The organism is Sphingomonas sp. Leaf242, from assembly GCF_001422045.1.
GTDB lineage: Bacteria > Pseudomonadota > Alphaproteobacteria > Sphingomonadales > Sphingomonadaceae > Sphingomonas.
In genome coordinates this window covers 363753-474296 of the sequence record NZ_LMLW01000008.1, presented here as the reverse complement: position 1 = coordinate 474296, position 110544 = coordinate 363753, and the positions used below count along the sequence as shown (strand labels likewise).

General features: G+C 66.5%; 117 protein-coding genes, 2 tRNA genes and 1 riboswitch (2 of these 120 running past the window's edge). Of the genes, 63 read left to right on the top strand and 56 right to left on the bottom strand.

Going from position 1 to position 110544, the window contains the following annotated elements; translation table 11 throughout:
• From metX to ASF09_RS10115, 4 genes are all read left to right on the top strand, one after another.
• On the top strand, positions 1-1089 hold the 3' portion of the coding sequence (gene metX / locus ASF09_RS10130; protein WP_443024989.1) for a homoserine O-acetyltransferase MetX. The gene continues 78 nt to the left of window position 1, outside the view; the window shows 1089 of its 1167 coding nt (coding positions 79-1167); the start codon falls outside the window, past its left edge; its stop codon occupies positions 1087-1089.
• The gene (locus ASF09_RS10125; protein ID WP_060526094.1) at positions 1086-1535 is read left to right on the top strand and encodes a GNAT family N-acetyltransferase; all 450 of its coding nucleotides are present in this window, start codon (positions 1086-1088) and stop codon (positions 1533-1535) included. The genes metX and ASF09_RS10125 overlap by 4 nt, the downstream gene beginning before the upstream one ends.
• Entirely contained in the window at positions 1532-2137 is a 606-nt protein-coding gene (gene metW, locus ASF09_RS10120; protein ID WP_060526093.1) for a methionine biosynthesis protein MetW, read from the top strand. The genes ASF09_RS10125 and metW overlap by 4 nt, the downstream gene beginning before the upstream one ends.
• Before the next feature lie 87 nt (positions 2138-2224).
• Positions 2225-2611 (top strand): response regulator, encoded by a 387-nt coding sequence (locus ASF09_RS10115; RefSeq protein WP_060526092.1) that lies wholly within the window; start codon positions 2225-2227, stop codon positions 2609-2611.
• Here ASF09_RS10115 and ASF09_RS10110 read toward each other — a convergent pair.
• The 6 genes from ASF09_RS10110 to ASF09_RS10085 all read right to left on the bottom strand — a co-directional run bounded on the left by ASF09_RS10110 (position 2601) and on the right by ASF09_RS10085 (position 8858).
• Positions 2601-4133 (bottom strand): sensor histidine kinase, encoded by a 1533-nt coding sequence (locus tag ASF09_RS10110; RefSeq protein ID WP_443024987.1) that lies wholly within the window; start codon positions 4131-4133, stop codon positions 2601-2603. The genes ASF09_RS10115 and ASF09_RS10110 overlap by 11 nt on opposite strands.
• 5 nt (positions 4134-4138) lie before the next feature.
• The gene (gene ssb, locus ASF09_RS10105; protein ID WP_060526091.1) at positions 4139-4747 is read right to left on the bottom strand and encodes a single-stranded DNA-binding protein; all 609 of its coding nucleotides are present in this window, start codon (positions 4745-4747) and stop codon (positions 4139-4141) included.
• 170 nt (positions 4748-4917) lie between these two features.
• Entirely contained in the window at positions 4918-6792 is a 1875-nt protein-coding gene (feoB, locus tag ASF09_RS10100) for a ferrous iron transporter B (protein WP_060526090.1), read from the bottom strand.
• A gap of 9 nt (positions 6793-6801) precedes the next feature.
• Entirely contained in the window at positions 6802-7077 is a 276-nt protein-coding gene (locus ASF09_RS10095) for a FeoA family protein (RefSeq protein ID WP_060526089.1), read from the bottom strand.
• Positions 7078-7245: 168 nt separating this feature from the next.
• Complete coding sequence (locus ASF09_RS10090; protein WP_060526088.1) at positions 7246-7899, bottom strand: COQ9 family protein; 654 nt, start codon at positions 7897-7899, stop codon at positions 7246-7248.
• Positions 7896-8858 (bottom strand): DMT family transporter, encoded by a 963-nt coding sequence (locus ASF09_RS10085; protein WP_235529782.1) that lies wholly within the window; start codon positions 8856-8858, stop codon positions 7896-7898. The genes ASF09_RS10090 and ASF09_RS10085 overlap by 4 nt, the downstream gene beginning before the upstream one ends.
• Positions 8859-8942: 84 nt before the next feature.
• On the opposite strand from ASF09_RS10085, the gene ASF09_RS10080 reads away from it, so the two are divergent.
• Both ASF09_RS10080 and ASF09_RS10075 read left to right on the top strand, forming a co-directional pair.
• Positions 8943-10031 carry an alkene reductase gene (locus tag ASF09_RS10080; RefSeq protein WP_060526087.1) on the top strand — a complete coding sequence of 363 codons (1089 nt, stop codon included), beginning with the start codon at positions 8943-8945 and terminating at the stop codon, positions 10029-10031.
• Positions 10032-10289: 258 nt separating this feature from the next.
• Positions 10290-10784, top strand: coding sequence for a hypothetical protein (locus ASF09_RS10075; RefSeq protein WP_060526086.1), 495 nt, complete (start codon positions 10290-10292; stop codon positions 10782-10784).
• Positions 10785-10787: 3 nt separating this feature from the next.
• Here ASF09_RS10075 and ASF09_RS10070 read toward each other — a convergent pair whose 3' ends face one another.
• From ASF09_RS10070 to gltX, 12 genes are all read right to left on the bottom strand, one after another.
• Positions 10788-11168 (bottom strand): hypothetical protein, encoded by a 381-nt coding sequence (locus ASF09_RS10070; protein ID WP_162237247.1) that lies wholly within the window; start codon positions 11166-11168, stop codon positions 10788-10790.
• Positions 11169-11210: 42 nt separating this feature from the next.
• On the bottom strand, positions 11211-12026 hold the full coding sequence (locus ASF09_RS10065) for a DUF1206 domain-containing protein (protein ID WP_060526085.1): 816 nt from the start codon (positions 12024-12026) through the stop codon (positions 11211-11213).
• 99 nt (positions 12027-12125) lie between these two features.
• Positions 12126-12326 carry a DUF4169 family protein gene (locus tag ASF09_RS10060; RefSeq protein ID WP_060526084.1) on the bottom strand — a complete coding sequence of 67 codons (201 nt, stop codon included), beginning with the start codon at positions 12324-12326 and terminating at the stop codon, positions 12126-12128.
• Positions 12319-12864 carry a GNAT family N-acetyltransferase gene (locus tag ASF09_RS10055; RefSeq protein WP_060526083.1) on the bottom strand — a complete coding sequence of 182 codons (546 nt, stop codon included), beginning with the start codon at positions 12862-12864 and terminating at the stop codon, positions 12319-12321. Before ASF09_RS10055 ends, ASF09_RS10060 begins: the two co-directional genes overlap by 8 nt.
• A complete protein-coding gene (gene ribH, locus ASF09_RS10050; RefSeq protein ID WP_060526082.1) occupies positions 12861-13283 on the bottom strand; it encodes a 6,7-dimethyl-8-ribityllumazine synthase in 423 nt (140 codons plus the stop codon). Before ribH ends, ASF09_RS10055 begins: the two co-directional genes overlap by 4 nt.
• Positions 13283-14449, bottom strand: a complete 1167-nt coding sequence (ribB, locus tag ASF09_RS10045; protein WP_082444225.1) for a 3,4-dihydroxy-2-butanone-4-phosphate synthase — start codon at positions 14447-14449, stop codon at positions 13283-13285. The genes ribH and ribB overlap by 1 nt, the downstream gene beginning before the upstream one ends.
• Positions 14433-15059, bottom strand: coding sequence for a riboflavin synthase (locus ASF09_RS10040; RefSeq protein WP_060526081.1), 627 nt, complete (start codon positions 15057-15059; stop codon positions 14433-14435). The genes ribB and ASF09_RS10040 overlap by 17 nt, the downstream gene beginning before the upstream one ends.
• Positions 15059-16042 carry a bifunctional diaminohydroxyphosphoribosylaminopyrimidine deaminase/5-amino-6-(5-phosphoribosylamino)uracil reductase RibD gene (gene ribD / locus ASF09_RS10035; protein WP_156359327.1) on the bottom strand — a complete coding sequence of 328 codons (984 nt, stop codon included), beginning with the start codon at positions 16040-16042 and terminating at the stop codon, positions 15059-15061. Before ribD ends, ASF09_RS10040 begins: the two co-directional genes overlap by 1 nt.
• The gene (locus tag ASF09_RS10030) at positions 16039-16386 is read right to left on the bottom strand and encodes a hypothetical protein (RefSeq protein WP_060526079.1); all 348 of its coding nucleotides are present in this window, start codon (positions 16384-16386) and stop codon (positions 16039-16041) included. The genes ribD and ASF09_RS10030 overlap by 4 nt, the downstream gene beginning before the upstream one ends.
• Positions 16387-16441: 55 nt before the next feature.
• Positions 16442-16711, bottom strand: a complete 270-nt coding sequence (locus ASF09_RS20965) for a TonB family protein (RefSeq protein ID WP_268795628.1) — start codon at positions 16709-16711, stop codon at positions 16442-16444.
• Positions 16712-16834: 123 nt separating this feature from the next.
• On the bottom strand, positions 16835-17107 hold the full coding sequence (locus ASF09_RS20960; protein ID WP_235529780.1) for a hypothetical protein: 273 nt from the start codon (positions 17105-17107) through the stop codon (positions 16835-16837).
• Between the two features lie 519 nt (positions 17108-17626).
• Positions 17627-18952 (bottom strand): glutamate--tRNA ligase, encoded by a 1326-nt coding sequence (gene gltX, locus ASF09_RS10020; protein WP_060526078.1) that lies wholly within the window; start codon positions 18950-18952, stop codon positions 17627-17629.
• A gap of 96 nt (positions 18953-19048) precedes the next feature.
• On the opposite strand from gltX, the gene ASF09_RS10015 reads away from it, so the two are divergent.
• Positions 19049-19987 (top strand): ribose-phosphate pyrophosphokinase, encoded by a 939-nt coding sequence (locus tag ASF09_RS10015; RefSeq protein ID WP_056053689.1) that lies wholly within the window; start codon positions 19049-19051, stop codon positions 19985-19987.
• A gap of 325 nt (positions 19988-20312) precedes the next feature.
• On the opposite strand, the gene rpoZ is transcribed toward ASF09_RS10015, so the two are convergent.
• Entirely contained in the window at positions 20313-20657 is a 345-nt protein-coding gene (rpoZ, locus tag ASF09_RS10010) for a DNA-directed RNA polymerase subunit omega (protein ID WP_056053686.1), read from the bottom strand.
• Positions 20658-20775: 118 nt separating this feature from the next.
• Here rpoZ and ASF09_RS10005 point away from each other — a divergent pair, with 118 nt between their 5' ends.
• Complete coding sequence (locus tag ASF09_RS10005) at positions 20776-21936, top strand: phospholipase D-like domain-containing protein (RefSeq protein ID WP_060526077.1); 1161 nt, start codon at positions 20776-20778, stop codon at positions 21934-21936.
• A 282-nt stretch (positions 21937-22218) separates the two neighbouring features.
• On the opposite strand, the gene ASF09_RS10000 is transcribed toward ASF09_RS10005, so the two are convergent.
• On the bottom strand, positions 22219-22833 hold the full coding sequence (locus ASF09_RS10000; protein WP_056053681.1) for a class I SAM-dependent methyltransferase: 615 nt from the start codon (positions 22831-22833) through the stop codon (positions 22219-22221).
• A gap of 215 nt (positions 22834-23048) precedes the next feature.
• On the opposite strand from ASF09_RS10000, the gene ASF09_RS09995 reads away from it, so the two are divergent.
• Both ASF09_RS09995 and ASF09_RS09990 read left to right on the top strand, forming a co-directional pair.
• Entirely contained in the window at positions 23049-23372 is a 324-nt protein-coding gene (locus ASF09_RS09995) for an antibiotic biosynthesis monooxygenase (protein WP_060526076.1), read from the top strand.
• On the top strand, positions 23369-24673 hold the full coding sequence (locus tag ASF09_RS09990; RefSeq protein ID WP_060526075.1) for an MFS transporter: 1305 nt from the start codon (positions 23369-23371) through the stop codon (positions 24671-24673). The genes ASF09_RS09995 and ASF09_RS09990 overlap by 4 nt, the downstream gene beginning before the upstream one ends.
• Positions 24674-24951: 278 nt before the next feature.
• Here ASF09_RS09990 and ASF09_RS09985 read toward each other — a convergent pair whose 3' ends face one another.
• From ASF09_RS09985 to hemC, 5 genes are all read right to left on the bottom strand, one after another.
• Positions 24952-25533: a hypothetical protein gene (locus ASF09_RS09985; protein ID WP_060526074.1), complete on the bottom strand. Its 582-nt coding sequence runs from the start codon at positions 25531-25533 to the stop codon at positions 24952-24954.
• 10 nt (positions 25534-25543) lie between these two features.
• A complete protein-coding gene (locus tag ASF09_RS09980) occupies positions 25544-26476 on the bottom strand; it encodes an N-acetylmuramidase domain-containing protein (RefSeq protein ID WP_060526073.1) in 933 nt (310 codons plus the stop codon).
• Positions 26477-26569: 93 nt separating this feature from the next.
• Positions 26570-26725, bottom strand: a complete 156-nt coding sequence (locus ASF09_RS20295) for a hypothetical protein (RefSeq protein ID WP_156359307.1) — start codon at positions 26723-26725, stop codon at positions 26570-26572.
• Positions 26726-26836: 111 nt separating this feature from the next.
• On the bottom strand, positions 26837-28522 hold the full coding sequence (locus tag ASF09_RS20955; protein ID WP_235529779.1) for a uroporphyrinogen-III synthase: 1686 nt from the start codon (positions 28520-28522) through the stop codon (positions 26837-26839).
• Positions 28519-29424 (bottom strand): hydroxymethylbilane synthase, encoded by a 906-nt coding sequence (gene hemC / locus ASF09_RS09970; RefSeq protein WP_060526072.1) that lies wholly within the window; start codon positions 29422-29424, stop codon positions 28519-28521. The genes ASF09_RS20955 and hemC overlap by 4 nt, the downstream gene beginning before the upstream one ends.
• A gap of 60 nt (positions 29425-29484) precedes the next feature.
• Between hemC and tsaD the strand changes: the two genes are divergently transcribed.
• Both tsaD and ASF09_RS09960 read left to right on the top strand, forming a co-directional pair.
• Complete coding sequence (gene tsaD, locus ASF09_RS09965; RefSeq protein WP_060526071.1) at positions 29485-30513, top strand: tRNA (adenosine(37)-N6)-threonylcarbamoyltransferase complex transferase subunit TsaD; 1029 nt, start codon at positions 29485-29487, stop codon at positions 30511-30513.
• Entirely contained in the window at positions 30510-31487 is a 978-nt protein-coding gene (locus tag ASF09_RS09960; protein ID WP_060526070.1) for an NAD(P)H-dependent glycerol-3-phosphate dehydrogenase, read from the top strand. Before tsaD ends, ASF09_RS09960 begins: the two co-directional genes overlap by 4 nt.
• Positions 31488-31667: 180 nt before the next feature.
• On the opposite strand, the gene ASF09_RS09955 is transcribed toward ASF09_RS09960, so the two are convergent.
• Both ASF09_RS09955 and ASF09_RS19790 read right to left on the bottom strand, forming a co-directional pair.
• Positions 31668-33527, bottom strand: a complete 1860-nt coding sequence (locus ASF09_RS09955) for an AsmA family protein (RefSeq protein ID WP_235529778.1) — start codon at positions 33525-33527, stop codon at positions 31668-31670.
• A gap of 203 nt (positions 33528-33730) precedes the next feature.
• Positions 33731-33889, bottom strand: coding sequence for a DUF1674 domain-containing protein (locus tag ASF09_RS19790; RefSeq protein ID WP_082441494.1), 159 nt, complete (start codon positions 33887-33889; stop codon positions 33731-33733).
• A 104-nt stretch (positions 33890-33993) separates the two neighbouring features.
• Between ASF09_RS19790 and ASF09_RS09950 the strand changes: the two genes are divergently transcribed.
• From ASF09_RS09950 to ASF09_RS09925, 6 genes are all read left to right on the top strand, one after another.
• Positions 33994-35271 carry an RsmB/NOP family class I SAM-dependent RNA methyltransferase gene (locus tag ASF09_RS09950; RefSeq protein ID WP_060526311.1) on the top strand — a complete coding sequence of 426 codons (1278 nt, stop codon included), beginning with the start codon at positions 33994-33996 and terminating at the stop codon, positions 35269-35271.
• 164 nt (positions 35272-35435) lie between these two features.
• Positions 35436-36092, top strand: a complete 657-nt coding sequence (gene rpe, locus ASF09_RS09945) for a ribulose-phosphate 3-epimerase (protein ID WP_060526069.1) — start codon at positions 35436-35438, stop codon at positions 36090-36092.
• A gap of 17 nt (positions 36093-36109) precedes the next feature.
• Positions 36110-37825, top strand: a complete 1716-nt coding sequence (locus tag ASF09_RS09940; RefSeq protein WP_235529777.1) for a heparinase II/III family protein — start codon at positions 36110-36112, stop codon at positions 37823-37825.
• 233 nt (positions 37826-38058) lie between these two features.
• Entirely contained in the window at positions 38059-39621 is a 1563-nt protein-coding gene (gene purH, locus ASF09_RS09935; RefSeq protein WP_060526067.1) for a bifunctional phosphoribosylaminoimidazolecarboxamide formyltransferase/IMP cyclohydrolase, read from the top strand.
• A gap of 267 nt (positions 39622-39888) precedes the next feature.
• Positions 39889-40227: a P-II family nitrogen regulator gene (locus ASF09_RS09930; protein ID WP_056053652.1), complete on the top strand. Its 339-nt coding sequence runs from the start codon at positions 39889-39891 to the stop codon at positions 40225-40227.
• 11 nt (positions 40228-40238) lie between these two features.
• Positions 40239-41597, top strand: coding sequence for an ammonium transporter (locus tag ASF09_RS09925; RefSeq protein WP_060526066.1), 1359 nt, complete (start codon positions 40239-40241; stop codon positions 41595-41597).
• A 700-nt stretch (positions 41598-42297) separates the two neighbouring features.
• On the opposite strand, the gene ASF09_RS09920 is transcribed toward ASF09_RS09925, so the two are convergent.
• The 3 genes from ASF09_RS09920 to recQ are packed head-to-tail and all read right to left on the bottom strand — an operon-like array spanning position 42298 to position 44920.
• Positions 42298-42729: a hypothetical protein gene (locus tag ASF09_RS09920; protein ID WP_060526065.1), complete on the bottom strand. Its 432-nt coding sequence runs from the start codon at positions 42727-42729 to the stop codon at positions 42298-42300.
• Entirely contained in the window at positions 42726-43154 is a 429-nt protein-coding gene (locus tag ASF09_RS09915; RefSeq protein ID WP_060526064.1) for a TIGR01244 family sulfur transferase, read from the bottom strand. The genes ASF09_RS09920 and ASF09_RS09915 overlap by 4 nt, the downstream gene beginning before the upstream one ends.
• Complete coding sequence (recQ, locus tag ASF09_RS09910; RefSeq protein WP_060526063.1) at positions 43151-44920, bottom strand: DNA helicase RecQ; 1770 nt, start codon at positions 44918-44920, stop codon at positions 43151-43153. Before recQ ends, ASF09_RS09915 begins: the two co-directional genes overlap by 4 nt.
• Positions 44921-45088: 168 nt before the next feature.
• Here recQ and ASF09_RS09905 point away from each other — a divergent pair, with 168 nt between their 5' ends.
• Positions 45089-46162: a type I restriction endonuclease gene (locus ASF09_RS09905; protein ID WP_060526062.1), complete on the top strand. Its 1074-nt coding sequence runs from the start codon at positions 45089-45091 to the stop codon at positions 46160-46162.
• A gap of 425 nt (positions 46163-46587) precedes the next feature.
• Here ASF09_RS09905 and ASF09_RS09900 read toward each other — a convergent pair whose 3' ends face one another.
• Positions 46588-48417, bottom strand: coding sequence for an ABCB family ABC transporter ATP-binding protein/permease (locus ASF09_RS09900; protein ID WP_060526061.1), 1830 nt, complete (start codon positions 48415-48417; stop codon positions 46588-46590).
• Between the two features lie 122 nt (positions 48418-48539).
• On the opposite strand from ASF09_RS09900, the gene ASF09_RS09895 reads away from it, so the two are divergent.
• Complete coding sequence (locus ASF09_RS09895) at positions 48540-48770, top strand: hypothetical protein (RefSeq protein ID WP_060526060.1); 231 nt, start codon at positions 48540-48542, stop codon at positions 48768-48770.
• A gap of 127 nt (positions 48771-48897) precedes the next feature.
• On the opposite strand, the gene ASF09_RS09890 is transcribed toward ASF09_RS09895, so the two are convergent.
• The 4 genes from ASF09_RS09890 to crtY all read right to left on the bottom strand — a co-directional run bounded on the left by ASF09_RS09890 (position 48898) and on the right by crtY (position 53446).
• Positions 48898-49848, bottom strand: coding sequence for a phytoene/squalene synthase family protein (locus ASF09_RS09890; protein ID WP_060526059.1), 951 nt, complete (start codon positions 49846-49848; stop codon positions 48898-48900).
• Positions 49849-50014: 166 nt separating this feature from the next.
• Entirely contained in the window at positions 50015-50596 is a 582-nt protein-coding gene (locus ASF09_RS09885; RefSeq protein WP_060526058.1) for a TIGR00730 family Rossman fold protein, read from the bottom strand.
• 196 nt (positions 50597-50792) lie between these two features.
• A complete protein-coding gene (locus ASF09_RS09880) occupies positions 50793-52283 on the bottom strand; it encodes a phytoene desaturase (protein WP_060526057.1) in 1491 nt (496 codons plus the stop codon).
• A complete protein-coding gene (crtY, locus tag ASF09_RS09875) occupies positions 52280-53446 on the bottom strand; it encodes a lycopene beta-cyclase CrtY (protein ID WP_060526056.1) in 1167 nt (388 codons plus the stop codon). The genes ASF09_RS09880 and crtY overlap by 4 nt, the downstream gene beginning before the upstream one ends.
• A 527-nt stretch (positions 53447-53973) precedes the next feature.
• Between crtY and ASF09_RS09870 the strand changes: the two genes are divergently transcribed.
• Entirely contained in the window at positions 53974-54516 is a 543-nt protein-coding gene (locus tag ASF09_RS09870) for a GNAT family N-acetyltransferase (RefSeq protein WP_060526055.1), read from the top strand.
• On the opposite strand, the gene ASF09_RS09865 is transcribed toward ASF09_RS09870, so the two are convergent.
• Positions 54500-54700 (bottom strand): hypothetical protein, encoded by a 201-nt coding sequence (locus ASF09_RS09865; RefSeq protein ID WP_060526054.1) that lies wholly within the window; start codon positions 54698-54700, stop codon positions 54500-54502. The genes ASF09_RS09870 and ASF09_RS09865 overlap by 17 nt on opposite strands.
• 412 nt (positions 54701-55112) lie before the next feature.
• Between ASF09_RS09865 and ASF09_RS09860 the strand changes: the two genes are divergently transcribed.
• The 7 genes from ASF09_RS09860 to ASF09_RS09835 all read left to right on the top strand — a co-directional run bounded on the left by ASF09_RS09860 (position 55113) and on the right by ASF09_RS09835 (position 62791).
• Positions 55113-55622 carry a DUF2141 domain-containing protein gene (locus tag ASF09_RS09860; protein WP_235529776.1) on the top strand — a complete coding sequence of 170 codons (510 nt, stop codon included), beginning with the start codon at positions 55113-55115 and terminating at the stop codon, positions 55620-55622.
• A gap of 70 nt (positions 55623-55692) precedes the next feature.
• The gene (locus ASF09_RS09855) at positions 55693-56556 is read left to right on the top strand and encodes a MipA/OmpV family protein (protein ID WP_231420597.1); all 864 of its coding nucleotides are present in this window, start codon (positions 55693-55695) and stop codon (positions 56554-56556) included.
• A 205-nt stretch (positions 56557-56761) separates the two neighbouring features.
• Positions 56762-57781, top strand: a complete 1020-nt coding sequence (locus ASF09_RS09850) for a ferritin-like domain-containing protein (RefSeq protein WP_060526053.1) — start codon at positions 56762-56764, stop codon at positions 57779-57781.
• Between the two features lie 48 nt (positions 57782-57829).
• On the top strand, positions 57830-58894 hold the full coding sequence (locus ASF09_RS09845) for a ferritin-like domain-containing protein (RefSeq protein WP_060526052.1): 1065 nt from the start codon (positions 57830-57832) through the stop codon (positions 58892-58894).
• 370 nt (positions 58895-59264) lie between these two features.
• Positions 59265-59374, top strand: a riboswitch (TPP riboswitch).
• A gap of 39 nt (positions 59375-59413) precedes the next feature.
• Positions 59414-61330: a phosphomethylpyrimidine synthase ThiC gene (gene thiC, locus ASF09_RS09840; RefSeq protein ID WP_060526051.1), complete on the top strand. Its 1917-nt coding sequence runs from the start codon at positions 59414-59416 to the stop codon at positions 61328-61330.
• Between the two features lie 19 nt (positions 61331-61349).
• Positions 61350-61802, top strand: coding sequence for a hypothetical protein (locus ASF09_RS20290; protein WP_156359306.1), 453 nt, complete (start codon positions 61350-61352; stop codon positions 61800-61802).
• Positions 61799-62791 (top strand): tetratricopeptide repeat protein, encoded by a 993-nt coding sequence (locus tag ASF09_RS09835; RefSeq protein ID WP_060526050.1) that lies wholly within the window; start codon positions 61799-61801, stop codon positions 62789-62791. The genes ASF09_RS20290 and ASF09_RS09835 overlap by 4 nt, the downstream gene beginning before the upstream one ends.
• Positions 62792-62871: 80 nt before the next feature.
• Here the strand turns inward: ASF09_RS09835 and ASF09_RS21225 are convergent, their stop codons facing one another.
• On the bottom strand, positions 62872-63126 hold the full coding sequence (locus ASF09_RS21225; RefSeq protein ID WP_443025005.1) for a hypothetical protein: 255 nt from the start codon (positions 63124-63126) through the stop codon (positions 62872-62874).
• A 65-nt stretch (positions 63127-63191) separates the two neighbouring features.
• A complete protein-coding gene (locus ASF09_RS09830) occupies positions 63192-63446 on the bottom strand; it encodes a type II toxin-antitoxin system Phd/YefM family antitoxin (protein WP_060526049.1) in 255 nt (84 codons plus the stop codon).
• A 144-nt stretch (positions 63447-63590) separates the two neighbouring features.
• On the opposite strand from ASF09_RS09830, the gene ASF09_RS09825 reads away from it, so the two are divergent.
• Positions 63591-64448 carry a hypothetical protein gene (locus tag ASF09_RS09825; RefSeq protein ID WP_060526048.1) on the top strand — a complete coding sequence of 286 codons (858 nt, stop codon included), beginning with the start codon at positions 63591-63593 and terminating at the stop codon, positions 64446-64448.
• Between the two features lie 36 nt (positions 64449-64484).
• Here ASF09_RS09825 and ASF09_RS09820 read toward each other — a convergent pair whose 3' ends face one another.
• Together ASF09_RS09820 and ung are read right to left on the bottom strand one after the other, a co-directional pair.
• Entirely contained in the window at positions 64485-64784 is a 300-nt protein-coding gene (locus tag ASF09_RS09820) for an alkylphosphonate utilization protein (RefSeq protein WP_060526047.1), read from the bottom strand.
• On the bottom strand, positions 64784-65479 hold the full coding sequence (gene ung, locus ASF09_RS09815; protein ID WP_060526046.1) for a uracil-DNA glycosylase: 696 nt from the start codon (positions 65477-65479) through the stop codon (positions 64784-64786). Before ung ends, ASF09_RS09820 begins: the two co-directional genes overlap by 1 nt.
• Before the next feature lie 179 nt (positions 65480-65658).
• Here ung and aguB point away from each other — a divergent pair, with 179 nt between their 5' ends.
• Positions 65659-66507, top strand: a complete 849-nt coding sequence (gene aguB / locus ASF09_RS09810) for an N-carbamoylputrescine amidase (RefSeq protein WP_060526045.1) — start codon at positions 65659-65661, stop codon at positions 66505-66507.
• 30 nt (positions 66508-66537) lie between these two features.
• Here aguB and ASF09_RS09805 read toward each other — a convergent pair whose 3' ends face one another.
• Positions 66538-67113 (bottom strand): DUF4337 domain-containing protein, encoded by a 576-nt coding sequence (locus ASF09_RS09805; RefSeq protein WP_060526044.1) that lies wholly within the window; start codon positions 67111-67113, stop codon positions 66538-66540.
• A gap of 68 nt (positions 67114-67181) precedes the next feature.
• Here ASF09_RS09805 and ASF09_RS09800 point away from each other — a divergent pair, with 68 nt between their 5' ends.
• Positions 67182-68219, top strand: a complete 1038-nt coding sequence (locus tag ASF09_RS09800) for an MBL fold metallo-hydrolase (protein WP_060526043.1) — start codon at positions 67182-67184, stop codon at positions 68217-68219.
• Positions 68220-68329: 110 nt separating this feature from the next.
• Here ASF09_RS09800 and ASF09_RS09795 read toward each other — a convergent pair whose 3' ends face one another.
• Positions 68330-69067, bottom strand: coding sequence for a uracil-DNA glycosylase (locus ASF09_RS09795; protein WP_082444222.1), 738 nt, complete (start codon positions 69065-69067; stop codon positions 68330-68332).
• Positions 69068-69089: 22 nt separating this feature from the next.
• On the opposite strand from ASF09_RS09795, the gene folK reads away from it, so the two are divergent.
• The 3 genes from folK to ASF09_RS09780 all read left to right on the top strand — a co-directional run bounded on the left by folK (position 69090) and on the right by ASF09_RS09780 (position 70373).
• Positions 69090-69599 (top strand): 2-amino-4-hydroxy-6-hydroxymethyldihydropteridine diphosphokinase, encoded by a 510-nt coding sequence (folK, locus tag ASF09_RS09790; RefSeq protein WP_060526042.1) that lies wholly within the window; start codon positions 69090-69092, stop codon positions 69597-69599.
• A gap of 21 nt (positions 69600-69620) precedes the next feature.
• A tRNA-Lys gene (locus ASF09_RS09785) sits at positions 69621-69696 on the top strand.
• A 227-nt stretch (positions 69697-69923) separates the two neighbouring features.
• A complete protein-coding gene (locus ASF09_RS09780) occupies positions 69924-70373 on the top strand; it encodes a phosphatase PAP2 family protein (protein ID WP_162237246.1) in 450 nt (149 codons plus the stop codon).
• Here ASF09_RS09780 and ASF09_RS09775 read toward each other — a convergent pair.
• Together ASF09_RS09775 and galE are read right to left on the bottom strand one after the other, a co-directional pair.
• The gene (locus ASF09_RS09775) at positions 70353-71186 is read right to left on the bottom strand and encodes an HpcH/HpaI aldolase/citrate lyase family protein (protein ID WP_060526040.1); all 834 of its coding nucleotides are present in this window, start codon (positions 71184-71186) and stop codon (positions 70353-70355) included. The two genes, ASF09_RS09780 and ASF09_RS09775, sit on opposite strands and share 21 nt — an antisense overlap.
• Complete coding sequence (galE, locus tag ASF09_RS09770; protein WP_060526038.1) at positions 71183-72181, bottom strand: UDP-glucose 4-epimerase GalE; 999 nt, start codon at positions 72179-72181, stop codon at positions 71183-71185. Before galE ends, ASF09_RS09775 begins: the two co-directional genes overlap by 4 nt.
• Positions 72182-72240: 59 nt before the next feature.
• On the opposite strand from galE, the gene msrA reads away from it, so the two are divergent.
• A complete protein-coding gene (msrA, locus tag ASF09_RS09765) occupies positions 72241-72783 on the top strand; it encodes a peptide-methionine (S)-S-oxide reductase MsrA (RefSeq protein ID WP_060526037.1) in 543 nt (180 codons plus the stop codon).
• Between the two features lie 126 nt (positions 72784-72909).
• Here msrA and ASF09_RS09760 read toward each other — a convergent pair whose 3' ends face one another.
• Positions 72910-73929 carry an L-threonylcarbamoyladenylate synthase gene (locus ASF09_RS09760; protein WP_060526035.1) on the bottom strand — a complete coding sequence of 340 codons (1020 nt, stop codon included), beginning with the start codon at positions 73927-73929 and terminating at the stop codon, positions 72910-72912.
• A 46-nt stretch (positions 73930-73975) separates the two neighbouring features.
• Between ASF09_RS09760 and ASF09_RS09755 the strand changes: the two genes are divergently transcribed.
• Positions 73976-75688: an acyl-CoA dehydrogenase gene (locus ASF09_RS09755; protein WP_060526031.1), complete on the top strand. Its 1713-nt coding sequence runs from the start codon at positions 73976-73978 to the stop codon at positions 75686-75688.
• A 697-nt stretch (positions 75689-76385) separates the two neighbouring features.
• Positions 76386-77201: an arylamine N-acetyltransferase family protein gene (locus ASF09_RS09750; protein WP_060526029.1), complete on the top strand. Its 816-nt coding sequence runs from the start codon at positions 76386-76388 to the stop codon at positions 77199-77201.
• Positions 77202-77445: 244 nt separating this feature from the next.
• Here ASF09_RS09750 and ASF09_RS09745 read toward each other — a convergent pair whose 3' ends face one another.
• Positions 77446-77802: a GntR family transcriptional regulator gene (locus ASF09_RS09745; protein ID WP_060526027.1), complete on the bottom strand. Its 357-nt coding sequence runs from the start codon at positions 77800-77802 to the stop codon at positions 77446-77448.
• A 37-nt stretch (positions 77803-77839) separates the two neighbouring features.
• A complete protein-coding gene (locus ASF09_RS09740) occupies positions 77840-78415 on the bottom strand; it encodes a nitroreductase family protein (RefSeq protein ID WP_060526026.1) in 576 nt (191 codons plus the stop codon).
• Positions 78416-78523: 108 nt separating this feature from the next.
• Between ASF09_RS09740 and ASF09_RS09735 the strand changes: the two genes are divergently transcribed.
• Positions 78524-80125, top strand: coding sequence for a peptide MFS transporter (locus tag ASF09_RS09735; protein WP_060526025.1), 1602 nt, complete (start codon positions 78524-78526; stop codon positions 80123-80125).
• Positions 80126-80244: 119 nt separating this feature from the next.
• On the opposite strand, the gene ASF09_RS09730 is transcribed toward ASF09_RS09735, so the two are convergent.
• The gene (locus ASF09_RS09730; RefSeq protein WP_060526023.1) at positions 80245-81237 is read right to left on the bottom strand and encodes an aldo/keto reductase; all 993 of its coding nucleotides are present in this window, start codon (positions 81235-81237) and stop codon (positions 80245-80247) included.
• Entirely contained in the window at positions 81212-82483 is a 1272-nt protein-coding gene (locus ASF09_RS09725; RefSeq protein WP_060526022.1) for a dicarboxylate/amino acid:cation symporter, read from the bottom strand. Before ASF09_RS09725 ends, ASF09_RS09730 begins: the two co-directional genes overlap by 26 nt.
• 69 nt (positions 82484-82552) lie before the next feature.
• Between ASF09_RS09725 and glmM the strand changes: the two genes are divergently transcribed.
• The 7 genes from glmM (at position 82553) to ASF09_RS09690 (ending at position 89410) form a co-directional block, all read left to right on the top strand.
• Positions 82553-83893, top strand: coding sequence for a phosphoglucosamine mutase (glmM, locus tag ASF09_RS09720; RefSeq protein ID WP_060526021.1), 1341 nt, complete (start codon positions 82553-82555; stop codon positions 83891-83893).
• Positions 83893-84108, top strand: coding sequence for a DUF1272 domain-containing protein (locus ASF09_RS09715; protein WP_060526020.1), 216 nt, complete (start codon positions 83893-83895; stop codon positions 84106-84108). Before glmM ends, ASF09_RS09715 begins: the two co-directional genes overlap by 1 nt.
• Positions 84109-84434: 326 nt before the next feature.
• Entirely contained in the window at positions 84435-85322 is an 888-nt protein-coding gene (thiD, locus tag ASF09_RS09710) for a bifunctional hydroxymethylpyrimidine kinase/phosphomethylpyrimidine kinase (protein WP_060526019.1), read from the top strand.
• Positions 85310-85948 (top strand): ribonuclease HII, encoded by a 639-nt coding sequence (locus tag ASF09_RS09705; protein WP_060526018.1) that lies wholly within the window; start codon positions 85310-85312, stop codon positions 85946-85948. The genes thiD and ASF09_RS09705 overlap by 13 nt, the downstream gene beginning before the upstream one ends.
• A 176-nt stretch (positions 85949-86124) precedes the next feature.
• Positions 86125-87264, top strand: a complete 1140-nt coding sequence (locus ASF09_RS09700; protein WP_060526017.1) for a site-specific DNA-methyltransferase — start codon at positions 86125-86127, stop codon at positions 87262-87264.
• A gap of 122 nt (positions 87265-87386) precedes the next feature.
• Positions 87387-88445, top strand: coding sequence for a dihydropteroate synthase (gene folP / locus ASF09_RS09695; protein ID WP_060526016.1), 1059 nt, complete (start codon positions 87387-87389; stop codon positions 88443-88445).
• Positions 88446-88525: 80 nt separating this feature from the next.
• Positions 88526-89410, top strand: a complete 885-nt coding sequence (locus ASF09_RS09690; RefSeq protein WP_060526015.1) for a bestrophin family protein — start codon at positions 88526-88528, stop codon at positions 89408-89410.
• A gap of 134 nt (positions 89411-89544) precedes the next feature.
• Here ASF09_RS09690 and ASF09_RS09685 read toward each other — a convergent pair whose 3' ends face one another.
• Positions 89545-90960: a sigma-54-dependent transcriptional regulator gene (locus ASF09_RS09685; RefSeq protein ID WP_056053510.1), complete on the bottom strand. Its 1416-nt coding sequence runs from the start codon at positions 90958-90960 to the stop codon at positions 89545-89547.
• Between the two features lie 66 nt (positions 90961-91026).
• Between ASF09_RS09685 and ASF09_RS21125 the strand changes: the two genes are divergently transcribed.
• The 7 genes from ASF09_RS21125 to ASF09_RS09655 all read left to right on the top strand — a co-directional run bounded on the left by ASF09_RS21125 (position 91027) and on the right by ASF09_RS09655 (position 95844).
• Positions 91027-91233 (top strand): aa3-type cytochrome c oxidase subunit IV, encoded by a 207-nt coding sequence (locus ASF09_RS21125; protein WP_327196568.1) that lies wholly within the window; start codon positions 91027-91029, stop codon positions 91231-91233.
• A 4-nt stretch (positions 91234-91237) separates the two neighbouring features.
• Positions 91238-92359 carry an NAD(P) transhydrogenase subunit alpha gene (locus ASF09_RS09680; protein WP_060526014.1) on the top strand — a complete coding sequence of 374 codons (1122 nt, stop codon included), beginning with the start codon at positions 91238-91240 and terminating at the stop codon, positions 92357-92359.
• Entirely contained in the window at positions 92356-92808 is a 453-nt protein-coding gene (locus tag ASF09_RS09675; RefSeq protein ID WP_082444219.1) for an endonuclease domain-containing protein, read from the top strand. Before ASF09_RS09680 ends, ASF09_RS09675 begins: the two co-directional genes overlap by 4 nt.
• A gap of 1 nt (position 92809) precedes the next feature.
• Positions 92810-93127, top strand: a complete 318-nt coding sequence (locus tag ASF09_RS09670) for an NAD(P) transhydrogenase subunit alpha (protein WP_056487475.1) — start codon at positions 92810-92812, stop codon at positions 93125-93127.
• A 27-nt stretch (positions 93128-93154) separates the two neighbouring features.
• Positions 93155-94651 (top strand): NAD(P)(+) transhydrogenase (Re/Si-specific) subunit beta, encoded by a 1497-nt coding sequence (locus ASF09_RS09665; protein WP_060526013.1) that lies wholly within the window; start codon positions 93155-93157, stop codon positions 94649-94651.
• 105 nt (positions 94652-94756) lie between these two features.
• A complete protein-coding gene (locus ASF09_RS09660; RefSeq protein ID WP_156359304.1) occupies positions 94757-95704 on the top strand; it encodes a hypothetical protein in 948 nt (315 codons plus the stop codon).
• A gap of 64 nt (positions 95705-95768) precedes the next feature.
• Positions 95769-95844 (top strand) — tRNA-Val (locus tag ASF09_RS09655).
• Between the two features lie 303 nt (positions 95845-96147).
• Here the strand turns inward: ASF09_RS09655 and ASF09_RS09650 are convergent.
• Complete coding sequence (locus ASF09_RS09650; protein WP_156359303.1) at positions 96148-96363, bottom strand: hypothetical protein; 216 nt, start codon at positions 96361-96363, stop codon at positions 96148-96150.
• Between the two features lie 594 nt (positions 96364-96957).
• A complete protein-coding gene (locus ASF09_RS09645; protein WP_060526308.1) occupies positions 96958-97518 on the bottom strand; it encodes a helix-turn-helix domain-containing protein in 561 nt (186 codons plus the stop codon).
• A gap of 99 nt (positions 97519-97617) precedes the next feature.
• Here ASF09_RS09645 and ASF09_RS09640 point away from each other — a divergent pair, with 99 nt between their 5' ends.
• The 3 genes from ASF09_RS09640 to ASF09_RS09630 all read left to right on the top strand — a co-directional run bounded on the left by ASF09_RS09640 (position 97618) and on the right by ASF09_RS09630 (position 99698).
• A complete protein-coding gene (locus ASF09_RS09640; protein WP_060526010.1) occupies positions 97618-98082 on the top strand; it encodes a DUF6456 domain-containing protein in 465 nt (154 codons plus the stop codon).
• A 39-nt stretch (positions 98083-98121) separates the two neighbouring features.
• The gene (gene dapF / locus ASF09_RS09635; protein ID WP_060526009.1) at positions 98122-99060 is read left to right on the top strand and encodes a diaminopimelate epimerase; all 939 of its coding nucleotides are present in this window, start codon (positions 98122-98124) and stop codon (positions 99058-99060) included.
• An 83-nt stretch (positions 99061-99143) separates the two neighbouring features.
• Positions 99144-99698, top strand: coding sequence for a fasciclin domain-containing protein (locus tag ASF09_RS09630; RefSeq protein WP_060526008.1), 555 nt, complete (start codon positions 99144-99146; stop codon positions 99696-99698).
• A 291-nt stretch (positions 99699-99989) separates the two neighbouring features.
• Here the strand turns inward: ASF09_RS09630 and ASF09_RS09625 are convergent, their stop codons facing one another.
• Entirely contained in the window at positions 99990-101255 is a 1266-nt protein-coding gene (locus ASF09_RS09625) for a NupC/NupG family nucleoside CNT transporter (protein ID WP_060526007.1), read from the bottom strand.
• A gap of 142 nt (positions 101256-101397) precedes the next feature.
• Between ASF09_RS09625 and ASF09_RS09620 the strand changes: the two genes are divergently transcribed.
• The 6 genes from ASF09_RS09620 to ASF09_RS09595 all read left to right on the top strand — a co-directional run bounded on the left by ASF09_RS09620 (position 101398) and on the right by ASF09_RS09595 (position 105404).
• On the top strand, positions 101398-102045 hold the full coding sequence (locus ASF09_RS09620) for a queuosine precursor transporter (RefSeq protein ID WP_060526006.1): 648 nt from the start codon (positions 101398-101400) through the stop codon (positions 102043-102045).
• Positions 102046-102171: 126 nt separating this feature from the next.
• A complete protein-coding gene (gene argB / locus ASF09_RS09615; protein ID WP_060526005.1) occupies positions 102172-103089 on the top strand; it encodes an acetylglutamate kinase in 918 nt (305 codons plus the stop codon).
• A gap of 215 nt (positions 103090-103304) precedes the next feature.
• Positions 103305-103607, top strand: coding sequence for a YggT family protein (locus tag ASF09_RS09610; protein WP_060526004.1), 303 nt, complete (start codon positions 103305-103307; stop codon positions 103605-103607).
• Positions 103604-103915, top strand: coding sequence for a DUF167 domain-containing protein (locus ASF09_RS09605; RefSeq protein ID WP_082444218.1), 312 nt, complete (start codon positions 103604-103606; stop codon positions 103913-103915). Before ASF09_RS09610 ends, ASF09_RS09605 begins: the two co-directional genes overlap by 4 nt.
• The gene (folD, locus tag ASF09_RS09600) at positions 103912-104787 is read left to right on the top strand and encodes a bifunctional methylenetetrahydrofolate dehydrogenase/methenyltetrahydrofolate cyclohydrolase FolD (protein WP_060526003.1); all 876 of its coding nucleotides are present in this window, start codon (positions 103912-103914) and stop codon (positions 104785-104787) included. The genes ASF09_RS09605 and folD overlap by 4 nt, the downstream gene beginning before the upstream one ends.
• Complete coding sequence (locus tag ASF09_RS09595) at positions 104784-105404, top strand: MarC family protein (RefSeq protein ID WP_056053460.1); 621 nt, start codon at positions 104784-104786, stop codon at positions 105402-105404. The genes folD and ASF09_RS09595 overlap by 4 nt, the downstream gene beginning before the upstream one ends.
• A gap of 105 nt (positions 105405-105509) precedes the next feature.
• Here the strand turns inward: ASF09_RS09595 and ASF09_RS09590 are convergent, their stop codons facing one another.
• Positions 105510-107297 (bottom strand): hypothetical protein, encoded by a 1788-nt coding sequence (locus ASF09_RS09590; protein ID WP_060526002.1) that lies wholly within the window; start codon positions 107295-107297, stop codon positions 105510-105512.
• Between the two features lie 124 nt (positions 107298-107421).
• Here ASF09_RS09590 and ASF09_RS09585 point away from each other — a divergent pair, with 124 nt between their 5' ends.
• Together ASF09_RS09585 and ASF09_RS09580 are read left to right on the top strand one after the other, a co-directional pair.
• On the top strand, positions 107422-107847 hold the full coding sequence (locus ASF09_RS09585) for a GtrA family protein (RefSeq protein WP_200912556.1): 426 nt from the start codon (positions 107422-107424) through the stop codon (positions 107845-107847).
• A 28-nt stretch (positions 107848-107875) separates the two neighbouring features.
• Positions 107876-108604 carry a class I SAM-dependent methyltransferase gene (locus ASF09_RS09580; protein ID WP_060526001.1) on the top strand — a complete coding sequence of 243 codons (729 nt, stop codon included), beginning with the start codon at positions 107876-107878 and terminating at the stop codon, positions 108602-108604.
• Between the two features lie 217 nt (positions 108605-108821).
• Here ASF09_RS09580 and ASF09_RS09575 read toward each other — a convergent pair whose 3' ends face one another.
• On the bottom strand, positions 108822-109859 hold the full coding sequence (locus tag ASF09_RS09575; RefSeq protein ID WP_060526000.1) for a glycosyltransferase family 2 protein: 1038 nt from the start codon (positions 109857-109859) through the stop codon (positions 108822-108824).
• 47 nt (positions 109860-109906) lie between these two features.
• Positions 109907-110544, bottom strand: partial view of a RelA/SpoT family protein gene (locus ASF09_RS09570; RefSeq protein WP_060525999.1) — the 3' end only. Its footprint extends 1468 nt past the window's final position; the window shows 638 of its 2106 coding nt (coding positions 1469-2106); its start codon lies beyond the right edge, outside the window — the gene reads right to left on this strand; it ends in the stop codon at positions 109907-109909.

The window sequence follows — 110544 nt, the reverse complement described above, 5'->3', positions numbered from 1 at the left end:
GCGCGGCGTGTCACGTTGCCGGGGCCGCTGCGGCTCGATGGCGGCGTGCTGTTGTCGCCCGTGGACATCGCGTACGAGACCTACGGCACGCTCAACGCAGACGCTTCGAACGCCGTCCTGATCTGTCATGCGCTGACCGGGGACCAGCATGTCGCCTCGCACCACCCGCGTACCGGCAAGCCCGGCTGGTGGACGCGCATGGTCGGCGAAGGCAAGCCGATCGACCCCGCGCGGCACTTCGTCGTCTGTGCCAACGTGCTTGGCAGCTGCATGGGCACGTCCGGCCCCGCGACGATCAACCCTGCGACGGGGCGGCCTTGGGCGATGAGTTTCCCGGTCATCACGATCCGCGACATGGTTCGCGCGCAGGCGATGCTGCTCGATCATCTCGGAATCGGAATACTTCACGCGGTGGTCGGCGGATCGATGGGCGGGATGCAGGCGCTAAGCTGGCCCGCGACCTTCCCCGACCGCGTGAAGGCCTGCGTCGTGATCGCCTCGACCGCGCGGCATACCGCGCAGAACATCGCGTTCCACGAGGTCGGGCGGCAGGCGGTGATGGCCGATCCGAACTGGCGTGGCGGCGAGTATCACGACGACGCCGCGCCGACTGCGGGTCTCGCGGTCGCGCGGATGGCGGCGCACATCACGTATCTGTCGGAAGCGGGGCTGACCGAGAAGTTCGGGCGGCGGCTCCAGGCGCGCGACGCGAAATCGTTTGGGTTCGACGCGGATTTTCAGGTCGAGAGCTATCTGCGCCACCAGGGGCTCGCCTTCACCGATCGGTTCGATGCGAACTCGTACCTCTACATCACGCGCGCGATGGATTATTTCGATCTGGCCGAGGAGCATGGCGGGCTGCTCGCCAACGCCTTCCGTGCGACCAAATCGCGGTTCTGCCTCGTCAGCTTCGACACCGACTGGCTCTACCCGACCGCCGAATCGCGCGCGATCGTCCAGGCGCTGAACGCAGCCGGCGCACCGGTCAGCTTCGTCGAGCTGTCGAGCCCGTACGGCCACGACGCGTTCCTGCTGGAGGCGCCCGACCTGAACCGGGTCGTCGACGGCTTCCTGAGGGCCGGCCGATGACGATCATCCTGTCCGACGACGCAGGCAAGTTGCAGGTCGACCGCATCCACGGCTGGCTGGCGAGCAGTTACTGGTCGCCCGGGATCGAGCGCACGCTGGTCGAACGCGCGATCGCCGGGTCGCATTGTCTCGGTGCCTATCGGGACGACCCCGATGGCGGAGATCGGCAGGTCGGGTTCGCGCGGATGATCACCGATCATGCGACCTTCGCGTGGCTCGCCGACGTCTGGGTCGACGAAGCCGTGCGGGGGCAGGGGCTCGGGCGGCAGATGGTGCGCTGGTTCCTCGATCATCCGTCATTCGCCGGGCTGCGGCGGATCGGGCTCGTCACGGCCGATGCGCACGGCGTCTATGCGGGGCTCGGCTTCCATCCGCTGGTCCGCGCCGACCGCTACATGGAACGCCTCGCGCCGGGTCTCGCCGAGCAATTACGGACCGCGCCATGACGCCCCCCGAAACACTGCGTGCCGACCTCGCGGTCATCGCCCAGAACGTCGCGCAAGGCAGCCGCGTGCTCGACATCGGCTGCGGCGACGGCGCGTTGATGGCGGCCTTGCGCGACACCCGCGACGTCGATGTGCGTGGCCTGGAGATCGACGCGCGCAACGTCGCCTCCGCGGTCGCGCGCGGTCTGTCGGTCATCCAGGGCGATGCGGATATCGACCTCGCCGGCTATCCCGACGCGAGCTTCGATTACGCGATCCTCAGCCAGACGTTGCAGACCGCGCGTGCGCCCGACCTGGTGCTGGATCATCTGCTGCGGATCGGTCGGCAGGCGTTCGTCAGCTTCCCCAATTTCGCGCACTGGCGGGTGAGGGGGTCGCTTCTGTGGGGAGGCCGCATGCCGGTCACGCGGCAATTGCCCGAACGCTGGTACGACACGCCTAACATCCACCACGTCACGATCGACGATTTTCGCGCCTTCGTGAAAGCGCGCGGGATCGTTGTCGAGGATGCGTGGTTCCTGTCGGGCGACAAGCGTACCGGCGCGGCGGCGGCCAACCTGTTCGCGGAACACGCGGTGTTCCTGCTGCGACGCGGAAAATAGTAAAAAAAATATACAATTTGTTACGGGATACTAATTCAGATCAGTATCGCAGCGGAACCGATCGTCGGGCGGCTGGTTACTCCGCCGATGACCAAGACCGCCCTCATTGTCGAAGACGAGATTTTCGTCGCGCTCGACCTCGAGAGAATCCTCGTCGATGCCGGGTACGATGTGGCGGGAATCGCGGCCGATCGCGACAGCGCGATCGCGGCGGCCCCGGGATGCAGCTTCGCGTTCGTCGACATCAATCTGCGCGACGGACCGACCGGACCGGAGATCGCCAGGCGGATGGCGCGGGAGTACGGCGTCAAGGTCGTGTTCGTAACCGCCAACCCGTCGCAGATCGGCGATGCGGAATGCCTCGGCTATATCCGCAAGCCGTTCAGCGACGCGGCTATCCTCGCTGCAGCGGCGTTAGCGTGCGAGGAAGAGGCTATCGCCCACGACGACGTGATCCGGGTCGTCAGCGGCTGAACGCAGGCTTCGGAATAGTCAGTTCGACGACCAGACCGGTGTCGTTCCAGATCCGGTTCACCGTGCCGCCCAGCTGACGCACGGCGCTCATTTCGATCAGCTGCGTGCCGAAGCCGGCGGGCATAGTCGGCTTGGTGACCGCCGGGCCGCCCACTTCCCGCCAATGCAGCGTCACCGAATCATCGTTCGCCGCAACGGTAATCTGGACCGTGCCGAGTTCGGTCGCGAGTGCGCCGTACTTGGTCGCATTGGTGGCGAGCTCGTGGAACAGCAAGGCCAGCGGCGTGGCGGAGCGATCGTCGATCGTCACGTCGTCGCCGGTGACGCTGAGGCGTGCGCCATCGATACGCTGATACGGCTCGAACAACTCCTGCAACAGACCGTGCAGGCTGTTTTGCGCGGCGGCTGGACGCGAGTTGGCGCTGTGCGGGCGGACGAAGTCATGCGCGCGGCCGAGCGCGTTGATGCGGTGACGCAGGTCGGTCGCGATACCCATGAACTCGGGCTTCCCCCGCGCGGAAAACGCGATCAGCCCGGCGATCACCGCGAAGATGTTCTTGATGCGGTGGCTCAGCTCCTGGCTGATGACCTCGCGCTCCTCATAGGCGAGCTTCTGCTCGTGGATGTCGGTGCACGTCCCGAACCAGCGCGTGATCGTGCCGTTTTCGTCGCGCACCGGCAGCGCGCGGCCGAGCACCCAGCGATACGTGCCGTCGTAATGTCGCAGCCGGTATTCGATATTGTACGGCTCGCCCGAGTCGAGCGACTGGCGCCAGATCGCCCAGGCGCGATCCTGGTCCTCGGGGTGGAACATGTCGTTCCAGCCCTCACCGTCGGTCGTCCCCACGGGCGTCCCGGTGAACTCGTACCAGCGCGCGTTGAAATAGTCGTGGAAGCCATCGGGCAGCGTCGACCACACCATCTGCGGCATCGTGTCCGCGAGCGTGCGGAACTTCAGGTCGCTTGCCTCAAGCGTACGGCGCGCGTCGGCGTCGGCCATCGCCTGCTCGCGTGCCGAACGACGATCGTCGAGCCGCCCCATCGCCGCCTTCGCCAGCAGCGTCATGCCATCGCGCTGGAACCGGGTGAGCCCCTCGCGCGGACGGGGTGCCAGCACGCAGAGCGCACCCAGTGGCACGCCTTCGCTGGAGACCAGCGGCGCCCCCGCGTAGAACCGCACATAGGGCGGCCCGGTCACCAGCGCGTTGTCGACGAAGCGCGGATCCTCCAGCGTATCCGCCACCTCCATCACCTCGTGATGATGCATCGCGTGCGCGCAGAACGACATGCTGCGCGGCGTCTGCTCGAGGTCGGTGCCGGTGCGCGACAGGAAGCGCTGATACTCGTCCTCGACCAGGCTCAGCAACGCGACCGGCGCGCCGCACAACTCGGCCGCGAACGCCACGATGTCGTCGAGCTGGCCCTTCGCACGCGCGCCCGCGACGTCGTACGCCGCGATGACGCGCGAACGCTCGGCCTCGTCGAACACGGCGGTCGCGGGGACGGAATCCAGCGTCGTCACGGAGATCAGAACGGCACGTCGTCGTCGAGATCGTCCGAGAAGCCACCGGTCTGGCCGAAGCTGCCGCCGCGTGCGCCGCCACCGCTACCGCCGCCCGAGGGTGCGCTGCCGCCACGACCACCGCCGCCCCCGTAACCGCCGCCGCCCGACGAACCACCGCCGAAGTCGTTGCCGCCACCGCCGCCGGCCCAGTCGTCGCCACCGCCGCGGCTACCACCGCCGCCGCCTGCACCCCCGCCTGCACCACCGCCTGCGCCGCCGTTCGGACCGTCGAGCATCGTCAGCACGCTGTTGAAGCCCTGCAGCACGATCTCGGTCGAATACTTGTCCTGACCCTGCGCGTCCTGCCACTTCCGGGTCTGGAGCGCGCCTTCGATATAGACCTTCGAGCCCTTGCGGAGATACTTCTCCGCGACGTTCGCCAGGCCTTCGTTGAAGATCGCGACCGAATGCCATTCGGTCTTTTCCTTGCGCTCGCCCGACATCTTGTCCTTCCAGGACTCCGATGTCGCGATGCGCAGATTGACGACCTTGCCGCCGTTCTGGAACGCCTTGCTCTCCGGGTCGCGACCCAGATTGCCGACGATGATGACCTTGTTGACGCTGCCTGCCACGAACCCAGGACTCCACTAGTAAGGTTTGATTGCTCAGACGAGCATGAACGAATATACGGTAACGGCGTAGGACCTGGGTGCAGATTACCCGGTGGAAGGGATGATCGCTTCTGGGGAGAAGGACCAGGACCTACGCCTTGAACGGATTTGGAGTCCGCTCAGTGCATCACCTACAAACCCGCGGCTACCGCCAGCCAGTATGTGATACCCGCCATGATGTACGCGGCGGCGAACAAATAGCCAACCATGAAGGCGGGCCATTTCCACCCATTGGTCTCGCGACGGGTGACGGCGATCGTCGAAATGCACTGCGGCGCGAACACGAACCACATCAGGAAGGCGAGCGCGGTCGGCAGGCTCCAGCGGCCGCGCAGGTTCTCGACCATCGCCTTGCCGCCCTGGTTGCTGTCCGGATCGTCGATCGCATAGACCGTGCCGATCGCCGCGACCGCGACTTCGCGTGCGGCCATCGCCGGGATCAGCGCGAGGACGATGTCGCGGTTGAAGCCGATCGGCGCGAAGATCGGCGCGATGCCGTTGGCGATGCGGCCGGCGACCGAGTAATCGACCGCAGAGATCTTCGGCGCGCCGGCGGGCTGCTCGGGCGGCTTGGGGAAGCTCAGCAGCACCCACAGGATGATCGTCGAGGTCAGGATGATCCCGCCGGCGCGCTTCAGGAAGATCTGCGCGCGGCTCCAAAGCCCGATGCCGACGTCGCGCCACTGCGGCCACTGGTATTTGGGCATCTCCATCATGAAGCCCGACGACACGCCCTTGGTCACTGTCCGGCGCAGCACCAGCGCGGCGACGAAGGCACCGACAATGCCCATCACGTACAGCCCGAGCATCACCAGCCCCTGCAACCCGACGAACGGCAGCACCTGCGTGTTCGGGATGAACGCGCCGATGATCAGCGTGTAGACCGGCAGGCGCGCGGAACACGTCATCAGCGGCGCGATCAGGATCGTGGTCAGGCGGTCCTTCTCGTCGTCGATCGTCCGCGTCGCCATGATGCCCGGAATCGCGCAGGCGAAGCTCGACAGCAGCGGGATGAATGCGCGACCCGACAGCCCGACGCTCGCCATCACCCGGTCCATCAGGAACGCCGCGCGGACCATGTAGCCGCTCGCCTCGAGGACGAGGATGAAGAGGAACAGGATCAGGATCTGCGGCAGGAACACGATCACCGCACCGACGCCCGCGATCACGCCGTCGACCAGCAGCGAGCGGAGCAGCGAATCGGGCAGTTCGGCGGTCAGGAACCCCTGCAACGCGGTGAACCCCGCATCGATCGCGTCCATGAACGGCTGTGCCCAGCTGAACACCGCCTGGAACATCAGGAACATGATCGCCAGCAGCAGGATCGGCCCGGCGACGGGGTGCAGCGCGACCGCGTCGAGCATGTGCGTCCAGCGGCGGACCTGCGTCTCGGAGACGGTCGCGGACGTTGCGATCTGGCGGGCGCGGCGCTGGAGCGTGACGATGTCGTCCTGTACGCTTCCATCGGATTTCCGGAGGCGCATGGGGCCGTTGACGACGATGCTTGAGAGTGCCGCCTTCAACTCGTCGAGGCCACGCTTGCGCACCGCGACGGTCGGAATCACCGGTACGCCGAGTTCGCGTTCGAGCACCTTGGGATCGAGCTTCAGCCCGTCGCGCTCGGCAAGATCGACCATGTTGAGCGCGACGACGACCGGCAGGCCGAGCGCGATCAGCTGGAGCGTGAAGCGGAGATGGTTGTCGAGATTGGCGGCATCGACGACGACGACCAATGCGTCGGGAAGGCGCTCGCCATCCTGCGTGCCGGTGACGACGTCGCGCGTGACTCGCTCGTCGGGGGAGGAGGGTTCGAGACTGTACGCGCCGGGCAGGTCGACCAGCTCTACGGGCCGGCCGTCGTCGAGCATCAGCCGCCCGACCTTCCGCTCGACCGTGACGCCGGGATAATTGCCGACCTTCTGCCGCGCACCGGTGAGCGCGTTGAACAGCGCGCTCTTGCCGGCATTGGGATTGCCGACCAGCGCAACCAGCGGTGCTGCGTTCATTTTATGGGATTATTCAGCCGCGGCAGGCATTGGCGAGACGTGGATCGCGCCCGCGACGGCCCGGCGCAGCGCGACGGTCATGCGGCCGATCCGGCAGGCGATCGGGCCCTGGCCGAGAGTCGCGCGGTGCAGGACCTCGACATCGACACCCTCGTCGAAGCCCAGTTCGCGCAACCGACGTGCTTCTGGCCCGGCGAGTCGCGCCCATTCGATCGCGGCGACAATCGCATGCTGCTTGCGAGGCAGCGTTTCGAGGCTGACGGAACGATCGGGGCGAGTGTCCATGATGCGACTGATTATCAGTAACGCCGGTCGAAGGAAAGCCCAAAGCCGATCAACTGACCGATAACGCTCCGTCATCCTGACGAAAGTCAGGATCCAGAGCCACGTAAGTCATCGTCCGCGCCTCTGGATCCTGGGTCGAGCCCAGGATGACGGGATTAACGACCCGCCTCAAGTCGTCGGATAGCGCAGGCGGCCGACGAATCGCGACAGGCTGAAACCGTGCTCGGTACGCTTGAGGAACCCGGCCTTGGCCTTTTCGAACTGCATGATCCCGTTGATCCGCCGACCAAGGAACGCGCGCGTCTCGGCAAGCCCCTCGCTCTCGTCATCGAGAAACACCGTGATCGTCGACGCATACACGCCGAGCAGGATCGTCCGCTTGGTGTAGTAATTATAGTCCGTCGCAACATCGCCAGCGGCACGCCAGATCGTGTCGACCGTCCGCCAGCCGAGCCGTGTCGTCTTCGCCAGATTCTGCGGAAGCGCGAGGATCGCCAGCGCACGCCGCAACGATTCGCGGTCGATCGACGTCGCGTCCAACCGCGCCTCGACCAGCGCGGTGATCTTCTCGCGGATTTTCATGAGCGCCAACCGCTCGGGCGGCACCGCGGCGAGCATGACGCTATCGATATGCGCGAACCACGCGTCGATCATGTCGACCGGCCCGTCCTTGAACGCGAGCGCGGCAATGTCGGTGTCGATCCCTTCCGCGTCCGCAGCCATGTCGCGCGCGGCGTCACTCCAGCCGTCGAACGCCGCGTTGGCAGCGATGCCGGGCGCCAGCAGGGCGCGGATTTCATCGAGCGTAAGGTCCTGGGTCATACCGTCTCCTGCCGTTCAAAATCAGGCGTATCAAGCGCGTCTTCAAGGGGGAGCGCGATCGGGGGCGGCCCTCGGCGGACGAGCACCAGCGCGACCGCCACCATCACGACGCCGACCAGATCCGCCGCGCCCAGTCGTTCGCCGTACACCAGCCAGCCGACCACGCCAGCGACCACCGGCTGGATCAGCAGCGCGATCCCGATCACCAGCGGGGTGAACCGCCCGAGCGCATAGATCATCAGGCCTTGCCCGAGCACTTGGCTGCACAGGGCGAGCCCGATCAGCGGCCCCCAATGCGTCGGCACTATGCGCTCGCCCATCGCCAGCGCGAACACGAGCAGCGGCACGATCCCCGCGGTCGTCGCCAGCGTCAGCGCGGACAGCGGCGCCAGCGTCGCCCGCACCTGCGCCATCAGGACGAAATAGACGGTGTAGAGCAGCCCCGCGAGCAGGCAGAACAGATCGCCCGCGAGGTTCTTCGCATCGAGCTGATACGACCGCCCGAGCAGCAACGCGCCACCCGCCGCCGCCAACGCGAGCGCGAACCCTTGCGTCCGCGTCGGCCAACTGCGCGCGATCAGGAATCCGTAGATCGGGAAGATCAGCGTCGCGACGTTGCCGAACAGCGTCGCGTTGGCGAGCGTCGTCCGCAGGATCCCGAGATGCCACGTGCCGAGATCGGCCGCGAAGCACACCCCGCCCGCGAGCAGCCCCGCCCACAGTTTCCACCCGAGCCGCATCGGTCTCGCGCCCTGCTGGACCGCGAGCACGACCAGGAACGGTACCGCCAGCGTCAGCCGCCAGAACCCGGCGGCCACCGGCCCGACCTCGGTCGCGCGCACGAACCACGGCCCGAACGCCAGCGCGACGTTCGCCACTACCAGCGCCGCGAAGGCGATAAGTCCCGGCGCGGCAACACTTTCCACAACCGGCGTCAAACCGTGCGGCGTATCGGGCACGCTAGATAATCTTTGCGGGTCGGGGCGATGCATGCCGCCCTGTAGCCTCCTATCTTCCGCCCGTCAGGCCAATAAGGAGCTTCCATGCCTAGCCTTTTCGATCCGATTACCCTTGGTGCCGTCGAAGCGCCGAACCGCATCATCATGGCGCCGCTCACCCGCGGGCGTGCCGACAGGGATGCGGTGCCGACCGACATCATGGTCGAGTATTACACGCAGCGTGCGAGCGCCGGCCTGATCATCTCGGAAGCCACCGGCATCAGCCGCGAAGGCCTTGGCTGGCCGTTCGCGCCTGGCCTGTGGACCGATGCGCAGGTCGCCGCTTGGAAGCCCGTCACAGACTCGGTCCACGCCGCCGGCGGCCGGATCGTCGCACAGCTGTGGCACATGGGTCGCCAGGGCCATTCGTCGGTCTACGAGACGCAGCCCGTGTCGTCGTCGGCAACCGCGACCGAAGGCCAGGCGCACACGTTCGAGGGCAAGCAGGACTTCGAGGTCGCACGGCCGCTCGAGACCAACGAGATCCCGCGCCTGCTGGCCGACTACGAGCTGGCAACGAAGAACGCACTCGCGGCAGGCTTTGACGGCGTGCAGATCCACGCGGCGAATGGCTATCTGATCGACCAGTTCCTGCGCGACAACGCCAATTTCCGCACCGACGAATATGGCGGCGGAATCGAGAACCGCGTCCGCCTGCTCCGCGAAGTCGCCGAGCGCGTCATCTCGGTCGCCGGTGCCGACCGCGTCAGCGTCCGCCTGTCGCCCAACGGCGATTCGCAGGGTGTCGACGACAGCAACCCCGAGGCGCTGTTCACCGCCGCTGCCAAGGCGCTGTCCGATCTCGGCATCGCGTTCCTCGAACTGCGCGAGCCCGGCCCCGACGGCACCTTCGGCAAGACCGATGTGCCAAAGCTCAGCCCGGCGATCCGCAAGGTCTTCAAGGGCGTGCTGATCGTGAACTCGGACTACACGACGGTTGAGGAGGCGCAGGCCGCGCTCGATTCGGGCAATGCCGACGCGATCACCTTCGGTCGCACGTTCATCGCCAACCCCGACCTCCCCGAGCGCCTGCGCACCGGCGCACCGCTCGCGAAGGACGATGCGAAGACGTGGTATAGTCAGGGTCCCGAGGGATACATCGACTACCCTGCGCTCGAGACCGCGAACGCGTAAGCGGTGAAGGCGGATCGACGTCCAACGTTGATTCGCAAGGATCGCCCAAACCACTCCGTCACCCCGGGCCTGTTCCGGGGGCTACGGTTCCGCACGATCGATCCTCTCGATTTTGCGGAACAGTGGATGCCGGAACAAGCCCGGCATGACGGAGGCCAGTTGCCGCGAAATGCTACGCTCGGCCTAGTCACCCGCCCCGCGTTCGCCTAGCAGCGCGCCTCTGCGTCGTACGGCGCACCGGTGACGACAGGATGTGTAATGAGCGACGGCTGGCCGAGCGGCGGCAGGGGAACGGGGCCGCTCATGCCCGGCACCGCCGACCGGGCCGCAAAGCGCGCGGAGGAGCGTGCCAACGGCCGCGAGCAGCGCGCGAAGGAGCGGCTTGCCGCGTCCGAACAGCGATCCGAATCGCGTGCCGCACAACGCGATCTCCAGTCCCAGGAACGCGAACGCGCCCGCGAGACGCGCCGGATCGAGGAGGATCAGCGGATCAAGGCGCGGCTCGATGCGCCGCCGACCAACGATGTCGAGGCGTTGAAGATTTCCAAACGCCGCCGCTCGGGCGCGCTCGCGCGCAGCGGCGCGGAATCGAAGACCGACCGCGACACGCGTAGCTACAAGACCATCGTCGACACCGCGCGGATTCGCACGCTCGCCGATCGCGGCGCGTCGGTGGCGGGGCTTGCCGGCGCGTTCGGCATCACGATCGAAGAGGTCGAGGCGGCTTTGCTGGAAACGGCCCCGCAGGACTAGGAGTCAGGTGGCGGTACGATCCCCGGCCAGCCATGCCTTCGCCTCGTCGATATCGAGGAACGTCCGGCAATTCTCGGCCTTCAGATAGCGTTCGGTCTGGAGCTTGGCCAAATGCGACGCGACCACCGCAGCGATCGGTGCCGACGTCACCTTGAGCGCCTTGGGCATCATCGCCTCCAGCGCATCGACGACTTTCAACGGCTGGATCGCCGCCTTGCGCAGGTCGGCCAGCACGACGAACCGACCATGATACAGCCGCGCCGCCGTACCGCGCGCGAGCAGCTCGGCGGAGAACGCCGCAGTGGTCGCGACCGACCAGAACCCTTCGGTGACGATGGTGAGCGTCTTGCTCGGAACGTCGAAGGTGATCGTGTACATGCTCATCGTCGATAGCGCTCGTAGCTTAACGATATGTTATCTTTCACTTTAGTTGGTACCCGGAAGATCGACGTGGATCCGCCGGAAGCGCGCTTCGACCAGGCTGTAGGCGCCGAACAGCGCCAGCCCGACCCCGGTCAGCGCGAGCAGCCACGTGCCGCCCGGCTGCGATTGGAGCCGCTCCAGCGCCTCCGCCACGCCGCCCGCGTCGCTCGCATGCGCAGTCCAGGCGGCGAGCGCGAACAGCCCCGCGACGATCAGGAACACCAGTGCGCGGGCGCCGTACCCGATCCGGCCCATCGTGCAGACATAGCCCGGTGCGGGGGCGTCGCCGCGCAGGTCGTGGATGAAGTCGCCGCGCCACGCCTTCTGCGCCTGCTGGAACGCCGCGACGAGGATCCCGACCGCGACCGCGCCGACCAGAACGCGCCCGGCGGGCTGGTCGAGCAGCAACGCGGTCCAGTCGCGCGCGCTCTCGTCGCCGGGCGAGACGGCGGCGTCGCGTGATCCGGTCCTCATCGCGAGCTTCGCGGCGGTCCAGGCGAGGATCAGGTGCGCGATCCCGCTGACGACATGACCGATCCGCTTGAGGCTGCCCTTGACGTCGCTGCCGATCTGCTCGGGATTGGCCGCCGCCTCGGTCAGCCGCCAGATCGCGTAGCCGAGCAGGCCGGCGGCGACGATCGCGAGCAGCACCGGGCCGAACGCCTCGTCCGCGATCGACCCGATCGCGCCCTGGTTGTCGGCGATCCTGCCACCGCGAAGGGCCGCGTCGACCGCGAACCAGCCGACCAGCACGTACACCACGCCACGCGCGGCAAAGCCGAGCTTGGCGAGCAATGTCGCATTCGCATCCGAGATCATGACAGCCCCTTTGTTACGGGGGCATAACGGCGCGGGGCGCGCGACGTTCCGGCGTTGGGTGAGGGCAGGGCCGTCGTCTTCATCGTGGGAAGGGTGAGATTATGTGATAGGTGTGCCGGGCGTGAGATCATCGCGCCGTGCACCGTCGAGCGTCTTCTCGGTCCGGGCCTTCGCAGCAGCGTCCGCCGCCTTCTCCGCCGCCGTCCGCCCGAACAGGATGCGGTTCTGATCCGCCTTCGACGAGGCCGCCTCGCGAGCCCGCTGCTTTCGAACGAGGCGCAGATTGACTACGTCACCCACGCCCTGTTCTCCGCGCCCGCCAGTCGGCGGCGCTCTGGCCCCAATCGTCCACCGGCAGCGCTTCGAGCGGCGGGGGGAGTTTCGTTCGGCCGCGATTGGTCGACCCGAGCCGCTGCGCGAGCGCGATCGACTCCACGTTGTCGGGTGCGATGGTGTGGATGATGTCAGTCCAGCCGAGCACATCCACCGCATAGTCGATCGTCGCCGCCGCAGCCTCGCGCGCGAACCCGCGACCGGCGAACTGCGATGCGAGTCCCCAGCCGATCTCCGTACCCGGCCAGTCTTCGGGCTGCCACGGACCGACGCGGCCGATCCATTCGCCGGTATCGCGCAGCGTCACCGCGAACATCGAGAAGCCGCGAATGCTCCACGCGCCCGCCATCGCGCACAGACCACGCCAGGCGACGCTGCGCGACTGCGCGCCGCCAAGATGACGCATCGTGACGGGATCGGCGTGGAACGCATACCAGGCTTCGGCATCCTCCGGTCCCAAGGGCCGGAGCAACAGGCGCTCCGTCAGGAGCACCGGCGCGGTCATGCGATGAAGCGGTCCTTGAGCGCGAGCATCGCCAGCGCGGCCTTGGCCGCGCCGCCGCCCTTGTCGCCTTCGGTCGGCTTTGCTCTCGTGAGCGCCTGCGCCTCGTTCTCGGTGGTCAGGATGCCGTTGCCGATCGGCAGGCCGTCCATCGTCAACTGCATGATCCCGCGTGCGCTCTCGCCCGCGACGATCTCGAAATGATAAGTCTCGCCGCGGATCACCACGCCCAATGCGACATAGGCGTCGAACGTCTCACTCTCGGCCGCCAGCGCAATCGCGCCGGGGACTTCGAGCGCGCCGGGCACGGTGATGGTCTCGTGGGTGTGGCCGGCGGCTTCGATCGCGGCCTTCGCGCCCTCGACCAGCAGGTCGTTGAGGTGATCGTAGAACCGGGCTTCGACGATGAGGAGATGCGCCATCAGTTGCTCTTTTCCGTGTTCAGGGACGCGATCGGGCGCTCGCCGACGATCGACAGGCCGTAGCCGTCGAGGCCGACCAGCGTGTGATGCGTGTTGGTGATCAGCACCATGTCGTGGACGCCGAGCTCGGTCAGGATCATCGCGCCGACGCCGTAGTCGCGCAGTTCCTCCATGTCCGGGGTAATCTCCGCGCCCGCCTTCTTCATCACTGCGGAGGTGAAGGTGTTGCTGCGGGGCCGGTTGATGACGACGATCACGCCCGCGCCCTCGTCCGCGATCATCTGCATCGAGCGCGCGAGTATACGGCCGCGTTCGCCCGATTCGCCGAAGATGTCCGCGAACGGCGACAGTGCGTGCATGCGGACCAGCGTCGGCTTGGCGGGGTCGATCTTGCCCTTGACCAGCGCGACCTGCTCGGTGCCGGTCGCCTTGTTCCAGAACGTCAGCGCGCTCCAGTCGCCGCCCCATTCGGAGGTGAACTTCGCCTCGGCGCGCTTCTCGACGAGATGGTCGTGGCGTCGGCGATACGCGATCAGGTCGCGGATCGTGCCGATCTTGACGTTGTGGAACTGCGCGAAGGTGACAAGATCGTCCATCCGCGCCATCGTGCCGTCCTCGTTCATGATCTCGCAGATCACGCCCGAGGGGTTGAGCCCGGCCAGCCGTGCGACGTCGACCGCCGCCTCGGTATGGCCGGCGCGGATCAGCACGCCGCCGTCGCGTGCGACCAGCGGGAAGACATGGCCGGGGGTGACGATGTCCGGCTTGCCCTTGGTCGCATCGACCGCGACCGCGATGGTCCGCGCGCGATCCGCGGCCGAGATGCCGGTGGTGACGCCTTCCAGCGCCTCGATCGACACGGTGAACGCGGTCTCGTGCCGGGTGCCGTTGTTGCGGCTCATCAGTTCGAGACCGAGTTCCTCGGTGCGATCCCTGGTCAGCGCGAGGCAGATCAGGCCGCGGCCGAACTTTGCCATGAAGTTGATCTTTTCCGGCGTCGCCATCTGCGCGGGGATGACGAGGTCTCCCTCGTTCTCGCGATCCTCGTCGTCGACCAGGATAAACATCCGGCCGTTGCGCGCCTCGTCGATGATCTCTTCGGGGCTCGACAGATAGCCGTGCTTCAGGCGCGACAGTTCAGCGGTGCGGTCAGCGGGCAGCGGCACGGTAATGCTCCATTCTTTGGAGGTAGCGGGCGAGGACGTCGATCTCGATGTTGACCGATTGTTCCACGTGGATCGTTCCAAGCGTGGTGACGCTCCAGGTATGCGGGATGATGTTGAGGCCGAACTCCACCTCCCTTTGACCATCGACACCATCGATGTCGCGGACGCTGTTGACGGTAAGCGACACGCCGTCGACCGTCACCGAACCCTTGGGGGCGATGAACGGCGCGATATCGGCGCCGGCGCGGATCGTGACGCGGTGCGATCCGCCGTCCTCGCTCACAGCCACGACGGTGCCGAGGCCATCGACATGGCCCGTGACGATATGCCCGCCGAGTTCGTCGCCGAGCTTCATCGCGCGTTCGAGGTTGAACTGGCGCCCTTCGGTCCACTGGTCCTTGGCGGTGCGGCTGATCGTCTCGCCCGAGACGTCGACCGCGAACCAATTCGGGCCCTTGTCGACGACGGTCAGGCAGACGCCCGAGCACGAGATCGACGCGCCGAGATCGACGGTCTCGGTATCGTAGGCGGTACGGACGACGATGCGCGTGTCGCCGGGCGACTCCACGCGCGCGACCGTGCCGATGTCGGTGATGATTCCGGTGAACATTATGCCTCGTTTCGTTCGCGCTCGTAGACCTCGAGCCGGTCCATGCCAAGTTGCCGCGCATCCACTAGCGTCCAGCGAGCATGCGCTGCGCTCAGGTTGGTAAGGCCGATGTCGCGGAGTGCGTGTTTGCCGCCGCCAATCAGGATCGGCGCGTGGTAGAGTAGGAGACGGTCGACCAGATCGGCGGCGAGGAACGCCGACGCTACGGCCGCGCCGCCTTCGACGAGGATGTGGTCGACGCGTGGGAGCATAGCGATGTCGTGCGGTGCGGCGATGACGGTCCAGCCGGGCACGTCTCGAACAGTCGAGGATAAAAGCACGCGCATCGGTCCGCGAGCTTCCAGCCCCGGTAGCCGCACGTCGAGTCGCGGAGCGTCAGCGTCATACGTACCGCGGCCAACGAGAATCGCCTCGTGCCGACTCCGCTCGAGATGCGCGTGCATCCGCGCCTGCGGACCAGTGATCCAGCGACTCGACCCGTCCGCCATCGCGATGCAGCCGTCGAGCGATGTCGCGAGCTTCAGGGTGACGTGCGGACGGCCGAGAGCCTGCCGGGTGAGAAAGCCGGCCATCGAACGGCGGGCCTCGTTCGCACGAACACCCCGCGTCACCGCAATGCCAGCGGCCTCCAGCCGGGTAAAACCCTGGCCTGCCGTTCGTGCGTCGGGGTCTCCGACGGCGACGACGACACGCGCAACGTCCGCCTCGATCATCAAGTCGCTGCACGCTGGTCCCCGCGGAGACTGGTGCGCGCACGGTTCGAGTGTGACGTAAGCCGTAGCCCCTCGCGCTTCCGCACCAGCCTCGGCCAGCGCCATCGCCTCGGCATGCGGACGTCCGCCAACCTGCGTCCAGCCGCGCCCGACCACGCGGCCTTCGCGCACGATCACGCAACCGACATTGGGGTTGGGCGCGGTCCGTCCTCTGCCGCGCTCGGCTAGTGCCAGCGCGGCGCCCATCAAGCGCGCGTCCGCCTGGGTCAGATTCCCATGGCCTTCAGCTTGTCGTCCAGCCGCTTGAACGACGCGCGCTGTGCATCTTCGCGCGCCTTTTGCTCGGCGAGCGCCTTGGCCTTGATCGGCGCGTCGATCTTCTGCTGCGCGATGATCTGCGCATCGGTGCGATCCGCGGGCCATTGCTCGACGTAGATGATCTTCGGACGGTATTCCTTCTCGACGTACGAATCCTTCATGAACGCGTAGATCAGGAAGCTGGTGACGCAGAGCGCCGCCACGAGAAAGATGAGCTCGTACGGCCGGCGCTGGCTGAGGAAGAGCCGCAGGTCGCGATAGGCGACGATCGGCGCGAAACGACTGAAAAAGCCCATGAGCGCCAAGATAGGGGGGCGGAGCCGGCTAGGCCAGCCCCGCGCCTCGCAAGCTTCAGTTCTGGAGCACGAACGTCAGCGCCATCGATCGCCACGCCTCGACCGGAACGCCGTCGCGTGTCGCCGGCTTGAACCGCCATTTCGCCAGTGCGCGGTCGAGCGTTGCCCGGTAGAACGCGTCGGTGGTCGCGCTGACCCGCTCGACCTGCTTTACGCGACCGTCGATGCCGACCAGCACGCGCACCACGACCCGGCCCTCGCGTTCGGCGCGGCGTTCCTCGGATGGATAGCGCGGCTGGAAATCAGCGGCATAGCGCGGGTCGATGCCGGGCTGGACGAACAGCGGCGGCAGTTTCGGCGGATCGACCGCGACGGTGCCGGTGCCCGTGCCTTCGACTCCGATCGGCGGCGTGTAGGGGAGCGGATCGGGGGCGACCGTGAAGCCGGTCTACGTCTGCGTCGGTACCTGCGGGATCGGTGCGTCGGGACGCGGGGCCGGCCGCGGTTGCTGGCGGATCAGCGGATCTGCGGGCGGGGTCGGCTCGGGCGGCGGCGGCGGGGTGTACGGCACATAGGTGACGAGTGTCTTGTCGGGCACGAACGGCAGCACGTTAGGCGCTGCGAAGAACAAGGCTCCGATCACCGCGCAGTTGATCGCCAGCGCGACGCCGAGGCTCCCGGGATTGAATTCGCCCGTCCGGTTCAGTCTATCCGCGTACATTACCGTCTCCTTCGCATCTCCTCGAGGATGGCGGCGAGATAGGTACCGCCGGTTGGGATGGTACATCATTACATTTTGGTGGCAAGGGGTTTGGAGGAGGGGTGGGGAATGTGGTGGCGCTATTGCATCGGCATTCGCTCGGTGCCGGCTGCGGTCGCGATTTGACTGATCGTCGGAATGGTTCGGCGCACCAACCCGACCGGTTAGGCAGCATGCCCCCCAGCGCCGCCACCCCGGCGGAGGCCGGGGCCCAGTTGGGGGACATTGCTAACTGAAGCCGGCGCTACGTTACTGCGGCCTTTCCAACTGGGCCCCGGCCTTCGCCGGGGTGGCGGTGTTGGGAAAGGTGGTGCTTTTTGCGAGCGCGGGCAAAGTGACCGCCGGCAAATTATAGTCCGTCGCAACCAATACCGCCGCAGCCCGCCCTTCCGTGTTCTCCCGCGAAGGCGGGAGCCCAGACTGGACTCCCGCCTTCGCGGGAGAACATGCTTTTTTGGGGCAACCTGCGGGGACGCCAGTTCAGCGCGTCGCGAGTCGTTCCAGCGCCCGCTCCCGCCCGATCAGCGGCAGCAACGCCGCCATATCCGGCCCATGATCGCGCCCGGTCAACGCACGGCGCAACGGCAGGAACAAAGCCTTCCCCTTACGCCCCGTCTCCGCCTTCAACCGAGCCGTCAGCGCGTGCCAAGGATCGCCCGACCAGTCGATTTCCCCAGCCGCCACCAGCGCCTGATCGAGATACGCCGCATCGACGTCGCCCTCGACCGCAACCGGCCCCTCGATCACACCCCACCAGTCCGCCGCATCCGCCAGCGTCACCAGGTTCGGCCGCACCGCCTCCCACGCCGCGACGTCCATGCCCTCCGGCAACCGCTCGGCCACTGCCTCGAACGGCAGCGCATGCAAAATCCGCGCATTCAACGCCGCCAGCTCCGCCTCGTCGAACCGCGCCGGCGCCCGCCCGAAGCGCGCAAAGTCGAACCCCGCTATCAACGGCGCGGCATCGGCGATGGGTTCGACCGGGTCGCTCGTCCCGATTCGCGCGAGCAGCGCACGCACCGCCTGCGGCTCGATCCCGACCTCGCGGAAATGATCGACGCCGAGCGAGCCGAGCCGCTTCGACAGCTTGCCCTCCGCGCCGGTCAGCAACGCCTCGTGCGCAAACCGCGGCGGGGCCACGCCGAGCGCGGCGAACATCTGCAACTGGAGCGCGGTGTTCGACACGTGATCCTCGCCGCGCACCACGTGCGTCACGCCCATCTCGGCATCGTCGATCGCCGACGGCAGCATATACAGCCAGGACCCGTCCGCGCGCCGGATGACCGGATCGCTCATCGTCTTCGCCTCGAAATGCGCCGCGCCGCGGATCAGGTCGTCCCACGCGATCGCCGAGTCGTGATCGAGCTTGAACCGCCAATGCGGGCGCACGCCGTCCGCTTCGAGCTTCGCCCGCGCGTCGTCGTCCAACGCCAGCGCCCCGCGATCATAGATCGGCGGCAACCCGCGCCCGGCCTGGATCTTCCGCTTCAGATCGAGTTCCTGCGTCGTCTCGTACGCAGGATACACGTGCCCGCTCGCGACCAGCGCCGCGAACCGCGCCTCGTACAAAGCGAACCGCGCCGACTGCCGCTCCTCCGCGTCGGGCGTTATGCCGAGCCAGTCGAGATCGGCGCGGATCGCGTCGACGAACCGCTCTTCGCTGCGTTCGGGATCGGTATCGTCGATCCGCAGCACGAACTTGCCGCCGTTGGCCCGCGCGAACATCCAGTTGTGGAGCGCGGTGCGGATATTGCCGACATGCAGCCGGCCGGTGGGCGAGGGGGCGAAACGGGTGATCACGGTCATCTCGCCGCTCTAGTGGGAGTGCGTCGTCGGGCAAACCCTTCCACCACACGATTCGTACGCCTAAGGGGTGCGCGTGATCGAGCGGGGAAGACTTTCATGAAACTGATGACCGGCAATTCGAACCTGCCACTCGCGCAGGAGATCGCCGCCTATCTCGAAACCCCGCTGACCGATGTCAGCGTGCGGCGCTTCGCGGACGAGGAGGTCTTCGTCGAGATCAACGAGAACGTCCGCGGCGAGGACGTGTTCGTGATCCAGTCGACCGGCTACCCCGCCAACGACAATCTCATGGAACTGCTGATCATGATCGACGCGCTCAAGCGGGCGTCGGCGCGGCGCATCACCGCGGTGATCCCGTACATGGGCTATGCGCGACAGGACCGAAAGCCCGGCCCGCGCACGCCGATCTCGGCCAAGCTCGTCGCCAACCTGATCACCGTCGCTGGCGCCAACCGCGTGCTGTCGGTCGACCTGCATGCAGGCCAGATCCAGGGCTTCTTCGATATCCCGACCGACAATCTTTACGCGGCGCCGGTGATGTCGGCGGATATCCTCGCGCGGTTCAAGGGCAAGAATTTGATGGTCGTGTCGCCGGACGTCGGCGGCGTCGTCCGTGCGCGCGTGCTCGCCAAGCGGCTCGACAACGCGCCGCTCGCGATCGTCGACAAGCGCCGCGAGCGCGCCGGCGAGTCCGAGGTGATGAACATCATCGGCGAGGTCGAGGGACGCTTCTGTATCCTGGTCGACGATATCGTCGATTCGGCCGGTACCCTCTGCAACGCGGCGGCGGCGCTCAAGGAAGCGGGCGCGGAGGACGTGGTCGCCTATGTCACGCACGGCGTGCTGTCGGGCGGCGCGGTCGCCCGCGTCGAGGGTTCGGAACTGCGTGAACTCGTGATCACCGACTCGATCGGCAACCACGACGTGATCAAGGGCGCGCACGGCAAGATCCGCCACCTCCAGATCGCGCCGTTGCTCGGCGAAGCGATCAAGCGGATTGCAGACGAGACGTCAGTGTCGAGCCTGTTTGACTGACGGGCGCAGGCGCGGCCACGCCCGCGCCGATGCCCGCAATAGCGGGCAGCGCCCGGCACGGCCGGCGGTCGGCTAAGCCGAACCGTCCGACGACGGCTTTGCCGACGGCGCGGCAACTGGCACCACCTCTGCCTCCGTCATCCTGACGAAAGCCAGGACCCAGGGTTACGAACGATGACGCCTGTGGCTCTGGGTCCTGACTTTCGTCAGGATGACGGAAGGGGTTCGTGGTCGCCGTCACGCCGTCTCACAGCGCCAGATACGAAAAGACCCGCGGCACTCGGCGTGCCGCGGGTCTTTTCACGATACCAATCCGAAGAGCCGATCAGCCCTCGTAATCGGCACCCAAATTCTGGTTCCGCGGCGGCGCGGCGGCAGTCAGGCGAAGCGCCTCGGCCGATGCCGACAGGCTGCCGACGGCATCGACCTCATCGTCGTCGTCGACGCGAACCTTCTGCAGGCCCTGGATGACCTGTTCCTTGAGATGCGCCGGCTTGACGTTCTCGTCGGCGATCTCGCGCAGTGCGACGACCGGGTTCTTGTCGCGGTCGCGCTCGAGCGTCAGTTCGGCGCCGCCCGAAATCTGGCGCGCACGCTGGGCCGCGAACAACACCAGGTCGAACCGGTTGGGGATCTTGTCGACACAATCCTCGACGGTAACGCGCGCCATGCGGCTTCCTTCGTAACAACGATAGAATGAGAACGTGTCGCCTAGGGGGTATGGCCCGCATAGTCAAGAAATCCACCGCGGGTTGCCACCGGCCGGCCTCGTGTCCATCACGCGGCGCATGGACGAACCCGCCGAACAACCCAGCTTCACCGTCGATAGCAACCGGCTGACGCTGCTCGACACCGGCCCCCGGCGGCTCGATGCGGTGCTCGCGCTGATCGACGGCGCTAAGCGGACGCTGCGCATACTCTATTACATCTACGCCGACGATGACTCCGGCAAGCGCGTCAACGCCGCGCTGATCGCGGCCGCCCATCGGGGCGTCGAGGTATCCCTGATCGTCGACGGGTTCGGCAGTGACGATGCGCCGCACGCGTTCTTCGAACCGCTCGAGGCAGCCAACGTGTCGGTGTGCCGGTTCTCCGCGCGGTTCGGCCGGCGTTACTTGTTGCGGAATCACCAGAAGCTCGCGCTCGCGGACGAGTCGAGGATCATCATCGGCGGCTTCAACATCGAGGACGATTATTTCGGTACCGCGGCCGAGCAGGCGTGGCGCGATCTCGGCTTGCTGGTCGAGGGACCCGCGGCGGGCCGGCTCGCGGGCTATTTCGATGCGTTGCAGGCGTGGATCCACGAGCCCAAGGGCAAGTTGCGACACCTGACCGCGGCGCTGGCGAAGTGGAGCGAGGTGCAAGGGCCGACACGCTGGCTGATCGGTGGCCCGACGCGCAAACTGTCGCCGTGGGCGCGCGCGGTGCGCGACGACATGCGGCGCGGCCGGCGGATCGACGTCATCGCGGGCTATTTCACGCCGAGCCCCGCGTTGTTGCGACGGCTCGATCATGCCGGGCGTCGCAATGCCGGGGTCCGCGTCGTCACCGCGAGCAAATCGGACAACAACGCGACGATCGCCGCGGCGCGGTTCACCTATGCCGGGCTGTTGCGCAAGGGCGTGCGGCTGTTCGAATATCAGCCGACCAAGCTGCATACCAAGCTCTACGTGATCGACGACGTCGTCCATATCGGCTCGGCGAACTTCGACATGCGCAGCCTTTTCATCAACATGGAGCTGATGCTGCGGATCGAGGACGCGGCGTTCGCCGGCCATGTCCGGCGCTATGTCGACGGCGAGGTCGCGAAGTCGGTCGAGGTGACCGCGGCGCTGTACAAGGCGAACACCGGCTGGGTGCAGCGCCTGAAACAGCTCGGCGCGTATTTTCTCGTTGCTGTAGTGGACCCGAGCCTGTCGCGCGGGCTGAACTTCGGGATCGACGAGTAGGGGGAATCGGCGGCCAAAGACATCGGCCCCCCTCCGTCATCCTGACGAAAGTCAGGATCCAGGGTCGAGAACGCCGTCCTGTTTGGCTCTGGGTCCTGACTTTCGTCAGGATGACGGAGGGGGGTTGGACGAGCTTTCCGTTTACGGGACTAGGACCATTTCAGCGCCGCCGGCAAAGCCGCCGTCGGACGGGTTCGGCTAGTTCTAGCCGACCCGCCGTCCGGGCCTGACGCTGCGCCTACGCTTCACTTGCGCATCGGCGCGGGCGTGGCCGCGTCTGCGTCAGGCCTTCCACGCCCAGTACAGCTGCGCGGGCGGCACGTTCCACCACTCCATGTCGTGGTCGATCGACTCGAAATGCGGCGTCAGGAAGTCCTTCACCTTGGGCGAGAACTGATAGACCAGGAACGCGCCACCGATGCGCAGGACCGAATGCGTCGCCGCAGCGATCGCCGGGCCGATGCCAGCCGGCAGCGTCGAGAACGGCAGACCGGACAGCACGTAATCCGCCTTCTCGAAGCCGTGGTCGGCCACGATCGTCTCGACCGCGTCCGCCGAGCCCAGCACCGCGACAAACCGGGGATCGGTGATCGTGTGCCGCAGATACTGGATGAATTCCGGATTGGTATCGATCACGATCAGCGTCGCATCGGGCGCCATCCGGTCGAGGATCGGCCGGCAGAACGTACCGACGCCCGGGCCGTATTCGACGAACAGCTTGCAGTTCGCCCAGTCGACCGGCCCCAGCATTTTCCGAATCAGCTTGTCCGACGACGGCACGATCGAGCCGACCATGACGGGGTGCTTCAGGAACCCCGAAAAGAACATCTGCCACGGGGACGGCACGCCCGCAGGGCGGCTGCGCGCACGCCGGGTGGCGGTGGTCGAACTGGGCATCGCATTCCTTACGGTCAGGGGTCCCGCACGCTGGCGAGGCTTTGGCCCTCCCGTCGCACGAATTCCGAACGCGTTTCAAGGCCGCGGGTTGCATCGGGCGACGAACCGAAGGCGAAGTCGTGCCGCGCCAGGCGGTTCCGCCCGCCCTCCGGCGACCCCAACCCCTACCTTGCCCCTAGCCTTGCCAAGCGTACCGCAGCGCTTAAGCACGGATCATGAACGACGATCGTACAGGCCAGATTGCGGTTATTTTCACGTCGATCCGTAACGGCGCAGACGTCGCCGGCTATGGCGAGGCGGCGGCGACGATGGACGCGCTGGCCGCAGCACAGCCCGGCTATCGCGGTGTCGACAGCGCACGCGAAGCGGACGGCAGGGGCATCACGGTCAGCTATTGGGCCGACGACGCCGCGGCGATCGCCTGGCGCGACCATCCCGAGCACACCGCGATTCGCGAGCGCGGGCGGTCACTCTGGTACGACCACTATTCGGTGACCGTGACGCGGGTCGAACGCGCCTATGCCTGGACGCGGTCATGATCGAAGCCTCGACGGACGGCCCGAAGATCGACCGCCGCTTCGCGCTGATGTTCCTCGTGATGCTGACGATCGCGGCGGGCAACACCGCGTTGCAATCGGTGCTGCCCGCGCTCGGGCGGTCTCTTGGAGTCGCGGATAGCGCGGTGGCAGCGGCGTTCTCGGTATCGGCGTTGCTGTGGGTGATCGCCGCGCCGTTCTGGGCGAACCGGTCGGATCGGCACGGCCGGCGCGCGATGATCCTGCTCGGCGTCGGCGGGTTCAGCGTATCGCTGACGCTGTGCGGCGTGTTCCTGCTCGCGGGGATCAACGCGTGGATCGGTGGCACGACCGCGTTCCTGTGCTTCATCGGCGGGCGGCTGATCTACGGTACGTTCGGCGCCGCCGCTCCGCCCGCGGTGCAGGCGCTCGTCGCCGGCGAGACGACGCGCGAGGAACGGACCAAGGCGCTGACCTTGCTCGCCTCGGCGTTCGGGCTCGGCACCATCCTGGGACCCGCGATCGCGCCGTATCTGATCCTCGGCTCGATCGGCGGAGTCGAGATCGGCCTCGCCGGCCCCGCGTTCCTGTTCGCGGTGTTCGGCGTGGCGGTGTGGATCACGGTGCGGCGGATGCTGCCCGACGACAAGATCGTCGCGCCGCACGAGACGCACGGCGCGAGTTCGGCCTATCCCTCGATCGGCGGTGCGCCAACCGGCGCCTCGGTCGCCGCTGCCACCGGATCGCATGTCGAGCATGTCGGCTATACCGACCCCCGCATCCGCGCGTGGATGATCGCCGGGCTGGTTATGGGCCACGCGCAGGCGATGACGGGCCAGGCGATCGGCTTCCTCGTGATCGACCGCCTCCACCTCGCCCCCGCGCTCGCGCTCGAGCCGACCGGCATCGTCCTGATGATGGGCGCAGGCGCGGCGCTGCTTGCGCAATGGGGCATTATCCCGCGCTTGAACATGACACCGCGCCAGCTCGTGCTCACCGGACTGGTACTGGCTGCGGCCGGCACCGCGCTGACCGGGATCGCAACCTCGCTCTACACGATCGCGACCGCCTACGCGCTGGCGAGCCTCGGCTTCGGCTTCACGCGCCCGGGCTTCACTGCCGGCTCGTCATTGGCGGTAGGCGCGAACGCCCAAGGCTCGGTCGCCGGCAAGGTGACGTCGATCAACGGCGCGAGCTTCGTGCTGGGCCCCTCGATCGGCGTCGGCCTGTACGAGGCGCAACACTCGCTACCCTATCTCGTCGCTGGCGCAGCGTGCGTGGTGATGATCGGCTACGCGTACGTCGCGCTGCGCGATGTCGGATAGCGTCGATTTTAGGGCCGGTGCTAGGATCGGATAGGCCAAGACCCCACGTGCGGCGCTCACTTGTCCCGAAGCACCCGATACCTTCCAGCCGCTTATGTCCGTTGTTGCCTTTCGGGCACGCCAAGAAACAGCCCAAGCGCCGGCATTCGTTCAGTATCTCCCAGGCCACACATTCTAATTTTGCGCATTGCACCTATTCTGACAAAAGATGCACTGAGCGGTGAGACACGGGCATTGCGTGGGGTGCGGCGCTATTGGAACAACTGGCCAGCGAGTGCTTACGGCGCCACTGACCGGGCCTCCCCGGTGCCGATCCAGCCGCGGATTGGCCGCCCTTCCCCGGAGGCATACTCGACCAGCATGGCGCCGCCTGTGTGACGTAGTATGCCCACGAGGTCGCCCTGCACGACATAGCGCGGGCTAGGCTTTGCGGTCGGAGCAGCGCGGAAACGCGCGCGCGGCACCGTCACCTGCGCGAGGCCGATCCACGGCGATGTCAAAGTGCGCGTCCCGGACATCGGCTCGCCTTGCGGCACCGAACACCCGCCGACCCGGTTCACCTGGGGCAAGCTCAGAGTGAGTTCGTCGTTCCGGAGGCTGAGCGTGCCCGACAGGGGGGGGCTGCCGATGCCATGAGCCGTCACCGCTGCATGGCCATCGGGGCGGAGCGTGCCTGCAAAGGTGAACGAGCACCGACGCCCCGGCCCCGTTCCCTGCTCCTCCAAATAGCGACCGATGACCCGGTTGCCTTGGACTGCGACGTCGAACATCTCGAACTGGCCACCGATCGGGCCAGCCGCGCTCGCGCTAGCCGGCAGGGCCGCTAGCATGGCAGCAGTGAGGGCAAAGAGAGCTTTCATTTTCCCGCTTTCAATCTGTTATAGATCCGGCGCAGACCGCTGTCATAGCCTTGCTGAGCGCCGCCATTATACTTGACGCCATGCCGCCCTTCATCAGGTTCACGAAATCGTCCACTTTCGGGTAGCCGCAGTCCTTGTGGTTCTCGCCAAGCACTTGGAACGCACCAAAGGAGGTCGATTTCAAAGCTGCGTCGTGGTCCAGCGTCATTGCCGTCTCTAGCGCTCGCCAGGAGGTGGGCTGGTTGCAGTTGTTGACCACCCACTTTGCCCGCCATCCGGCGCGGGTAAAGGGGTAGCTGAGCGTGGGATGACTCCGGTCGTAGATGCGATGGGTATATTTCCTGAATTTATGCCCTTCGAATGCTATGATTATGCGTCCGTCCGTTCCAAAACCAGAACGCCCCCCTGCTTCTTTCTCGGCAAACGCCCTGACCAGCAGGGGATCGATTTTTGAACTGATCCGCCGCGCCGCGTTGGCGCAGTCCGCGTCGGTAAGTGTGGTGCCACCGCCGGCAGGCTGGCCTGCCGTGGATCGTGCGCCCTTAATCCGGACGCGGGTCGCGCGCCTCGCCTGCTCACGGCCGTCGCGGCGCCAACTCTCTAGGCTGGCCTCCAGGCTGTGCCAGACATTGTTGGCCCAATGACCCAGCGCGTCCAGCCAGGATTGTTCGGGGACGGCCGCCGCCGCCCGCGAGACCGAACCGCAGGCGAGGCTGCGTAGCATGCGCCCCTGCGGGTCGACGCGGCCATCGGGCCGGGGGTAGCTCAGCACCATCGCTTGGTAACGCTTGATCGCGGCCACCGTACTATGGCCGGAAACGCCGTCCTCTTTCAGCGTGGCCCCGCGGCCAGCGCGGTTGAGCAGGTGCTGCACGACAATCACATCCCGCCTCACCTTCAGCCCGGCGAGACCGACCGAACCCGTTATGAGTGGTGTTGCCACCGCCGCCTCCTCTATCCCACCTGTACGTCCGATCGTAGCGCAAACCCGCGGCCCACGTTCCCGGCACGCGCGAGGAATCCGAGGATAGGACAGCTATTGTCGCATTGTCAGCGTGGTCTCGCGCAGGTTCGCAATGCTTGTTACGAGCCTCCTGGCCACCCCGGTCTTAGCGGCATAGGCCTCGGCGAAACTCTGAGCATAGTCGATAAGCTGCGCAATCAAGCTGTATTGCTGGTCGAACGGTACCATGAACCGTGCCTTACAAGTGGCCCTGCAATCTAAACAATCGTTGATCGTAGTCAGTCATTGCTGATGCAGGATAATGGCTCGAAACCGGCCATGCCGCTTTCCTTCCCGTAGTTACTGGCCCGTCGCTTGCCCGGCCGGCTTCGGCACGGCAGCCTGCGATCCCGCGCTCTCGTCGGTCACCGTCGATGTCTCGGTGACCGCCGAGGGCATCACCACCGGTGCAGGCTGCGGTTGCCCGGCCTGGCCGATCAGCGCCGCGTTCTCGATCACGTCGAGGGCATGCCGCGCCTGGACGTAGCGGCCTGCGGCTTCCATCCAGTTGCTCGCCTGATTCGCGCCCGGCAGCCGTGCGACTTCCGCGCGGGCCGCCTCGACTTGGCCCGCTTCGAGCAGGCGCCGGACGCGGGCGAGCCGATCGGCGGGCATCGTCGACGGCGTGCCGGCCTTGCGCAGCACGACCAGCGAATCGACCTGATGCTGGATCGTGTCGAGCCAGCCATCACCGGTCGTCGACGTAATGTCCGGCGCGATCGTATCGAGCCCCTGGCGCAGATCCTCGAGCGTCACCGGCTGGCGCGCCGCCTGGATCAGCGTGGTCGTCGCGCGCGGTTGCGCCTGACCGAACCGCAACCGCAGCTGTTCCTCGAGATAGCCGAGCGTCACGCCGCGATCGAGCGCACGCCGCGCGGCGAACGCGACCAGCAGGCCCTCCGCGCGCGTCGCCTGACCGGCGGCGGCAGAGGCATCGGTGGCGATCGTCGCGGTGCGCGTCTCCAGCGCGGTCAACTGCGCCGCCAGCGTCGCCTCGCGCGTCGCGAGCACGGCGGTATCGATCGGGGCTGGGGCCTGCGGCTCGCCGTTCGGGCCGAGCGGCTGCGACGGAATATACCCCGAACTGCCCGCCGCCGCCTTCTGCGCGGCTGTGGTCGATCCGGCGGTGGTCACGTGCCCACCGAACCACGGCAGCCGCTTGGCGGCATAGCCCATCAGGCTCAGCCCCGCGACAAACGCGAGGCCGACAAGGGCAAGGATCACACCCATTTTGGGTCCGCGTGCCCGTGGGCGATCGGTCGGCACGTAGTCGCTCATGGCGTGCTTATCCCCGCCGCGCGCGCGCTGGTCAATCGCGCGCGTGTTCGCGTGCGCAGCAGCGAGCGTGACGACCGCCGAATCGGTCGGTTGCGGGGCGATCTCCACGTCTTGCCAACCGTGCCCCGCCGCGTCGCCGACCGCCTGGCTGATGGCGACGAGCGCGATTTCTTGGCGAGCCGTACCCGCCGCATCGACCAGCTCGGCCAGCCGTTCCGCGGCGCGCACCGAATGGACTAGGATGATCGCATCCTCGAACGATCGCGCAACCTCGGGGCCGAGCGGCACGGTGTCGCTCGCATAGACGGTAATCGCCTCGACGCCGTCGCCGGTCTCGCGCCGGTCGCGTCCGGCGAGGTGGAGCAGCCGCGCAAAGCCGCGGTCGCGCGCGTCCGCCACCACCGCCCGCGCATCGTCGGAACCCGTAACCGCGACTGCGAACCCCGCCTTCGCCGCCGCCGCCGCGGTCGCGGCACCGACCGCGACGACCGGCAACCGCTTGAACGCATCGAGCCCCGCGCCGCCATGCCGCACCGCGTTTGCGCTGGTCAGCAACAGCCCGTCGAACCCGGCAGGATCGGGCGGCGTCCAGTCCACCGGCACGACCCCGAACAACGGAACCTGCCGCACCTCCAGCCCAAGCGCGCGCAAGGATGTCGCGGTGCGCGTGTTGCCGGGTTCCGGCCGCAGCACCACGACGGGTTTCATGCGGCGAACAACCGCCGGACGCTGGCCGGCGCGCGCGCGAGCAGATCCTCCGCGAGCGCCGTCCCGAGATCGTCGTCGATCGTCCCCTCGATCGATCCGTCGACATCGCACGCGCCGTCCTCGGCGATCAGCTCGGCGCGCAACGTCAGCGTCTCGCCCGCCAGCGACGCGAGCGCCGCGACCGGCGAATGACAATCCGCCCCCAGCCGCGCCAGCAGCGCACGCTCGGTCAGCACGCAGAGGCTCGTATCACGGTGGTCGATCGCCGCGACGATCTCGCCCGCCGCGCTCCCAGAAAGCACCTCAACGCCGACCGCACCCTGGGCGGGCGCCGGCAGCATCACATCGGTCGGGATCGCATGGCCGTCGTCGCGCCCGAGCCGGTCGAGCCCCGCGGCCGCCAGCAACGTCGCATCCATCTCGCCGCTCGCGACCCGGCCGAGCCGCGTATCGACATTGCCGCGGATCAGCACGATCTCCAGATCGGGCCGCAGTCGCAGCATCTGCGCGCGCCGCCGCGGCGAACTCGTCCCGACCACCGCGCCCTGCCGCAGATCGGCGAGCGTTTCCGCGCCGATCAGCCGGTCGCGTACATCGGCACGTGGCAGCATCGCCGCGATCCTCAACGTCGCGGGGCGGATCGTCTCGACGTCCTTCATCGAATGCACCGCGCCGTCAATGTCGCCGTCATGGAGCGCGCGATCGAGTTCCTTGGTCCACAGCGCCTTGCCGCCGATCTCGGCGAGCGCACGATCCTGCACACGGTCGCCGGTGGTGCGGATCACGACGATCTCGACCATGTCGGGCGACCAGCCATGCGCCGCGCACAGTGCTTCGCGCACCATGCCCGCCTGGGTGAGCGCCAGCGGCGAACCGCGCGTACCGAGCCGAAAACGATTCATCACCGCGCCATGCAGAAACCGCGCGGCTTCGACAAGCTTGGCGCGGCGCGATAGGGGTAGTTGATGATCATCCTCGGCATCGAATCCTCCTGCGACGAAACCGCCGCCGCGCTCGTCACCGGCGACCGTCAGGTCCTCGCGCACCGGCTGCTCGGCCAGGAAGCCGCGCACGCCCCGTTCGGCGGCGTCGTCCCCGAAATTGCCGCGCGCGCGCATGTCGAGGCGCTCGAGCCGCTCATCGTCGCAGCCCTCGCCGACGCGGGGCTCAAGCTGGTCGACGTCGATGCGATCGCCGCGACCGCCGGGCCGGGGCTGATCGGCGGCGTCATGGTCGGGCTCGTCACCGGCAAGGCGCTCGCCCACGCGGCCGGCAAGCCCCTGATCGCGGTCAACCATCTCGAAGGCCACGCGCTTTCGCCGCGGCTGTCCGACCCGGATCTCGAATTTCCGTACCTGCTGCTGCTGGTATCAGGCGGCCATTGCCAGCTGCTGCTGGTCGAGGGCGTCGGCGCGTATCGGCGGTTGGCGACGACGATCGACGATGCGGCAGGCGAAGCGTTCGACAAGACCGCCAAGCTGCTCGGTCTCGGCTTCCCCGGCGGCCCCGCGGTCGAACGCGCCGCCGCGCTCGGCAACCCGAAGGCGGTCCCGCTGCCACGCCCGCTCAAAGGCTCGCCCGAACCGCATTTTTCGTTCGCCGGCCTGAAGAGCGCGGTCGCGCGCGTCGTTGGCCAATATTCGCCCGAGGACCTTGCCGCCTCGTTCCAGGCCGCGGTCGTCGACTGCCTGATCGATCGCACGACCAAGGCACTCCGCACCGCGCACGGCGCCACCGCGCTCGTCGTCGCGGGTGGGGTCGCCGCGAACACCGCGGTTCGTGGCGCGTTGCAGACGCTCGCCAGCGCCCACGGCCTGCGCTTCGTCGCGCCGCCGCTCTGGCTCTGCACCGACAACGCCGCGATGATCGGCTGGGCGGGCGCAGAGCGCTTCGCCGCCGGGCTCACCGACCCGCTCGACGTCGCCGCCCGCCCACGCTGGCCGCTCGATCCCAACGCCGAAGCGGTGCGTGGCGCAGGAGTGAAGGCATGAAAATCGGCGTCATCGGCGGGGGTGCCTGGGGCACCGCGCTCGCGCAGGTCGCAGCGCATGAAGGTCGCGACGTCGTCCTCTGGGCACGCGAAAGCGCGGTGGTCGAGTCGATCAACGCGCATCACGAGAATACGCTGTTCCTCGCGGGTGTCGCGCTCTCCCCGACGATCCGCGCGACCGAAGACCTCGCCGCGCTCGCCGACATGGACGTGATCCTCGTCGTTGCGCCTGCACAGCACGTGGGCAGCGTCCTCGCCGCCGCCCCGATCGGCCGCATCCCGCTCGTCCTCTGCGCCAAGGGTATCGAGGCGGGCAGCAAGCGCCTCGTCGGCGAAGTCGCGCGCGCCGTTCACCCGAACGCACCGATCGCCGTCCTCTCCGGCCCCACCTTCGCGCATGAAGTCGCCGCCGGCTTGCCCACCGCCGTCACGCTGGCATGCGAGGATGCCGACCTCGGCGAACGTCTCGCCGCGCGGTTGGCGGCGCGTCATTTCCGCACCTACGCCTCGACCGACGTCGCCGGCGCGGAGATCGGCGGCGCGGTAAAGAATGTCCTCGCGATCGGCTGCGGCGTCGTCGAGGGGGCCGGGCTCGGCCAGAACGCGCGCGCCGCACTGATCGCACGTGGGTTCGCCGAGATGACCCGCTTCGGCCTCGCCCGCGGCGCCCGCGCGGAAACGCTCGCGGGGCTGTCGGGGCTGGGCGACCTCGTCCTCACCTGCTCCTCGACCAGCTCCCGCAATTTCTCGCTAGGCGTCGGTCTCGGGAGAGGCGACTCCGCCGCAACGCTGCTCGCCGATCGCCGCACCGTCGCGGAAGGCGCCTTCACCGCCCCCGTCCTCCGCGACGCCGCGCGAGACGCCGGGGTCGACATGCCGATCACCGAAGCCGTCTGCCGCCTCTTGGAAGGCGCCCCGGTAAGCGACGTCATCGGCGACCTCCTCGCGCGGCCACTGAAGGGCGAGGCGGGCTAAACTCCCGTTACCGCGCTCGACCGCGCTTTCACTACCACCCCGGCGAAGGCCGGGGCTCAATTGGCAAGGTCGATGTAACGCAGGGCTGCCCGCTGTTACCTCGGTCGCCCAATTGGGCCCCGGCCTCCGCCGGGGTGGTATTTGAACGAAGGGTACGCGTCCGGGATGACTGCGTGAACCCTACCGCAACACCCGCGCCGCCAACCCCGAGCAATCCGCATCGCTCGCCGTCGGCCCCTGCTTCCCCGAAATCGCGCGGCCGATCGCCTTGAAGATATTCCCGACCGACTTCACCTCGGGCGGGATCGTCACGTTGGGCCGCTCGATCGTCCCGGTCATGTACGCCGACCCCGGCAACCGCAGCAGCGCATGCTGTTTCGGCGTGCCCGTCAGCCGGATGTTCAGCGTCTCCCCCGGAAACACCACGCTCCCCTGGCCGCGCAACTGGCTGGCCGTCGTATCGACGATCATCGGATCGACCCGCCCATGCCCCCGCGTCACATCGAGCTTCAGCACCACGCACCGCAACCCCGCCCGCTCGCCATCCTTCGCCAGCAACGCCCGCGCCGCATCGAACCCCAGCGCGGCCGCAATCCCCTGCGGCAACTGGCCATCGCGCGCGACAAACCCGATCGTCCCGTTCGACCGCCCGACCGCCGCGCGGATCGTCTCGCCCGGCCCCGTCAGCCGCACCCGCGCGCTCACGTTCCCGCTGAAATCGCCGCCGCCACCCGCCAACGCCTGCACGCTGCTGCCGCGCAACCTGAGGTCGATATCGACCGTCGGCACCTTCCGGTCGCCGCGCTGGTCGACCGTCACCTTGCCGGTGACGTTGCCATGCGACAGCCGCGCGACCAGCTCGCTCAACGTCAGCAGTTGGTGATCGATCGCCAGCACGCCCTTGGCGGACAGGATCGGCGACGCGCCGTTGCCGCTCACGATATGGCCGATCCGAAACCCCATCCGCGCGTCGGTCCGGTCGATCTTGCCGATATCGATCCGCGTATTCGGCACCAGCCGCGGCCCGATCGCGCGTTCCAGCGCCGCGCCCTCGGCCTTGCCCTCGTCCGACGCCAGATCGCCGAAATCGAACTGCCGCGAGACGATGTCGCCATCGACCTTGCTGCGCCCCGCCTGCTTGTCGACCGTCACATGCCCCGCGAAATCGGAGCGTCCGACCACGCCCTTCAACTGCGTCACCGTCCATTTCGGCTGGTCGTGCCGGACGTGCGCGCTGAACGAAACCGGCTGCGTGCGGAACAGCCCCGCCTCGATCACCGCGTCGATCAACTTGAGATCGGCCGCGCGCGCCGTAACGTCGAGGCTCATCGCGTCGGTATCGAGCGGCCGGTCCATCTGCCCCTTGGCGGCAATCGAAAGAGCATCGCCATCGATCGACGCGGTGAACGGCCAGGGCTTGCCCTGGAACTTCTCCACCGAAGGCCCCGCGACCGCGATCCGCACCGCCGCCCCGCGGATCGTGCCCGACCCGTTCGCGCGGATGCCGTGCACCGGATCCGACACGAACCGCGCGGTGACGAAGCGGTCCTGCTTGTCGTCGCGATATTCGATCACGCTGTCGCTGATCGTCAGCCCGTCGAGATCGGTCGAACTGCCGCCGCCCTTGGGCTTGCCAGGCCGCTCCCAGTTGGTCCGTCCGTCCTTGTCGCGCACCAGCACCAGATGCAGTCCGCGCGCCTTCACGTCGCGCGGCCCGAACGCGCCCTTCAGCAAGCTCATGCCAGAGAACGTCGCCTCCGCCTCGCGCAGGTCGACGAAATCGCCTTTGCCCGCCCAATCGGCCTGCGGGATGCGCACGTTCGTGATCCGGATCGTGGGGTTAAAGCCGAACGCGTCGACCCGCTCGATCCCGCCGATCATCACCGGCCGCCCGAACCGCGCGGTCAGCTGCCGCTCGATCACGCCTTTCAGCGATCCCCACGGAAACGCGGCAAGCCCCACCAGCCCCAGCACGAGCACGCTCGCGACGACGATGCCGGTGACTATAACCCAGCGTTTCTCGAAGAATCCCCTCATCATAGCCGCGACGCGCCGCCGGGGAAATCGTTCCGCCTGCGTCAGGACCGCTGCCGCAGATTTCGCGCATCAACGCCGTCATTCCCGCGGAGGCGGGAACCCATACTGGCTGGCGGTGCGATCTGATCGCCGACGGTAGAGTATCTGGATCCCCGCCTGCGCGGGGATGACGGAGGGGGGGCGTCGAGCAGCGAGGGTCGCGCCCCTCAGAAATCGATCGCCATGCCCTTCAGCTCCCAATCGCCATAGCGCGTAGGATCGCGCGGCTCGGGGTCCTTGTCGGGCACGATCGCCTCGGGCTTCGGCACCGGCGTGTTCTTCGCCAGATATTCGGGTGGCTTCAGATGATCGGGGCGCTGGCCCATCGCGGCTCTCCGGATTTGCGTGTTGGCGTCGTAACCGCCACATGGGCCCTGTCGCGCCGCTTTGCCACAAGCCGCGCAGCAAACCGAACGCGAAGGACCTTCATATGCCCGACTATACCCACGCCCCCGAGCCGCTCGGCGTCCCCACCCGCCGCGCCGCGCTCCGCCTGCTCGACGCCGTACTGCGTCGCGGCGAGTCGCTCGAATCCGCACTTCCCGCGGCAACCCGCGCGATCCACGGCCCCGATCGCGGTCTCGCGCATGCGATCGCCGCCGAGACGCTGCGCCGTCTCCCCGATCTCGACGCGATGATCGATTCGGTGACCAAGACCAACCTGCCCGACGATGCGAAGGCGCGCATGGCGCTGCGGATCGCCCTCGTCCAGGTGCTGATCCTCGGCACGCCCTCGCACGCCGCGATCTCGACCGTGTTGCCCTTGGTGGACGGTGGCCCGCGGAAACTGGTCCACGGCGTGTTCGGCACGCTGTTCCGCGCCAACATGCTGCTCCCCGAAGTGCCGACGCTGCCGGCCCCCGTCGAACTGCGCTGGGAAGCCGCCTGGGGCGAGGAGATGGTCGACGCCGCCGGCCGCGCGATCGCGCAGGTGCCGCCGCTCGACCTGACGATCGCCGATCCGTCCGAGACCGAAGGCTGGCGCGAGAAACTCGGCGGCGAGAGTTTCATGCCTGGGCACCTGCGTCTCGGCGATCATGATTCGGTCCCCGACATGGCAGGTTTCGGCGACGGCGCATGGTGGGTCCAGGACATCGCCGCCTCGCTCCCCGCGCGCCTGCTCGGGAAAGGGGAGGGCCATGTCCTCGATCTCTGCGCGGCGCCCGGCGGCAAGACGCTGCAACTCGCGAGCGCCGGTTGGACCGTCACCTCGGTCGACAATTCGCAGAGCCGCATCAAGCGCCTCCGCGAAAACCTCTACCGCACGCATCTGAAGGCCGAGGTCGTCAACGCCGACATCCTCGAATGGGCGCCGACCGAGCCTGCCGACGCGATCCTGATCGACGCGCCGTGTAGCGCGACGGGCATCTTCCGCCGCCACCCCGACGTCCTCCACCGCGTCCGCCCCTCGATCATCGCCGAAACCGCGGCGTTGCAGGCGCGGATTTTCGCGCGTGCAGCTGACTGGGTGAAACCCGGCGGCACGTTAGTGTACGCCACCTGCTCGCTCGAACCGTCGGAGGGTGAAGCGCAACTCGACGCGTTCCTCGCGGCCCGCAGCGACTATTCGATCGCCCCGGTCGACCAGTCCGAACTCCCCGCAGGCATCACGCCAACAGAAACCGGCACCATCCGCACGCTCCCCAGCATGCTGGCCGACCAAGGCGGCTGCGACGGCTTCTTCATCACTCGATTGAAGCGCACCTAAATTCTTCCCCCCTCCCTGAAAGGGAGGGGCCGGGGGTGGGTAGGCCGGCTCGGGTCGCAACCGCAGGAACATGCGGAACCCGACCCACCCCCAACCCCTCCCTTCCAGGGAGGGGCGAAAACCAAGGCCTTCGCACCGCACGAATCCCGCGCTAGGACAATCTCATGCAACCCGTCCGCATCGCCCCCTCGATCCTCTCCGCCGACTTCTCGAAACTCGGCGAGGAAGTTCGCGCCATTGACGCGGCCGGCGCCGACTGGATCCACATCGACGTGATGGACGGGCATTTCGTCCCCAACATCTCGTTCGGCCCCGCGGTCATGAAATCGGTCCGCGGCGTCACCACCAAGCCGTTCGACGTCCACCTGATGATCTCGCCCGTCGACGCCTATCTCGACGCGTTCGCGGAGGCCGGCGCCGATTGCATCACCGTGCATTACGAGGCCGGCCCGCACATCCACCGCTCGCTCCAGCACATCAAGGGCCTCGGCAAGCGCGCCGGAATCGTAATCTGCCCCGGCACGCCAGCGAAGATGCTCGACTACCTCATGGACATGGTCGATCTCGTCCTCGTGATGAGCGTCAACCCGGGCTTCGGCGGCCAGAGCTTCATCCCGAGCCAGCTCAAGAAGATCTCCGCGATCCGCACGATGATCGAAAAGAGCGGCCGCACGATCGATCTCGAAGTGGACGGCGGCGTCGACGCGGAATGGGCCAAGCGCTGCATCGAAGCCGGCGCCGACGCGCTGGTCGCTGGCACCTCGGTGTTCCGCGGTGGGCCGTCGCACTACGCCGCCAACATCGCCGCGTTGCGGGGGTGAACGAACCGCGTGATCCCGTGACCGATCCCGCCCCCGACGGGATCGACGAAGGCCGCCGCCTGATCCGGCTCGGCGGCGACAAGGGGCTGTCGCTCGCCGATCGCCTGGCCGAGCGTTTTCATCGGCTGACATGGCGCACCCCGCTCCACACGCTGCGCCTCAAGGGCCGGTATCCGCTGAAGCTGATCGCGGTCCCCGACGATCCCATCCTCGGCGACATCCCGCGCGGTACGATGCTGCTGGAAGGCGTCCTCTCGTTCCGCGGCGAAGCGCGCGACATCGAGACGCTCGATCTTTCGAAACCGCTGCCCAAGCCGTTCGCCGAGTACCTCCACAGTTTCGCGTGGCTGCGCGATCTCTCGACCGTCGCGACCCGCGCGCGGGGCGCCCCGATCGCCGAATATCTCATGGGACTCTGGCTGACCGCGTACGCCGACACGCAAGGCGGGATCGCGTGGCGCCCGGACATGTGGGGCCGCCGCATTCTCGCCTGGACCGCGCACGCGCCGCTGATCCTGTCGTCCTCCGACCAGATCTACCGTTCGAAGGTGCTCAACGCGCTCGCAAAGGGCGCGCTCCACCTCGATCGCAATGCCGACAAGGCGCCAGCGGGGGCGCCGCGCATCGCCGCGTGGTGCGGAGTCGTCGCGGCCGGACTGCTCATTCCCGGCGGCGAGCCGCGCCAGGCATTTGGTGAGGCAGGCTTGCTCCGCGCACTTGGCACGGGCCTGTTCGACGACGGCGGCTCGGTCTCGCGCAGCCCCGCGATGCTGCTCGACTCGATCCAGCTGCTCACCCTGCTCCAGGAAAGCTACGCCGCGCGCAGCGCCGAACTCCCCGAGACCGTCGCGGTTACGCTCACCCGGATGGTCGCGGCGTTGCTCGGCGTCGCGCACGCCGACCGCGGCCTGTCGAGCTGGCAGGGCGGCGGTCCGGCCAGCGAAACGCAGGTCGCCGCGGTGATCGAGGCCAGCGGCGTCCGCACCCGCCCGCTCCGCCAGGCGCGCGACTGGGGTTATCAACGTCTCGCCGCCGGCACTGCAGTGCTGATCGTCGACGCCGCCCCGCCCCCGATCGCCCGCCTCGTCGAAGGCGGCTGCGCCTCGACGCTCGCGTTCGAATTCTCCGACGGCCCGGCGCGGGTCGTCGTCAATTGCGGCGGCGCCCGCGCAGGCATTGCGCAACTCCCGCCCGCGATGGTCGAGGGCCTGCGCTCCACCGCCGCCCACTCCACGCTGACGATCGCCGACAGCAACTCGACCGCGATCCTCACCGACGGCACGCTCGGCCGCGGCGTCGGCGAAGTCGAGCTCAGCCGCCAGGAATCGGACGCCGCCAGCCGGATCGAGGCGAGCCACGACGGCTATGTCCGCCGCTGGGGATTCCTACACCGCCGCCAGCTGATGCTCACCGGCGACGGCCGCGAACTCCGCGGCGAGGACGCGCTGTTGCCGCAAGGCCGCAAACGCCGCGCCGGGTTGTCGTTGTTCGCGATCCGCTTCCATTTGGGCGCGGGCGTGCAGGTCTCCCCCACGGCGGACGGCCTCGGCGCGATCCTCCGCCTCCCCGGCGGTCCCCTCTGGCAATTCCGCTGCCGCGGCGGCGCGCTGGTGGTCGAGGACAGCGTCTGGATCGACGCCGACGGTCGCCCGGTCGCGACGCAGCAGCTGATGATCACCGGCGAAGCGGCGGCCGGCGGCGCGAGTGTGAGCTGGGCACTGAAGAAGGCCTGACCTAACGTCTGCCGGCGTGCACTTCGAAGACCCACGCTCGCCCAACCCACCTCCGTCATCCTGACGAAAGTCAGGACCCAGGATACCAAGCGACTGCCCTTGTGGCTCTGGATCCTGACTTTCGTCAGGATGACGGGAAATGGTGGACCGGGAGTCACCCGCACGCCCCCTGTTCCCCAGCGTCAACCGACGCTAAAGCACCGCCGCACGGCGACCCCCGACGAAAGACCCTCATGACCAGCATCCCGATCAAGCGCGCGCTCCTGTCCGTCTCCGACAAGACCGGGATCGTCGATCTCGGCAAGGCGCTGGCCAGCCACGGCGTAGAACTCGTCTCCACCGGCGGCACCGCCACCGCCCTCCGCGCCGCCGGCCTGAACGTCCGCGATGTGTCGGAACTCACCGGCTTCCCCGAAATGATGGACGGCCGCGTCAAGACGCTCCACCCGATGGTCCACGGCGGCCTGCTCGCCGTGCGCGACGACGCCGGCCACGCCGCCTCGATGGCCGAGCACCAAATCGGCGCGATCGACCTCGTGATCGTCAACCTGTACCCGTTCGAAGCCACCGTCGCGAAGGGCGCCGACCGCGACACCGTGATCGAGAACATCGACATCGGCGGCCCCAGCATGGTGCGTTCGGCGGCCAAGAACCACGCCTATGTCGCGATCGTCACCGATCCCGCCGACTATGCGCTGGTCTCGGGCGGCACCACGACACTCGAAGACCGCAAGCGCCTCGCCGCAAAGGCCTTCGCCACCACTGCCGCCTACGACTCGGCGATCGCGACGTGGTTCGGCACGGTAGACCAGGCCGAGGAGTTCCCCGCCACGCTGCCGATCACGCTCAAGCGCGGCGACAGCTTGCGTTACGGCGAGAACCCGCACCAGTCCGCCGCCTTCTACACCGCAACCGGCAACGTCAGCGGCATCGGCCAGGCTCGCCAGCTCCAGGGCAAGGCGCTCAGCTACAACAACCTCAACGACGCCGACGCCGCGCTCGAACTGATCGCCGAATTCCGCGATGCCGAGCCCTCCGTCGTGATCGTCAAGCATGCCAACCCCTGCGGCGTCGCCACCGGCGCCACGCTCGCCGACGCCTATGCCGCAGCATTCGCCTGCGACACGGTGTCGGCGTTCGGTGGCATCATCGCCGTGAACCGCACGCTCGACGCCGAGACCGCGCGCGCAATTACCGGCATCTTCACCGAAGTCGTCGTCGCGCCGGATGCCGACGAGGACGCGATCGCGCTGTTCGCCGCCAAGAAGAACCTCCGCTTGCTGCTCACCGGCGAACTGCCCGACCCCGCCCGTGCGGGTTTGACGGTAAAGTCGATCGCCGGCGGCTGGCTCGTCCAGGGTCGCGACAACGGTACGCCGGGTGAGCTGAAGGTCGTCACCAAGCGCCAGCCGACCGAGCAGGAACTCCTCGACTGCCGCTTCGCCTGGACGGTCGCCAAGCACACCAAGTCCAACGCAATCGTCTACGCCAAGGACGGCAGCACCGCAGGGATCGGCGCCGGCCAGATGAACCGCCTGGAATCCGCGCGCATCGCTGCGTGGAAGGCGAAGGACGCCGCGGAGAAGGCCGGATGGTCGACCCCGCGCACGATCGGCTCGGCGGTCGCCTCCGACGCGTTCTTCCCCTTCGCCGACGGCCTGCTCGCGGCAGTCGAGGCCGGTGCGACCGCGGTGATCCAGCCCGGCGGCTCGATCCGCGACGCCGACGTGATTGCGGCTGCAGACGAAGCCGGCCTCGCTATGGTCTTCACCGGTATGCGCCACTTCCGCCACTGAGTTCGAAGACCGCAACGCTCTAGCTGTTCCCCCGCGAAGGCGGGGGTCCAGGACCCCAAACGCCATCGCTCGTAACCCTGGGCTCCCGCGTTCGCGGGAGAACAGCGACCACGGCAAGGCTGCCCATAAAACAGGCACCAGCACCGCACTGCACAAGTTTTAACCCCAAAACCCCCGCTGCTCGCCCCCGCAAGCACACCCACCCCTCCACACCCCAATTGGCACGCACATTGCGAGGCGCCCCCGGTAACAAGGGGAAGGGGCGCGATGAAACTCGTCATTGCCATCATCAAGCCGTTCAAGCTCGACGAGGTGCGCGAAGCGCTCACCACGATCGGCGTGGCGGGCATGACGGTCACCGAGGTCAAGGGGTTCGGCCGTCAGAAGGGCCAGACCGAGATCTATCGGGGGGCCGAGTACAGCACCAACATGGTGCCGAAGATCAAGATCGAGGTGGTCTGCGCCGCCAGCCTGTCCGACCGCGTGGTCGAGGCGATCCAGGCATCGGCCAACACCGGCGCGATCGGCGACGGCAAGATCTTCGTGCTCGACGTCGGCCAGGCGGTACGCATCCGCACCGGCGAGACCGACGATTCAGCGCTCTGAGGGGGGACGAGATGAAGCATGATTTGAAGAAGGTTGCCGTCGCGGCTCTAGGGTTCGGCGCGACGATGATCGCTGCCGCACCCGCCTGGGCACAAGAGGTTGCGGCACCCGTGGCCCCTGTCGTCGCGCCCGTGGTCGCGACCGTGAACAAGGGCGATACCGCCTGGATGATGACCTCGACGCTGCTGGTGTTGATGATGATCGTCCCCGGCCTTGCGCTGTTCTACGGCGGTCTCACCCGGTCGAAGAACATGCTGTCGACGATGACCCAGATCGGCGCGGTCGCGTGTCTCGCGATGCTGCTGTGGGTCATGTACGGCTACACGATGGCGTTCGGCGACGGCGGCGGCGAGTATATCTCGGGCTTCGGCAAGGCGCTGCTCCGCGGCATCACGCCAGACTCCACCGCGGCGACCTTCACCGCCGGCGTCGCGATCCCCGAATATGTCTTCATCTGTTTCCAGATGACGTTCGCCGCGATCACCGTCGCACTCGTGCTCGGCTCGGTGGTCGAACGGATGAAGTTTTCGGCGGTGATGGTGTTCGCCGCCGTGTGGCTGACGATCGTGTATTTCCCGGTCGCGCACATGGTGTGGGCATCGGGCGGCAAGTTCTTCAAGATGGGCGCGCTCGATTTCGCCGGCGGCACCGTCGTCCACATCAACGCCGGTGTCTCGGCGCTGGTCGCGGCGCTGATCCTCGGCAAGCGGATCGGCTATCCCACCGATCGCATGGCACCGCACTCGCTGACGATGACCGGCATCGGTACCGGGTTGCTCTGGGTCGGCTGGTTCGGCTTCAACGCCGGCTCGGCACTCGAAGCCAACGGCTCGGCCGGGCTCGCGATGCTCAACACCTTCGTCGCCACCGCCTCGGCGGGCCTTGCCTGGATGCTGATCGAGCGCGTCAACGGCCATAAGGGCTCGGCACTCGGCTTCTGCTCGGGCATCATCGCCGGCCTCGTCGCGGTCACCCCGGCGGCCGGCAACTCGGGCCCGTTCGGTGCGATCATCCTCGGCGCGGTCGCCTCGGTGGTCTGCTATTATGCGGTGACGGTCCTCAAGCCGAAGCTCGGCTATGACGATGCGCTCGACGCGTTCGGCATCCACGGCATCGGCGGCATGATCGGCGCGATCGGCACCGGCATCGTCTACTCGCCCGCGTTCGGCGGCCCCGGCAAGCCCGACTTCGACATGGGCCATCAGTTGTTCGTCCAGGTCGCGGCGGTCGCCACGACCATCGTCTGGGCGGCGATCGGCACCGTGATCGCGATCTACATCGCCAAGGCGCTGACCGGCTTGCGGGTCTCCGAGGAAGTCGAGCGCGAAGGCCTCGATCTCGGCGAACACGGCGAACGCGCCTACGACTAGTTCGGTAGCGGGCCACCCCAGCCCGCACCCACGACGTTCCTCCTGCGGACAACCTTGGCTCGGTGTGGCAACACACCGGGCCATTTTTTGGTGTCGATCGAAGTGGTACTTCGATCGAGTGTGAGGGGGGGGGGTAAGGACACCACTATGTTCTCCCGCGAAGGCGGGAGCCCAGGACCAAGCAAAGCAACGGCGGTTAAATCCCCCTCCCGCTTGCGGGAGGGGTTAGGGGAGGGGCCGACGTACGTACTGGCGTCCGGTCCATGAGGCTAACCCCTCCCCCGACCCCTCCCGCAAGCGGAAGGGGAGCAGAAGATCGCGGTCTCCCCGCATCGGTCGCCCCTCATGTCCTAAGCGCTGGTACCCCCCCGGCGAAGGCCGGGGCCCAATTGGCAAGGTCGATGTAACGAGGGAAAGTCCTTCGCTATCGCCGTCCCCTAATTGGGCCCCGGCCTTCGCCGGGGTGGTGCGGAGCCCCGATACGACCAGCGCAAACACCCCAACCGTTCGTGCTGAGTAGCGACCGAGTAGCTCCGTCAGGAGCGTATCGAGGGCGCGTATCGAAGCATGGGTTCCGTGTGCCACCCCCTCCTTCGACACGCCGCTTCGACAAGCTCAGCAGCTTCTCAGGACGAACGGGGAGGGGGAGCGGGGCGAGAGACGGGGGAGCGCATAAGCGGCGACCCCGGCAAAATCCCGCCTAAACCCGCACGCCCTTCGGCGCCAACCGCCGGATATCGAGCACATCGACCCGCGACAGCATCACCGCGCCGAGCATCTTGTCGCCGGTCTCGACCAAAATCCCCTCGTGCGTCGCGCGCACCGTCCGCCACGCGACCTCGCGCACCGCGAGCCGCTTGCCGACCCGTTTCACCGCCGCGACGCGCCCGTCGTCCGCCACCGCCAGCGCACCCTGGCCATCCGCGCCGACGACGGCGCCTGCCACCGCGAACCCGTGCAACTGCGCCTGTGCCGCGTCCGCCGCCTCTTCCGGCGTCTCGATCTTGACCACCCGCCGCGCCCGAACGATCGCCCAGGCAACGACGAGACCAACGATCACCAGCACCGCCACGCCCACGCCGCCGATCGCATAGGGCCCGACCAGATAGGGCCCGATCGCAACCGGGCTCATCGCGGCCCTGCGAGCGCGTCCAGCATCGGGCGGATTCCGCGCAGGTCGTACCCGGCGTCTTCGGCCTGCGCGAGCAGCAGGTTCGGATTCCGCCCCGCCTTCGCCGCCGCCAACGCCCACAGGTTGCAGCTCCGCGTCCCCGACCGGCAATAGGCCAGCACCGGCCCGTCCGAAGCCGTCAGCGCCTGCGTCATCGCGTCGATCTGCGGATGCGAGAACCCCGCATGCGTCACCGGGATCGAAACATACTTCAGCCCAGCCGCTTCCGCCGCCGCACGGATAGCATCACCCGAAGGCTGCCCCGCATCCTCGTCGTCCGGACGATTGTTGACGATCGTCTTGAAGCCCGCCGCGGCGATCTCCGCGACCTGCTCGACCGCGATCTGCGGCGCGACCGAAATACTTTCGTTGATGTGCCGTATCATGCGGACTCGCGGATCACCTGGAGGAAGGCATCCCCATAGGCGTCGAGCTTCCGCGCGCCAATGCCTGATAACAGGCTGAGCTCGGCCCGTGACGCCGGCCGCTGCCGCGCAATGTCACGCAGCACCGAATCGTGGAAGATCACATACGGCGGAACGCCCGCTTCCTTCGCCAGATCGCGCCGCCGCACGCGCAACGCCTCGAACAGCGGATCGTCCACGGGGTTTGGCGTAGCGCCAACCGCCCCTTTACGCCGCCGCTCGCGCTTCGGTGGCACGACGATCGACACCGCCGCCTCGCCCTTGAGGATCGCCTTCGCCGCCGGCCCGAACTCGAGCCCGCCATGCGGATTGGTGCGCAGCGCATCCTTCAGCATCAGCGCCCGCGACACAGGCTTCAGCAACGCGACCTCGTCGCCATCGACGATCCCGTACACCGACAGCGCCTCGTGCCCGTTCATCAGGCTGCGCTCAGACGACACCCCCGTAAGGATGCCCTCGATATACCCGACGCCGAACATCTGCCCGGTCCGAAACACCGCCGACAGGAATTTTCGCGCGGTCTCGGTCGCATCCACCGCATCGACGTTACCGAGGCAATTGTCGCAATTCCCGCAATCCTCCAGCCGCTCCTCGCCGAAATGCTTGAGCAGGATCCGCCGCCGGCACCCGGCCGTCTCGACCAGCCCGCCCATCGCGGTCAGCCGCTGCCGCTCGCCCGCCTGCCGCTCGGGCTCCACTTCGCCGATCCGCTGCCGCGCCCGCGCGAAATCTTCCGCACCCCAGAACAGGTGTGCGATCGCCGGGTCGCCATCACGCCCCGCGCGCCCGGTTTCCTGATAATAGGCCTCGATCGATTTCGGCAGCCCGGCATGCGCCACGAACCGTACGTCGGGCTTGTCGATCCCCATCCCGAACGCGACCGTGGCGCAGATCACCATGTCCTCGCTCGCGACGAAATCCGCCTGGTTCTTCGCCCGCACCTGCGGATCGAGCCCCGCGTGATACGCCCGCGTCGGCCGCCCGCTCCGCCCCAGCGCCTCCGCCAGCTTCTCGGTCGCCGCGCGCGTCTGCGCGTACACAATGCCCGGCCCCGGGATTTTCTCGAGGATGTCGGCGATCTGTCGATTGACGTTGTCGCGCCCCGAAATCGCATAGCGGATGTTCGGCCGGTCGAACCCCGACACGATCAGGCCTTCTTGCGAAATCCCCAGCTGCTCGAGAATATCGGCGCGGGTATGTGCGTCGGCGGTCGCGGTCAGCGCCAGCCGTGGCACGTCCGGAAAACTGTCGAGCAAAGGCCGCAGCAACCGGTAATCTGGCCGGAAATCATGCCCCCACTCACTAACGCAATGCGCCTCGTCGATCGCAAAGAGGCTGAGCTTGGCCTGCGACAGGAGATTGCGGAAACTCTCGTTCGAAGCCCGCTCCGGCGCCACGTACAGCAAATCGAGATCGCCAGCCCGAAACCGCGCGATCGTCTCCTCGCGATTGGTATCGACCGACGTCAGCGTCGCCGCCTTGATCCCGACAGCAGTCGCCGCCCGCAACTGGTCATGCATCAACGCGATCAGCGGCGACACGACCACGCACGTCCCCTCCAGCATCGTCGCCGGCAACTGGTAACACAGCGACTTCCCCGCCCCGGTCGGCATCACCGCCAGAGTCCGCTGCCCCGCCAGCACCCGGTCGACCACATCGCGCTGCACGCCGCGGAAATCGGGAAAACCAAAGATGCGCTGGAGATCGGGAAGGGGGTCGAGTGCCATCGTCCCGGACCTAGGGTTCGTTCACCGTCGCCGCAATGCATGATCCGCGATCGGTCCGATCGCCCCGCGTTCGCGACTAGATCGAAATCCGAACGGATTGTTTCGGTACCGTGATGGACCACCAGAACTTCCCCGCGCATCCTCCCCATTCAATCCGTGGGGACGCGCATGGAACTGAGCATCAGGCTGGCCGAGCTGCAGAAGCGCACGATCGAACACCGCGAAGTGTTGCTGACCGAAGAAGCGGCGAAGACCGCGTTGGTGATGCCGTTCCTCCAGTCGCTCGGCTACGACGTCTTCAACCCGTCCGAAGTCGTCCCCGAATTCACCGCGGACGTCGGCACCAAGAAGGGCGAAAAGGTCGACTATGCGATCTGCGCGGGCGGGAAAGTGTCGATCCTGATCGAGTGCAAGCCCTCCTCGGTCCAGCTCAACGTCAATCATGCCGGCCAGCTGTTCCGCTATTTCAGCGTCACCGACGCGCGCCTCGCGGTGCTCACCAACGGCGTCGTCTACCAGTTCTATTCGGACATCGAGCGCCCGAACAAGATGGACGACAAGCCGTTCTTCACCTTCACGATGGACGCGATCAAGCCCGGCGACATCCGCACGCTCGAGAAATTCACCAAGGCCGCGTTCGACATCGACAAGATCGTCCAGGAGGCCGGCAACCTCAAGACGCAGTCGCTGATCCGCCTCGAACTCGAAAAGGAGTTCGCCGAGCCCTCCGACGAGTTCGTCCGGATGATGGCGCAGCGCGTCCACGGCGGGCGCCTGACGCCCGCAATCAAGGACGGCTTCGCCAAGCTGCTCGCGCCGGCGATCGCCGCGCTGATCCGCGATTTCGTCAACGAGCGGCTGTCATCGGCGCTGAAGGCGTCGAGCCCGGTCGAGGACCTGCCGCCGGGTGCGTCCGACGACCCCTCCGACGGCGACGGCATCGTCACCACGCAGGAGGAGATCTCCGGCTTCCACATCATCCAGGCGATCGCCTCACGGCTGGTCGACCCGAAACGCGTGATCGTCCGCGATGCGAAGTCGTATTGCGCGATCCTGCTCGACGACAACAACCGGAAGACGGTCGCTCGGATGCACTTTAACGGCATCACGACCAAGTATCTCGGGATGTTCGCCGGCAAGGACGAGACGCGGCATCTGCTGTCGGATTTGACGCATATCTACCAATATTCGAGCGCGATCGAGGCCCGGTTGCGCGAACTGGATCCGTCCATTCCGGCGTAGCGAGCGCCCCTAGTCCCCGCTCTCCTTCCGTTCCCCCGCGAAAGCGGGGGCCCAGGACCAAGCAGTGCCACCGCCCGTGATTCCTGGCCCCCCGCGTTCGCGAGGGAACAGGAAGGGGCAGCGTGCGATACGCTGCTCGCCTTTAATGCTCCCCCCGGCATCCAAACCACCACCCCGGCGGAGGCCGGGGCCCAATTGGAAAGGTGGCAATGTCAGCAACGTTCCCCAATTGGGCCCCGGCCTCCGCCGGGGGGGGGGGGCGGGGGTGAGCCTACTCTTCCGTCATGCCGGGCTCGTTCCGGCATCCACCCGTCCCAAAACTCGAAGCGTGACAGTGCGCGGAACGGTGGACCCCGGAACAGGTCCGGGGTGACGGAGCTTTTGTGGCGGCCGTCCGCGGGTGATCCAAGCGCATCAAACGCACTCTACTCCGCCGCCAACGCCCCATCATCATCCCCAGCCCGCTCCTGCGCCTGCCGGTTCCACATCTCCGCATACACGCCGCCCTGCCGTAGCAGGTCCGCATGCGTGCCCTTCTCGACGATCCGCCCCGCCTCCAGCACGACGATCTGGTCCGCATGCACCACCGTGGACAGCCGATGCGCGATCACGATCGTCGTGCGCCCGCGCTCGATCGCCTCCAGCGTATCCAGAATCTCAGCCTCGGTCCGGCTATCCAGCGCTGAAGTCGCTTCGTCCAGAATCAGGATCGGCGGGTTCTTGAGCAGCGTCCGCGCGATCGCCACGCGCTGTTTCTCACCGCCCGACAGCTTCAACCCACGCTCGCCCACCCGCGTCTCATACCCAAGCGGCTGCCGCTCGATGAACCCCGCGATCGCCGCACCCTTCGCGGCAACCTCGACCTCGGGCATCTCGGCACCCTCACGGCCATAGGCGATATTGTACCCGATCGTGTCGTTGAACAGCACCGTATCCTGCGGCACGATCCCGATCGCGGCGCGCAAAGACGCCTGCCGCACCTGCGCGATATCCTGCCCATCGACGGTAATCCGCCCGCCCGTCAGGTCGTAAAACCGGTACAGCAACCGCGCGAGCGTCGACTTGCCCGCACCCGACGGCCCAACCACGGCCAGTGTCGATCCGGCAGGCACGTCCAGCTCCAGGTCGCGCAGGATCGGCCGCCCGGCGTCGTAGCCGAACGACACGCCCTCGAACCGCACATGCCCCGCGCTCACCGCTAGCGCAGGCGCACCCGGCGCATCGACCACGGTCGCCGGCGTATCGATCAGGTCGAACATCGCCGCCATGTCGAGCGCACCCTGCCGGATCGTGCGATACACCATCCCCAACAGGTCGAGCGGCCGGAACAGCTGCGCCAGCAGCGTCGACACGAATACAACGTCGCCCGCCGACGCCTCGCCGCGGCTCCACCGCCACACGACGAACCCCATGCCGCCCGCCAGCATCACGTTGGTGATCAGCGCCTGGCCGAGATTCAGCCACGCGAGCGAATTCTCGCTCTTCACCGCCGCCTCGGAATAGGCCGTGATCGCGCTGTCGTAGCGGCGCGCCTCGCGCTCCTCCGCGCCGAAATACTTTACCGTCTCGAAGTTCAGCAGCGAATCCACCGCATGCGCGACCGCCCCGGTATCCAGGTCGTTCATCCGCGCGCGCAGGGCGTTGCGCCAGTCGGTCACCATCCGCGTGAAGAGGATATAGCCGACCACCATCACCACCGTCGCGACGACCAGCGGCCAGCCGAACTTGGTCCAGAACAGCCCGAGCACCAGCACCAGTTCGAACACCGTCGGCGCGATGTTGAACAGCAGGAAGTACAGCATCGTGTCGATGCTCTTGGTACCGCGCTCGACCACCTTGGTGACCGCACCCGTCCGCCTGGACAGGTGAAAATCGAGGCTCAGCGCATGCAGGTGGCGAAACACCTGCGCCGCCAGCCGCCGCGACGCGTCCTGCCCGACGCGCTCGAACACCGCGTTGCGCAGATTGTCGAACAGCGTCGTCCCGAATCGCGACGCCGCGTACCCGACCACCAGCAGCACGACGAGCGTTAGCGCCCCGCGATCGTTCCCCGCCATCGCGTCGACCGCGTATTTCAGCGTGAACGCCGCGCCGAACACCTGGATCAGCTTCGACGCGATCACCAGCAGCATCGCGACGACGATCCGTACCTTCAGCTTGGGCTGTCCCGCCGGCCACAGGAACGGCAGGAAGCGGCAGAGCGTCGGCAGCAAGGGCTGGTCCGCGCGGGTGGAGGTGTAGCTGTCAGGGGGCATGGATCGATGCGATGTAGGTGCAGTCAAGCCCCGGCGAAAGCAGTTGGGGGAACAATCCTGCCGCTTCGTCGCTTTTATCGGTACGTCCTGCCGCAACGGCACGCACGCAACCGGAGAGTGAAATGGAACCGCTGTTCTACGTCATGGCGATCATGGGTTGCGGCGATGGCAACGTGAATTGCACCGAGGCGCGCGTGATCCCGGCGCGCTACGAGACGATGGCGCAGTGCCGCGCGGCGCTCCCCGGACAGCTGGCGCAGAACACCGACGTTCCGTATCCGATGATCGGCGCGAATTGCCGTGCGCAAGGCCAGCTCTTGGCGAAAACCGGCAAGGCCAAGCCGCAGGGCTGAACCGAATTTTCGTCATGCCGGGCTTGTTCCGGCATCCACCCATCCCCGAGTTCCCTGCTTTAGACTGCGCGGAACGGTGGATCGCGGAACAGGTCCGGGATGACGTGGTGGCTTGGGCAGGTGCGCGCTAAACCTTAGGCCGAGTCCACAACCGGGCGTCCCGCACAGTCCGCGGATACAGTTTCTCCCGCCGAGCCGCCTCCCGCGCCGCCGTCACGATAAACCCCAGCTTCTGCATCCCCGACGTCGTCACCCGGTGATCCCAGGCATGCTCCCCCCGAGCCGCCACAGTCCGCCCGATCGCCCCATAAATGCCAGCCGCCGACAACACCGCCCAAGCCGAGCGGAACGACAGCGCCGGCGTCCCCTCCCGCGCACTCGCCTCGAATGCTGCCGCCCGATCCGCCATCCGCCGCGTCAACACAGCTAACCGCGAGCGAAACGGCGGCTTCATGTGCTGCCCGGGCGGAAAGTCCATCTCGACCAGCCAGTCCTCGGGCAGATAGCACCGCCCGACCCGGTCATCCTCCTCGACGTCGCGCGCGATATTGGCGAGCTGGAACGCCATCCCCAGGTCGCACGCGCGATCGAGCGTATCCTCGTCGTCGGGATCGACGCCCATCGCGATCGCCATCATGCACCCGACGACGCCCGCGACATGGTAGCAATATTTGTAGAGGTCGTTCTCCGACCGCGGCCGCCACTCGCGCGCATCGAGCGCGAACCCCTCGACCAGATCACGCGCGAACCGCTTCGGCAGCCGCGTCTCAGCGGCGAAGATCCGCAACGCATCGAACGCCGGCTCGCCGACATAGTCGCCCGCGAGAGCCTGCTCGGTCATCGCCGACAGCGCCACGAGCCTGGCCGGGGCGTCCTCCACTACGGTCATCCCGTGCCCATGATCCTGCCCATCGGCGATATCGTCGCACCGCCGGCACCACGCATACAACAGCCACGCCCGCTCGCGCGTCGGCTTGTCGAACAACAGGCTGGCGGCGGCAAAACTCTTCGACCCGCGCGAGATCGACTCATGCGCGGTAGCGACGATCGCCTCGCGCGAGGGGAGGGGGTGACTCACAGCAACACCCCGCACGCCACCACCGTTATATGCGCCACCCCGGCGGAGGCCGGGGCCCAGTTGGGGGACGTAAGTTGGCTAGCGCCGAGCGTCGTTACTGCAACCTTCCCAACTGGGCCCCGGCCTTCGCCGGGGTGGCGGCAGGTGCTGGAGTGAGCCGTCAACCTCACAAATCCGACGCGTTCATCCGCACGATCGGCTGCGTCGGCACGTGGCGCTCCATCCGGTCGAGCAACACCTCCAGCGTATCCGCCACAATCAGCAGGTCCCTGTGCTGCGGCCGCAGGAAACCAACCTCGCCCATCTTCTCCCAGAACGCGATCAGGTGATCGTAATACCCAGCGGTGTTCAGCAGTCCGACCGGATCCGCATGATAGCCAAGCTGCGCCCAGCTCAGCGCCTCCCACAGCTCGTCCATCGTCCCGGTCCCACCCGGAATCGTCACGAACCCGTCGGAAAGATCGGTAAACATCTGCTTGCGCTGATGCATGCCGCTGACGACGTGCAGCTCGGTAAGCCCCCGATGCGCGACCTCGGCATCGACCAAGGCCTGCGGGATAACCCCGATAACCTCGCCGCCACCCTCGAGCGCGCCATCCGCGATCGCCCCCATCAGCCCGGTCCGCCCACCGCCATAAACCAGGCCAATCCCCCGCGCGGCAAACGCGAGCCCCAGCGCGCGAGCGCCCTCGATATAAGTCGGATCAGCCGGCGTCGCCGACCCGCAATACACAGCAAGTCTCTTCATCCCGCACCGCTAGGGGAAGCGCGCGGGGTGCCGCAAGGAAAGAATGGGTTCACGCGAAGGCGCAAAGGCGCGAAGATGTCTTTCCCGTCGCAAAGCGACTTACACATCCCAAGCCGCAAAAACGGCTCATGCAGCATGGCGCTACGCCCTTCACGAAAATCTTAGCGCCTTCGCGCCTTCGCGTGAACAAAACCCCTTACTTCTCGCCTTCAAGCATCAACCGAGCCGTAGCCTTTGCGCTCCCGACAACCCCCGGAATCCCAGCACCCGGATGCGTCCCAGCGCCCACGAAGTACAAGTTCGGAATATGCTCGTCGCGATTATGCACGCGGAAATACGCGCTCTGCGTCAGCACCGGCTCCAGCGAGAACGCGCTACCCAGATGTGCATTCAGATCCTGTGCGAAATCCTTCGGCGCGTACGAGAATTTCGTCACGATCCGCTCATGGATATCCGGAATCAACCGCCGCCCGATCTCGTCGAGGATGCGCTTCTCCAAAATCGGCGCGATCTCGTCCCAATCCACCGGGAATTTCCCGAGATGGGGCACCGGCGCCAACGCGTAAAACGTCGAATGCCCCTCCGGCGCCAGCGAAGGATCGGTCACGGTCGGATGATGCAAATACAGCGAGAAATCCTCGCTCAGCACGCCGTGGTCGTAAATGTCCTCGAGCAGCCCCTTATAGCGCGGCCCGAAGAGGATCATGTGGTGCGGAATGCCCGGCCAGGTGCCCTTGATCCCGAAATGCACCACGAACAGCGACGGCGAATATTTCTTCCGCTCGAGCGACCCGGTCTTCCGCTTGGCACTGCGTGAGGTCGCCAGCAGGTCGCGATAGGTGTGCATGATGTCGCTGTTCGCCGCCACCGCATCCGCCTGACCCGACCAGCCGCTCGCCGTCGTCACGCCGGTCGCGCGATCGCCCAGAGTCTCGATCGACGTCACCGGATCGTCGAGCCGCAGCACACCGCCCAGCCGTTCGAACTGAGTCACCAGCGCCGCCACCAGCCGATTGGTCCCGCCGCGCGCGAACCACACCCCGCCGTCGCGCTCCAGCTTGTGGATCAGCGCATAGATCGCGCTCGTCGTCATCGGATTGCCGCCGACCAGCAGCGTATGGAAGCTCAACGCCTCGCGCAGCTTCTCCGACTTCACGAAGCTCGACACGATCGAATAGACCGATCGCCACGCCTGGTATTTCGCCAGCGCCGGCGCCGCCTTGATCATCGACCCGAAGTCGAGGAACGCGACATGCCCGAGCTTCTCATAGCCCTCATGGAAGACCCCCGCCGAATAGTGCAGGAATTTCTCGTATCCCGCCCAGTCGCCGGGATGCAGCTTCTCGATCTCGGCGCGCATCTGGACGTCGTCGTTGCTGTAATCGAAATTCGTCCCGTCGGGCCAGTTCAGCCGGTAGAACGGCAGCACCGGATCGAGCGTCACGTCCGCGCTCATGTCGCGCCCGCTCAGCGCCCACAGCTCGCGCAGGCAATCCGGATCGGTGATCACCGTCGGCCCGGCATCGAAGGTGAAGGTGCCTTCGTCGGTGGCGCGCTCCCAGAAATACCCACGCCCGCCCGGCTTATCGCGCGATTCGACGATCGTCGTCTGCACGCCCGCGGATTGCAGCCGGATCGCGAGCGCCAGCCCGCCAAATCCTGCGCCGATGACGATTGCGGTCTTCATGGTCTCATACTGCCTGCGATGGCGCGCACGGCGCGCGCGATGGGGACGGGGGGCTTGCCGGTCAGAACGCGCGCCTTGTCGGTCAGCGTCGAGCGTCCGGCATAGAAGCGACCGATCAGGGCCGGCGACAGGCGATAGAAGCGTTCGAGGATGCGATAGCGTTCCTCGGGCTCCGACGCGCGGAACAACATCGTGTCGAGCATCCGGTAGAAGCCGCGGCTTTTCCACGTCGCCCGCGCCATCGCCTGCGTCGCGTCGTGAAGGGTCGTGCCGGAGAAATCGGTGAGACGCGCCAGCATCGACGCCGTCCGCACCGCGTCGGGCAGCGAATACCCCGTGGTCGGATGGAACATCCCCGCACGCATCCCGGCCTTGGCGACATGCGCGCCGCCAGAGCGCCAATACGCCTCGAAATCGCCGCCCATCGCGACCGGCAGCACGCCCGATTCCACGCGCGCCGCCTGCGCCACCGCCCAGCCGCGCGCCTCGGCATAATCATGGACGCGGGTCGTGAGCGTCTCGACGTCGAGGTCGGGGGTGTCGCTGTAATAGGTGTCCTCGACGAACATCCGGTCGTCGGCCAGCGGCAGGCAATAGACGAAGCGATAGCCATCGATCTGCGGCACGGTCGCGTCCATCACGATCGGCGTGGGGCTGCCGTGCGGCGCCTTCAGCACCAGTTCGCGCCCGACGAACTTCTGCCATGCCAGATCGAGAAGCGACAGGTCGCCCGGGCCTCGCACGTCGATCACGCCCTTGGCTTCGATCCGGTCTCCATCCGCGAGCACCACCGCGGTCGGACTCGCGCCCGACACTTTCCGCCCAAGCATCAGCGCATCCGCGGGGAGCACGCGGCGTACCTCGCGGTCGAGCCGCTCGCTCTCGATCGAATAATAGGTCGCGTCGATCGTCCGCGCATGCGCCGGAAACCGCACGTCGTAGCCGCGCCAGGCATGCACCACGAGCGGAGCGACGATCCAGCGATCGCCTTGCGCTACGTCGCTGCCGAAGAACGACCAGAGATGATTGCCGCCGACCACCGGCGCGGCGTCGATAAGCCGCACGTCCAACGCCGGATGCCTGGCCTTGAGCGCCAGCGCGATCATCCCGCCGGCCAAACCCGCGCCAACGATCGCGACGTCGCAGGAGATCGTCGATGCCATCTGCTCGGACTAGCGCAAAGCAGCGAGCACGAAAACAACCTTTCCGAAGCAATCGCAGCCGAAGACAACCTGCGTTGCCGGGAGTGTGGGGGAGGCGAGGGAGGCGGGGGGGGCAGACAGGAAAGGATAACCTACCGATCCTCCCCCGCAAGGGGGAGGTGGCAGGCGCTTGTCTGACGGAGGGGGAGGGCAGGGAAACCGAGGTTCCGTATCCTCCCCCTCCGTCGCCTTCGGCGACACCTCCCCCTGGCGGGGGAGGATCAAACGATCGATCATTGCGACGCCTGAACCGTGCGATCCGTACGAATAGGAAAAGCCCAACCTGCTCCCCTCCCTGGAAGGGAGGGGCTGGGGGTGGGTCGGCTTCCGCAAGTTCGAACGCGCGCGGCTAAGGGGGGACTGGCTTCCGCATACCGGAACGCGAGTGGTTCAAGCTGGCCGACCCACCCCCGACCCCTCCCTTCCAGGGAGGGGAGAGTGCGCGGCGACAGATACCCTTTCACCAAGATACCTCTTAGACAGTACGAATGGCCACATCCGCTCCCACCTTAACTACCGCCCGGCTAACCCTAACCGCCCACACTGCCACCGACCTCGAAGACTGCGCCACGATGTGGACCGACCCGCGCGTCTACGCGATGATCGGCGGTCAGCCGCGCACCCGCGAGGACGTCTGGATCCGCCTGCTCCGATCGATCGGCCAGTGGACGCTGTTCGGCTACGGCAGCTGGATCGCCCGCGACACCGCCACAGGCCACCTCATCGGCGAGCTCGGCCTGATCGAGGCCCGCCGCGCGATCGAGCCCTCGATCGACGCGACTCCCGAAGTCGGCTGGACGCTCACCGGCGACGCGCAAGGCAAGGGCTACGCCTCCGAAGCGCTCGCCGCGATCCTCGCCTGGACCGACGCGCGCATCCCCGCGACGACCTGCATCATCGATCCCGCCAACGCCCCCTCGATCCGGCTCGCCGAGCGCCTCGGCTACCGCCTGCGCACGACGGGCACGTACCGCGACGCGCCGATCCTGATCTTCGACCGCGCCGCGCCCGGCGCTATTTCTGCGCGGTGACGACCGGCGTCTGCACCGACGCGATCGGCATCGGATCGCCCGCCCGGTCATAGAACGCCATCAACACCAGCCCCAACGCCAGGATGCTGCCGGCGATCACGTATATCAGCCTTTTGTGGTCCTTGCCCGTATCGCGGCCAATATTCCGCCCCGTATCCCCGCGCGCGGCGCTATGGTTTGCCATGCATCACTCTCCGAATTGGCAGGTCATCCTGCTCTAGGGAAGGAAGCTATCAGGATTCCACGCACTGCATAGAGCCTATTGCAATGCCAGGATTTTCCAGGACTTGGCCTGCGCCGTCACCTCGCAGAACAGAGCAGCATACGTGATCGCGTCCATGCTGCGAAATATCCGCTCACAGCCCCGTCGCCCGACCGACCGCCAACGGATGCTGTGGTACTTGCGCTACGGGTCCCGGCAATTCCGATCCCCGTCGGCATGCCAGGTTTGGCGATGACGGTCGCGACGGGTATGGGCGGAGGCTATCATGTGGTGCGGGAGGTTTTCCCGCGGTTCATGTGGCGGAGAGCAATGGGGACACGGCCGATCACGGTCGGTCGCCATCGGCGACATCATGAACGATACGGGTGCAAACATGGCCATCATTTCCGAACCTGGGATCGGCTCTGCGACACCGGCGAACACGGTGTTGAAGACTGGGCGGACCATGCCGAAGCGGCTGTACGGCGCGGCGAGTCTCGGCGCGGTGTGGATGATGCTGGCCGCGACCGCGCCGGTCACGCGGCTCGACGTCGAGGTCGACAATCTGCGCTCGGCGAAGGGCACGATCCGGATCTGCCTCACCGCCGATCCCGATAACTTCCCGGCCTGTGTCGACGATGCCAACGCGATGACCCGGTCGATCCCGGCCAGCGTCCATGCGACCAGCTTCCCCGGTCTGCCGCAACGCGCCTATGCGCTCGCGATCATCCACGACGAGAACAACAACGCCAAGCTCGATACGATCGCCGGCATCCCGCGCGAGGGCTATGGCTTCTCCCGCAATGCCGCGGTCCGGTTCGGCCCGCCGCGCTTTTCCGCCGCCGAGTTCACGCTCGCCGGTGATGCCGATATGCAACAGGTAAAAATGCGTTACATCTTCTGAACGATCGTCACGGACCGAATTCGGTTTCCCCGCGTTGCGCCGTGGAACCTTTTTGTCCGGAGCTTTTTCCTTGCGCGCATTCACTCTCTTTACGTCTGCCGCAATCGCGGTGCTCCTGACCGCCACGCCTGCGCTCGCGCAGACTGACCCCAACCCGTCGCCGCCGATCACCAGTGCGCGTGACAACAACCGCGTGACGGTCGCGGTCGGCGTTGCGTCGCTGCCCGATTACGATGGTGCAGACAGCAACGACTTCTCGCCCGTCGGCGCGGTGATCGGCACGGTGCGCGGCCATGACTTCTTCACCCGCGGCACGCAGCTGTACGTCAACCTGATCCCCAACACGGGCAACGTCGGCATCAACTACGAACTCGGCGTCATCGGCGGCATTCGTACCGATCGTACCGGCAAGGTCGACAACCGCCAGGTCCGCGCGCTTGGCAAGATCGACACCGCGTACGAAGTCGGCGGCTATGTCGGCATCGGCAAGACCGGCGTCATCACCAGCGATTACGACACGCTCACCGCACGCGTAGCCTATGTCCACGACGTTTCGGACACTTATGACAGCTATGTCATCACGCCGCAGATCAACTACACGACGCCGCTGTCGGTCCGTACGCTCGTCTCGATGGGCGTGTCCGGCGATTACGTCGGTAAGGGCTTTGGCCGCACCTATTCGGCGGTGACGCCGATCGGCACGCTGAACAGCGGGCTGCGCACCTACGACGTCAACGACAGCGGCTTTCGCGAGATCAACGCGTCGCTGTTCGTGGTGCAGAGCCTGTCGGGCGATCTTCGCCACGGCTTCGGCGTCGGCGCCGGCGTGCTCTACGGTCGCCTGCTCGGCAAGTACAAGGACAGCCCGATCGTCGCCGATGTCGGCTCGGCGGATCAGTGGATGGGTGCGGTCGGCCTGACCTACACCTTCTGATCCCAACCTGACCGGGTCTGTTTCGGCAGGCTCGCAGGTCTTGCGAATAAATCACCCGCCCGGCGCATCCGGGCGGGTTTTTCGTGCGTACCTCGTTGTGGACTGGACTTTGTGATTACGGACCTTAAACCGTCATATGTCGCGATTAAGTCAATAAGAACAATACGATACTCGACCGTATCACCCACAAGGGGAGGACCCTGCCATGACCGAGAGCATGCACCTGATCGAAGCCCTCGATGCGCGCGTAGAGCGACGCAGCGAGCGCCGGGAGTTCTTCAAGAACGCGCTCGGCGCGGCGGCGATCACCGCGGCCGGCGCGACCGCATTGTCCTTCTCCAGCGCGGCATCGGCACAGACGATCACCGACGCGGATGTCCTGAACTTCGCGCTCAATCTCGAATATCTCGAGGCGCAGTTCTACTCCTACGCCGCCTACGGCACCGGTCTCGACAACAGCCTGTTGTCCGGCACCGGCCAGCAGGGCGCGGTTCTCGGCGGTCGCCAGGTCACCTTCACCGACCCGATCGTCCAGCAATATGCGCGTGAGATCGCGCAGGACGAGATCGCCCACGTCAAGTTCCTCCGCTCGGCGCTCGGCAACTCCGCCGTCGCGCAGCCGGCGATCGACGTCAGCGTCTCGCCGACCAGCGCCTTCTCGACCGCCGCGCAGGCTGCAGGGTTGGTTCCCGCCGGCACCGCGTTCGACCCCTATTTCTCCGACGAGAACTTCCTGCTCGGCGCGTTCATTTTCGAAGACGTCGGCGTGACCGCCTACAAGGGCGCCGCCCCGCTGCTCACCAGCAAGGCGTATCTCGAGGCTGCCGCCGGCCTGCTCGCGGTCGAGGCGTATCACGCCGCGATCGTCCGCACGACGCTCTACGGCAAGGGTATCGACACGCCGGCGCTACGCACCTCGGCGGATGCGATCTCGAAGGCGCGCGACAGCCTCGACGGCGGTGGCGCGAACACGGTGATGTTCGGTGCCGGCGATCTCGATCAGGGCATCTCGCCCTACAGTCAGACGCCGACCAACCTCGCGACGACGCAGGTCGCGGTCACGACGTCGAACATCGTCCCGCTCGATGCGAACGGCATCGCGTACAGCCGCTCGACCAGCCAAGTGCTGAACATCGTGTATCTCAACAGCGGTGCAGCCTCGGCAGGCGGGTTCTACCCGTCGGGCATGAACGGCAACATCAAGACGAGCGTCGCGGCGAGCTGATCCAGCCCAACGCCCTTCGCTTTCTTCGCTATTCAGGGGATTAACCCAATGACCGACATCAAGAATACGCTCGAGATCTTCGACGCGATCGAAACCCGCCGCAACGAACGCCGCAGCTTCCTCCGGTTCGCCGGCGGCAGCGCGGTCGCGCTCGGCGGTGCCTCGCTGCTCGCCGCCTGTGGTGGTGACGACAACGACAGCGTGACGCCGGCCCCGACCCCCACGCCGACCCCGGCAACCGGTGTGACCGACCCGGACGTGCTGAACTTCGCGCTCAACCTCGAATATCTCGAAGCGCAGTTCTACGCCTATGCTGCGTTCGGCGTCGGCCTCAACGCCAACCTGCTGACCGGCGTCGGCACGCAGGGCGCGGTCGTCACCGGCACCGGTGCCGGCTTCCCGCGCCAGGTCGCCTTCCAGGATGTCGTCGTCCAGCAATATGCGCGTGAGATCGCGATCGACGAAGTCGCGCACGTCGCGTTCCTGCGCAGTGCACTCGGTGCGTCCGCCGCAGCGCAGCCCGCGATCAACATCTCGGGCGGCACCGCCGCCGCTCCCGGCGCGTTCAGCCTCGCGGCCCGCGCGGCAGGCGTGGTCGATGCGAACACCGGCGTGTTCGACCCCTATGCCGACGACAACAGCTTCCTGCTTGGCGCGTACATCTTCGAGGACGTCGGCGTCTCGGCCTACAAGGGCGCGGCCCCGCTGATCAGCAACAAGACCTATCTCGAGGCCGCTGCCGGCATCCTCGCCGCCGAGGCCTATCATGCCGGTCTGATCCGGACGATCCTGTACCGCAAGGGTCTGCAGACGCCGAACCCGATCACGGCGCTGATCACCAACGCGAACAAGATCAGCGACGCGCGCGACAGCCTCGACGGCACCGTCACCAACGCGACGACCGGCGTGATCGGCGACGACGACCAGGGCATCACCGGGTCGGACGCGACGATCTCGAACATCGTCCCGACCGATGCCAACGGGCTTGCCTACAGCCGTTCGACCGGCCAGGTGCTCAACATCGTCTACCTCAGCAAGGCCGCGGTCTCGCTCGGCGGCTTCTTCCCCGCCGGCGTCAACGGCTCGATCCGGACGTCTGCGGCAAACGCTTAGGGCGGCTTGCGCCAAGCTGGCGCAAGACTCGCCTAAGCGCGGCCAGCGCAGCACAGCACGCCACAAGGCGTAGCTTTGCTACGACTGACGGCGCGCGGAGTGAAAGAAAAGGCCGTTGCCCCACCCAGGGCAGCGGCCTTTCTACTGCGTGCATACGCTCGATCCTCCCCCGCCAGGGGGAGGTGGCACCGAAGGTGACGGAGGGGGAGGACACGGAGCATAGGTTTACCCTTACCGCCCCCTTCGTTTGGCAAGCGCCAGCCACCTCCCCCTGGCGGGGGAGGATCGCAAGAGCCGCCGCCCCCCGCCGTTCGCCCGGCACCCCCACCACCAAGTTTCCCATTGCACCCCACCCCAACCCCCCTATGCTCACCCCACCCCGGGGGAGCGCTTATCCGCGCTTGAGAGGAAGGCAGGAGCCTTCGACCCGCTGAACCTGATCCGGTTGATACCGGCGGAGGGAGGGAGCGGTCGCCACAGAACCGCAATCCTTGCTCCGAGACCCGTAGGAGCAAGCGCATGGCCATCGATACGCAATCCAAGACTGACATCGGCGTAACCACCGGCCCGATCCGAGGCTCCCGGAAAATCCACGTAGCGGTCCCCTCCAGCCCCGACGTCCGCGTCGCCATGCGCGAGATCGTCCTAGACCCAAGCTGCTCCGAACCCCCGTTACGCGTCTACGACACCAGCGGCCCCTACACCGACCCCCGCGCGACAATCGACATCAACGCCGGCCTCCCCCAACTCCGCCGCGCCTGGATCGAAGCCCGAGGCGACGTGGAATCCTACGAAGCCCGAGAACTCCGCCCCGAAGACAACGGCCAGCTAGGCCCAGACCGCTCCGGCGGCGTCCCCCAGTTCCCCGCCACCATCAAGCGCCCCCTCCGCGCCAAGCCAGGCGCCAACGTCAGCCAGATGCACTACGCCCGCCGCGGCATCATCACCCCCGAAATGGAATACGTTGCCACCCGGGAAAACCTCGGCCGCGCGATACTGAAAGACTACAAGCGAGACGGCGAATCCTTCGGCGCGCAGATCCCCGACTTCGTAACCCCCGAATTCGTCCGCGACGAGATCGCCCGCGGTCGCGCGATCATCCCCAACAACATCAACCACCCCGAATCCGAACCGATGGCGATCGGCCGCAACTTCCTCGTCAAGATCAACGCCAACATCGGCAACAGCGCGGTCGCCAGCAACGTCGCCGCCGAAGTCGACAAGCTCGTCTGGTCGATCCGCTGGGGCGCGGACACGGTGATGGACCTCAGCACCGGCCGCAACATCCACGACACCCGCGAATGGATCCTCCGCAACTCGCCCGTCCCGATCGGCACCGTCCCCATCTACCAGGCGCTCGAAAAGGTCGGTGGCATCGCCGAGGACCTCACCTGGGAGATTTTCCGCGACACCCTCATCGAGCAGGCCGAACAGGGCGTCGATTACTTCACGATCCACGCCGGCGTGCGCCTCGCCTACATCCCGATGACCGCGAAACGTGTCACCGGCATCGTCTCGCGCGGCGGCTCGATCATGGCGAAATGGTGCCTCAGCCACCACAAGGAGAGCTTCCTCTACGAGCGCTTCGACGAGATCACCGAGATCATGAAGGCGTACGACATCGCCTACAGTCTCGGCGACGGCCTGCGTCCCGGCAGCATCGCCGACGCCAACGACGAAGCGCAGTTCAGCGAACTCTACACGCTAGGCGAACTCACGCATCGCGCCTGGAAGAGCGACGTCCAGGTCATGATCGAAGGCCCCGGCCACGTCCCGATGCACAAGATCAAGGAGAACATGGACAAGCAACTCGAAGTCTGCGGCGAAGCCCCCTTCTACACTTTAGGGCCGCTCACGACGGACATAGCCCCCGGCTACGACCACATCACCAGCGGCATCGGCGCCGCGATGATCGGCTGGTACGGCACCGCGATGCTCTGCTACGTCACGCCGAAAGAGCACCTAGGCCTCCCCGACCGCGACGACGTCAAGGTCGGCGTAGTCACCTACAAACTAGCCGCCCACGCCGCCGACCTGGCAAAGGGCCACCCCGCCGCCCAGATGCGCGACGACGCCCTCAGCCGCGCACGCTTCGAGTTCCGCTGGAGAGACCAGTTCAACCTCTCCCTCGACCCCGACACCGCCGAACACTACCACGACCAGACGTTGCCAGCCGAGGGCGCCAAGACCGCCCATTTCTGCTCGATGTGCGGCCCCAAATTCTGCTCGATGAAGATCACCCAAGAGGTACGCGATTTCGCGGCGAAACAGAACGCGCCGGCCGATACGTTCCTAGCGGCGGACGTGGCGGGCGGAACCGCCGACATCGACCGAGCACTATTTGCCAATGTTGTGCATGCTGACGCTGAAAGAGGCATGGACGAAATGAGTAAAGCGTTTCGCGCGAAAGGCGCGGAGGTTTACTTCAGGTTGTAACCTGCGTATCCGCTTAGGGATGTCAAAAGTCGCTGTCCTATCTGGCACCGTTGCAGGTAACTTGCCCAGTGCTGGCAATGAAGGTCAAGGTGATCGTTTGGTCATCCTAGAAACAAAGTATGATGGCTTGAAAGATCAGCTGTCGATGCAGTCGGCCGCGAACGATAGGTTGGAAATTATACTGGCGTGCTTCGGTATACTTGTCACAATTATAATAATCTATTTCGCATTTAAAACTGAAAAATCGGCAATTCAAGCTGCGACCACAGCAGCTAAAGACGAACTACTTATTAGTCGAAATGAGATAGATGAGATTTTAAAAAGTGCCAGGCTTGCTGAAGAAAAAATGAGCAATGCATTACTAGAAATAGAAGGTCACAAGCAAGTAGCGGCATCTGATGTGAGAACTATTAGGGCCAATAGAGATCAAGTAGTTCAATTGCCTAAGACAAATGGGAAGGATCGCGAATGACGGTCAATTTATTTTTTGATCGATCCGAGCGACTTTTTGATGAGGATGAATTCGCCTCTGAACTAGAGCAGGCTCTCGAGGTCGAAAATCACTATTTGGCACTAGATTATGCGATAATTCTCAAAGCATTTTCGCAGTCGGAGAAATTAGCGCTTCGGGGTATCGAGGTCGAAGCTCTGTGCTTTGATGAGATGGGTAAGCATGATTTGGAAATCCAAGCATACGACGAAGCACTATTTCGATTTGGAGATAGCAGCGACCCTTTTGTTCATGAAACGGTTACTCGTCTCTTGATGAATAAGGCAATTACACTGAGTAGCAGTGAGAAGGTTGTCGATGCTCTTGCCGTTTATGACCAAGTGATCAAGCGCCTTAAGGCAGAAGACAGCGATCCCGCGAGAGAGAGATTAGCGCGGACGCTGTATAATCGTGCAGTAAATCTTAAGATTAACGGTCGAGTGGAGTCGGCCACGCGTGAACTGATAGCTCTAATAGCAGATTTCGAAATTTACAAGCCAGCGTTTTCTACGGTTGCGAAATCTTTGCGAGCGTTAGCTTGGATTTACGTAGAGCGAGAGCAGTATCACAAAGCGCTGGATATTTATGATCAGTATATGGCTTACACAAATAAGCATGAAGGACTGGATTTAGAAGAAGTCATTCCCATGAAGGTGAACCGCGCTACTGTTCTGACACATCTCGATAGAGCGGATGATGCTCTTGCTGAATATGAACAGATTCTCTCTGATAGCGAGGGTGCTAAATCTTTCAACGTCGCGCGCCAAATTGCATATTCCCTTTATAACAAGGCAAGTATATTAGTTGATCAGCAGCGCATATCGGAGGCTAGGGGCGCCTTGCAAAGATTAATCAGAGACTTTTCGGACAGTTCTGATAGTGAGGCAAGTAGTTCTGCAAAGGACGGATTGAGGTTGCTTGAAAGTATTAATGCATCGGAGTCCAGCGCTGCAAACAAACCTAAGTCGTAATAAATTTCGAAACCATCTATTATAGAGACTATATATTTTCGACAGTGTTAACCCCAGCGCAACTGGTGCGTCTCGTTCTCTTAATCCATTCGAACTGCACACATCATTGTTCCGCTTGAGCGAGACGGTAAATTTATCGAATCTCTCTTAATAATATATCGGCTTCCCCGCACCTGGGCATTACCCAACCGACACATCCGGTAGACCAACCGGTGCCTATCGGTGATACGCTGCGACGTCGATACGTCAGGTTCTGTCGCAACGGCTATGGCCTGCCCGTGCCGGTGAACGGGTGTCGGCTGCATCCTTTTGATCAGGACATTGATCCGTCGCAGGACCTTGGCGTCGGCCTACTGGCGGTAGAGATATTCGGACCAGCCTTCCGGATCGGAAACGACCTTCAAAGCTGAATGAGCGCGTGCTCTTCGCTTTCGCTGGCATCAAACCGTGCGATCCCGTCCAACAGCCGCTTCGCATTTGCCGGCGACGCCATCAAATGCAGCGTCTCCTCCATCCCGGCCCATTCGCTCGCCAAGATCAGCACGACATTCTCGCCGCGCTGGCGCGTGATCATCACGGGCGCGCGGTCGGCGACGACCTTGTCGATCACGGACTTCAGGTTCTCGCGCGCGTCGGAATAGGTCACGGTTTGCATAGGGCAAGGATGCGCGACATTCTGCTCGATGTCGAGAATGTCGGCTGTCGTGACGGATGCCCTCGCGCCACACCCTCTCCACAAAAAGTCCAACACCCCATGCAAACGCTGTCCTACACGCCGCCCGCCTGATCCGCTCCGGCCATGACCAAACCCACGCGCACGCGCGCTCGCCGCGATGTCATGCCCGACATCGCCCCCGCTCTCGAACCGGCCGCCCCCAAGCCCACCGCACGGACCACCGCGATGACCATCATCGAGGCCGAGCATCTCCCGACCGTCGAGGACTTCGACCTCGCCGAATACGACTGGGTCCCCGTCCGCAGGAAGGTGCGGCACGATGGCTGGACGGTGGCGACGCAGCAGGCGTTCATCGGCGTGCTGGCGGATACCGGCTCGGTCACGCAGGCCGCGATCGAAGTGAACATGTCGGCGACCTCGTGCTACCGCCTGCGCCGCGCGGCCGATGGCGCGGCGTTCGCGGCGGCGTGGGATGCGGCGGTGCAGACCGCGTCGCTGCGGCTGGTCGATCTCGCCTTCGACCGCGCGATCAACGGATCGCCCGAGCCGGTGTTCGATCGCGACGGCAACCGCGTCGGCCAGCGCATCCGCTACAACGATCGCCTGCTGATGTTCCTCCTGCGCGCGCACCAACCCGATCGCTATCGCACCCCCGGCCAGTCGCCTGCGCCGGCGCCCATCCCGGTACCGCCGGTCGAGACCACGCTCGCCGCGCTCGCGCCGCCGATGCCCGTCGAACCGCACCGCCTGATGGCCCCCGAGGCGCTGGCGACGGCGCTCACAGTCGCCGATATTCGCGCCGAACCCGTGGCCAGGCCCCGTCCCGCGCCACCCGATCCCTCACCGCTCGGCCCGAATTTCGAGGCGCAGCTTGCGGCGGCCAAGGCGACGATCCCGCCGAAATATCCGGAAAGGGTCCGCGCCGAAGACGAAGGTGAGGATGACCATGAAGGTCGCGGTCGGCGCCGTTTCCGAGCGTAACTTTATCGTGACCTTTGGCGCCGGCCGTCTCCCGACCTATCGCTTCCGAACGAACTCCGCGCGCAGCACCAGCCCCTTGATCCCCTCGTACCGGCAGTCGATCTCCTGCGCGTCGCCGGTCAGCCGGATCGACTTGATCAGCGTGCCGCGCTTCAGCGTCTGCCCCGCGCCCTTCACGGTCAGGTCCTTGATCAGCGTCACCTGGTCGCCATCCGCCAGCACGTTGCCGACCGAATCGCGCACCACGACCGCGCCGTCGTCCGCCGCCACCGCGGTCGCAGAACCGCCCGCAACCCACTCGCCGGTCGCTTCGTCGTAAGTGTATTCGTCGCTCATCAGTCAGTCTCCGGCAGCGCCCAGTCGATCGGAGGGCGCGCGTTGGTTTCGAGAAAGGCGTTGGCCCGGCTGAACGGCCGCGATCCGAAGAACCCGGTCCGCGCCGCCAGCGGCGAAGGATGCGCGGACGCGATCACCAGATGCCGCCCGCCCTTGCTCACATCGTCGACGAACGCCGCCTTCTTCTGCGCATACGCCCCCCACAGCAGGAACACGACCGGTTTGTCCTGCGCGCTCACCGCCGCGATTACCGCATCGGTAAACCGCTCCCATCCCCGCTTCTGGTGCGACGCCGCGTCGCCCATCCGCACGCTCAGCACCGCGTTGAGCAACAGCACGCCCTGCGCCGCCCAATGATCGAGCATGCCGTGGCGTGCCCGCGGGATCCCGAGATCCGCCTCCAGCTCCTTATAGATATTCACCAAGCTAGGCGGCGTCCGCACGCCTTGGCGCACCGAGAAGCTGAGCCCGTGCGCCTGCCCCTCGCCATGATACGGATCCTGGCCCAGGATCACGACCCGCACCTGATCGAGCGGCGTCAGTTCCAGCGCCCGAAACCGGTCCGCATCCTCCGGGAAGATCCGCGCCCCCGCCGCCCGCTCGGCCTCCAGAAACGCATCGAGCTCGCGCATGTACGGCGCGTCGAACTCGGGGGCGAGCGACTGCCAGCTTGGCGGGAGCGTATGATCGATCATCCCCGCCGCATGTCGGACAGGGCAGGGCAGTGTCAATCGCCACCCCTCTTGTTCCCCCGCGAAGGCGGGGGCCCAGGATCACACACGACGCCGCCCGAGATCCTGGACCCCCGCCTCCGCGGGGGAACCGGATCACCAAAGGCTCGCACAACCCGAACCGCTCTCTTATATGCGCCGCCATGACCGAGATCACCGTCGCCGCGCTGCAGCTGGGCTTCACGCCCAACATCGACCGCAACATCGCCAATGTGTCGCGCCTCGTCCACGAGGCCGCCGCGAAAGGCGCGCAGGTCATCCTGCCGCCCGAGCTGTTCGAAGGCGAGTATTTCTGCCGCGTCGAGGACGAGGGCCTCTTCGCCAATGCCGCCCCGGTCGGCGAGCACAAGGCGGTGCTCGCGATGCAGGCGCTCGCCGAGGCGCTCAAGGTCACCATCCCGACCAGCTTCTTCGAGGCGGACGGCCCGCATCATTACAACAGCCTGGCCATGATCGGCCCCGACGGCAACATCCAGGGCGTCTACCGCAAGAGCCACATCCCCGACGGCCCCGGCTATGAGGAAAAGTTCTACTTCCGCCCCGGCAACACCGGTTTCAAGGTCTGGCCCCACCCCGCGGGCAAGCTGGGCGTCGGCGTCTGCTGGGACCAATGGTATCCGGAGACGGCGCGCGCGATGATGCTGATGGGCGCGGAAGTCCTGTTCTACCCGACCGCGATCGGCAGTGAGCCGCACGACACGTCGCTCGACACCGCAAGGCTGTGGCGCCGCGCCATGGTCGGCCACGCGGTCAGCAACGTCGTCCCTATCGTCGCCGCCAACCGCGTCGGCGTCGAGCACGGCCAGACCTTCTACGGCACCAGCTTCATCGCCGACGAGCGCGGCGACATCCTCGCTGAGCTAGGCCGCGACGACGAAGGCGTTATCACCGCGACGATCGACCTCGACATCGTCAAGCGCCACCGCGCCGCCTTCGGCTTCTTCCGCGACCGTCGCCCCGACCTGTACGGCCGCCTGGTCCAGGACATCTGACGCTCCGATCCTCCCCCTAGCGGGGGAGGATTAGAACCAAGCCAGCCCAGCCAGCAACGCCCCCACCAGCGCAGCAGCCCCCGCAACCCACAGCAACCACCGCCGCCCGGTCAGCGCGGTAATCGACGCCAGCGCGATCGCCACCTGGATCGCGGTCACCGCCAGCGCCAGCTTCGTATGCGGCCGCAGCGCTTCGTCCGACTCGCCATCCGCCGCCGCCGATCGCCGATCGAGCGTCTCCGCCTCCCGCTTCAACGCCGTCCCCCGCGCCTTGTACCGCGCGATATCCGCCCGGTGCGTCGCCATCTGCGTCGCACCGAACCCGGGCGGCGCGAGGTCGACCTCCATCTGCGCGATATGCCGCTTCAAATCCTCCGCCTGGTAGTATCCCCACGCATCCGACGCCTGCGCCTTGATCAGCACCGCCTCGTTCTTGTGGAGCAGCGCCTCGTTCTGCGTATGCCCGCCGAGGAAACTGGTCACCGCCGCCAGCGTCGCCAGGATCGCGGTGAACAAAGCGATCCGCTGGTCGAACGCTTCCCCGCCGGCCGCGCGTTCCTCCGATAGCTGCTCATGCAACCCGCGCACTTCGAAATCATCATCCATGTTGGCCGCTATAGCCCTCCGCGCGTGACTGGACGCTGATGATCGCGTGACATAGTCGTCAGCGCGCCATGATCCGCCCTCGCTCGATACTGCTCGCTCTCGCGCTCCTTACCGGCTGCGCAACGCCGTCGATAAAGACCTTTCCGCTGAGCAATCATTTCAACGGCACGCGCTTCTTCAACCCCGACGGCGTGCAGGGCAGCACCGGCGAGCAGAAGCAGGGCCCGGTCGCGCTGCTCCGAAATCTCGTAAAGCCCCCCTATCGGAGCTGGCCCGAAGTCCCCGTAACCCCGACGCGGCCCCCGGCCCGGGTCGAGGGCCAGACGATGCGCGTCACCTGGATCGGCCATTCGACCGTGCTGGTGCAGACGCAAGGACTCAACATCCTGACCGATCCGATGTGGCTCGAGCGCTCGTCCCCGGTCCAGTTCGTCGGCGTGAAGCGAGTCCGCCGACCCGGCGTGCGTATCGCGGACCTGCCCAAGATCGACCTGATCCTGCTCAGCCACAACCACCGCGATCATCTCGACATGCGTGCGATGCGAACGCTCTGGCACCGCGATAAGCCACTGATCGTGACCGGCCTCGGCAACGACCAGATCCTCGCACGCAGCGGTATCCGTGCGGTCGCGCGCGACTGGGGCGGGCGGGTGGCGTTGCGTCCCGGCATCGACGTGATCGTCGACCGCGCGCATCATTGGAGCGAATACGATCCCGGCGACCGCGACAAGACGTTATGGGCGGGCTTCACCGTGACGCTACCCGGTGGAAACCTGTATTTCGCGGGCGACACCGGCCCGGGCGACATGCGCTGGGCGACCGAAGCGCGCGCAGCAGGGCCGGCCCGCCTCGCGATCCTGCCGATCGGCGCGTATCATTTCGCGGGGCACGAGACCGACAACCACATTGGTCCGGATCAGGCGGTGACGGCGTTCGAACAGCTCGACGCGGCGTACGCGATCGGTGTCCACTGGGGCACGTTCGAACTGACGTCAGAGGGTATCAACGAACCGCCCGAGCACCTCCGCGCCGCGCTGATCCGCGAACACATCCCCGCGAACCGCTTCCGCACGCCAGAGGCCGGCGAGCCCTGGGTGATCGAGTAAAGCGCTGCCAACCCACGCCGTCATCCTGACGAAAGTCAGGATCCAGAGCCAAGCAGCGCCGTGTACTGTTATCCTGGATCCTGACTTTCGTCAGGATGACGAAGAGGGCTTCAAACCGCCCCGCGCAACTCCAGCGCGCGCTTGAACACCGCGTCGAACATCTCCGCGGTCAGCACGCCCGTATTCACGTTGTACCGCGAGCAGTGGAAGCTATCGATCAGGATGCGTCCATCGGGCATCACATGCTCGGCGCCGTGCGCGAACCGAGCCTTGGGCAACCGCCCGCCGAGCATCTTCACCGCCGACTGATGCGCGATATGCCCCAGCGCGACGAACACGCGGGCGGTCGGCACCGCATCCGCCTGCGTCTCGAGGAACGGCCGGCACGTGCGGATTTCCTCGGGCGTCGGCTTGTTCTCGGGCGGCAGGCACTTCACCGCGTTGAGGATGATCGCGCCGTCCAGCGCCAGCCCGTCCTCGGCCTTCGCACCATAAGTCCCCGTCGCAAGCCCGAACCGCCCAAGCGTCTCGTACAGGAACTGCCCCGCATAATCGCCGGTGAACGCGCGCCCGGTCCGGTTCGCGCCATGCTTCCCAGGCGCGAGGCCGATGATGCCGAGCCAAGCAGCCGGATCCCCGAACGCAGGGACGGGCGCGTTCCACCAGGTCGGGAACTCGGTCCGCAACTGCTCGCGCACGCCGACGAGGCGCGGGCAGAGCGGGCAGTCATGCGGCGGCTCGGTCTCGGGCAACGCGGAGACAGGCGCGAAGACCGTCGTTACGTCGATCTCGTCGGCCGAGTCGGTTGCGTGCTCGGGAAGCTCGGAGGTGTAAGGTGTGGAATCCATGGGATTGCGCTAGGCGGACCAAATGTCGCCTGCAACCCCGCTCCCACCGATCGCGCAGGCCGCGACCACCTACGCGATCGCGCTCGGCTCGAACCGACGTGGTCGCCACGGCGCCCCAGAACGCGAGATCGCCGCCGCTTTGGAAACCCTCGGCACTGTCGTCGCACGGTCGCCGACCGTAGCCAGCGCACCGCTCGGTCCCTCGAACCGCCGCTACGCCAACGCCGTCGCGCTGATCGAAACGCAGGAGGACCCCACCGCGCTGCTGGTCCGCCTCAAACGGATCGAGCGCGCGTTCGGCCGTCGCCCCGGCCGCCGCTGGGGCAGCCGCGTCATCGACCTCGACATCGTACTCTGGTCCGGCGGCGCCTGGTCGTCACCCGGGCTCACGGTTCCCCACGCCGCGTTTCGCACCCGCAGCTTCGTCCTCGGGCCCCTCGCCGGCCTGATCCCGACATGGCGCGATCCGCTGACCGGCAGAACGATACGGCAATTGGCGCAATCGGTTGACCGAAAGCGGCCACGCGATTAGGTGCGCGGTCCACGATGGCGGGGGTCCGTAGCTCAGTTGGTAGAGCAAGCGACTTTTAATCGAGAGGTCCCGGGTTCGAGCCCCGGCGGACCCACCATCGATGCCTCGGGCGTTGCGCCGAGCAGGCGGCGGCATGTCCCGGCGATTCTCGCGGGCGCATCCGTCGCGGCCGTCGGCATCATCTTCATCCTGCTGGTCGGTCTCGCGGTAGATCATTGGCCGTTCGCATTCGATCGCGCGATCATCCTCGGCCTGCGCGCCTGGCACGGGCCGTCCTGGCTGCCGAACGTCGCGATCGACGTCACCGCGCTGGGCGGCGGCATCGTGCTGACGATCGTGGTGGTCGTCGTCACGGGTCTGTTGATCGTTCAACGGCTATGGCTGACCGCACTGGCGACGCTGGCCGCGAGCATCACCGGCGGTCTGATCGTGGATTTCGTCAAGGCGCAGGTCAACCGCCCGCGCCCCGACATCGTCGAGCACCTCGTCACCGTCTCGAACATGAGCTTCCCGAGCGGGCATTCGGCGAACAGCGCGATCGTGTATCTCACGCTCGCCGGGCTCGCCTCGCAGGTGACGGAGAACCGCGCGACCCGGCGCTATCTGCTGATCGTCGCGATCCTGCTGGTCGGTGCGATCGGTTGCAGCCGCGTGTATCTCGGCGTCCACTGGCCGAGCGACGTGCTGGCCGGGTGGAGCTTCGGCACGCTCTGGGCGCTCGCCTGGTGGCTCGCCACCGCGCGCGTGCGCGAATCAATCGGCGGCGAGCGCTAGCAGCGCCTTCGCCGCCTTCAAATGCGGTGCGTCGACCATCCTGCCCTCCAACTGGAGCGCACCCGCACCCGGATTAGCGGCGAACAGGTCGACGATCGCTTGTGCCTTCGCGCGCTCTTCGAGCGATGGCGTGAAGGCGGCGTTGATCACCGCGACCTGGCTCGGGTGGATCGCCATCATCCCCGTAAACCCGTCACGCCGCCCGCGCGCGGCATAGGCGGCAAGCCCGTCCAGATCGCGAAAGTCGGGATAGACCGTCTCGATCGCCGCCACCCCCGCCGCATGCGCGCCGAACAGCGTCAGCGACCGCGCGAGTTGGTATGGCGCAGTGTACGATCCATCCGCCTCGCGCGAGGTCGCCGCACCGATCGCGGCTGGCAGGTCCTCTGCCCCCCAGGTCAGCCCGACCAGCCGGTTCGTGATGCTGCCATAGCTGCCGAGCGCGAAGATCGCCGCGGGCGTCTCGGTCGCGATCGGCAGGATGGCAATGTCGCCGCTCAGCCGAGCATCGAGCGCGGCTAGCGATGCGCCGCCCTCGGCCTTGGGCAGCATGATGCCATCGGGCTTGCCGGGGAGCACCGCCGCGAGATCGTCATCCGCCAGCCCGGAGTCGAGCGGGTTGATCCGCACGAACAGCGGCACCGTCCGAGGCTCGGCGAGAAACGCGGCGACATGCGCGCGAGCCGCCACTTTGCCGGCGGGCGCGACCGAATCCTCCAGGTCGAGGATCAGCACGTCCGCCCCCAGCCCGAGCGCCTTGACCATCCGCTCGGGCCGGTCTCCCGGCACGAACAGCAGCGAGCGGAGTCTCACCGCCCCTTCTCGGCGAGCGCACGTTCCCACGCCAGCGCATCGCGGACGATCCCGTCGAGATCGGCATGCCGCGGCGTCCAGTCGAGCGTCTCCAGGATCGCGCGATTGTCCGATATCAGCATCGCCGGATCGCCCGCGCGACGCCCTTCGAGACGACGTTCGATCGTCCGGTTGGTAACCTTGTCGACCGCATCGAGCACCTCGAGCACCGAGAAGCCCTTGCCATAGCCCGCGTTGAGCGTGTGGCTCTTGGCAGGGTCCGCGACCAGGACTTCCAGCGCGGCGACATGCGCGGCGGCTAGGTCGGTCACATGGATGTAATCGCGCACACCGGTACCGTCGGGCGTGTCGAAATCGGTGCCGTAGACGCCGACCGCGTCGCGCTTGCCGGTCGCGGCCTCGACCGCGATCTTGATCAGGTGGGTGGCACCGACCGTCGACTGGCCGCTGCGCCCCTGCGGATCCGCACCGGCGACGTTGAAGTAGCGTAGCGCCGCATAGTTCATCGGATGCGCCGCGGCGACATCGCGCAGCATCGCCTCGGTCATCAGCTTCGACATGCCGTACGGGTTGATCGGCACGGTCGGATCGCCCTCCGCGACCGGCACCTTTTCAGGCGTGCCATAGGTCGCGGCGGTCGACGAGAAGATGAAGTGCGGCACGCCCTCGACCACCGCGCTCTCGATCAGTGCGCGGCTCGCGGCGGTGTTGTTGCGGTAATATTTGAGCGGATCGCTGACCGACTCGGGGACCACGACCGAGCCGGCGAAGTGCATGATCGCCTTGACGTTGTGCTCGCGGATAGCTGCGCGGACCTTCGCATCGTCGGCGACGTTCGCCTCTACGAGTGCGGCGCGGGCGTCGACCGCCCAGTCGAACCCGGTGACCAGATTGTCGAGCACGACGACGTCGTAGCCCGCGTCGAGCAGCGCCAGTACCGCGTGGCTGCCGATATACCCGGCGCCGCCGGTGACCATAACCTTACCATCGATCATACGCGTCTCCTCTTTGTTGCGCGGTAGCGACTTCCTATCTTGGGAGAAAGGAGATCGTGATGACGGATTATGTAACGCTCGCTGGCGGCTGCTTCTGGTGCACCGAAGCGGTATTCAAGGACGTGATCGGCGTGAAGAGCGCCGAAAGCGGCTATATCGGCGGGCACGTGCCCAACCCGAGCTACAAGCAGGTGTGCGGCGGCGACACCGGCCATGCCGAGGCGATCCGCATCGGGTTCGACCCCGAGCAGCTGAAGCTCGGCGACCTGCTCGACATCTTCTTCGCAACGCACGACGCGACGACGCTCAACCGGCAGGGCAACGACGTCGGCACGCAGTACCGCTCGGCGATGTTTCCCGCGGACGATGCGCAGAAAGCGGAGATGGAAGCGGCGCTGGCACGCGCGCAGGCCGACTCGCCCAAGCCGATCGTTACGACGATCGAGCCGATGGACACGTGGTATGAGGCCGAGGGCTATCACCAGGATTACTGGGAAACCTCGGGCCGCTCGAACCCGTATTGCATGGCGGTGATCCCCCCCAAGCTGCAGAAGCTGCGCAAGAGCTTCGCCGCGCGGTCCAAGGCGGCGGTGAACGCGTAAGACAGAATGGGTTCACGCGAAGGCGCGAAGGCGCAAAGATGATGGGATTTGATAGGCCCGTCCCGGCCTATCGAAAGATTCAAAATCTCTTCGCGCCTTTGCGCCTTCGCGTGAACCACTCTTCTTTCAACGATGCGCAGCACGGCGAAGACGGTCGTTGATCGCTTCGCCGATACCGTCGATCGGGATCGGCGCGATGGCGATCTTCGGACGATCATTCGCATCGGCGGCGTGAAGCAGGTCGAACAGCTTCGCCGCGGCTTCGACTAGGTCGTTTGTGCCAGATAGCGTGACGTCTCCCCCGACGTCACCAAACCCGATCAACCACTCGCTCACGGCAGCCTCGGTCGCATTCAACCGGAGCGGCTTGCTTGGCGCATAATGGCTCTCGAGCTGCCCCGGCGCCGTCACCCCAAGCTCACTCCCCCCCGGCGAAGGCCGGGGCCCAATTGGGGGACGCTCGTGATCAGCGCTGCGCCCGGTTACATCCGACGTTCCAATTGGGCCCCGGCCTTCGCCGGGGGGGTGTTGAAGGTGCTGGCGGATCGCTTCAGCCGTAACGGGCCCCGGCCGTAGCACCGTCCGCCCAGCCACGATCGTCGACTCCAACCCCGCCTCGGTAGCCCCATCGTCGATAATCAACGGCACGTTCCCCCCGAGACTCCCCGCAACATGCGCAGCGCTAGTCGGTGAAATCCCCCCACTCGCATTGGCCGAAGGCGCCGCCAACGGCCGCCCCGACGCCGCGATCAAGTCCTGCATAGCCCGATGCCGAGGCACCCGGATTGCGATCGTATCCAACCCCGCCGTCACCAGCGATGCGATCCCCGAATCCCCCCTGACCGGCAACACCAATGTCAGCGGCCCCGGCCAGAACGCCTCGGCCAGCGTCAACGCCTCCGCATCGAACACCGCGATGTGCTCCGCCGCCGCCAGGTCCGCCACATGCACGATCAGCGGATTGAAACTCGGGCGGCCCTTGGCCGCATAAATCCGCGCCACCGCCTCCGCATTCGTGGCGTCCGCCGCGAGCCCATACACCGTCTCGGTCGGCACCGCGACGATCCCGCCGTCGCGAATCAGTGCGGCGGCTTCGGCGATCGCGGCCGTGCCGTAGGGTAAAATCCGAGGGTGTGGACGGGTCATTCCACAGGCGTATAGCGGGTCCAAACCGTAGCGATAAGAGGATGCGATGGCCTTCACTCCAGCAACCACCGAACAGCGTTTCGTGCTCGACCATGTCGTGCGGATCGGCGAGATCGCCGCAACCGAACGCTATGCCGCCGCCAGCGACGACGTCGTCGATGCGGTCCTCGAAGGCGTTGGGCAATTGGCGTCGGGCGAATGGGCCCCGCTCAACCGCACCGGCGACACCGTCGGCGCGAAGTGGACCCCCGACGGCGTGGTCATGCCCGCCGGTTTCACGCAGGCGTACAAGGATTATGTCGAGGGCGGCTGGGGCGGAATCGGCGTCGAGGAAGAATGGGGCGGACAGGGCCTGCCGTTCGCGATCCAGACCGCAGTGCTCGACACGCTCGGCTCTGCCAACATGGGCTTTGCGCTCTGCCCGACGCTGACCGTCGGCGCGATCGAGGCGCTCCAGCATCACGGCAGCCCCGAGCAGCAGGCGCTCTACCTCCCCCATCTCGCGACCGGCGAATGGACCGGCACGATGAACCTCACCGAGCCGCAGGCAGGCTCCGACGTCGGCGCTCTCCGCGCGACCGCCACCCCGCTCGGCGACGGCAAATGGTCGATCAAGGGCACCAAGATCTACATCTCGTTCGGCGACCACGACATGGCGCCGAACATCGTCCACCTCGTCCTCGCGCGGACCCCCGGCGCCCCCGCTGGTACGAAGGGCATCTCGCTGTTCCTCGTCCCCAAGTTCCGCCTGAACGAAGACGGTACCCCCGGCGACTTCAACGACGTCCGCGTCGTCTCGATCGAGCACAAGATGGGCCTCCATGCCTCGCCGACCTGCGTGCTGAGCTTCGGCGACAACGACGACTGCATCGGCGAGCTGATCGGCGCGGAGCTCGGCGGCATCCGCGCGATGTTCACGATGATGAACAACGCGCGGTTGAACGTCGGCCTCCAGGGCGTGCAGGTCGCCGAGGGCGCGACCCAAGGCGCGGTCGCCTACGCGCTCGACCGCGTGCAGTCGGCGCGCGCCGGTTCGCCAAGCAAGGACTCGGTCAAGATCGTCGAGCATCCCGACGTCCGCCGCATGCTGATGCGGATGAAGGCGCAGACCCAGGCCGCACGCGCGCTCGTCTACTACGCGGCAGGGCAGGTCGATCGCGCCAATCTCGGCGACCGCGCCGCGCGGAATCGCTTGGAACTCGTCACGCCGCTAGCGAAGGCGCACGGCACCGATCTCGGCAACGAAGTCGCATCGCTCGGCATCCAGGTCCACGGCGGCATGGGCTATGTCGAGGAAACCGGCGCCGCGCAGTATTTCCGCGATGCCCGCATCACGCCGATCTACGAGGGCACCAACGGCATCCAGGCGGCGGACCTGGTCGGGCGGAAACTCGGCCTCGACAACGGCGGCGCATTCGCCACGCTGATCGCCGACATCCGCGCGGAAGCGAAGGACGAGCGGCTCCTAGCGCTGGTCGATGCCTGCGAAGCGATCGGGCGGAAGCTCGCCACCGCGGATGCCGACGACAAGCTCGCCGCGAGCTACCCGTTCCTCACGATGCTGTCGGTCGCGACCTGTGGCTGGCTGATGGAACGGCAGGGCAGCGTCGCCGGCACCGACGATTTCGGCCGGATGAAGACGGCAGCGGTGCGCTTCTACCTCGACCAGATCGTCCCCGAAGCGATGGGCCTCAACGCCGCCGCCAATGCGAGCGCAGCGGTGCTCTACTCGATCGAAGCGGACCTGTTCGCGGCCTGAGGCGCTCCGCCACTTTGCAGTGTGCAGCCGTCGTCAGGCCGGGCGTCACGGTTCATACGCCAAGCAACGGTTGGTCCACTGACACTGACCCCCGGCCTCCGTCATCCTGACGAAAGTCAGGATCCAGAGCCACAAGCGGTAACGCGTATGGCTCTGGATCCTGGGTCGAGCCCAGGATGACGGGCGGGTTTGAGTGACGACAATTCTCCAGACCGATCATGCAAACGCGCCGCCCCTCGCGATCCTCCCCCGCAAGGGGGAGGTGGCACCGAAGGTGACGGAGGGGGAGGACGCGCAACGACGGTGATGCCTTACCGCCCCCTCCGTCTGGCAAGCGCCAGCCACCTCCCCCTTGCGGGGGAAGATCGACGTCCAGCGCCTCTAGTCGTGCCAGCCTCAAACCACACCATCATGCCGGACTCGTTCCGGCATTCACCGTTCCGCAGATCCGAGGGAAATGAGAACGCGGAACGGTGGTCCCCGGAACAAGCCCGGGGTGACGCAGCAAGCAGGGATGGCGCCCCTTTTCCCGTTCGCCCTGAGCGTAGTCGAAGGGCATGCCCAACGCGCAAGTGCTTTGACTGCGCTCAGCACGAACGGGGGAGGGCTGCGTCACGTACAGCATCCGGTGCCAACCCCTCGACGCCCCCGCGGCAAGAACGGTAAGGGAGGGCAGAAATCTCTGAAAGCCCGACCGATGTTCGACCTCGAAGCCTATCTCCTCCGTGTCGCGATGCCCGCGCGGCCCACGCTCGACTCGATCGGTCTCGGCCGCCTCCAGCACGCGCACCGTCTCTCGATCCCGTTCGAGGATCTCGACGTCGTCCTCGGCCGCGGCATCGCGATCGACAGCACATCCGTCTTCGCCAAGCTCGTCACCGCCCGCCGCGGCGGCTATTGCTTCGAGCATAACCGCCTCTTCCTGGACGCCCTCGCGGAACTCGGCTTCACCGCCCGCCCGTTGTTAGCCCGCGTTTGGATCGCTGCGACCGACGTACCGCCGCTCACCCACACCTTCGCGCTGGTGACGATCGACGGCCAGGACTGGATCGCCGACACCGGCTTCGGCGGCAGCTACACGCCCGTCCTCCCGCTAGCAGATGGCGCGGAGGGCACAGCTCCGGACGGCGCCCGCTTCCGCCTCGAAGCAACCGAACAAGGCTGGATACTCCTCCGCGACGGCGATCCGATGACGACCGACGGACGCGGGATCGGCGAGGGGTTCCAGCCGCAATACAGCTTCACGCTCGCGCAAGTGTTCGACGCGGATCTCGCGCTGTCGAACCACTGGACCTCGACCGCACCGTCCAGCCGCTTTACCCACACCCCGATCGCCAGCATCGTCCTGCCGAACGGCTTCGCGTCGCTGATCGGGCGCAACTACCGCCGGCGTTCGGGGACGGATACGACCGTCGGCGAGATCACCGATCCCCGCGTGTACCGTATCCGCATGAGCCTGTTGTTCGGGATCGACCTGAGCGTCGAGGATGTCGCTGCGCTGGGATTGTTCTGAAGCGCGGGCGCGGGCTCCGAGTATCGCCCCGAACCCCCACCGTTCGTGCTGAGTAGCGACCGAGTAGCTCCTTCAGGAACGTATCGAGGGTGCGTATCGAAGCATCGGTTCCGCTCGCCAGCCTGTCCTTCGATACGTCCTCTCGATACGCGGCTTCGCCACTACTCGATGACTACTCGGGACGAACGGACGGGGGGACGAACGGACGGGGACGAGGTTCACGAATGGGCGAGACGGTCCGAAATCAGGCCCGTTCGTGCTCCAGCAGATCATGTGCATCCAACCCCAACAGATCGATATGCCCCAATATCCTGGGCCACTGCGTCGTCACGAAATTTTCGCGCTCTGCCACCCGCAACGCCTCCGCCGCACCCGGCATCACGAACATCCCGACCCCGCGCCGTACCTCGACATAGCCGTCGTCCTGGAAGCTCTGATACGCCTTGGCGACCGTCAGCGGGTTCGCACCCTGCTCGGCGGCAAACGCGCGCACCGACGGCAATTGGTCGCCCGCGCGATAGTCGCCGCGAAGTATCCCCGCAGCGATCGTGCTGCGGAGGCGGATATATACGGGGCTGTCGTCGCTGCTGAGCGCTGTCATGCTGTTCTAATACAGCAATTAGCTCCAAAGTCGAGCCTTACGAGCCCCAATGGCTTACCAGCCGTGCCATATCGGGGCGGGGCCGTTCGTCGAGCGCGCGCGACGGCGTGCCGATGAACATGAACCCGGCGATCCGCTCCGCCGCCGACCCAAACGCGTCGCGCACCAGGTCGGAATAGGCCGGCCATCCCGTCAGCCAGCCGCCCGCAAAGCCCTCCGCATGCACCGCGTGAAGCAGGTTCATGCACGCAGCCCCGGCCGAAAGCTCCTGCTCCCACAACGGAATCTTGCTCTCCTTCGGCGACGACAGCACGACCACCAGCGTCGGCGCCTGGTGCGCGAACTGGTCGAGCGACTCGAGTTCGGTCCGCGACGCCGAAGGCCGCTCCGCCAGATACGCGTCCGTGATCAGCGTCGACAGCGCCGCGCGGTGCTCGTCGCCGACCACCACGAACCGCCACGGCGCGAGCTTGCCGTGATCGGGCGTCCGCGCCGCAATCTCGAGGATCGTCGCCAGCTGGTAGGAATCGGGGCCGGGCGCGATCAAATCGCGCGGCTTTCCCGATCGACGGGTGGCGAGCAGCGAGAGCGGCGTGGAGCGATCGTTGAGCATGCCCCGGCAGATAGGCCCTGATGTGCGATATTTACAGTCCGGGCTTTGTCGTTAAGTTGCGCGCGATCGAGCGCCCGTCAGCGGCGCACCAAGGAGCTTCATCACCACATGGCCAACCCCCACGCGATCAGGGGCAGCGGCGTTCCTGCCGATGCGAAGACGTTTTTCGGGCACCCGCGCGGGCTGTTCATGCTGTTCTTCGTCGAGCTGTGGGAGCGCTTTTCGTTCTACGGCATGCGGGCGATCCTGGTGCTGTATCTCACCAAGCATTTCCTGTTCGGCGATGAGCCGTCCTACGCGATCTACGGCGCCTATACCTCGATGGTGTACATCACGCCGATCATCGGCGGCTATCTGTCCGACCGCTTCCTGGGGCCACGGAAAGCGGTGCTCGCGGGCGGCATCTTCATCACGCTCGGCCATCTGCTGCTGGCGATCGTCGAGGCGCCGCAGGGCGTGCACGGCGCGGCACTCAACGGCTTCTATCTCGGTCTCGCCTTCATCATCGTCGGCACCGGCTTCCTGAAGGCGAACATCTCGGTGCTTGTCGGCAAGCTCTACGCACGCGAGGACATGCGGCGCGATGGGGCGTTCTCGATCTTCTACATGGGGATCAACACCGGCGCGTTCGTCGGCCCGATCGCGGTCGGCATCCTCGGCGAGACGGTCGGCTGGTCGTACGGTTTCGGCGCAGCGGGTATCGGCATGGCGCTCGGGCTGGTCATGTTCATCCTGTTCCAGCGCGAGCTGCACGGTGTCGGCGAAGCGCCCGACGCCGCCGTGCTCGCGTCGAAGCCGGTTGCCGGGCTGTCGATCGAATGGCTGATCTATCTCGGCGGGATCGTCGGCGTCGCCGTCTCGTGGTGGCTGGTGCGCAGCCAGGGCGTCGTCGGTACCGCGCTGATCGTCGCGTCGCTCGTCACCGTCGGCTACATCCTGTGGACCGCGGTCGCGAAGCTGCCGCGCATCGACCGAGACCGGATCTTCGCCGCGCTGTTCCTGATCGCGCTGGCGCCGCTGTTCTGGGCGCTGTTCGAGCAGACCGGATCGTCGCTGAACGTCTACACCGACCAGTCGGTCGACCGCGTCGTGTTCGGCTGGACTATCCCCGCCTCGGTGTTCCAGTCGGTCAATCCGTTCTTCATCATCACGCTCGCGCCGGTATTCGCGGCGCTCTGGACCAGGCTCGGCAAGGCCGGGTTCGAGCCGAGCGCACCGTTCAAGTTCGGCATCGGCCTGATCCTCGTCGGCGCCGGCTTCTTCGCGCTGACGCTCGGCGCGCCGGCACAGGGCCTGACCCCAGCGATCTTCGTCGTGCTGCTCTACATGCTGCACTCGATGGCCGAGCTCTGCTTCTCGCCGATCGGCCTGTCGTCGATGACGCGACTGTCGGTACCGAGCATGACCGGGCTGATGATGGGCACGTGGTTCCTGGCGACCGCAGGCGGCAATTTCCTCGCCGGCCTGATCGCGCAGGCGACCGGCGGCGAGGGGGCTGGCGTCGGGCGGGTGCTCGAAGTGTACGGCCGGATCGGCTGGTTCGCGATCGGCGTCGGCGTGGTCGTGCTGGTGCTCGCGCCGTTCGTGACCAAGCTGATGCATCTCGACCAGATGGGCGCGGTCGATCACGCGATGGCCGGCCAGAACGAACTCGGCGAGCCCGGTGCCGCCGGCCTCGACACCCGCGGCGAGCAGGTACCGCGAGGCTGACGCAAAATTCCCCTCCCGCTTGCGGGAGGGGTTAGGGGAGGGGACGAAGTACGTACCGGCGTCCGGTCTATGAGGCACGCCCCTCCCCCAACCCCTCCCGCAGGCGGGAGGGGAGAAGATCAGATCCGCGTCATCGACAGCGCCTTCTCGCCGTAACGCGGCCCAGCCGTCCCGCCCCGCGGCGCCGCCGCATCCAGCTTCGCCAGATCGTCCGCCGACAGCTTCACGTCCGCCGCCTTCATGCTGTCCTCCAGCGTAACCCGGCGCTTCGACCCCGGGATCGGCACGATATCGTCGCCCTGCGCCAGCAACCACGCGAGCGCGACCTGCGCCGGGCTCGCCCCATGCGTATCGGCGATCGACTTAACCACCGCGACCATCTCCATGTTCTTGGCGAAGTTCTCCTCCGAATAGCGCGGATCGTTCCGCCGATAATCGCCCTCGGGCAGATCCGACCGCGCAGTAATCTGCCCCGTCAGGAAGCCCCGCCCGAGCGGCGAATACGGCACGAACCCGATCCCGAGTTCGCGGCACAACGGCAGGATCTCGTCCTCCACGTCCCGCTCCCACAGCGAATATTCGCTCTGCAACGCCGCGATCGGATGCGTCGCCGCAGCCCGCCGGATCGTGTCGAGCCCAGCCTCCGACAACCCGAGATGCCGCACCTTGCCCTCGCGAACGAGGTCCGCCATCGCGCCGACCGTATCCTCGATCGGCACGCCCGGATCGACGCGGTGCTGGTACAGCAGGTCGATCATCTCGACCCCCAGCCGCTTCAGCGATCCCTCGCAAGACCGCCGCACGTTGGCCGGAGTCGAGTCCACCCCCGTCATCCCGTTCTCGTCATAGCGGAAGCCGAACTTGGTCGCGATCACGACGCCGTCGCGCTTGCCGCGGATCGCCTTGCCGAGCAGTTCCTCGTTGACCAGCGGCCCATAGATCTCGGCGGTATCGAACAGCGTCACGCCCAGCTCGATCGCGCGGTGGATCGTCGCGATGCTCTCGTCGGCGTTCGCCTCGCCGTACATGCCCTTGCCGATGCCGGCCATCGGCATGCAGCCGAGACCCAGCGCGGAAACCTCGAAATCAGGGCCGAGCGTGCGATACTTCATGGGTGTTCTCCTGAGCGCCGACGCGATCGGACCGCGCTGCGACGGAGATGGTAACGGCGGTGTCCATCGTCACGTTCCCGACGGTGCGAAACAGGTCGGGTATGGTCTCGACTGCGATGAGCAGACCCAGCACCTCGAGCGGGATGCCCATCGCCAGCGCCACCGGCGCGACCGAGGCAACGAAGCTGATCGTGCCGGGCAACGAGATCGACCCCATCGTCGTGATCGCCGCGGTCGCCACGCCCGCCGCCATCTGTCCCGGCCCGATCGGCAACCCCAGCCAGTGCGCGACGTACAGCGCGACCGCCAGGTTCATCGCCGGGCTGGTCGCGCGGAACACCGCGACCGACAGCGGCAGGACGATTCCGGCGGTGGCGGGCGACGCACCGAGATCGGTCGAGGCCTTCAACATCGCCGGCAGCGAGGCGAGCGACGACTGCGTGCTGATCGCCACCGCCTGCGCCGGCGCGACCGCACGCGCAAAGCTAAGGAAGCTAACCCGCCCGCCAATCATCCCGATCGGATAGGCGCAGAGCAGGACGATGAAGCCGATCGCCGAGACGCAGACGATATAGTGCAGAAGCGCGCCGAACGCCGCCGTCCCCGTGCGCGCACCGACCCCGTAGGCGAGCGCGAAGATCCCGATCGGCGCCAGTTTCAGCACCCATGTGATGATGATCAACAGCGCGTCGACCACCGCCTGGAAGAAGCCGGTCAGGACGCGGCGACGATCGTCGGGCAGCTTCGTCACGGCGAACGCGAACGTCAGCGCGAAGACGGTGAGCGGCAGGAACGAGTCGCTGGAGGCTGCGGCGACGATGTTGGTCGGCACGATCGTATCGAAGAACGCGCCGATCCCCGGCACCGGCCCGACCGGCGCAGCACCCGTCAGTGCGGCACGCAACGCGGAGCCTAACGCGTGCGGCAGTGGGAAGGCGTCGAGGATCAACGGCATGACCAGTGCCGACATGATCGTCGTGCTCCACAGGATGACGACGATCATCACCATCGCGCGAACGGTGATCCGCCCGGCGCGCGCCGCCTCGGTGGTCGCGCCGATGCCGGTCACGAGCAGCCCGACGACCAGCGGCACGATCACCATCTGCAACCCGTGCAGCCATGCCGACCCGATCGGCTGGGTCACCGCCGTCGCCGCGATCGCGTTCGCCGGCGACCACGCCGCCGCGGCGATTCCCATCGCGATGCCGCCGATCAGCGCGGCGAGAATCCGTGTAGTCTGCGACATGCTCGCCCTTCGTGGTCTACCGCGCTATCAACGGCATAGAACCCCGATACCGGACGGAAAGCACGCGCGATGGCAAGAAAATATTTCGGCACCGACGGCATTCGTGGTGCCACCAACGTCTCGCCGATGACCGCGGCAATGGCGATGAAGGTCGGCATGGCCGCCGGCGCGTATTTCCAGCGCGGCGATCACCGCCACCGCGTCGTGATCGGCAAGGACACGCGGCTGTCGGGCTATATGCTAGAATCGGCACTGGTCGCGGGCTTCACCAGCGTTGGCATGGACGTCGTCATGGTCGGACCGATGCCGACGCCGGCGGTGGCTATGCTGACCCAGTCGATGCGCGCCGACATCGGCGTGATGATCTCCGCCAGCCACAACCCCTATGCGGACAACGGCATCAAGCTGTTCGGCCCCGACGGCTACAAGCTGTCGGACGAGGCCGAGGCAGCGATTGAGGCGCTCATCGACGGCGAGATACCGCTCGTCCCCTCGGGCCAGATCGGCCGCGCGCGGCGGATCGAGGACGCGCAGGGGCGTTACATCCACTTCGCCAAGTCGACCTTCCCGGAGAATCTCCGCCTCGACGGGATGCGCGTGGTGCTCGATTGCGCGAACGGTGCCGCCTACAAGGTCGCACCGTCGGCCTTGTGGGAACTCGGCGCCGACGTCGTCGCGATCGGCGTCACCCCCAACGGCACCAACATCAACGACGGCGTCGGCTCGACCGCCCCGCAGGCGCTTGCCGAGACGGTGGTCGCCAGCGGCGCCGACATCGGCATCGCGCTCGACGGCGACGCCGACCGGCTGATCGTGGTCGACGAGACCGGCACGATCGTCGACGGCGACCAACTGATGGCGACGATCGCAGCCAGCTGGGCACGGCAGGGACGGCTCGCGGGTGGCGGACTGGTCGCGACGGTGATGTCCAACCTCGGCCTCGAACGCCATCTCGCCGCGCAAGGGCTGGGCCTTGTCCGCACCGCGGTCGGCGATCGCCACGTGCTGGAGAAGATGCGCTCCAGCGGCTATAATGTCGGCGGCGAACAGTCGGGCCACATCATCCTCAGCGACTATGCGACCACCGGCGACGGTCTCGTCGCGGCGCTCCAGATCCTGGCCGAGGTCAAGCGCTCGGGCGCCCCGGCCAGCGAAGTGCTCCACCGCTTCGAGCCCCTGCCGCAGCTGCTCAAGAACGTCCGCTTCGCCGGCGGCAAGCCGCTCGATCACGACGCGGTCAAGGCGGTGATCGCCGAGGCCGAAGCCGAACTCGCCGGCAAGGGACGGCTCGTCATCCGCCCGTCGGGCACCGAACCGGTGATCCGCGTGATGGCGGAGGGCGACGATCTCGCGCAGGTCGAACAGGTCGTCGACCGGATCTGCGACGCCGTACGAAAGGCCGCCGCCTGATGCTCGAGATGCGCCCCAGCTGCGAACGCTGCACCACCGAGCTTCCAGCGGACGCACCCGGCGCGTTCATCTGCTCGTTCGAATGCACCTTCTGCGCGGAATGCGCCGACGCACTCGACGAGCGGTGTCCGAACTGCGGCGGGGAATTGCTGGATCGTCCGACGAGGCTAGGTGAAGCGCCACCGCAAAAGCCGGAGGGCGCGCGGCGACACTAGGCGCCGTTCGGGCAAGCACCACCTAGCTCCTTACTGCCACCTCAACCCCTTCTACCACCCCGGCCGCTTCTACCACCCCGGCGAAGGCCGGGGCCCAATTGGAAAGGTCGAGGTAACGGAACGCTACCCTCGGTTAGCAACGCTTCCCAATTGGGCCCCGGCCTCCGCCGGGGTGGTTAAAGGGGGCATACCGCTGTCCTACATCTCACCAGGTATGACATAGCCCAGCATATGACCGCCAACCGCGCCAAACCCCGCTCAGCGACCCCAAACGGCGCCCAAACGAAACCGTGCTTTCTATACTTCACTTTTCCCGCGGCTCTCCAATGACCGCCAGAATCCTCATAATAGCCGGCTCCGACTCGGGCGGCGGCGCCGGCATCCAGGCGGATATCAAGACCGTGACGATGCTCGGCGGCCACGCAATGACCGCCGTCACCGCGATCACCGCACAGAACACGCTCGGCGTGCAGTCGGTCCACCAGATCCCGACCGAGATCGTCCTCGCGCAGATAGACTCCGTCGTCTCGGACATCGGCATCGACGCCGTAAAGATCGGCATGATCGGCTCGGCCGAAACCGCCAACGCCGTCGCCGCATATCTCGAACGCCTTTCCCCCCTCCCTGAAAGGGAGGGGCCGGGGGTGGGTAGGCCGCTGCGCGAGCGCGACACCAGCCCCAAGCCAACCCACCCCCAATCCCTCCCTTCCAGGGGGGGGAGCAGACTCCCCATCATCTTCGATCCGGTGATGATCGCCACCTCCGGCTCGGTCCTCGCAGACAGCGACACGATCGCCGCCTTCACCCGCCTCATGCGGATCGCCACGCTCGTAACCCCCAACCTCCCCGAACTCGCAGCGCTCGGCGGGGAAGCCGCAATCCGCGCCCTCGGCCAAGCCGTCCTCGTCAAAGGCGGCCACGCCGAAGGCCCCCACATCACCGACCGCCTCGTCACCAACGCCGGCGAAAGCCGCTGGACCAACCCCCGCATCGAAACCCGCCACGCGCATGGCACCGGCTGCACGCTCGCCAGCGGCATCGCCACCGGCCTCGCCCAGGGCCTGCCGCTCGACGCCGCAATCGAGCGCGCCATCGCGTTCGTCCGCGCCGCACTTGCCAGCGCACCGGGGCTGGGCGCAGGGCACGGCCCGATGGGGCACGCACTCGGCACCAGCCCGTTCGACCAGTGGAAAGACCGCCAATGCCCGGCATGAAACACGAAAAGCTCTGCGTCGGCCCCGTCGCCGGTGTCGACGAAGCCGGCCGCGGTCCCCTCGCCGGACCGGTCGTGGCCGCCGCCGTGATCCTCCCGGCAAAAGGCGTACCCCGCGGCATCGACGATTCGAAGAAGCTCTCCGCCTCCGAACGCGAACGGCTCTGCGCCCGTCTCAAAGGCTGCGCGATCGTCGGCATCGGCATTGTCGAGCCCGAAGAGATCGACACGCTCAACATCTACTGGGCGACGATGAAGGCAATGACCCTCGCGGTCGACGCGCTGGCGGTCGAACTCGGCCAGGCCCCCGGCCACGTCCTGGTCGACGGCAACCGTTTGCCCCGCTGGACCTACCCCGCAACCCCGCTCGTCGGCGGCGACGCGAAGTCGCTGTCGATCGCCGCCGCCTCGATCGTCGCCAAGCACACGCGCGACCTCATCATGATCGCCGCGGCGGACGTGCATCCCGAATATAACTGGCATTCGAACAAGGGTTACGGCTGCGCCCACCACATGAAGGCGCTCCGCGATCACGGCCCCACGCCGATTCACCGCCGCAGTTTCGCGCCCGTCGCCGCCGCCTATCTCGCCCGCGAGGGACTTTTCGCACAGGAAACGACGAGCTGAGTCTTTCGCGCCACACCCCAAGGGCTTGAGCCGCGAGTCTCCCATGACTCAACATCTGGGCAACGAAGACTCGTTTGGTCGCAGCGACGGAATCGGACCGAAACGCCGTTAACGAATGTTTGCTTGACGGAGTCGGACAATTCCGCCGCTATGGGCATCGACAAGGGGCGGAAAACATGGGTTTGATCGACACGATCGCACGGCCGCGTGCGAAAAAAACAGTGGAGCCGGCGGTTCAAGCCGTTCTTCCGCTCGACCAGATCCTGCGCGGCGACTGCATCGAGCGCATGAAGGCGCTCCCGTCGAAGTCGATCGACATGATCTTCGCCGACCCGCCCTACAACCTCCAGCTCGGCGGCGAACTCTATCGTCCCGACGGCAGCCACGTCGACGCGGTCACCGACGACTGGGACAAGTTCGACACCTTCGCCGCGTATGACCGCTTCACCCGCGCCTGGCTCCAGGAAGCGCGCCGCATCCTCAAGGACGACGGGTCGCTCTGGGTCATCGGCAGCTACCACAACATCTTCCGCGTCGGCGCGGCGGTGCAGGATCTGGGTTACTGGATCCTCAACGACATCGTCTGGCGCAAGACCAACCCGATGCCCAATTTCCGCGGCACCCGCTTCACCAACGCGCACGAGACGCTGATCTGGGCATCGAAGGGCGAGAAGGCGAAATACCACTTCAACTACCGCGCGATGAAGACGCTCAACGACGAGCTCCAGATGCGCAGTGACTGGGAATTCCCGACCTGCGGCGGCGCCGAGCGGCTGAAGAAGAACGGCACCAAAGTCCACCCGACCCAGAAGCCCGAGGCGCTGCTCTACCGCATCCTGCTGGCCTGCACGAAACCCGGCGATGTCGTGCTCGATCCGTTCTTCGGCACCGGCACCACCGGCGCGGTCGCCAAGCGTCTCGGTCGGAGCTGGATCGGCATCGACCGCGAAGGCGATTACATCGAGGCCGCGCAGGAGCGGATCGAGGCCGCACTGCCGCTCGATGAGTCGGCACTCGCGACGATGATGAGCCCGCGCACGCAGCCCAAGGTCGCGTTTGGCGTGCTGGTCGAGAACGCGTACCTCGCCCCCGGCGCGGTGCTGACCGACTCGAAGCGCCGCTGGCGCGCGACGATCCGCGCGGATGGCTCGCTGCTCAGCGACTGCGGCACGATCGGCTCGATCCACAAACTCGGCTCGACCCTCCAGAACGCCCCCGCCTGCAACGGCTGGAGCTTCTGGCATTACGAAAGCGACAAGGGGCTGAAACCGATCGACGACCTCCGCCAGACGTATCTGCTGGCGACGACGGTCTGAAGCCCTCGTCATGCCGGGCTTGTTCCGGCATCCACGGTTCCGCGAAATCACAGACGTTGGATATGCGGAACGGTGGACCCCGGAACAGGTCCGGGGTGACGAAAGATCGTAGCGAATAGATCATGACCAACCTCCACCTCCGCCCCGTCCAGTTCGTCGACACCCCGATCGGCCACGAAGACGGCAGCGTCGCGCGCCTCGCGGGCGGCCTGCAATGGTTCGCCGCCTACGAGGTGACCGAAACCCGCACCCGCCGCACCATCCCCGTCGCCGAAATCGCAACGCTGGGCGAACGCGCCGCGCACCTCCACGCCGCCATCACCGCCCCGCGCGCGCGCCTCCAGCTCGGCGAACGCACGCTCCGCTTCGACCAGCCGATCGTCGCCGGCATCCTCAACGTCACCCCCGACAGCTTCTCCGACGGCGGCAAGCATGTCGACGACCCCGCCGCAGCAGCAGCAGCCGGTATCGACATGGCCGCCGCCGGCGCGACGCTGATCGACGTCGGGGGCGAATCCACTCGCCCCGGCGCGCCCGCGGTATGGGAAGGCGACGAGATCGCGCGGCTCGTCCCCGTCGTCGAGCGCCTCGCGCGCGCCGGTGCGATCGTCTCGGTCGACACGCGCAAGGCCGCCGTCATGGAGGCCACGCTCGCCGCCGGCGCGCACATCGTCAACGACGTCGCTGCACTTCTCTGGGACGATCGTGCGCTCGACGTGGTCGCAAAAAGTGGCTGCCCCGTCGTCCTGATGCACTCACCCGACCCCAAGAAAGGCGGACACGGCGATGGCGGCTACGCCAACGTCCTCACCGATGTCTTCGACTGGCTCGAAGCGCGCATTGCAACGGTCGTCGCTAGCGGTGTCGACCGATCGAGGATCATCGTCGATCCCGGCATTGGCTTTGGCAAGACACTCGCCGAGAATCTCGCGCTGCTCAACGGCCTGACGATCTTCCACGGTCTCGGCTGCCCGATCATGCTCGGCGCCAGCCGCAAGCGCCTCATCGGTGCGCTCTCGAACGAAGCGCCCGTCGACCAACGCCTCGCCGGCTCACTCGCGCTGGCGCTGAAAGGCGCGGAGGCGGGCGTCCAGATCCTCCGCGTCCACGACGTCGCCGAAACGGTGCAGGCAGTGAAGATCTGGCGCGGCCTGCGCGATCAGTCGCTCGTTGGCGGCTAAGCGGGGCGGCTGATCGTCGCTGCATTGCAGCGAAACGCCACTTCGCGCATTAAAAGCCCTGTAAACAAGGGAGCTTTCGTTTGATCGTCACTGCAACACCGCGCTTCAGTCAGATCCTGAGCGAGGTCTGGCGCCCGCTGCTCGGCCTGTTCGTCTGGGACGTGATCGTCACGATCACCTATTACGTCCTGCCGTTCCACGCGCCCGCGCTCCCCCTGACGCTGTTCGGTACCGCACTCGCGCTGTTCCTCGGCTTCCGCGACAATTCCGCCTATCAGCGCTGGTGGGAAAGCCGTGGACTCTGGGGCCTGATGATCAACGCCTCGCGCAACCTAGCGCGTATGGCGCGCAACATGTTGCCCGAACCCGAGGGTCACGACATGAAGCGGACCATCGTGCTCCGCCAGATCGCCTATGTGAACGCGCTGCGCTGCCAGTTGCGCAAGCAGCCCGCACCGCCCGAGGTGCTGCGCTTCCTGTCGAAGGAGGAGGCATCGTTCGCGCTCGAGCGCACCAATATCGCCAACGGCCTGCTCGACGGCACTGGTCGGCGGATCGATATCGCGCGGCGCAACGGCTGGATCGACACCATCCAGCAGATGCAGTTCGAGTCCATCCTCGTCGATATCGCCAACGCGCAGGGCGGCATGGAGCGGATCAAGAACACGCCGCTGCCCAATCAATACCGCTTCTTCCCGAGCCTGTTCACGCGACTGTTCTGCGTGTTGCTGCCGATCGGTCTGGTCGAGACGCTGGGCTATGCGACGCCGGTCGGCTCGACGATCGCCGGGCTGATGTTCCTCGCGGTGCTGCAGATCGGCGACGATCTGGTCGATCCGTTTGCCGACACGATCCACGACGTGCCGCTGAACGCGATGTGCCGGACGATCGAGATCGACCTGCTCCAGGCGATCGGCGATCCAGCGCCCGAGCCGCTGACGCCCGACAAGGGCGTGCTCTGGTAACGCTCTTGTCAGGCATGCACCGACGTACATTTGCGGCCTAGGCGGGAGCCGCCAAATCTCGAGGTGCCTCGGATGCGGCCCGCAAGACGCAGCCGAGACCTGGCGACAGCGTCCTGCCAAAGACGAGCCGCCCATCAGGCGGCGTTGTCGATGCCCAGTTCGCCGAGCTTGCGATACAATGTCGATCGCCCGATCCCGAGCCGCCGCGCGACTTCGGTCATCCGACCGCGATAATGGCCGATCGCCAGACGGATCACATCGGCCTCGATTTCCTCGAGCGCGCGAAGGTTGCCGTCGGCGCGGAACAGCGTAACGCCGCCGCCGCCCGCCGCAACCGTAGCGGGAATACGGCGACGATTGCCCAGCGCGGCGATCTGCGGGAAATCGTCTTCGGTCAGCGCAGCGTCCTCGCAGAGCACGGCTGCGCGGAAAAGTGCGTTCTGCAACTGACGAACATTGCCCGGCCAGTCGTATTGAACCAGCAGCGCCAGCGCGGAATCGGTAATGCCCAGCGACCGCAACCCTGGTTGTTCGGCGATCCGCGCGAGCAGGTGGCGTGCCAGTGCTGGAATGTCGCCGGTCCGCTCGCGCAACGGCGGGATCATGACCTGGACCACGTTAAGCCGGTAATACAGGTCTTCGCGGAACCGGCCGGCCTCGACTTCGTCGAGCAAAGGCGTGTTGCTGGCGGCGATGACCCGGACATCGACATCGTGCGGATGGCGCGCGCCGATCGCGTGGACCTCGCCCGTCTGGAGCACGTGGAGCAGCTTGGCCTGCGCCTCGAGCGGCATTTCGCTGATCTCGTCGAGGAACAGCGTCCCGCCGTCGGCCTCCCGAAAGCGACCGGTCTTGCGCTCGAACGCACCGGTGAACGCGCCCATTTCGTGGCCGAACAGCTCCGATTCGACGAGGTTGGCCGAGACCTCACCGCAATTGACGCTCATCATCGGTTTCTTGGCGCGGGGCGAGGCGGCGTGGATGGCTTCGGCGATGACGTCCTTGCCCACGCCGATCTCGCCTTCCAGCAACACCGAAACGCGTGCCCGCGCAGCCTTGGCGGCGATGGCCAGCGCGGCACGGAAATCCGGCGACGATCCGACGATCTCGTCGAACCCGAGCAGCGCAGGTATTTTCTCGGTAAGGGGGCGGAGTTCGCCGGTGGACGTGGCGCCGACAGCGGTGTCGAGCGCGGCGAGAAAGCGGTCGGGCGCGAGCGGCTTGACCAGGAAGTCGGTGGCGCCCGCGCGCATCGCAGCGACGGCGTGCGACACCGATCCGTTCGCGGTCAGCATCAGGATCGGCAGCGCCGGCCGACGTTCGCGCAACGCGGCGATGAGACCCGTCGCGTCGGCATCGGGCGCCGAGTGATCGAGGACGATCGCATCGAGCTGCATCCCGTCCTGCGTCCCGAGCGTCGCGATCGCCATCTCGCCATCGGTCGCGAAGATCGCGCGCCAGCCGCCACGCGTGGCAAGCGCCGCCACCAGCCGGCGCTGCGCAGGCTCTTCGTCGATCAGCAGTAGAAGGCGCTGCCCGTTGCGCGTCATGGCGAATCCTGTCCCGTTCCGGCACGTGCAATAGCGCAGCCGGGTAAAGAGCGACTTAAAAGCGCCGTGCACTCGGGCTTGGCGATAGCGCCCGTGCCGGTTAAGGTCGCGCTCATAGAGGATGGCACTCACAGGATTGGGGCACGAACCATGGCCGGCAACGGAGACATGAAGGCGCATGCGGCGACCTATTCGAGCGTGACGGGGATGATGAAATGGGGCGCGGTCGGATGCGCGCTGGTCGTCGCGCTCGTCATCTGGCTGATCCACTAAGCGCATGAAGATCGCCGTCCTGAAAGAACAAGCGGACGGCGAGCGGCGGGTTTCCGCGACGCCGGAAACGGTCAAGAAGTTCATCGCGCTGGGCGCGACGCTGGCGGTCGAGGCGGGGGCGGGCGAGGCGGCTTCGATCGCCGATGCCGCGTACGCCGATGCGGGCGCATCGGTCGGCGATCGTGCGGCGACGCTGGCGGGTGCGGAGATCGTGCTCGGGGTGCAGGGACCTGATCCTGCAACGCTGGACGGGGTCGCCCCGGGGGTGTGGATCGTCGCGAGCCTCAATCCATTTGCAGAGCGCGCCCGCGTCGACGCCTATGCCGCGGCGGGGTACGAGGCGCTGGCGATGGAATTCATGCCGCGGATCACGCGCGCGCAGTCGATGGATATCCTGTCGTCGCAATCGAACCTGTCGGGGTACAAGGCGGTGCTCGACGCCGCCGCCGAATATGACCGCGCGTTTCCGATGATGATGACCGCGGCGGGCACGATCAGCGCGGCCAAGGCGTTCGTGATGGGCGTCGGCGTCGCCGGACTCCAGGCAATCGCGACCGCACGGCGGCTCGGCGCTCAGGTGTCGGCGACCGACGTGCGCGCGGCAACTCGCGAGCAAATCCAGTCACTGGGTGCGAAACCGATCTTCGTCGAGAACGTCGCCGGGATCGAAGGCGAGGGAACGGGTGGATATGCCGGCGAGATGTCGCCCGAATACCAGGCTGCGCAGGCCGAGCTCGTCTCGGGGCATATCGCCAAGCAGGACATCGTCATCACCACCGCGCTGATCCCAGGACGCGCCGCACCGCGTCTGATCTCGGCGGCGCAGGTCGCAAGCATGAAGCCGGGCTCGGTGATCGTCGATCTCGCGGTCGAACAGGGCGGCAACGTCGAAGGTTCGGTCGCGGGCGAAGTGGTCGTGGTGAACGGGGTGAAGATCGTCGGCCATCGCAACGTGTCGTCTCGATTGGCGGCGGATGCCAGCGCCTTGTTCTCACGCAACCTGTACAACTTCCTCAACGCCTTCTGGGACAAGGAGGCGGGCAAGCCCGTGCTCGACGCCGAAATCGGCGACGCGATTCGCCTTACGCAGGGCGGCAAGATCGTGAACCCAAGGCTGCTGGCATGATAATCCTCCCCGGCACGGGGAGGGGGACCGGCGCAGCCGGTGGAGGGGGCGTCCCGCACACGCTACGTCCAGAAGTATCGCTGGTGCGCAAATTGCGGCGCGAAATGAGCCTCCCGGAAGTGCTGCTATGGGAGCAGCTCCGGGGAAAGAAAACCGGCGTCAAGTTCCGCCACCAGCATCCCATCGGTCCATACGTCTGCGACTTCTACTGCGCCGCCGCCAAGCTCGCGGTCGAAGTAGATGGCGAATTTCACGGACGCGGCGACCGTCCCCAACGCGACGCCGATCGCGATCAGTTTTTTGAACAGAATGGCCACCGGGTGTTGCGAGTGGCAGCAGGCGACGTGCTGAGGGATATCGAGGCCGTGGTGACGATGATCGTATCGTCCGCGGCCAGCCCCCTCCACCAGCCTGCGGCCGGTCCCCCTCCCCGTGCCGGGGAGGAATAAGATGGACTTTATCGCGATCCTGTCGATCTTCGTGCTGGCGTGTTTCGTCGGGTATTTCGTCGTCTGGGCGGTGACGCCGGCGCTTCACACGCCGTTGATGGCGGTGACCAATGCGATCTCCTCGGTCATCATCGTCGGGGCGCTGATTGCCGCCGCTGCGGCCGGCATCGGCGCCGGATCGGGCGTCGCCAAGGCGCTCGGGCTGCTCGCGGTCGTGCTGGCGAGCATCAATATCTTCGGCGGTTTCGCGGTCACCGCGCGGATGCTGGCGATGTACAAGAAAAAGGAACGGCCGGTCGCGCCTGCCACGAGCAAGTGAGCGATACGGTACGCGAGGGGACGCGAGATGCATGAACTGACGGTCAGCCCCTGGGCATCGCTCGCCTATCTGGTCGCGGGGGTGTGCTTCATCCTCGCGTTACGCGGGCTGTCGAGCCCGGCGTCGAGCCAGCGCGGCAATCGCTTTGGCATCATCGGCATGACGATCGCGGTCGTCACCACGCTGGTGACGCATGTGCCCTTCGTCCAGCATGCTCTGGTTGCGGACATCGGACCCACGATAGTCGTGCGCGCTATCGACTGGACCACCGTCGTCGAAATCCTCGCGGCGATCGGTGTCGGCGCCGCGATCGGCCTCGTCACCGCGCGACGGATCGCGATGACCGCGATGCCGCAGCTCGTGGCCGCATTCCATTCGCTCGTCGGTCTCGCCGCGGTGCTGGTTGGCGTTGCGGCGTATCTCAACCCGCAGGCATTCGGGATCTCCGACCTCGTAATTCCGCTGATCGGCCAGCCGTTCGCGGTCATCCACCCGGTCAGCCGGATCGAACTCGGTCTAGGCGTGGCGATCGGCGCGATCACCTTCTCGGGCTCGGTCATCGCGTTCCTGAAACTCAACGGCAACATGGGCGGCAAGCCGATCATGCTGCCCGGCCGCCACGTCATCAACCTCGCGCTGCTTGCCGCCATCCTCGGCCTGATCGCGTATTTCGTCACCGACCAGGCACCGTGGATCTTCTGGGCGATCACGCTGCTGAGCTTCGTCATCGGCTTCCTGCTGATCGTCCCGATCGGCGGCGCGGACATGCCGGTGGTGGTCAGCATGCTCAATTCCTATTCGGGCTGGGCGGCGGCGGCGATGGGCTTCACGCTCCACAACAGCGCGATGATCATCACCGGCGCGCTGGTCGGCAGTTCGGGCGCGATCCTCAGCTACATCATGTGCCGCGCGATGAACCGCAGCTTCATCAGCGTCATCGCGGGGGGCTTCGGCGCGGTCGCGGACACCAGCGGCGGCGCGGTCGCGAGCGATCGGCCGTGGAAACGCGGCTCGGCGGAGGACGCCGCGTTCCTCATGAGCCAGGCGGAACAGGTCATCATCGTCCCCGGCTACGGCATGGCAGTCGCGCAGGCGCAGCACGTCCTGCGCGAGATGGGCGACAAGCTGAAGGCCGAGGGCGTCCGTGTGAAATACGCGATCCACCCCGTTGCGGGCCGCATGCCGGGGCACATGAACGTGCTGCTGGCAGAGGCGAACGTGCCGTATGACGACGTGTTCGAGCTGGAGGACATCAACAGCGAGTTCGCGCAGACCGACGTCGCCTTCGTGATCGGCGCGAACGACGTGACCAACCCCGCCGCCAAGACCGACAAGTCCTCGCCGATCTACGGCATGCCCGTGCTCGACGTCGAGAAGGCAAAGACGGTATTGTTCATCAAGCGCTCGATGGGCGGAGTCGGCTATGCAGGCGTCGATAACGAGCTGTTCTACCGCGACAATACGATGATGCTGCTCGCCGATGCCAAGAAGATGGTCGAGGATATCGTCAAGGCGCTAGACTAGGTCGAACGCAACCTTGTTGAGCAGGCGTGAAAGTCCAACGAAACTCGACCCAGTTCGCGTGTGGCTTTGAGGATGATCGAGGTTAGTCTTCGCGACACAGCGGAGATGATCATGATCCTACCGGGCGGAGATTCTGCCGACACGCGTTACGATACCGGGATCGCCGCAGTCCTTGTCGCGAGTGCGGACGCGCCCGACCGGTTCGCCGCCGCACTCGCCGCGATGGAGGGGCGGGTGGTCGCCAGGATCGACTGGCAGGCGCCGTTCGGCCTGCACGCCGCGCCTCAGGTCGTCGTGGTCGAGACCGCAGGGGTGGAAGTCGCGGTGCTTGCCGAACACCTGCCGCGGATCGTCGAGCGCGCCGCCGTGCTCGACGCGGGGCTGGTGGTCGCGATGGGGAGCGACCAGATCGACGCGGTCGCGGCGGCGACGCTCGGCGGCGGGACGATCCTGCTGGTCGATCCGAGCGTTGCGGACTGCGTCGCGGCGATCATCGTCGCCGCGGAACGTGCGCGCAGTCCCGCGGGCGTGTTCGATGTCGGGCGCGAGACCGATGGGACGCGGCTGGAACGGCTGAACACCGAGGTGGCACGGATCGCCGAGGCGCTCGCCCGACTGACGCGCGCGGAGATCGACGAGGATGCCTCCACCCCGCCGATCGTCGGCGACCGGACGAACCGCTACGGCGCGCCGCCGTCGCTGGCCGAGCCGAGCGCCGCCGATGTCCGGCGGGCGATCCGCGCGCGGCGGCTGCGCGACCAGTTCTTCGGCACCGCGTTGTTCGAGGATCCCGGCTGGGACATGCTGCTCGATCTCTATGCCGCCGAACTCGAGCGGGGACGCGTTTCGGTCTCCAGCCTGTGCATCGCCGCCGCGGTCGCGCCGACCACTGCGCTGCGCTGGATCGCGCGGATGACCGACACCGGGCTGTTCGAACGCCGTCCCGACCTGCACGACCGGCGGCGCGCGTTCATGGTGCTGTCGGACCGCGCGAGCGAGGCGATGCGCGGGTATATCGTGGCCACCAGAGGCGCCGACCTGCGGATTCCGTGACGGTCCGCGCCCTTTTAGCTTGCCCCCGCCGCCCGGCTTTGGCATCGGACATCCAACCCAGAGGGGGCGATTAGCTCAGTTGGTAGAGCGTCTCGTTTACACCGAGAATGTCGGCGGTTCGAGCCCGTCATCGCCCACCATCCTTTTCCTTGACCATGCTGCGCTGTTGGTGCCGGCATGGGCGACACGAACTCCGGCAAATTTTTACCGTCGGTCGCGGTCGATCGTGCCTCGATATTCTTCGTGCGGACGTCGGGCCAAGGCGAGTTTGCCGTCTCGAAGGGCCGGGACGCTCTCGTTCAACCCGGCGAACTCACAACGTGATCATCCGTAACGAGATCACCTCAACGAGGAAGGGGGCGCGGTGCCGGGCAACGCGATCGGATGTAGATACCTACCAAGTCACCGAGCTTCGGTGCGACGTCGAGCTGGTCTCGCGCGCACTACAGTATCAGTTCCTGCCCTGCTTCGCCGAACGTTTGCAGGATATAGTCGGGGACCGGCATTCCGGCAGCGTTGTGCATTTCTGCGGCGCTTGAACCGTTGCCGATAGCGACTTCATACCATCGATCGGCCAGCTCCTCTGCATCTGCCCGGGTCATGGGCTCGCGGGTTTGCTCCAGTATCATGTCGTTGAGAATGTCTGCGGCGTCTGTCATCGGGCTCTCGTAGTCGGGGTTGTCGATAGCCAAACGCCTGAAAGACGAGATCGGTGTCCACCCGATCATGCGTAATCAGCAGTAACGCTCCGCGGCGAGCGTGGCGAAGCAGGTCGCCGCGCCACCGCAGGGAGCGGCCTTCGCCACAATCGAGAGCATCGCGGGCAGCTGACGGCTGCCGATCGGCGCCAGCGGAAACGATACTCCCGATCCTGTCAGGCGTGCAGGTCGTGGCGATATGCCGCAACTTATCGACCTGTGGACGACTGGAACAGTGTCGTGTCAGATCTGGTGAGAGCTGGTCGAGCTGGTGCCGGCGCTTCTGGCCGTTCATCGGAGGGCGGAGTGGGGCGCGGTCTTTGCCCCGCGACGCCGTCGTGCGAGGAACCTTACGACCCCTTCCCGTTCCCCCAGACGCAGTCGGACCAATGCGACGCCGGTGCGGGCGAGCGCTAAATCCCGCCCATTGCGGCAGGCTGTTCTGGCAAGGGAGGCAGCCGATCGCACGAGAGGCAACCAAGAGCACTCAGACGGCATATCTAAGAAGGCGAGGCTGTTCCTTGGGCCCGCGTGCAGGGGCACCGCCCACTGCCCTCAAAGATCGCGGATCAGTCGCACTGCAACTGCGAGCCAGCCGGGATCTTCGATCTTCAGGGATTGCGAACCGGTATTCGGCAGTAACAACGTCACCGCGCCACCGACGGCGATCAGCCTGCCGAACGCGAACCGGCCTGCTGGTTGCGGGACGAGGACGTCGCGATTGAGTGCGGTTGCGAAATCGGCGGGGGCCACCATCGCGCACCAGATCACGTCACCGGTGCGATAATCGCCGACCCCGCCCGCGACGGTGATCGCGATCTGGCCCGGCGCGACCTGGGGTGGCGGTGCCGTCGTGGTGCGCCGCGGGGCATGCGCGCCGCGGCCGTCGAGGATCGCGGCGACGGGCAGGTCGGCACGGTCCGGCAATGTCACGAGATCGCTCGCCTCTACGCCCAGTGCCGCGGCAATCCGGTTGAGCCAGCCGATCGAGACGGTGCGCGTGCCCGTCTCCAGCCGCCCGACCGTCTGTGCGGTGGTCGGTGGAGCGCAACGCTTGGCGACGTCCTCCAGCGTCAGTCCCTTGGCGCGCCGGACTTCGCGAATGGCAGTGATCATTGCAATGCGATCATCGAACGACTCCAAACCAGATGGGTTATTCTTCTGTCCTACAACCATGCAGATATGGCAACCGCCAACCGCAACGGGAGATGGCGGATGCGCGAACTGGTAGAGCGGACGGTCGATTCGGAGGGTGTTCCACAGCCGGCCGGGGTGAGTCGCGGCCGTACCGTGACCGTGAACCTGGCGGAGTCGCCGCTCGGGTGGCTGCGGTCGCGCGCGCTGATCGACGCGCGGCAGTTCGAGGCGGGGGAGCGGCTGCGCGCGGATTACGAACGCGCGTCGATCGCGCCGAGCGTGACGATGCGCTGGGCGGAGCGCGTCGATGGGGGAGGCCATGACGGCCTCGATCCCACGTCGGCGCAGATCGCGGCGAAGCGTCGGTTCGATGAAGCGTCGGCGGCAGCGGGACCTGGGCTGGCGGATATCCTCTGGCGCGTGGTTTGCGCGGGGGAGGGGCTGCCGGTGGCCGAGAAGGCGTTGCAATGGCCGGCGCGCGCGGGGCGGGTCGTGCTGACGCTCGCGCTCGATCGGTTGGCCGCGTATTACGGGATCGGTTAGGCGCTCGCATTGGTGCGCGGCCGTGACTAAGTGTCGAGCATGCGCTTCGACCTCATCAAATGCCACGGCTCGGGTAACGACTTTCCGCTGATCGACGCGCGCGCGTCGGCGCTTGGCGATGCGGCTTGGGCTGCCGTCGCGCGGGCGCTGGCGGATCGCGATGGGCTGGTGGGTGGCGACGGGCTCCTGCTGCTGACCGGCGGCGACGCGACTCACGCGTTCGGCATGCGGATGTTCAATTCGGATGGCAGCGAGTCGGAGACGTGCCTCAACGGCCTGCGCTGCGTTGCGCGCGCGGGGTTCGCGGCCACGGGCGCCGAGACTGCGATGGCGCTGCTGAAGACGAGCGACGCGGTCGTCGAGCGCGATGCGGATATTGCCGAGGGCGTGTTCACTGTGCGCGAGATCGCGGGCCCTGCGTCTCTGAATGCCGCGGCGTGGCCGATCCATGTCGGGACCGATCGCATCGTCGATACGCCGATCGCGCGCTTGCCGACGGGCCGCGCCTTCACGGCGGTGGCGATGCCGAACCCCCATCTCGTGACGTTCGTGGATGCCATCGACGAAGCCGAACTCGTCCACGTCGGCGAAGCGTGCGAGGCGGCACCCGACTGGCTGCCCAATCGCGCGAACGTCAGTTTCGTCGAAGTGCGTGGCCGCGACCTGTTCGTCCGCACCTTCGAGCGCGGGGTCGGGCTGACCGACAGCTGCGGCAGCGCGATGGCGGCGTCGACCTATGCCGCGTGCCTGACCGGGCGGATCGCGTACGACACGCCGACCACCGTCTTCAACAAGGGCGGTCTGGTCCGTGCCGAGGCGAGCCAAGCGGCGATGGTGACGCTGTCGGGCAATGCGACGTTCGAGTGGACCGGCACGATCGACGTCGATCTCGACACGGCGACCGCGAGCGACCTGGTCGTCACGCGGCGGCATGACGATGAGATCGCGGCCTGGGCGGGACTTCTCGCGACGATCTGAACACCGGCTGCGTCCTTCTCCCGGCGGGCGCGTATCTCCCCGCAGTGGCGCCGCACACCGGCTCCGCACGCAGGAGAGATGCCATGAACCACGTCATTCGTACCGCGATCGTCGCGGCCGCCGTTGCCGTCAGCGGCAGCGCGATCGTCGCAGCGCAGACCAACCCGATGGTCGGCGGCGCCGCGATGTACCCGACCAAGACGATCGTCGAGAACGCCGTCAATTCGAAGGATCACACGACGCTGGTCGCCGCGGTCAAGGCCGCTGGTCTCGTCGAGACGCTGTCGGGCCCGGGTCCGTTCACCGTGTTCGCGCCGACCAATGCCGCGTTCAAGAAGCTGCCGGCCGGCACCGTCGACACGCTGCTCAAGCCGGAGAACAAGGCGCAGCTCGCGAGCGTCCTGACCTATCACGTCGTCCCCGGCACGATCACCGCCGCCGACATCGCCGCCAAGGCGAAGGCGAATGGCGGCACCGCGACCTACACGACCGTGCAGGGCGAGCCGTTGATGTTCATGAAGTCCGGCAGCGGCTGGGGCATCATGGACGGCAAGGGCCACAAGGGCCGGATCACGATCGCCAACGTCATGCAGTCGAACGGCGTGATCCACGTCATCGACACGGTGATGCTGCCGTAATCAGGCCATCACGCGAGATAGCTGCCGCGTTCTATTACGCGGCAGTGGCGTCGGGCCCGTTACCGAAAGGTGACGGGCCCGATTGCGTTTAGGTGCCGTGTAATCCCAGTCCCGTCGTCTCAACCCCTCCGTCGTCTCAACCCCTCCGTCGTCTCAACCCCTCCGTCATCTCAACCCCGCCGTCATCTCAACCCCTCCGTCATCCTGACGAAAGTCAGGACCCAGAGCCAGGAAGGGCAGCGCTTGTTACCCTGGGTCTTGACTTTCGTCAGGATGACGGATGGGAGGGATTCAGCCGATCAGCAGGCCCGCGAGTGCTGCGGACATCAGGTTCGCCAAACTCCCAGCCGCCAGCGCCCGCAGCCCAAGCTTGGCAATCATCGGACGCTGGTTCGGCGCGAGGCTGCCGGTCACCGCCATCTGGATCGCGATCGACGAGAAGTTGGCGAACCCGCACAGCGAGAAGGTGATGACCGCGATCGTCCGCGCGCTCAGCCCCTGCTGCGTCCCGAGCGAGATATACGCGACGAATTCGTTCAGCACGATCTTCTGCCCGAACAGCCCGCCGGCGATCCCGGCCTCGCTCCACGGCACGTTGAGCAGGAACATGATCGGCGCGAAAACATAGCCGAGCAGCCCCTGGAAGCTGAGGCCGGGCAGCCCGATCATGTTACCAAGCCCGCCGAGCAGACCATTCGCGAGCGCCACCAGAGCCACGAACGCCAGCACCATTGCGCCGACCGCGACCGCCAGGCGCACGCCGGTCTGCGCGCCCTGTGCCGCGGCCATGATCAGATTGGCGGGCTTTTCCTCGTCGTGGGTCGCCTGCGGCATCGGTTCGCCCGCCGACGACTCGCCCGGCAGATCGCCGAGCGCGAGTTCGCCCTCGGGTGGCATCACGCGGTCGGGCATGATGATCTTCGCCATCAGGATGCCACCCGGCGCCGCCATGAAGCTCGCCGCCAGCAAGTAGTCGATGCGGATCCCCATCGACGCATAAGCCGCGAGGATCGTCCCCGCGACGCCGGCCATGCCGCTGGTCATCACCGTGAACAGCTGCGCCGGAGTGAGGCCCGCCAGATAAGGCCGGATGACGAGCGGCGACTCGCTCTGGCCGACGAAGATGTTCGCCGCCGCGCACAGCGATTCGACCTTCGAGACGCCGATGACCTTCTCGATGCCGCCGCCGACCCAGCGCACCACGAACTGCATGATGCCGAGATAATAGAGGATCGAGACGAGGCTGGCGAAGAAGATGATCACCGGCAGCGCGGCGATCGCGAAGCTCTGTCCGCCGATCTCGGGCGTCGCCATCTTGCCGAACAGGAATTCGGTGCCCTTCTGCGAATAGCCGAGCAAATTGGCGACCCCGCCCGACATCTCGCCGAGCACGACCTTGCCGAAGCTCGAATACAGTACGAGGACGGCGATCCCGGCCTGCAACGCGAACGCGGCGCCGACGATCCGCAGGCGGATCGCACGGCGGTCGCTCGACAGCAGCACGGCGATGCCGAGGATGACGGCGATGCCTGCAAGGCCGATGACTAGTCTTTCCATGGACGCCCTGCATTTTTGACTGACACGCGCGGCCCCCCGGCTGCGCAAGGGCGGGACATGACACGGGCAGGCCGCGCTCGCCAGTTATTTGAGGGGCGCTAGTCATTTGACGGGGCGGCGGTTTTCGCTAGCGTCCCGCGCGATGGACAAACCACTTCCCGCGTTCCCGCGTTCGCTCTTCGTTTTCTCGGTCCTGTACGGCGGCATGGTGTGCATCGCCGGCGTGTTGGGGGTGAAGCAGGTCGCGCTCGGCCCGCTCGCCGTCGAGGCGGGGATCTTCGGCTTCCTCCTGCTGGTGGTGCTGAGCAGCGCGATTTCCGAGCTCCATGGCCAGAAGACCGCGACGTTCCTGGTCCGCCTCGGGTTCATTCCGCTGCTGGTGTCGGCGGCGCTGATCCACCTGGTGCTGGCGCTGCCGCATGATCCGGGGATGTACCCGCCCGCGGTCGACGCCTTCCCGGTCGTCGTCGGGCAAAGCTCGCGGATGATGATCGCGGGGTTGATCTCCTACGGTATCTCGCAGACGCTCAACGTGCTGATTTTCTCGAAGCTGTCGGGCCAGGTCGGCAGCGGCGACGGCAAGCTGGTGTGGCTACGCGGCATGATCGCGAGTATCATCTCGCAGATCATCGACACGATCCTGTTCATCACCATCTCGTTCCTCGGCGAACGGCCGATCGTCGCGCTGATGGAGGGCCAAATGCTCACCAAGGTCATACTGTCGATCGTGCTGGTGCCGTTCATGATCACGTTCTTCGTGAAACTCGGGCGGCGGCTGGACCGGGCATAATGTTAGATTTTTCCGTTCGTGCCGAGTAGAGACCGAGCCTGTCGAGGGCTCGTATCGAGGTACAGGTCTCTCGATACGCCATCTCGACGAGTGCTCGATGGCTACTCGAGACGAACGGAAGTTTAGTTGACCGATCACACGCCCGATCCCGCCCTGCTCGCCAAGGCGGAAACGCTCACCGAGGCGCTGCCGTATCTGCAGCGCTACGCCGGCAAGACGTTCGTCGTGAAGTACGGCGGCCACGCGATGGGCGACCCGGAATTGCAGCGCGATTTCGCCGAGGACATGGTGCTGCTCAAGGCAGTCGGCATCAACCCGGTCGTCGTCCACGGCGGTGGCCCGCAGATCGGCGCGATGTTGAAGCGGCTCGGCGTCGAATCGCGCTTCGTCGACGGCTTGCGCGTCACCGATGCGGAGACCGCACAGATCGCCGAAATGGTCCTGGCGGGTTCGATCAACAAGGAAATCGTCGGCTGGATCGGTCAGGCGGGCGGTCGCGCGGTCGGCATCTCGGGCAAGGACGCAGGCCTCGTCCTCGCGCAGAAAGTCGGACACGGCCGCGAGCCCGACAAGCTCCAGGGGATCGAGCGGCACGTCGACCTCGGCTTCGTCGGCGAACCGATCGCGGTCGACCGGACGATCCTCGACACGCTGATCGCCGCCGACATCATCCCGGTGATCGCACCGATCGGCATCGGTGCCGACGGCCACACCTACAACATCAATGCCGACACGATGGCGGGCGCAATCGCCGCCGCGATGGGCGCAGCGCGGTTCTTCCTGCTGACCGACATCGTCGGCGTGCTCGACAAGCAGGGCGAGCTGCTGACCGACCTCGATCCAGCACGGATCGCCGAACTGCGCGCCGACGGCACGGTGACCGGCGGCATGATCCCCAAGCTCGACACCTGCGTCGCGGCGGTCGAATCGGGCGTCGATGCCGCGGTCATCATCGACGGCCGCGTGCCCCACGCGATGCTGCTGGAGATCTTCACCAAGCAGGGTGCAGGCACGCTGGTCAGCGCCAACGGGCGCTCGCGGTAGGAGGTCGCCTCCCACTCCCGTCATCCTGACGAAAGTCAGGATCCAGAGCCACAAGGGTAACGCTCATGGCTCTGGATCCTGGGTCAAGCCCAGGATGACGGGAGCTGAGGGCGTCTGGTGCGGCTCGAATCGTCGCGCAGGCTAGCGACACCACAGGGCTTCTCGTTCTCTTCCCGCCACCTTATATCGGCAACACACCAGCGGAGACCCTTGCCTTGATCGCCCTTCTTCAGATCGTCCAGTTGCTGCTCAACCTCGTCTGGTGGGTCATCGTCATCCAGGCGGTGCTGTCGTGGCTGATCGCGTTCAACGTCATCAACACGCACAGCGATTTCGTCCGCACGGTGTGGAACGCGCTGCAGAAGATCACCGAGCCGCTCTATCGCCCGATCCGCCGCGTGCTCCCCGATTTCGGCGCGCTCGATCTGTCGCCGTTGGTCGTGCTGCTGATCCTCTACATCCTGACCAACATCGTCATCCCGAACATCGCGCAGAACTACCTCGTCGCAGCCTATTGATCGGGCCGGCAGCCTGGCGGTCAGTCGATGACGGCTTGGCGATCGCCGTCCGGGTGACCCCGCGTGGCGGTCGCGATGCGCTGACAGCTGGAACCGCGGAGCATTTCGCCGCGAGGCTGGCAGCCGCCCCCGTCGATGGCGCCGCGAATACCGGGCTGGCCGCCCTCGTCGCCAAGACATTCGGCGTCCCCAAGCGCGCCGTCACCATCGTCTCCGGCGAAACCGCCCGCCTGAAGCGCCTGCACATCGCCGGCGACTCCACTGTACTGGCGGAAATCGCGTCCGCGCTCTATGGGCCGCGGGCATGAGCGCGACCATCATCGACGGCAAGGCCTTCGCCGCCGGCCTCCGGGCCCGTATCGCAGACGGCGTGACCGCCTTTCGAGCACAGGCAGGCCGCACGCCCGGCTTGGCCGTCGTGCTGGTCGGCGAGGACCCCGCCTCCAACGTCTACGTCCGATCGAAGGGCAGGGCGACGCGCGAAGCCGGGATGGAGAGCATCGAGCACCGCCTCCCCGCCGACGTCCCCGCCGAAGACCTGCTCGCGCTGGTCGCGACGCTCAACGCCGATCCGACGATCGACGGTATCCTCGTCCAGTTGCCCCTGCCGAAGCATATCGACGAGCAGGCGGTCATCGCCGCGATCGACCCCGACAAGGACGTCGACGGCTTCCACCCGATCAACGCCGGGCGCCTCGCGACAGGGTTGCCCGGCTTCGTCCCCTGCACGCCGTTCGGCTGCGTGATGCTATTGAAAAGCGTGCTGCCGTCGCTGAGCGGGCTCGAAGCCGTCGTCGTCGGTCGCTCGAACATCGTCGGCAAGCCGATGGCGCAGTTGCTCCTCCGCGAAAGCTGCACCGTCACCGTCGTCCATAGCCGGACGCAGGACGTGCCCGCGCACATCCGCCGCGCGGACATCGTCGTCGCGGCGGTCGGTATCCCGGAGATGATCAAGGGCGACTGGCTGAAACCCGGCGCGACCGTCATCGACGTCGGCATCAACCGCACCGATGCCGGCCTCGTCGGCGACGTCGATTTCGCGAGTGCGGTCGAGGTCGCGGGCGCGATCACGCCGGTGCCAGGCGGCGTCGGGCCGATGACGATCGCCTGCCTGCTCCGCAACACGCTGGTCTCGGCGGGTCGTCGCGAAGGCGTCGTTATCGACGAGGCCGCGCTGTGATCGAACTCTACATCTCGTCGCTGATCACGTTCTTCGTCGTCATCGATCCGCCCGGTTGTGCGCCGATCTACGCCGGTCTGTCGGCCGGTGCCTCGACCGTGCAGAAGCGCGCGATGGCGATGCGCGCGGTCGGCGTCGCGGCGGCGATCCTGTTCGTGTTCGCGCTATTCGGCGAAGCACTGCTCAAGGGTCTCGGGATCAGCCTGGCGAGCTTCCGCATCGCCGGCGGCATCATGCTGTTCCTGATCGCGCTGGAAATGGTGTTCGAGAAACGCACCGAGCGCCGCGAGGATCGTGCCGCCAAGGTGGCGAGCGATCCCGAGGTCGAGGACGTCTCGATCTTCCCGATGGCGATGCCGATGATCGCGGGCCCCGGCTCGATCGCGTCGGTGATGCTGTTGATGAGCCGCAACAGCGGGCTCGAGCGCTCGGCCGTGGTGCTCGGCGCGATGGTGACGATCCTGCTGCTGACTTTGGTCGCGCTGCTGGCGGCCGGCCCGATCATGCGGATCCTCGGCGCGAAGATCGAGGCGGTGATCACGCGGTTGCTCGGCGTGCTGCTGGCCGCGCTGGCGGTGCAGTTCGTGATCGACGGCCTGACCGAGGTGCTGCGCTAACACTCCGTCATGCCGGGCTTGTTCCGGCATCCACGGTTCCGCAAACTCGATGGACTTGAGTGCGCGGAACGGTGGGCCCCGGAACAAGTCCGGGGTGACGGGAGGTCAGTCCACCTTGAACAACCGCAGCGGCGACTTCGCCGGCAGCGGTAGCGGCGTCAGCCACGCCGGCACCTCGTTGTTCGCCATCTGCGCATAGAACCCCTTCGGACTGCGCGCCTTGTAGTTGGTCGACTCCGCCGCATTCGGGCACAGCAGCAGCATCGTCGCGCCATGCCGCTTGATGATCGCATGCGCCTGATCGGGCGTCCCCCCGAACGCATGCTGGACGTCGAGGATCGCGTCGCCGTTGCGGTGATACGGCCCCGCCACCGCGTCGTGATGCGTGATCGTGATCAGCCGCGGCCCCATGTCGACGAAGGTGAAGATCGTCTGCGCCGGATACTTGTTCAGCGCGAGCAGCACGGTCGTCCGCAGGCAATTGCCCGTCGCCATGTTGACGCGCTTTTCATACGGCTTCGGCCGGTCGATCGGGAAATACTGGATCACCATCCCGGCAAACAGACCCGACACGATCAGGAACGCACCGACCGTCCCCAGCACGCGCACCGCCACCGATCGGTTGCCGAGCAGCCGCGGCAGGATCAGCCATCCGAGCGCAGTCGCCCCCGGAATCGCCAGCAACTGAGCCGCCGGCCCGGCGCGAACCTGCCACAGCAGCATTGCGCACGCGAACGCCGTGAACAGCGCGACCGCCGCCCAGCCCACGGCCCGGTCGTCGCGACGCGCGCGCCAGGCGGCAAGGATCGCCCCGATCAGCCCGATGATCGGCAGCGTCGCGAGCGCGAACCCGACGCGGAAACTATGCTTGTAGATCGGCTTGGCCTCACGGACATTGTCCAGCCAGTTGCGTTGCAACTCGGGCGAAATCCCCTCGGGCCGCCCCAGGCATTGCGGAAACACCAACGCAAAGCCGGCAACGATTGCCGCACCTGCGACCACCGCCAGCGCCAGCCGAGCCCCCCGCGACGCCGGACCGAACCGCGCGAGCAGGAACAGCAGCATCCCCGCCGCGATCATCACGCTCAGCCACACCGGTGTCAGCGCGTCGCAGCGCATCGCCTGGTTGGCGTTCGACGCGAACAGCGCGAACCCCAGCGTGCTGCCACCACCCAGCGTCAGCGCATAGATCGACAGCCGCTCGGCCTCCGACCGATCCCATACCCAGCGCAACGCGATGATCGCCCCCGCCATCGCCGCATAGGGCAGCAGCTCGAGCCCGATCGACAACGACACCGCGCTGGCGAGCCCGACCATCGCGCCACCGCGACGCCCGTTGGTATCGCACAGCCCCGCCACCGTCAGGCTCAGCATGGCGAGTTGCCAGCCGTGATGATCGATCCGCTCGGGCATGAACATCAGCATCGTGCCGGTCGCGCCGACCATGATCACGACCGCGAGGGGCCACGCGTAAGGACTGATCAGCCGCCGCACGGTCGCACCGATGCCCAGCATCGCGATCGACAGCGGCAGCAACGGCGCGATCCCGCAGGCCAGCCGCTCCGCCCAGCTGTTGCTGGTGAACAGGCGGAAGAACAGGATCAGCCCTGCGATCGGCAGGTCGACGATGCGGCTCCAGTGGATGTCGAACCCGACCGGCGGGTTCATCCGATAGTTGCGCAGATCGTACCAGCCCTGCCCGTCCAGCAGCGCACGGACCTGCATCAGCCGCATGTTGTCGTCGGTATCGCCGAGCGACAGCCAGCGGATCTGGCCCCAGCGATCGAACATCGACCACGCCGCCACCGCCACCCAGGCGAGCAGAGTCAGCGCGATCCAATGCCGATCGAGTTCGTCCAGCAACGTCCGCCGCTGAAGTGGTGCCTGATCCAAAACGCTTTCCTCCAGCCCGCGCGCACTCTAGATGCGCGGGCGTATCTCAAGCGTCGCTCTATCGCGGTGCCCGTAAAGAACAAGGCACCGGCGCGTTTGCCGGAGGGTAAAGAACAAGGCGGGCATGCAGGCGATTTGGCGACAGATGGAGCAGATGCGGGCGAGCGGCGTGCTCGGCCAGCTCGTGCGCTTCGGAATCGCCGGCGGGATTTCCAGCGTGGTGTATTCGCTCGTCTACCTGCCGCTGACCGCGTATGTCTTTCCGCCACGTCAGGCGGTGGCGGCGGTGCCGTTCGCCTTCGTCGTCGCCGTCGTGGTCGGATTCTTCCTGCACAGCCGCTGGAGCTTCAAGGGACACGCCAAGGAGCCGGGCGCTGGGCGGCATGTGAAGTTCGTGATCGTCCAGGGTGCGGGTCTGGCGCTCAACGCGCTGATCACGTGGGTCGGCACCGCGGTGTTCCACCTGCACCCGTGGATCCCGCTCGTCCCCGCCGTGCTGCTCGCGGCGATCGTGAGTTTCGTGCTCAACCGTCTCTGGGTTTTCAACTGATGCTGCCAACGAACTGGACGACTTACTGATGGACCGTATCGTCTACGACCGGATGGCCGCCCACGACTCCACCCACTGGTGGTACCGCGCGCGCCGCGACATCCTTGCCGATTACCTGACCCGCTACGGCGCGTTGCCGAAGGATGCGAAGATCCTCGAGATCGGCTGCGGCACCGGCCACAATTTGCCGATGCTCGCCGCGTTCGGCAGCATCGACGCGATCGAGATCGACCCGGCCGCGCGCGAGATCGCCAGCGAACGGCTCGGCAAGCCGGTCGGCGCGGCCCCCTTGCCCGAACTCCCCGGCGTACCCCGCGCGCACTACGATCTGATCGCGGTGCTAGACGTGGTCGAGCATATCGAGGACGACGTCGCCGCGCTTAAGGCGATGGCGGATTGCCTCGCGCCCGGCGGCAAGATCCTGATCGCGGTGCCGGCGCACCAGTGGATGTGGAGCGCGCACGACACCGTGAACCACCATCACCGCCGCTATTCGAAGGCCACGCTGAAGACGGCGATCGAGACGGCGGGCCTGAAGCCCGAAAAGCTCGGCTATTTCAACTCGCTGCTCTTCCCGCTGGCGGCGGCGGCGCGGATCGCCGGCCGCCTCTCGGGCCGCGACGACAGCGACGACTCCCCGCCACCCAAGCTGGTGAATGCGCTGTTCGAGAAGATCTTCCGCCTGGAACGCCACATGGTCGGCCGCATGCCGATGACCCCGGGCGTCTCGATCGTGACGCTGGCGGTGCCGCGCTGACGCTCGAGGGACGTACCGCCTTCTTCCCCGTTCCCAGGCGAAGGCCGGGGTATTTTCCCGCTGTCCTACACGCCCCGCCGGTGTCATGCTCGTCATCCGGTTCGTTCAGGCCGTCACTATCGCCTGCGTACCCCAGGCGCCGACAGGCTTTGCACGCGTATGACGATGAATACCCCCCTTCGCGGCCTGTCGAAGTGTTTCTCGGTGTGACCTTATCCTAACCTTTGGGCGGTAACGCCGCGGTAACAGCAGGCTCGAGACGGTCGGAGAGGGGGGCCTCGACGGGCTCCGCGCGGAACCCGAGTGTCGCCTTGCCCTGGATCGGCCCCGCAACGTCGGCGACGATATACAGCGGCCGGCGCTTCGACTCGACGTACAGCCGCCCGAGATACTCGCCGATCATCCCCAGCACGAACATCTGCACCGCGCCGAGGAACACCGTGACGAGCATCGTCGAGGTCCAGCCCTGCACCGCGCTGCCCGACAACCAGCCGATCGCGATATAGACGAACAGGAGCAGCGACACGCCGGTCAGCGCGAGCCCGGCGTGGCTGGCGAACCGCAACGGCGCGGTGGAGAAGCCGGTGACGGCATCGAACGCGAGGCGGATCATCTTCGCCAGCGGGTAGTTCGTCTCCCCCGCCAGCCGCTCGGCGCGATCATAGGGGAAGGGGACCTGCTTGAAGCCGATCCAGGCGACCATGCCGCGGATAAAGCGGGCCTGCTCGGGAAGCGAAAGGAACGCATCCAGAGCCCGCCTGCTCATCAGGCGGAAGTCGCCGGTGTCGAGCGGGATCGGCGTCTCGGTCATCCGCGTCAGCAGGCGATAGAAGGCAGCAGCGGTCGCCTTCTTGAACACCGTCTCGCCCGCACGCTGGCGGCGCACCGCATACACCACGTCCGCCTGGCTCGCCGCCATCGCCGCGCGCATGTCGGACAGCAGTTCGGGCGGGTCCTGCAGGTCGGCGTCGATGATCAGGATCTGCTCGCCGGCGCACAGGTCCAGCCCGGCGGTCAGCGCAAGCTGGTGGCCGTGGTTGCGCGACAGGTTGATCGCGACCAGCCGCGGGTCGGCGGCGGCAAGGCGTTGCATGACGTGCCAGCTGTCGTCGCGCGACCCATCGTTGATCAAGACGATCTCGTAGTCGTCGCCGACCGCGACCTTTGCCGCACCCGAAATGCGCGCGTGCAGGATGTCGAGGCACGCTGCCTCGTTATAGCAGGGGACGACGATCGAAAGGGACGGACGATTCATTCGCCCCGTCTAGCGTCCGTCGCGCCCGCCGTCATCGACAGATGTCTCTACACCCGCTCCACGCTGTGCACCGCATCCGCCGCGCGCAGCCCGGCCATCAGTCGCATCAACTGCTGCACGTCATGCACCTCGACGTCGATCTCGTTGGTGTGGAAGCTCTTGTCGCGCGTATCGAGCCGCAGGTTCATGATGTTCGCCTTGTGCCCGCCGATGATCGTCGAGACGATGCCGAGCGAGCCCGGTTCGTTCTTCACCATCACCGATATGCGCGCGACGGCGCCCTCGGTCTCGTCACCCCAGGCAACGTCGACCCAGTCGGTCTCGTTTTCCGATCGCTCGGCGAGTTCGGCGAGAACCTTGCAGTCGATCGCGTGGACCTCGATTCCCGCATCGGGCCGGCGCAACCCGACGATCCGGTCGCCCGGCACCGGATGGCAGCACGTCGCGAGGTCGTAGGCGACGCCGGGGGTCAGGCCCTTGATCGAGATCGCGCTCGATTGCGGCGCCAGTGCGTGCGTCACGTCCGCGCCCGCCGAGCCGGGCATCAGCGCCTCCATCACCGCGGCATCGGACAGCGTCCGCCGCGCGATCGCGACCATCAGCGACGAATCGTCGGGCAGCTTCAGCCGCTTCAGCGCATGGCTCAGTGCATCGGTGCCGATCTGCGCGGGCAGGCGGGTGACGA

What these genes read in the sequence shown, in the direction of transcription:
- ASF09_RS10125 (WP_060526094.1), top strand. Translation starts at nt 1,086, where the DNA reads ATGACGATCATCCTGTCCGACGACGCAGGCAAGTTGCAGGTCGACCGC.
- metW (WP_060526093.1), top strand. Translation starts at nt 1,532, where the DNA reads ATGACGCCCCCCGAAACACTGCGTGCCGACCTCGCGGTCATCGCCCAG.
- ASF09_RS10115 (WP_060526092.1), top strand. Translation starts at nt 2,225, where the DNA reads ATGACCAAGACCGCCCTCATTGTCGAAGACGAGATTTTCGTCGCGCTC.
- feoB (WP_060526090.1), bottom strand. Translation starts at nt 6,792, where the DNA reads ATGAACGCAGCACCGCTGGTTGCGCTGGTCGGCAATCCCAATGCCGGC.
- ASF09_RS10095 (WP_060526089.1), bottom strand. Translation starts at nt 7,077, where the DNA reads ATGGACACTCGCCCCGATCGTTCCGTCAGCCTCGAAACGCTGCCTCGC.
- ASF09_RS10090 (WP_060526088.1), bottom strand. Translation starts at nt 7,899, where the DNA reads ATGACCCAGGACCTTACGCTCGATGAAATCCGCGCCCTGCTGGCGCCC.
- ASF09_RS10080 (WP_060526087.1), top strand. Translation starts at nt 8,943, where the DNA reads ATGCCTAGCCTTTTCGATCCGATTACCCTTGGTGCCGTCGAAGCGCCG.
- ASF09_RS10075 (WP_060526086.1), top strand. Translation starts at nt 10,290, where the DNA reads ATGAGCGACGGCTGGCCGAGCGGCGGCAGGGGAACGGGGCCGCTCATG.
- ASF09_RS10070 (WP_162237247.1), bottom strand. Translation starts at nt 11,168, where the DNA reads ATGAGCATGTACACGATCACCTTCGACGTTCCGAGCAAGACGCTCACC.
- ASF09_RS10065 (WP_060526085.1), bottom strand. Translation starts at nt 12,026, where the DNA reads ATGATCTCGGATGCGAATGCGACATTGCTCGCCAAGCTCGGCTTTGCC.
- ASF09_RS10055 (WP_060526083.1), bottom strand. Translation starts at nt 12,864, where the DNA reads ATGACCGCGCCGGTGCTCCTGACGGAGCGCCTGTTGCTCCGGCCCTTG.
- ribH (WP_060526082.1), bottom strand. Translation starts at nt 13,283, where the DNA reads ATGGCGCATCTCCTCATCGTCGAAGCCCGGTTCTACGATCACCTCAAC.
- ASF09_RS10040 (WP_060526081.1), bottom strand. Translation starts at nt 15,059, where the DNA reads ATGTTCACCGGAATCATCACCGACATCGGCACGGTCGCGCGCGTGGAG.
- ASF09_RS10030 (WP_060526079.1), bottom strand. Translation starts at nt 16,386, where the DNA reads ATGGGCTTTTTCAGTCGTTTCGCGCCGATCGTCGCCTATCGCGACCTG.
- ASF09_RS20960 (WP_235529780.1), bottom strand. Translation starts at nt 17,107, where the DNA reads ATGTACGCGGATAGACTGAACCGGACGGGCGAATTCAATCCCGGGAGC.
- gltX (WP_060526078.1), bottom strand. Translation starts at nt 18,952, where the DNA reads ATGACCGTGATCACCCGTTTCGCCCCCTCGCCCACCGGCCGGCTGCAT.
- ASF09_RS10015 (WP_056053689.1), top strand. Translation starts at nt 19,049, where the DNA reads ATGAAACTGATGACCGGCAATTCGAACCTGCCACTCGCGCAGGAGATC.
- rpoZ (WP_056053686.1), bottom strand. Translation starts at nt 20,657, where the DNA reads ATGGCGCGCGTTACCGTCGAGGATTGTGTCGACAAGATCCCCAACCGG.
- ASF09_RS10005 (WP_060526077.1), top strand. Translation starts at nt 20,776, where the DNA reads ATGGACGAACCCGCCGAACAACCCAGCTTCACCGTCGATAGCAACCGG.
- ASF09_RS10000 (WP_056053681.1), bottom strand. Translation starts at nt 22,833, where the DNA reads ATGCCCAGTTCGACCACCGCCACCCGGCGTGCGCGCAGCCGCCCTGCG.
- ASF09_RS09995 (WP_060526076.1), top strand. Translation starts at nt 23,049, where the DNA reads ATGAACGACGATCGTACAGGCCAGATTGCGGTTATTTTCACGTCGATC.
- ASF09_RS09990 (WP_060526075.1), top strand. Translation starts at nt 23,369, where the DNA reads ATGATCGAAGCCTCGACGGACGGCCCGAAGATCGACCGCCGCTTCGCG.
- ASF09_RS09985 (WP_060526074.1), bottom strand. Translation starts at nt 25,533, where the DNA reads ATGAAAGCTCTCTTTGCCCTCACTGCTGCCATGCTAGCGGCCCTGCCG.
- ASF09_RS20295 (WP_156359307.1), bottom strand. Translation starts at nt 26,725, where the DNA reads ATGGTACCGTTCGACCAGCAATACAGCTTGATTGCGCAGCTTATCGAC.
- ASF09_RS20955 (WP_235529779.1), bottom strand. Translation starts at nt 28,522, where the DNA reads ATGAAACCCGTCGTGGTGCTGCGGCCGGAACCCGGCAACACGCGCACC.
- hemC (WP_060526072.1), bottom strand. Translation starts at nt 29,424, where the DNA reads ATGAATCGTTTTCGGCTCGGTACGCGCGGTTCGCCGCTGGCGCTCACC.
- ASF09_RS09960 (WP_060526070.1), top strand. Translation starts at nt 30,510, where the DNA reads ATGAAAATCGGCGTCATCGGCGGGGGTGCCTGGGGCACCGCGCTCGCG.
- ASF09_RS09955 (WP_235529778.1), bottom strand. Translation starts at nt 33,527, where the DNA reads ATGATGAGGGGATTCTTCGAGAAACGCTGGGTTATAGTCACCGGCATC.
- ASF09_RS19790 (WP_082441494.1), bottom strand. Translation starts at nt 33,889, where the DNA reads ATGGGCCAGCGCCCCGATCATCTGAAGCCACCCGAATATCTGGCGAAG.
- ASF09_RS09950 (WP_060526311.1), top strand. Translation starts at nt 33,994, where the DNA reads ATGCCCGACTATACCCACGCCCCCGAGCCGCTCGGCGTCCCCACCCGC.
- rpe (WP_060526069.1), top strand. Translation starts at nt 35,436, where the DNA reads ATGCAACCCGTCCGCATCGCCCCCTCGATCCTCTCCGCCGACTTCTCG.
- purH (WP_060526067.1), top strand. Translation starts at nt 38,059, where the DNA reads ATGACCAGCATCCCGATCAAGCGCGCGCTCCTGTCCGTCTCCGACAAG.
- ASF09_RS09930 (WP_056053652.1), top strand. Translation starts at nt 39,889, where the DNA reads ATGAAACTCGTCATTGCCATCATCAAGCCGTTCAAGCTCGACGAGGTG.
- ASF09_RS09925 (WP_060526066.1), top strand. Translation starts at nt 40,239, where the DNA reads ATGAAGCATGATTTGAAGAAGGTTGCCGTCGCGGCTCTAGGGTTCGGC.
- ASF09_RS09920 (WP_060526065.1), bottom strand. Translation starts at nt 42,729, where the DNA reads ATGAGCCCGGTTGCGATCGGGCCCTATCTGGTCGGGCCCTATGCGATC.
- ASF09_RS09915 (WP_060526064.1), bottom strand. Translation starts at nt 43,154, where the DNA reads ATGATACGGCACATCAACGAAAGTATTTCGGTCGCGCCGCAGATCGCG.
- recQ (WP_060526063.1), bottom strand. Translation starts at nt 44,920, where the DNA reads ATGGCACTCGACCCCCTTCCCGATCTCCAGCGCATCTTTGGTTTTCCC.
- ASF09_RS09905 (WP_060526062.1), top strand. Translation starts at nt 45,089, where the DNA reads ATGGAACTGAGCATCAGGCTGGCCGAGCTGCAGAAGCGCACGATCGAA.
- ASF09_RS09900 (WP_060526061.1), bottom strand. Translation starts at nt 48,417, where the DNA reads ATGCCCCCTGACAGCTACACCTCCACCCGCGCGGACCAGCCCTTGCTG.
- ASF09_RS09895 (WP_060526060.1), top strand. Translation starts at nt 48,540, where the DNA reads ATGGAACCGCTGTTCTACGTCATGGCGATCATGGGTTGCGGCGATGGC.
- ASF09_RS09885 (WP_060526058.1), bottom strand. Translation starts at nt 50,596, where the DNA reads ATGAAGAGACTTGCTGTGTATTGCGGGTCGGCGACGCCGGCTGATCCG.
- ASF09_RS09880 (WP_060526057.1), bottom strand. Translation starts at nt 52,283, where the DNA reads ATGAAGACCGCAATCGTCATCGGCGCAGGATTTGGCGGGCTGGCGCTC.
- crtY (WP_060526056.1), bottom strand. Translation starts at nt 53,446, where the DNA reads ATGGCATCGACGATCTCCTGCGACGTCGCGATCGTTGGCGCGGGTTTG.
- ASF09_RS09870 (WP_060526055.1), top strand. Translation starts at nt 53,974, where the DNA reads ATGGCCACATCCGCTCCCACCTTAACTACCGCCCGGCTAACCCTAACC.
- ASF09_RS09865 (WP_060526054.1), bottom strand. Translation starts at nt 54,700, where the DNA reads ATGGCAAACCATAGCGCCGCGCGCGGGGATACGGGGCGGAATATTGGC.
- ASF09_RS09860 (WP_235529776.1), top strand. Translation starts at nt 55,113, where the DNA reads ATGGCCATCATTTCCGAACCTGGGATCGGCTCTGCGACACCGGCGAAC.
- ASF09_RS09850 (WP_060526053.1), top strand. Translation starts at nt 56,762, where the DNA reads ATGACCGAGAGCATGCACCTGATCGAAGCCCTCGATGCGCGCGTAGAG.
- ASF09_RS09845 (WP_060526052.1), top strand. Translation starts at nt 57,830, where the DNA reads ATGACCGACATCAAGAATACGCTCGAGATCTTCGACGCGATCGAAACC.
- thiC (WP_060526051.1), top strand. Translation starts at nt 59,414, where the DNA reads ATGGCCATCGATACGCAATCCAAGACTGACATCGGCGTAACCACCGGC.
- ASF09_RS20290 (WP_156359306.1), top strand. Translation starts at nt 61,350, where the DNA reads ATGTCAAAAGTCGCTGTCCTATCTGGCACCGTTGCAGGTAACTTGCCC.
- ASF09_RS09835 (WP_060526050.1), top strand. Translation starts at nt 61,799, where the DNA reads ATGACGGTCAATTTATTTTTTGATCGATCCGAGCGACTTTTTGATGAG.
- ASF09_RS09830 (WP_060526049.1), bottom strand. Translation starts at nt 63,446, where the DNA reads ATGCAAACCGTGACCTATTCCGACGCGCGCGAGAACCTGAAGTCCGTG.
- ASF09_RS09825 (WP_060526048.1), top strand. Translation starts at nt 63,591, where the DNA reads ATGACCAAACCCACGCGCACGCGCGCTCGCCGCGATGTCATGCCCGAC.
- ASF09_RS09820 (WP_060526047.1), bottom strand. Translation starts at nt 64,784, where the DNA reads ATGAGCGACGAATACACTTACGACGAAGCGACCGGCGAGTGGGTTGCG.
- ung (WP_060526046.1), bottom strand. Translation starts at nt 65,479, where the DNA reads ATGATCGATCATACGCTCCCGCCAAGCTGGCAGTCGCTCGCCCCCGAG.
- aguB (WP_060526045.1), top strand. Translation starts at nt 65,659, where the DNA reads ATGACCGAGATCACCGTCGCCGCGCTGCAGCTGGGCTTCACGCCCAAC.
- ASF09_RS09805 (WP_060526044.1), bottom strand. Translation starts at nt 67,113, where the DNA reads ATGGATGATGATTTCGAAGTGCGCGGGTTGCATGAGCAGCTATCGGAG.
- ASF09_RS09800 (WP_060526043.1), top strand. Translation starts at nt 67,182, where the DNA reads ATGATCCGCCCTCGCTCGATACTGCTCGCTCTCGCGCTCCTTACCGGC.
- ASF09_RS09795 (WP_082444222.1), bottom strand. Translation starts at nt 69,067, where the DNA reads ATGGATTCCACACCTTACACCTCCGAGCTTCCCGAGCACGCAACCGAC.
- folK (WP_060526042.1), top strand. Translation starts at nt 69,090, where the DNA reads ATGTCGCCTGCAACCCCGCTCCCACCGATCGCGCAGGCCGCGACCACC.
- galE (WP_060526038.1), bottom strand. Translation starts at nt 72,181, where the DNA reads ATGATCGATGGTAAGGTTATGGTCACCGGCGGCGCCGGGTATATCGGC.
- msrA (WP_060526037.1), top strand. Translation starts at nt 72,241, where the DNA reads ATGACGGATTATGTAACGCTCGCTGGCGGCTGCTTCTGGTGCACCGAA.
- ASF09_RS09760 (WP_060526035.1), bottom strand. Translation starts at nt 73,929, where the DNA reads ATGACCCGTCCACACCCTCGGATTTTACCCTACGGCACGGCCGCGATC.
- ASF09_RS09755 (WP_060526031.1), top strand. Translation starts at nt 73,976, where the DNA reads ATGGCCTTCACTCCAGCAACCACCGAACAGCGTTTCGTGCTCGACCAT.
- ASF09_RS09750 (WP_060526029.1), top strand. Translation starts at nt 76,386, where the DNA reads ATGTTCGACCTCGAAGCCTATCTCCTCCGTGTCGCGATGCCCGCGCGG.
- ASF09_RS09745 (WP_060526027.1), bottom strand. Translation starts at nt 77,802, where the DNA reads ATGACAGCGCTCAGCAGCGACGACAGCCCCGTATATATCCGCCTCCGC.
- ASF09_RS09740 (WP_060526026.1), bottom strand. Translation starts at nt 78,415, where the DNA reads ATGCTCAACGATCGCTCCACGCCGCTCTCGCTGCTCGCCACCCGTCGA.
- ASF09_RS09735 (WP_060526025.1), top strand. Translation starts at nt 78,524, where the DNA reads ATGGCCAACCCCCACGCGATCAGGGGCAGCGGCGTTCCTGCCGATGCG.
- ASF09_RS09730 (WP_060526023.1), bottom strand. Translation starts at nt 81,237, where the DNA reads ATGAAGTATCGCACGCTCGGCCCTGATTTCGAGGTTTCCGCGCTGGGT.
- ASF09_RS09725 (WP_060526022.1), bottom strand. Translation starts at nt 82,483, where the DNA reads ATGTCGCAGACTACACGGATTCTCGCCGCGCTGATCGGCGGCATCGCG.
- glmM (WP_060526021.1), top strand. Translation starts at nt 82,553, where the DNA reads ATGGCAAGAAAATATTTCGGCACCGACGGCATTCGTGGTGCCACCAAC.
- ASF09_RS09715 (WP_060526020.1), top strand. Translation starts at nt 83,893, where the DNA reads ATGCTCGAGATGCGCCCCAGCTGCGAACGCTGCACCACCGAGCTTCCA.
- thiD (WP_060526019.1), top strand. Translation starts at nt 84,435, where the DNA reads ATGACCGCCAGAATCCTCATAATAGCCGGCTCCGACTCGGGCGGCGGC.
- ASF09_RS09705 (WP_060526018.1), top strand. Translation starts at nt 85,310, where the DNA reads ATGCCCGGCATGAAACACGAAAAGCTCTGCGTCGGCCCCGTCGCCGGT.
- ASF09_RS09700 (WP_060526017.1), top strand. Translation starts at nt 86,125, where the DNA reads ATGGGTTTGATCGACACGATCGCACGGCCGCGTGCGAAAAAAACAGTG.
- folP (WP_060526016.1), top strand. Translation starts at nt 87,387, where the DNA reads ATGACCAACCTCCACCTCCGCCCCGTCCAGTTCGTCGACACCCCGATC.
- ASF09_RS09685 (WP_056053510.1), bottom strand. Translation starts at nt 90,960, where the DNA reads ATGACGCGCAACGGGCAGCGCCTTCTACTGCTGATCGACGAAGAGCCT.
- ASF09_RS09680 (WP_060526014.1), top strand. Translation starts at nt 91,238, where the DNA reads ATGAAGATCGCCGTCCTGAAAGAACAAGCGGACGGCGAGCGGCGGGTT.
- ASF09_RS09675 (WP_082444219.1), top strand. Translation starts at nt 92,356, where the DNA reads ATGATAATCCTCCCCGGCACGGGGAGGGGGACCGGCGCAGCCGGTGGA.
- ASF09_RS09670 (WP_056487475.1), top strand. Translation starts at nt 92,810, where the DNA reads ATGGACTTTATCGCGATCCTGTCGATCTTCGTGCTGGCGTGTTTCGTC.
- ASF09_RS09665 (WP_060526013.1), top strand. Translation starts at nt 93,155, where the DNA reads ATGCATGAACTGACGGTCAGCCCCTGGGCATCGCTCGCCTATCTGGTC.
- ASF09_RS09660 (WP_156359304.1), top strand. Translation starts at nt 94,757, where the DNA reads ATGATCATGATCCTACCGGGCGGAGATTCTGCCGACACGCGTTACGAT.
- ASF09_RS09650 (WP_156359303.1), bottom strand. Translation starts at nt 96,363, where the DNA reads ATGACAGACGCCGCAGACATTCTCAACGACATGATACTGGAGCAAACC.
- ASF09_RS09645 (WP_060526308.1), bottom strand. Translation starts at nt 97,518, where the DNA reads ATGATCACTGCCATTCGCGAAGTCCGGCGCGCCAAGGGACTGACGCTG.
- ASF09_RS09640 (WP_060526010.1), top strand. Translation starts at nt 97,618, where the DNA reads ATGCGCGAACTGGTAGAGCGGACGGTCGATTCGGAGGGTGTTCCACAG.
- dapF (WP_060526009.1), top strand. Translation starts at nt 98,122, where the DNA reads ATGCGCTTCGACCTCATCAAATGCCACGGCTCGGGTAACGACTTTCCG.
- ASF09_RS09630 (WP_060526008.1), top strand. Translation starts at nt 99,144, where the DNA reads ATGAACCACGTCATTCGTACCGCGATCGTCGCGGCCGCCGTTGCCGTC.
- ASF09_RS09625 (WP_060526007.1), bottom strand. Translation starts at nt 101,255, where the DNA reads ATGGAAAGACTAGTCATCGGCCTTGCAGGCATCGCCGTCATCCTCGGC.
- ASF09_RS09620 (WP_060526006.1), top strand. Translation starts at nt 101,398, where the DNA reads ATGGACAAACCACTTCCCGCGTTCCCGCGTTCGCTCTTCGTTTTCTCG.
- folD (WP_060526003.1), top strand. Translation starts at nt 103,912, where the DNA reads ATGAGCGCGACCATCATCGACGGCAAGGCCTTCGCCGCCGGCCTCCGG.
- ASF09_RS09585 (WP_200912556.1), top strand. Translation starts at nt 107,422, where the DNA reads ATGCAGGCGATTTGGCGACAGATGGAGCAGATGCGGGCGAGCGGCGTG.
- ASF09_RS09580 (WP_060526001.1), top strand. Translation starts at nt 107,876, where the DNA reads ATGGACCGTATCGTCTACGACCGGATGGCCGCCCACGACTCCACCCAC.
- ASF09_RS09575 (WP_060526000.1), bottom strand. Translation starts at nt 109,859, where the DNA reads ATGAATCGTCCGTCCCTTTCGATCGTCGTCCCCTGCTATAACGAGGCA.